Origin of the sequence: Photobacterium sp. GB-50 (assembly GCF_003026755.1) — a bacterium.
In the GTDB taxonomy this organism is placed as follows: Bacteria; Pseudomonadota; Gammaproteobacteria; order Enterobacterales; family Vibrionaceae; genus Photobacterium.
Genome location: NZ_PYNX01000003.1, coordinates 115,344 through 230,686 on the forward strand (window position 1 = coordinate 115,344; position 115,343 = coordinate 230,686).

71 protein-coding genes and 1 pseudogene (2 of these 72 cut by a window edge) are annotated in these 115,343 nt (G+C 38.7%); 45 read left to right on the plus strand and 27 right to left on the minus strand.

Annotated elements, in window-relative coordinates; genetic code table 11:
* On the minus strand, nucleotides 1-339 hold the start of the coding sequence (locus tag C9J41_RS05580) for a PLP-dependent aminotransferase family protein (protein WP_199190629.1). The gene continues 1,137 nt to the left of window position 1, outside the view; 339 of the gene's 1,476 nt are visible here — the first part of the coding sequence; it begins with the start codon at nucleotides 337-339; its stop codon lies beyond the left edge, outside the window.
* Nucleotides 340-430: 91 nt separating this feature from the next.
* Between C9J41_RS05580 and C9J41_RS05585 the strand changes: the two genes are divergently transcribed.
* The gene (locus tag C9J41_RS05585) at nucleotides 431-1,087 is read left to right on the plus strand and encodes a pyridoxamine 5'-phosphate oxidase family protein (RefSeq protein ID WP_107207339.1); all 657 of its coding nucleotides are present in this window, start codon (nucleotides 431-433) and stop codon (nucleotides 1,085-1,087) included.
* Nucleotides 1,088-1,167: 80 nt separating this feature from the next.
* On the opposite strand, the gene C9J41_RS05590 is transcribed toward C9J41_RS05585, so the two are convergent.
* From C9J41_RS05590 to C9J41_RS05600, 3 genes are all read right to left on the minus strand, one after another.
* Entirely contained in the window at nucleotides 1,168-1,272 is a 105-nt protein-coding gene (locus tag C9J41_RS05590; protein ID WP_005366407.1) for a 30S ribosomal protein THX, read from the minus strand.
* 340 nt (nucleotides 1,273-1,612) lie between these two features.
* Complete coding sequence (locus C9J41_RS05595; protein WP_107207338.1) at nucleotides 1,613-3,265, minus strand: AMP-binding protein; 1,653 nt, start codon at nucleotides 3,263-3,265, stop codon at nucleotides 1,613-1,615.
* Nucleotides 3,266-3,594: 329 nt separating this feature from the next.
* Entirely contained in the window at nucleotides 3,595-4,857 is a 1,263-nt protein-coding gene (locus C9J41_RS05600; RefSeq protein ID WP_107290643.1) for a leucine-rich repeat-containing protein kinase family protein, read from the minus strand.
* 257 nt (nucleotides 4,858-5,114) lie between these two features.
* On the opposite strand from C9J41_RS05600, the gene C9J41_RS05605 reads away from it, so the two are divergent.
* The 6 genes from C9J41_RS05605 (at nucleotide 5,115) to C9J41_RS05630 (ending at nucleotide 11,491) form a co-directional block, all read left to right on the plus strand.
* Complete coding sequence (locus C9J41_RS05605) at nucleotides 5,115-5,816, plus strand: murein L,D-transpeptidase family protein (RefSeq protein WP_107294323.1); 702 nt, start codon at nucleotides 5,115-5,117, stop codon at nucleotides 5,814-5,816.
* A 220-nt stretch (nucleotides 5,817-6,036) separates the two neighbouring features.
* The gene (locus C9J41_RS05610) at nucleotides 6,037-6,498 is read left to right on the plus strand and encodes a TetR/AcrR family transcriptional regulator (protein WP_045083083.1); all 462 of its coding nucleotides are present in this window, start codon (nucleotides 6,037-6,039) and stop codon (nucleotides 6,496-6,498) included.
* Between the two features lie 259 nt (nucleotides 6,499-6,757).
* Nucleotides 6,758-8,185 carry a TolC family protein gene (locus C9J41_RS05615; protein WP_107207335.1) on the plus strand — a complete coding sequence of 476 codons (1,428 nt, stop codon included), beginning with the start codon at nucleotides 6,758-6,760 and terminating at the stop codon, nucleotides 8,183-8,185.
* 5 nt (nucleotides 8,186-8,190) lie between these two features.
* On the plus strand, nucleotides 8,191-9,168 hold the full coding sequence (locus C9J41_RS05620; protein ID WP_107207334.1) for an HlyD family secretion protein: 978 nt from the start codon (nucleotides 8,191-8,193) through the stop codon (nucleotides 9,166-9,168).
* 1 nt (nucleotide 9,169) lies between these two features.
* Nucleotides 9,170-10,339: an ABC transporter permease gene (locus tag C9J41_RS05625; RefSeq protein ID WP_107207333.1), complete on the plus strand. Its 1,170-nt coding sequence runs from the start codon at nucleotides 9,170-9,172 to the stop codon at nucleotides 10,337-10,339.
* Nucleotides 10,340-11,491 (plus strand): ABC transporter permease, encoded by a 1,152-nt coding sequence (locus C9J41_RS05630; RefSeq protein ID WP_107246464.1) that lies wholly within the window; start codon nucleotides 10,340-10,342, stop codon nucleotides 11,489-11,491. It abuts the gene before it with no gap.
* Between the two features lie 74 nt (nucleotides 11,492-11,565).
* Here C9J41_RS05630 and C9J41_RS05635 read toward each other — a convergent pair whose 3' ends face one another.
* Nucleotides 11,566-12,288, minus strand: a complete 723-nt coding sequence (locus C9J41_RS05635; RefSeq protein WP_005366395.1) for a YebC/PmpR family DNA-binding transcriptional regulator — start codon at nucleotides 12,286-12,288, stop codon at nucleotides 11,566-11,568.
* Nucleotides 12,289-12,654: 366 nt separating this feature from the next.
* Here C9J41_RS05635 and C9J41_RS05640 point away from each other — a divergent pair, with 366 nt between their 5' ends.
* Nucleotides 12,655-13,437 carry an IclR family transcriptional regulator gene (locus tag C9J41_RS05640; protein ID WP_107207331.1) on the plus strand — a complete coding sequence of 261 codons (783 nt, stop codon included), beginning with the start codon at nucleotides 12,655-12,657 and terminating at the stop codon, nucleotides 13,435-13,437.
* Between the two features lie 34 nt (nucleotides 13,438-13,471).
* The gene (locus tag C9J41_RS05645; protein ID WP_107261308.1) at nucleotides 13,472-14,512 is read left to right on the plus strand and encodes an arginase family protein; all 1,041 of its coding nucleotides are present in this window, start codon (nucleotides 13,472-13,474) and stop codon (nucleotides 14,510-14,512) included.
* 52 nt (nucleotides 14,513-14,564) lie between these two features.
* Here C9J41_RS05645 and C9J41_RS05650 read toward each other — a convergent pair whose 3' ends face one another.
* Complete coding sequence (locus tag C9J41_RS05650; protein WP_107261305.1) at nucleotides 14,565-16,166, minus strand: bifunctional aspartate transaminase/aspartate 4-decarboxylase; 1,602 nt, start codon at nucleotides 16,164-16,166, stop codon at nucleotides 14,565-14,567.
* A gap of 571 nt (nucleotides 16,167-16,737) precedes the next feature.
* Nucleotides 16,738-17,772: a PotD/PotF family extracellular solute-binding protein gene (locus C9J41_RS05655; protein WP_107206798.1), complete on the minus strand. Its 1,035-nt coding sequence runs from the start codon at nucleotides 17,770-17,772 to the stop codon at nucleotides 16,738-16,740.
* 190 nt (nucleotides 17,773-17,962) lie between these two features.
* Between C9J41_RS05655 and C9J41_RS05660 the strand changes: the two genes are divergently transcribed.
* Nucleotides 17,963-19,237, plus strand: coding sequence for an NAD(P)/FAD-dependent oxidoreductase (locus tag C9J41_RS05660; protein ID WP_369917484.1), 1,275 nt, complete (start codon nucleotides 17,963-17,965; stop codon nucleotides 19,235-19,237).
* A 121-nt stretch (nucleotides 19,238-19,358) separates the two neighbouring features.
* Complete coding sequence (locus tag C9J41_RS05665; RefSeq protein ID WP_005366374.1) at nucleotides 19,359-19,706, plus strand: RidA family protein; 348 nt, start codon at nucleotides 19,359-19,361, stop codon at nucleotides 19,704-19,706.
* A gap of 100 nt (nucleotides 19,707-19,806) precedes the next feature.
* Here the strand turns inward: C9J41_RS05665 and C9J41_RS05670 are convergent, their stop codons facing one another.
* A complete protein-coding gene (locus C9J41_RS05670; protein ID WP_107290642.1) occupies nucleotides 19,807-21,297 on the minus strand; it encodes a lactate dehydrogenase in 1,491 nt (496 codons plus the stop codon).
* Nucleotides 21,298-21,596: 299 nt separating this feature from the next.
* A complete protein-coding gene (gene deoD / locus C9J41_RS05675; protein WP_107206794.1) occupies nucleotides 21,597-22,307 on the minus strand; it encodes a purine-nucleoside phosphorylase in 711 nt (236 codons plus the stop codon).
* A gap of 294 nt (nucleotides 22,308-22,601) precedes the next feature.
* On the opposite strand from deoD, the gene C9J41_RS05680 reads away from it, so the two are divergent.
* The 6 genes from C9J41_RS05680 (at nucleotide 22,602) to C9J41_RS05705 (ending at nucleotide 27,589) form a co-directional block, all read left to right on the plus strand.
* The gene (locus tag C9J41_RS05680) at nucleotides 22,602-22,808 is read left to right on the plus strand and encodes a DUF3283 family protein (RefSeq protein ID WP_045083072.1); all 207 of its coding nucleotides are present in this window, start codon (nucleotides 22,602-22,604) and stop codon (nucleotides 22,806-22,808) included.
* A 38-nt stretch (nucleotides 22,809-22,846) separates the two neighbouring features.
* Nucleotides 22,847-23,995 carry a glycosyltransferase family 4 protein gene (locus C9J41_RS05685; protein WP_233219393.1) on the plus strand — a complete coding sequence of 383 codons (1,149 nt, stop codon included), beginning with the start codon at nucleotides 22,847-22,849 and terminating at the stop codon, nucleotides 23,993-23,995.
* Between the two features lie 33 nt (nucleotides 23,996-24,028).
* The gene (locus C9J41_RS05690) at nucleotides 24,029-24,724 is read left to right on the plus strand and encodes an acyltransferase (RefSeq protein ID WP_107206792.1); all 696 of its coding nucleotides are present in this window, start codon (nucleotides 24,029-24,031) and stop codon (nucleotides 24,722-24,724) included.
* Nucleotides 24,721-25,986 (plus strand): glycosyltransferase, encoded by a 1,266-nt coding sequence (locus C9J41_RS05695; protein ID WP_107246456.1) that lies wholly within the window; start codon nucleotides 24,721-24,723, stop codon nucleotides 25,984-25,986. Before C9J41_RS05690 ends, C9J41_RS05695 begins: the two co-directional genes overlap by 4 nt.
* Nucleotides 25,946-26,830 (plus strand): phytanoyl-CoA dioxygenase family protein, encoded by an 885-nt coding sequence (locus tag C9J41_RS05700; RefSeq protein WP_107246454.1) that lies wholly within the window; start codon nucleotides 25,946-25,948, stop codon nucleotides 26,828-26,830. Before C9J41_RS05695 ends, C9J41_RS05700 begins: the two co-directional genes overlap by 41 nt.
* A 411-nt stretch (nucleotides 26,831-27,241) precedes the next feature.
* Nucleotides 27,242-27,589: a hypothetical protein gene (locus tag C9J41_RS05705; protein WP_233217695.1), complete on the plus strand. Its 348-nt coding sequence runs from the start codon at nucleotides 27,242-27,244 to the stop codon at nucleotides 27,587-27,589.
* 97 nt (nucleotides 27,590-27,686) lie between these two features.
* Here the strand turns inward: C9J41_RS05705 and C9J41_RS05710 are convergent, their stop codons facing one another.
* The 4 genes and pseudogenes from C9J41_RS05710 to C9J41_RS05725 form a co-directional block, all read right to left on the minus strand.
* On the minus strand, nucleotides 27,687-29,150 hold the full coding sequence (locus C9J41_RS05710; protein ID WP_158259300.1) for a YadA-like family protein: 1,464 nt from the start codon (nucleotides 29,148-29,150) through the stop codon (nucleotides 27,687-27,689).
* A gap of 114 nt (nucleotides 29,151-29,264) precedes the next feature.
* Nucleotides 29,265-29,406 (minus strand): annotated as a pseudogene (locus tag C9J41_RS21995) (IS630 family transposase); the annotation flags it as partial.
* A gap of 145 nt (nucleotides 29,407-29,551) precedes the next feature.
* Nucleotides 29,552-29,791: a hypothetical protein gene (locus C9J41_RS05720; protein WP_107206787.1), complete on the minus strand. Its 240-nt coding sequence runs from the start codon at nucleotides 29,789-29,791 to the stop codon at nucleotides 29,552-29,554.
* A gap of 32 nt (nucleotides 29,792-29,823) precedes the next feature.
* Complete coding sequence (locus C9J41_RS05725; protein ID WP_107206786.1) at nucleotides 29,824-30,153, minus strand: multidrug efflux SMR transporter; 330 nt, start codon at nucleotides 30,151-30,153, stop codon at nucleotides 29,824-29,826.
* A 186-nt stretch (nucleotides 30,154-30,339) separates the two neighbouring features.
* Here C9J41_RS05725 and C9J41_RS05730 point away from each other — a divergent pair, with 186 nt between their 5' ends.
* The 5 genes from C9J41_RS05730 to C9J41_RS05750 all read left to right on the plus strand — a co-directional run bounded on the left by C9J41_RS05730 (nucleotide 30,340) and on the right by C9J41_RS05750 (nucleotide 36,341).
* A complete protein-coding gene (locus tag C9J41_RS05730; RefSeq protein ID WP_107206785.1) occupies nucleotides 30,340-31,278 on the plus strand; it encodes a LysR family transcriptional regulator in 939 nt (312 codons plus the stop codon).
* Nucleotides 31,279-31,384: 106 nt separating this feature from the next.
* Nucleotides 31,385-31,765, plus strand: coding sequence for an STAS/SEC14 domain-containing protein (locus C9J41_RS05735; RefSeq protein WP_045083064.1), 381 nt, complete (start codon nucleotides 31,385-31,387; stop codon nucleotides 31,763-31,765).
* Nucleotides 31,766-31,954: 189 nt separating this feature from the next.
* The gene (locus C9J41_RS05740) at nucleotides 31,955-32,719 is read left to right on the plus strand and encodes an outer membrane beta-barrel protein (RefSeq protein ID WP_233217693.1); all 765 of its coding nucleotides are present in this window, start codon (nucleotides 31,955-31,957) and stop codon (nucleotides 32,717-32,719) included.
* Nucleotides 32,720-32,876: 157 nt separating this feature from the next.
* A complete protein-coding gene (locus C9J41_RS05745; RefSeq protein WP_107294324.1) occupies nucleotides 32,877-33,755 on the plus strand; it encodes a 6-carboxytetrahydropterin synthase in 879 nt (292 codons plus the stop codon).
* A gap of 210 nt (nucleotides 33,756-33,965) precedes the next feature.
* Nucleotides 33,966-36,341: a Lon protease family protein gene (locus tag C9J41_RS05750; RefSeq protein WP_107206781.1), complete on the plus strand. Its 2,376-nt coding sequence runs from the start codon at nucleotides 33,966-33,968 to the stop codon at nucleotides 36,339-36,341.
* Nucleotides 36,342-36,448: 107 nt separating this feature from the next.
* On the opposite strand, the gene putP is transcribed toward C9J41_RS05750, so the two are convergent.
* From putP to C9J41_RS05780, 5 genes are all read right to left on the minus strand, one after another.
* Nucleotides 36,449-37,936 carry a sodium/proline symporter PutP gene (putP, locus tag C9J41_RS05755; protein ID WP_107288086.1) on the minus strand — a complete coding sequence of 496 codons (1,488 nt, stop codon included), beginning with the start codon at nucleotides 37,934-37,936 and terminating at the stop codon, nucleotides 36,449-36,451.
* A gap of 763 nt (nucleotides 37,937-38,699) precedes the next feature.
* Nucleotides 38,700-40,361, minus strand: a complete 1,662-nt coding sequence (hcp, locus tag C9J41_RS05760) for a hydroxylamine reductase (protein ID WP_107294325.1) — start codon at nucleotides 40,359-40,361, stop codon at nucleotides 38,700-38,702.
* A 189-nt stretch (nucleotides 40,362-40,550) separates the two neighbouring features.
* Nucleotides 40,551-42,077, minus strand: a complete 1,527-nt coding sequence (norR, locus tag C9J41_RS05765; protein WP_107292571.1) for a nitric oxide reductase transcriptional regulator NorR — start codon at nucleotides 42,075-42,077, stop codon at nucleotides 40,551-40,553.
* A gap of 631 nt (nucleotides 42,078-42,708) precedes the next feature.
* Entirely contained in the window at nucleotides 42,709-46,665 is a 3,957-nt protein-coding gene (locus C9J41_RS05775) for an AsmA family protein (protein WP_107294326.1), read from the minus strand.
* Nucleotides 46,666-46,843: 178 nt separating this feature from the next.
* Nucleotides 46,844-47,665: a MurR/RpiR family transcriptional regulator gene (locus C9J41_RS05780; protein ID WP_233217692.1), complete on the minus strand. Its 822-nt coding sequence runs from the start codon at nucleotides 47,663-47,665 to the stop codon at nucleotides 46,844-46,846.
* A gap of 151 nt (nucleotides 47,666-47,816) precedes the next feature.
* On the opposite strand from C9J41_RS05780, the gene murQ reads away from it, so the two are divergent.
* Nucleotides 47,817-48,716, plus strand: a complete 900-nt coding sequence (gene murQ / locus C9J41_RS05785; protein WP_107294394.1) for an N-acetylmuramic acid 6-phosphate etherase — start codon at nucleotides 47,817-47,819, stop codon at nucleotides 48,714-48,716.
* A 64-nt stretch (nucleotides 48,717-48,780) separates the two neighbouring features.
* On the opposite strand, the gene mltC is transcribed toward murQ, so the two are convergent.
* Complete coding sequence (gene mltC / locus C9J41_RS05790; RefSeq protein WP_107246442.1) at nucleotides 48,781-49,899, minus strand: membrane-bound lytic murein transglycosylase MltC; 1,119 nt, start codon at nucleotides 49,897-49,899, stop codon at nucleotides 48,781-48,783.
* A gap of 648 nt (nucleotides 49,900-50,547) precedes the next feature.
* Between mltC and C9J41_RS05800 the strand changes: the two genes are divergently transcribed.
* Both C9J41_RS05800 and C9J41_RS05805 read left to right on the plus strand, forming a co-directional pair.
* On the plus strand, nucleotides 50,548-51,312 hold the full coding sequence (locus C9J41_RS05800) for a TerC family protein (protein WP_045083054.1): 765 nt from the start codon (nucleotides 50,548-50,550) through the stop codon (nucleotides 51,310-51,312).
* Nucleotides 51,313-51,833: 521 nt separating this feature from the next.
* Entirely contained in the window at nucleotides 51,834-52,400 is a 567-nt protein-coding gene (locus C9J41_RS05805; protein ID WP_107294327.1) for a hypothetical protein, read from the plus strand.
* A 30-nt stretch (nucleotides 52,401-52,430) separates the two neighbouring features.
* Here C9J41_RS05805 and C9J41_RS05810 read toward each other — a convergent pair whose 3' ends face one another.
* The gene (locus C9J41_RS05810) at nucleotides 52,431-53,828 is read right to left on the minus strand and encodes an adenylate/guanylate cyclase domain-containing protein (RefSeq protein ID WP_107294328.1); all 1,398 of its coding nucleotides are present in this window, start codon (nucleotides 53,826-53,828) and stop codon (nucleotides 52,431-52,433) included.
* A gap of 604 nt (nucleotides 53,829-54,432) precedes the next feature.
* Between C9J41_RS05810 and C9J41_RS05815 the strand changes: the two genes are divergently transcribed.
* The 3 genes from C9J41_RS05815 (at nucleotide 54,433) to C9J41_RS05825 (ending at nucleotide 57,619) form a co-directional block, all read left to right on the plus strand.
* Nucleotides 54,433-56,055: a DUF262 domain-containing protein gene (locus C9J41_RS05815; protein ID WP_107294329.1), complete on the plus strand. Its 1,623-nt coding sequence runs from the start codon at nucleotides 54,433-54,435 to the stop codon at nucleotides 56,053-56,055.
* 116 nt (nucleotides 56,056-56,171) lie between these two features.
* Nucleotides 56,172-56,795, plus strand: a complete 624-nt coding sequence (locus C9J41_RS05820) for a hypothetical protein (RefSeq protein WP_107294330.1) — start codon at nucleotides 56,172-56,174, stop codon at nucleotides 56,793-56,795.
* A gap of 47 nt (nucleotides 56,796-56,842) precedes the next feature.
* Nucleotides 56,843-57,619 (plus strand): hypothetical protein, encoded by a 777-nt coding sequence (locus C9J41_RS05825; RefSeq protein WP_107294331.1) that lies wholly within the window; start codon nucleotides 56,843-56,845, stop codon nucleotides 57,617-57,619.
* 366 nt (nucleotides 57,620-57,985) lie between these two features.
* Here C9J41_RS05825 and C9J41_RS05830 read toward each other — a convergent pair whose 3' ends face one another.
* Both C9J41_RS05830 and C9J41_RS05835 read right to left on the minus strand, forming a co-directional pair.
* The gene (locus C9J41_RS05830; RefSeq protein ID WP_045150568.1) at nucleotides 57,986-58,543 is read right to left on the minus strand and encodes a sugar O-acetyltransferase; all 558 of its coding nucleotides are present in this window, start codon (nucleotides 58,541-58,543) and stop codon (nucleotides 57,986-57,988) included.
* Nucleotides 58,544-58,680: 137 nt separating this feature from the next.
* Entirely contained in the window at nucleotides 58,681-59,571 is an 891-nt protein-coding gene (locus tag C9J41_RS05835; protein ID WP_107292566.1) for a LysR family transcriptional regulator, read from the minus strand.
* Nucleotides 59,572-59,681: 110 nt separating this feature from the next.
* Here C9J41_RS05835 and C9J41_RS05840 point away from each other — a divergent pair, with 110 nt between their 5' ends.
* Entirely contained in the window at nucleotides 59,682-60,353 is a 672-nt protein-coding gene (locus C9J41_RS05840) for a type 1 glutamine amidotransferase domain-containing protein (RefSeq protein WP_107246434.1), read from the plus strand.
* 179 nt (nucleotides 60,354-60,532) lie between these two features.
* Here the strand turns inward: C9J41_RS05840 and C9J41_RS05845 are convergent, their stop codons facing one another.
* Nucleotides 60,533-61,105, minus strand: a complete 573-nt coding sequence (locus C9J41_RS05845) for a cytochrome b/b6 domain-containing protein (protein WP_107206767.1) — start codon at nucleotides 61,103-61,105, stop codon at nucleotides 60,533-60,535.
* 205 nt (nucleotides 61,106-61,310) lie between these two features.
* Here C9J41_RS05845 and C9J41_RS05850 point away from each other — a divergent pair, with 205 nt between their 5' ends.
* The 5 genes from C9J41_RS05850 to C9J41_RS05870 all read left to right on the plus strand — a co-directional run bounded on the left by C9J41_RS05850 (nucleotide 61,311) and on the right by C9J41_RS05870 (nucleotide 67,727).
* On the plus strand, nucleotides 61,311-63,155 hold the full coding sequence (locus C9J41_RS05850; protein ID WP_199189219.1) for a hybrid-cluster NAD(P)-dependent oxidoreductase: 1,845 nt from the start codon (nucleotides 61,311-61,313) through the stop codon (nucleotides 63,153-63,155).
* A gap of 300 nt (nucleotides 63,156-63,455) precedes the next feature.
* Nucleotides 63,456-65,441: a bifunctional UDP-sugar hydrolase/5'-nucleotidase gene (locus tag C9J41_RS05855; RefSeq protein WP_107287497.1), complete on the plus strand. Its 1,986-nt coding sequence runs from the start codon at nucleotides 63,456-63,458 to the stop codon at nucleotides 65,439-65,441.
* 424 nt (nucleotides 65,442-65,865) lie between these two features.
* Nucleotides 65,866-66,075 carry a cold-shock protein gene (locus tag C9J41_RS05860; protein WP_006644751.1) on the plus strand — a complete coding sequence of 70 codons (210 nt, stop codon included), beginning with the start codon at nucleotides 65,866-65,868 and terminating at the stop codon, nucleotides 66,073-66,075.
* A gap of 211 nt (nucleotides 66,076-66,286) precedes the next feature.
* Nucleotides 66,287-66,955: an ATP-binding cassette domain-containing protein gene (locus tag C9J41_RS05865; RefSeq protein WP_107246427.1), complete on the plus strand. Its 669-nt coding sequence runs from the start codon at nucleotides 66,287-66,289 to the stop codon at nucleotides 66,953-66,955.
* Nucleotides 66,948-67,727, plus strand: coding sequence for an ABC transporter permease (locus C9J41_RS05870; RefSeq protein WP_233217691.1), 780 nt, complete (start codon nucleotides 66,948-66,950; stop codon nucleotides 67,725-67,727). The genes C9J41_RS05865 and C9J41_RS05870 overlap by 8 nt, the downstream gene beginning before the upstream one ends.
* A 67-nt stretch (nucleotides 67,728-67,794) precedes the next feature.
* On the opposite strand, the gene pdxY is transcribed toward C9J41_RS05870, so the two are convergent.
* Nucleotides 67,795-68,652, minus strand: a complete 858-nt coding sequence (pdxY, locus tag C9J41_RS05875; protein ID WP_107206763.1) for a pyridoxal kinase PdxY — start codon at nucleotides 68,650-68,652, stop codon at nucleotides 67,795-67,797.
* A gap of 633 nt (nucleotides 68,653-69,285) precedes the next feature.
* Here pdxY and C9J41_RS05880 point away from each other — a divergent pair.
* The gene (locus C9J41_RS05880) at nucleotides 69,286-69,486 is read left to right on the plus strand and encodes a hypothetical protein (RefSeq protein ID WP_006644747.1); all 201 of its coding nucleotides are present in this window, start codon (nucleotides 69,286-69,288) and stop codon (nucleotides 69,484-69,486) included.
* 401 nt (nucleotides 69,487-69,887) lie between these two features.
* Here C9J41_RS05880 and C9J41_RS05885 read toward each other — a convergent pair whose 3' ends face one another.
* Both C9J41_RS05885 and C9J41_RS05890 read right to left on the minus strand, forming a co-directional pair.
* Nucleotides 69,888-70,268 (minus strand): AzlD domain-containing protein, encoded by a 381-nt coding sequence (locus C9J41_RS05885; RefSeq protein WP_107206762.1) that lies wholly within the window; start codon nucleotides 70,266-70,268, stop codon nucleotides 69,888-69,890.
* Nucleotides 70,269-70,282: 14 nt separating this feature from the next.
* Nucleotides 70,283-71,059 carry an AzlC family ABC transporter permease gene (locus tag C9J41_RS05890; protein ID WP_107206761.1) on the minus strand — a complete coding sequence of 259 codons (777 nt, stop codon included), beginning with the start codon at nucleotides 71,057-71,059 and terminating at the stop codon, nucleotides 70,283-70,285.
* A gap of 326 nt (nucleotides 71,060-71,385) precedes the next feature.
* On the opposite strand from C9J41_RS05890, the gene C9J41_RS05895 reads away from it, so the two are divergent.
* From C9J41_RS05895 to C9J41_RS05940, 10 genes are all read left to right on the plus strand, one after another.
* Nucleotides 71,386-71,766: a RidA family protein gene (locus tag C9J41_RS05895; RefSeq protein ID WP_008989716.1), complete on the plus strand. Its 381-nt coding sequence runs from the start codon at nucleotides 71,386-71,388 to the stop codon at nucleotides 71,764-71,766.
* 46 nt (nucleotides 71,767-71,812) lie between these two features.
* A complete protein-coding gene (locus C9J41_RS05900; RefSeq protein ID WP_107246424.1) occupies nucleotides 71,813-73,102 on the plus strand; it encodes a serine dehydratase subunit alpha family protein in 1,290 nt (429 codons plus the stop codon).
* A gap of 215 nt (nucleotides 73,103-73,317) precedes the next feature.
* Complete coding sequence (locus C9J41_RS05905; RefSeq protein ID WP_107287499.1) at nucleotides 73,318-73,971, plus strand: transcriptional regulator; 654 nt, start codon at nucleotides 73,318-73,320, stop codon at nucleotides 73,969-73,971.
* A gap of 334 nt (nucleotides 73,972-74,305) precedes the next feature.
* A complete protein-coding gene (locus tag C9J41_RS05910; protein ID WP_107294332.1) occupies nucleotides 74,306-90,931 on the plus strand; it encodes a GEVED domain-containing protein in 16,626 nt (5,541 codons plus the stop codon).
* 1,853 nt (nucleotides 90,932-92,784) lie between these two features.
* A complete protein-coding gene (locus tag C9J41_RS05915) occupies nucleotides 92,785-100,251 on the plus strand; it encodes a GEVED domain-containing protein (RefSeq protein WP_369917487.1) in 7,467 nt (2,488 codons plus the stop codon).
* 244 nt (nucleotides 100,252-100,495) lie between these two features.
* Nucleotides 100,496-100,972 carry a hypothetical protein gene (locus tag C9J41_RS05920; RefSeq protein WP_107206757.1) on the plus strand — a complete coding sequence of 159 codons (477 nt, stop codon included), beginning with the start codon at nucleotides 100,496-100,498 and terminating at the stop codon, nucleotides 100,970-100,972.
* 80 nt (nucleotides 100,973-101,052) lie between these two features.
* A complete protein-coding gene (locus tag C9J41_RS05925) occupies nucleotides 101,053-104,412 on the plus strand; it encodes a hypothetical protein (protein ID WP_233217690.1) in 3,360 nt (1,119 codons plus the stop codon).
* A gap of 99 nt (nucleotides 104,413-104,511) precedes the next feature.
* Nucleotides 104,512-111,153, plus strand: a complete 6,642-nt coding sequence (locus C9J41_RS05930; RefSeq protein WP_107294333.1) for a DUF11 domain-containing protein — start codon at nucleotides 104,512-104,514, stop codon at nucleotides 111,151-111,153.
* A gap of 15 nt (nucleotides 111,154-111,168) precedes the next feature.
* Nucleotides 111,169-111,684 (plus strand): OmpA family protein, encoded by a 516-nt coding sequence (locus tag C9J41_RS05935; RefSeq protein WP_107206755.1) that lies wholly within the window; start codon nucleotides 111,169-111,171, stop codon nucleotides 111,682-111,684.
* 19 nt (nucleotides 111,685-111,703) lie between these two features.
* Entirely contained in the window at nucleotides 111,704-114,481 is a 2,778-nt protein-coding gene (locus C9J41_RS05940; protein ID WP_107294334.1) for a hypothetical protein, read from the plus strand.
* Between the two features lie 100 nt (nucleotides 114,482-114,581).
* Here C9J41_RS05940 and C9J41_RS05945 read toward each other — a convergent pair whose 3' ends face one another.
* Nucleotides 114,582-115,343 carry the 3' portion of a tetratricopeptide repeat protein gene (locus tag C9J41_RS05945; RefSeq protein WP_107294335.1) on the minus strand. Its footprint extends 396 nt past the window's final position, so 762 of the gene's 1,158 nt are visible here — the last part of the coding sequence; its start codon lies beyond the right edge, outside the window; the stop codon is at nucleotides 114,582-114,584.

Here is a 115,343-nt window from a genome sequence, read left to right on the forward strand (position 1 = left end):
TATTTGTTGTTTGGTTGTGGGTTGTTTAAGTGAATCTTCACTGCTCGTTGTCGTGAGGTAATGATCTGGTAGGGTGGCTGCGACATAAAAACCGCTACCTGCTTGGCTACAAATATAACCTTCAGCAACAAGTTGGTCGTATGTGGCAATAATCGTATTACGACTGACATCGAGTATTTGTGCTAGATGACGAGTTGATGGCAACTTACTGTTCTTCGGCCAATATCCTTGGGTGATTTTATCGCGAATAGCATTAAACAAACTCTGCTGGCGCGAGCCTTGATGATGGCAAAGGGTTAAATCTCCGGTATCAATTAATGTCAAACTGGATCCATCCATTATTCAAAACTGGCTCTTACCTACAGTACCAAAGTTTGATGTTATGTCTATCAGAAGGAAGTGTAATTGTGGAACAATAGGAGAGATTGCGATGTTATCAAGCACAAATAGAACGACGATAAAGAAAAATCCGAATAAAGCCGTTTTCGAGACAGAAAAGCTCTATCAAATAATTGACGAAAGCTTACTTGCACATATTGCTATTGAGCAAAATGAGCAACCTATTGTTATTCCGATGCTGGTATGGCGAGTTGATAATAATATCTATGTCCATGGGGCTAAAAATAGCCGTTTAATTCGCGCGTTAAAAATGGGGAAATCTTGCTGTTTAACATTTACGTTATTTGATGGTTGGGTACTTGCACGTTCTGCATTTCATCATAGTGCCCATTATCGCTCAGCAATGGTCTTTGGACAGTTTGATGCTATTGATGATAACCAATATAAAAATGCGTTACTGAACCACTTTATTGAGCAAATCGCACCGGGACGAAGTGAATGTGTACGACAAGGTAATGAAAAAGAACTTACTGCGACGGAATTACTCATGATGCCATTAACAGAGGCGTCAGTAAAAATTGGCTGTAATGGAGTAAATGATGATGAACGAGATATGGATTTATCCGTTTGGGCAGGAATTATTCCTTATAAAACGGTGATTGGCCCATTACAAGATGATGAGAAAATGGCCAGTGGAATCGATCAACCTGATTATTCTTTAGCGTATGGAAATCGATGGTATAAATAAACACGATCAGAAAAACTAAGTCCAGATATAGATTACTGGACTTAGTTTTCGGAGTATTAGCAAGATCGATTTAGGTCAAATTATGCTTGATGATGCTTTCTTTGACCTTCTGTCGTTAAACGTGCATTACCATGTGAATGTGCACGACGTTTGCCTTTACATGTTTTCATATCGCCCTTAGCCATTGTAAATCCTTAATTATTAATAGAACAAAGAAGATATTTGTATGATAAATATTTTCTTTATTAGTGCAAGTGACAGCTTTGCAGCTAAGTTATTGATACTGTAAATTAAATTATACAAAGTTCGCGTCTTTAATAAGAAATAATGGCAATTGTTTTCGCTATTTAATAAGCAACAAAAGAGAATTAAGGAATGTGCTCATTAGATTGAAAATAACGCTAGCGAGGAGATGAAAACTAGCGCTAATTATTTTAAGTCATTTCTTAACGAGTAAGAAAAAAAGCCTGATAACTTAATGCTGGAAGGCGTTATCAGGCTTTTGTTACTCTATTCTATATAAATTTATTCCTCCCAGCGTACCAATGTATCGCTAGGCCAATCATGTCCAATATCCGAGTATTTTTGCTCGAGTACATGACGTTTAATTTTAAGGGTTGGTGTTAAAATACCATTCTCAATTGACCAAGGCTCTTTGATCATTAACACACCTTTGATCTTTGCGTGAGACTCTAGCTCGCGATTAATCGTTTCTATTACATGATGAACGCGTTTCTCGTAACGTTTACGATCAAAGTTAGGGAAGTGATGCGGGAGTGCTAATAAAATAGGGGCTGGCATTCCAGAACCGACTAAACACATCATCTCGACGTTACTAAGTTCAAACAGACGTTTCTCAATTGGTACGGGCGAGACGAATTTCCCTTTAGCCGTTTTGAAGGTATCTTTTTTACGACCTTGGATGGTGAGGTAACCATCTTCATCAATAAAACCGATATCACCAGTATGTAACCAGCCTTCGCTATCAAAGCTTTCTTTGGTTGCAGCATCATTATTGTAATAACCGGCAAATAGGCCTTTACTACGTACTAATATCTCATCATCTGCGGCAATTTTCAGTTCAACGCCTGGGCCTGCATTACCAACACTACCGACTTTGTCACTACGGTATGGGTGGTTTAATGTGCTATAGGCAAAAGATTCTGTCATACCCCAAGCTTCGGTAATATTGAGGCCAATACTTTCATACCAACGTAATAAACCCGCAGAAACGGGAGCAGAACCACAGCCTAATACTCGCGCTTCGTTAAGCCCTAAACCATCAGCGAGCTTGCGCTTTATTAAGCCAGAAATAAATGGAATCTTAAGTAACAGATTCAGTTTGGCTGGTGGTAGTTTCTCTTGAATTCGTTGTTGGAAAAGCGTCCATAAACGCGGGACAGAAACAAAAATAGTAGGGCGGTGCATTTTTACATCATCGATAAAGGTATCAAGAGACTCAGGAAATGCCACTTGAAGACCAGACATGATGGATGAACCAAAAATGTAAACCCGCTCAGTTATGTGTGCGAGTGGGAGATAAGAAAATAACCGCTCTGTTTCACCTAATCCAATATGATTGATTATTTGATGTGATGCCCAAGCAAAAGCGCCATAGGTCAGCATCGCGCCTTTAGGAAGTCCAGATGTGCCCGATGTATAAACAATCGACATTAATTCATCATCAGTATGTGCTGGACGTTCCTTGCTTGGGGCATGTTGTTCAATCAGCGTAGAAAAATTATATTTCCCTTCAGGTGTTCCTGGGTAGCTAAAAGAGATCGTCGGTATATCGGATAGCTTTTGTGTCACGCTATTGATGGCATCAGGGCTATCAAGTTTACCGATAATCACTAATTTACTGTCACTATGAGTAATGCAATGCTCAATGGTATCAGCCCCAGCTGTTGGGAAAATAGGAACACTGATATAACTACCTAGCATCATGGCCAAATCACAAATAAACCATTCCGCACAGTTTTTAGAGACGAGAGCAATACGCTCGCCCGGTTGGATCCCCAGTGCACGAAAGGCGCTGACTAGACGTAAAGCCTTATCTGCAACATCTGCATAGGTGTAGTCAACAAATTCACGGTTGATAATTTGGCGAAGATAGATATCAGTAGGACGTTCTTCTGCCCATTGTAGGATCATGTCATTGGGTAGCAGTTGAGCCATATTAGTTTCCCTTAAATGGTTTGCTACAAGGATGAAATCGTTCGATGACATCGTTTGTTATTATAATGTTAAATTTAAAGCGTATTTTAGGTGCTAGTCAAGGTGTTGCGTAAGGAAAATCAGTGAGCTAAACAGACAATATTTTAAGTTCTGGTGAGTGACTCGGGTATTTATTATTATAAAATCAATCAATTATTTAAAACGCTTGTATGAAAACAATTCTGATTATTTATAGAATAAATTAATGACTTTGTATCAGATTTGTTAACACGATCATGTTTGTTTTGTTGTTGATAAAGGCGATAATAAAAAAGTACTTTTATTGTCGCTTAAAAAGATGACAACTGAATGTAATTTTGCGCCTTTTGGTAGAGTGTTTGATAACGCGATGACGTGCGATCTTGTGATTCACAAATACTGAGTAAATCTTCAATGAAATAACCTAATGCTCGGTTTTCGATGGTTTTGATTTGTTGCTGTATTATTAGAGGTAAATCATCGTAAATGGAAGCTGCACCAAAATCGCCAACCAGAATATTGGCATGCTCATCAAAGAGGACGTTATGGGCATAAATATCACCATGAGCCACACCTTGGTTTTGCATATGTTCAATCACGTTTGTCATTTGTGACACTATTTTTGTGATTTGCTCAATGGTTAACGTAAAGCCGTTAGGAAAGGTATCGCGCGTACAGGTTTCAAACGTTGGTGGTAAGCCTAAGTTTTTAAAGTGCGCAGGGATTAATGCCATAACCAGCGCTAAATGTTTGGGGTCTGTAACGTGTGCTAATGACTCTACAAGGTTTGGGTGACGGCCTGTTTTGAGACAAGCGTTTAATTCATCTTGCGGGTAACCGTCAGACGTCACCTCACCTTTAAAAACTTTAACTGCGATATCTGCTGCCAGTTGATGGGTATTATTTTTCCATTCGGCTAATGAAATAACGCCAGATGCGCCTTGTCCTAGCACTGATCGTAACGTGTAATCATTCGGTACCACTTCAGGCAATGTATTGTTTACCTGCTGATGGCGATTAAAATCATTACCAGAAAAGGCCAGCCACGCGAGTTTTGGCAAATTAAGCAGTTGAGTTGGAAATGTTTGTAAGCGGTTAGCAGATAAACGGATCAACTCTAAATTATGTAGTTGATCCATTGTGGTTGGCAATTCTGTGAGTTGATTACCTGCTAATGCAAGTTTCTGCAGGCGGGGGCGTAATCCTAAACTTTGTGGTAATTGAGCGATATTATTATCGGTTAAAATCAGCCACCGCAGTTTTTGAGGTAACGATGTTTCATCAACGGTAGTGATCTGGTTTGATTTAAACCCGATCATTTCTAAGTTTGGGCAAGCCCCTAAGACCTTCGGTAACTCGGTAAAGCAGTTATTTGACATAAACACAATGCGCAGCTTGGTTAGCTTGGCAAAGTCGTCAGGTAACTGGCTCAGTTTGTTATCCGTTAAATCTAGGATTTCCAAACTATTTGCTAGCGAAAGAATTTCGAGAGGAAATGTGGTTAATTGCTGCGAAATTTTTAGTCGGGAAATATGCGCCAGTTCACCAGAGCGTAGTTGTTCTAACGTATGCAAAATCTGTATACCTAATTATATGAAGAGTATTGTCTCTATTGTACCTTGTGTAGTGTGAATGCCAATTAACGAAATAGCGATAGGTATTTTAATGACTTATCTAGAAGTGTAAATAATGTGCAATATTTTGTTGTAAAAATGTCCACACTATCGGTTGCGCCACGGCAAAACGGCAGTACACTAGCGCCTACTTTTGATGATATCTGTTACTGATTTCGTTTATTTCCAAAGATGACACTGCAAGTACCGAGGGTTTTGTGTTTAAAAAAGCGTTATTGCCATTATTGGTTATGTTCACCGCTGTTACTGATGCTCAAGCAGCTTATTCGTACTCAACTTACCCTCCTGCAGGTACACGAACCGTTGATGATGTAATGAAGCGTTACTCTCCTTTCGTTGAGCCAAGGATGAAACGTTATTTTGAACAAGCAGGTTTATCTTACCCTCCGAAAAATATTGCACTCTTTGCGATGAAAGAAGAGATGTCAGTAGAACTTTGGGCAGAAGAGAAAGGTAAGTGGTCTTACGTTAAGCGTTACAATATCGAGAAAATAAGCGGTAAAAAAGGACCTAAACTACGGGAAGGTGATAAACAAGTTCCTGAAGGTATTTATCGTGTTTCTTTATTGAATCCCAATAGTCGCTTTCACCTTTCGATGAAGCTAGATTACCCGAATGCTTTTGATCGTAAATACGCAAAATTAGAAGGCAGAACGTCTCCAGGTAGTAATATTTTCATTCATGGTAAACAAGCATCGACAGGCTGTTTAGCCATGGGCGATTATAGTATTGAAGAACTATTTTTACTCGCCCAAAGAACAGGGCTTGAGAATATTGAGGTGATTATTAGCCCACACGACCCGAAAAAAGGGAAGTTGCTGGCGTCAGTGAATCAACCGTTTTGGACCCAGATCCTTTATCGTAATATTGAACAACAAGCGAAAAAGTTTGGTCGCTAATTGGTGGACTGTTCTATTTAGTAAATGGCTTGTAAAGTAAATAATTACATTTGATTTGGCGCTTTTTAACCAGATACAACATGATGTCGCTAAAAATGTGAGTTAGCGCTAGTTAAGGGAATCACATTTTGTAATACTAATACTAGCCACTGATTTCAATGAAGGATAATTATTGAAATCGTACTGTTGCATAAAATGATTACAATAGAGTCAACTCATTATGCCAAAGCGAAGTAAAGAAGATACAGAGATAACCATTCAAACGATTATGGATGCTGTAATTGATCAAATTCTTACCTTAGGTTACGACAAAATGTCATACACCACGTTAAGTAATCAAACAGGGATCTCTCGTACCGGTATTAGCCATCATTTCCCAAAGAAACAAGACTTTGCGCATGCACTTGATGGGCGTATCTATCAGCTGTTTGTAGATAAGCTTGATTTAACAGACGATTTAGCAGCATTTTCTGCAAGCTGGTCAGTTGCGCTTGATGATGAAAAATTCCGTGCAATTTTACGCTTACTCTTCCATCATATTTCTTCTGCAGAAACATCACATGAGTTTGCCCACCGTGGAATTGAACGCTTATTTACTCTTTGTGAGCAGCGTTATGGTCAGCAAAGTATTGATGAATTAGAACGCTTATTAGGGCGCTCGTTGATTCGTTTAGCTCGATAGATCATTATTTGGGTATTTGTTTAATCAATACTATGATGTGATCCCATATTAAACCCGCTTGACAGTGGGTTTTTTTATATCTTTAGTAATAACAATAACGCAATAAGAGTATGCTGTTATTATTCGCATTATCTGAATAATATTCATACAGTTTATCGATAAAGCAAGATGGCTCTATACATAAAAAATTGTTTTGTTTTAGAGTTATTGCTCTAGAATAAAAAAGCATTAAGAAAAACTGGTATCAAAGGGTTACCTTATGAGAATAAAACCATTTATGGTTAAACCACTGGCTATCGCTTTGCTAGCGATCACACCGAGTATTTATGCATCACCCATTGCGTTTAGTGATGCGTGGCATACTGTCGTGACGAAGAATGATGGTTTGGCGGCCGGACGTTCAAGTGTTGAGCAAGCAGAGTACATGCAAGATGCGGCAAGTGACTTATATTTGCCAACTGTGACGATTGGTGCAAATTACACCCGTTTGGATCAAGATGTAAAACTGTCACCTTCAGATTTATTTGGCAGTATGCCTGCATCATCCACAGCAGCGGGGCAAGAATTAACAAAAATTATTGCCGAGCTTACTAAAGTGACAGGCCTAGACCTTAATTCTGCACTAACGTCAACGATTGCAGATCGTGATGTGCTAACCAGTTCTGTTCGTGCTATTTGGCCTATTTTCACTGGTGGTCGTATTAGTGCGGCACAAGATATTGCTAAAGGACAAACAGAAGAAGCGAAATACATGCTTGCCATGATGCAACAGGCTAAATTTGAAGATTTATCCCGCTTTTACTTTGGTGTTGTTTTAGCAAAAAATGTTGTCGAAACACGTAAAGAGGTTGAAGCAGGGCTAAAACGTCATTACGAACATGCGCTTAAACTAGAGCAGCAAGGTCAAATTGCAAAAGTTGAACGTCTACAAGCAGAAGCGGCTTACGATAAAGCAAAAGTTGACGCACAAAAATCAGTGCGTGATTTAGAAATTGCGCAAGTTGCGCTAACAAGACTACTGCAGCAATCGAGTACCACTGTACCTACTACTAATTTGTTTATTAATAGTTCTTTACCGCCCATGTCGGCGTTTATAAATAAAACGTTAGCAAGTTACCCTGGTTTACATATTTTGGATGCTAAGCGTAAACAGGCTGATGGCTTAATTGATGTAGAGAAAGGCAAGTATTATCCAGAAGTCTATTTGTACGGTGATTATAACCTTTACGAAAGCGACTCTCTTGCCGCTAAAATGGCACCTGATTGGGCGGTAGGTATTGGTGTTAGTGTTCCGCTTCTCGACAGCTCTGGCCGTTCAGGTAAGGTAAAAGCGGCGCATTCGATGGTGACACAAGTGAATCATTTACGTGCGCAAGCTGAGCAAGATCTGACTGTGTTAGTTGAGAAAACCTATCGAGAAGCTAATCAAGCAGTCGAAGAATATAACGGTTTACAATCGAGTCTTGCATTAGCAAAAGAAAATATTCGTCTACGAGAAAAAGCGTTTAGCCAAGGGTTATCAACGTCACTGGATGTGGTTGACGCTGAACTGTATTTATCCGCCGTTAAAACCCAGCGACTTGCTGCGGCCTATCAATATGTTATGTGTTTAACTCGTTTACTTGCGGTAAGCGGTGAAATGAACACCTTTAATAATTATCAGAAATATCAAGGTATAGAGGTTTAATTGTTATGAGTAAGTTGAAGTCTATAGCAGTAGCGGTTCCTGTAATTGCTGTTGTGGGTTGGTTGGGTTACACCTTCTGGCATGCTTACCAGCCTCAACCTGAACGTATGCAAGGTCAGATTGAAGCGCAGCAATATAATATTTCCTCAAAAGTACCGGGGCGTATTGATCAAGTACTTGTTCGTAAAGGCGATGAAGTTAAACCGGGACAACTTATTTTTACCATTTTAAGTCCGGAAATTGATGCCAAGTTAGAACAAGCGAAAGCAGGTGAGCAAGCGGCTGGTGCGTTGGCAGAAGAAGCGGAAAAAGGCGCGCGACGTCAGCAAATTGCAGCTGCGGAAGATCAGTGGCGTAAAGCGACGGCGGCGGCGAAATTGATGAAAACGACTTATGTCCGTGTCAATAACCTTTATAAAGATGGCGTGATTGCAGAGCAAAAACGCGATGAAGCTTTCACACAATGGCAAGCGGCACAATATACCGAAAGTGCAGCATACCAGATGTATGAGATGGCCAAAGAAGGTGCACGCGTAGAAACGAAGCGTGCAGCACAAGAGAAAGTGAAAATGGCTGCAGGAGCAGTGGCCGAAGTAGAAGCGTATGTTGCTGATACCAAGATCTCTAGTTGGCACCAAGGGGAAGTTTCACAAGTGCTGCTGCATGATGGTGAACTAGCACCACAAGGTTTTCCTGTGGTGAATATTATTGATATTAACGATGCGTGGGCTGTCTTTAATGTGCGAGAAGATAAGCTAAAAGATTACCAAGAAGGTAAAGAGTTTAACGTAACCATTCCTGCATTAGGTGATAAAACCTATTCATTTAAAGTAACACACGTTGCGGTAATGGGTGATTTTGCTACGTGGCGTGCAACAGACACGGCGAAAGGTTTTGATATGCGTACGTTTGAAGTGGAAGCACGTCCAACACAACCAATTGATGGCTTGCGCGTAGGCATGAGCGTGATTGTAGAGCAGTAATATGAATAGCTTTCAGTATGTGAAGCAAGAATGGCGAAACATATGGAAAGATGGCTGGTTACGAGCATTAACACTGTGGTTACCTGCGGTGCTATTTCTCACTATGTGGGCTATTTTTTCTACGGGTATAGCGCATAACTTACCTGTTGGTGTTGTCGACCTTGATCATAGCCAGTTGTCTCGTCATTTTACTCGTTATGTGGATGCCAGCCCGACAATGGCTGTTACACGTCAATTCACGAGCCCAGATCAGGGCAGTGAAGCGATGCGAGCCAATGAAATCTATGCCATGGTGGTGATCCCAGATAATTTTGAAAAAGACACCAAGCTTGGTTTTTCGCCACAGATCACCACGTTTTATAATGGACAATTTATTTTAATAGGTAAATTGATCAACTCTGCAATGCTGCTGGCTGAAGGCACATTCAATGCAGGGGTTGAAACCGTTAAGAATATGGCGACAGGGGCACCAGTGCCGTTGCAAGCGATGGGGCAAGCGGTGCCTATTCGTGGGCAAATTACACCGTTATTTAACAGTAATAGCCATTATGGACAGTTTTTGGTTTCTGCCATTATCCCGTCTATCTGGCAGATCTTGATTGTGGCCACAACGGTATTAGCTATTGCCTATGAAGCGAGAACACAAGGACTATGGAAGTGGTTACAAACGTCACCTGTTTCTAAGTTACTGGGTAAATTAGCTGCTTATACTGGGTTATTTTTGATCCAAGGCTTGCTGTTCTTGTGGTGGATGTACGTAGCATTGGATTGGCCGATGCATGGTGATTGGCATATCTTGATTGTCGCGCAATTGTTAATGGTGCTGGCGTGTCAAAGTATGGGGGCTTTTATCTATTTCCTTGCGATGGAAGTACCACGTGCCATGAGTTTTGCCGCGGCATTTACAGCCCCTGCCTTTGCCTTTATGGGGATCACTTTCCCTGCCACTGATATGCCTGTAATTGCCAAAATGTGGCGTAGCTTACTACCTGTAAGTCATTATATTGAAGTGCAATTACAGCAAGTTGATTATGGGACGGGGTGGTATCAGGCATCTCATCAATTGTTTGTTTTGTCGTGTTTTATGGTTGCAATGGTATTAGCAGTGATGTTGATGTTATTCCATCGCCGTAAAGCATTAAGTGGCGATGCTGTAAAAGGGGATGCCTAGATGAGCTGGTTAAATTTATTTAAGCATGAACTAAAAGCCATTTTTACGAATGTTTCTTTGGTGTTTACAGTATTTGGCGGCGTAGTTTTTTACTCGTTCTTATATCCGCTACCTTATAGCAATGAGATCCCTCGCGATCAGAAGGTTGCCGTGGTTGATCTTGATCAAACCCAGATGAGTCGTGAATTGATCCGTATGGCTGATGCCACACCCCAGGTTCATATTACTCAGCACTTAGGTAGTATTGATGCGGCAAAACAAGCGTTACTTGATCGTCAAGTAGAAGGGATTTTAGTGATCCCCCATGATTTCTACAAAGACGTGATGTTAGGGACTAGCCCAACACTGGCATATGCAGGTAATGCGGCATTGTTCTTGGTATACGGTACCATTGTGGAAGGATTAAGCGCTGCAGGCACTGATTTAGGTGTAAAGGCGAAGATAAACCATCTTGTTTTAAAGGGGGATAACTTCGTTCAAGCGACCGAACAGTACAGTGCAATGAAGTTAAACATGCGTCCAGTGTTTAATGTCACGATGGGCTACATTAACTATGTTGTTCCTGCTGTTTTTGTATTGATCTTACATCAGACATTGTTAATTGGTGTCGGTATGGTCGGTGCATCAGAAAATGAAGCGCGGGCGGCAGGTAAAAGTGGTTATTGGTCTGAATATCCAGTATGGATGATTATGGCGGTAAGGGCGTTTATCTTTGTCGTGATTTATTTGGTTTTAGCCGCGTACTATTTCGGTTTTACCTTCACCTATTATGGAGTAAATCGACTGGCGTCTATTCCTGATCTTTTTGCCATGACGATTGCCTTTTTGTTAGCGGTAATCATGTTGGGAATGGTATTAGGACAGTTGATTCCACGTTCTGAGTTAGTCACGCTGGTGGTGTTATTAAGCTCATTACCTTTAGTGTTTACCGCAGGCTTTATTTGGCCAACCTCTGAATTGCCAACATTACTACGAGAGTTAACCCAGTTAGCACCGTCAACGGCTGCTATTAATGGTTTTCTTGGTTTAAATCAGATGGGCGCAAGCTTTGCTCAAATGATTGGTTGGTGGCAGCAATTATGGTTACAAGCATTAGGTTTTGGTGCTTTAGCATTTTGGTTAATGTCACGAGCACGAAAGGCAAGTCGTTAAGCCAATAATAATTCAGCAGAAACAAAAAAGGTCACCATTAGGTGACCTTTTTTATATCAACAGCAAACTAAATATTAGTCAGCCATTTCTGCATTGTGGTAAACGTTTTGTACGTCATCACAATCATTCAATGCATCAAGGAATTTCTCGAACATTGCGATGTCGTCGCCAGCCAATTCAGTCATTGTCTGTGGAACGAAAGAAATTTCTTCAACATCTAATGTTACTTCTGGCATTGTTGCTGCAAGTGCATTTTTAATTTTGAAGAATTCTGTGTGAGGAGCGTAAACAGTGATCACGCCATCTTCACATGTGATGTCAGTCACATCAGCATCTTCCATCATTAGATTCTCAAGAACAGCTTCTTCATCTGTGCCTTTGAATTCAAATACTGCTTGGTGTTCAAACATGTGGCCAACAGTACCTGGGCTACCAATTTTTGCATTGTTTTTAACGAATGCTTGGCGAACGTCCATGAAAGTACGGTTGTTGTTGTCAGTTAGACAGTCAACGATAACCATGCAGTTGCCAGGACCAAAACCTTCGTAACGTGCTGTTGAGTAATCTTCACCGCCGCCACCTTTAGCCTTATCAATTGCTTTTTCGATAACGTGGCTTGGCACCTGATCTTTCTTCGCTTTTTCAATAAGACGGCGAAGTGCTAGGTTAGCATCTGGATCAGGGCTACCGTTCTTAGCACAAACGTAGATCTCTTTACCGTACTTTGAGTAAACTTTGATCTTAGCGCCTTGGGTTTTTGCCATAGACAATTTGCGTACTTCGAACTTTCTTCCCATGAGGAATCACTCTCTTTTACTATGTGTGACGGTCAATTTTGCAAGGATTTTACCAGTAACCCTCCTATTATTACTAGCGTGATCTGCTATTTAGCATAGAAAAGCGTCTTTTTTCTCACTTGATTGACGGTGAGGATCTCGGAAAAGTTACATCTTTTTTATTACTGTGATAATGCGTTGATCTTTAATTAACAAATTGAAACGCTATTTAAATGTTTATTAGACCGATAAATCCCATAGGGTAAGAAAGTTTCTTGATAGTAATTCAGTAAATATAAAGTGTTTAATATTAGGTTTCTTATATTGCGGTAATTAATTGAGTATTATTTTATATAATTCTCATCATGTAAGAATTTAATTTGCAGTATGGTTTTTTATTGGTTAAAAGTAATTATCATACAAAAAGAAGAAGCCAACACCGTGACAAATTCACTCAGTGCTAATGAAAAGCTGTTGCAAGTATTAATTCACATTGCAGCTTCACCTTTCCCTCTGCAAGCTCAGCAGTTAAGTGTCGAAATGAATATGCCTATTAGTAGTTTATACCGCTACTTAGCATTACTAAGAGATTGGAATTTAATCGAAGAAAATCACGGTCAGAATACATACAGTGCCGGGCCTGCGGCATTGCAATTACAACGTAATTTTCAGATTAACTCACCATTACCAGATGGTGTTCGACCGATATTGAAACGTTTGCAGCAACAAACGGGTGAGATGTCGGCATACATGGTGCCTGTTGGCTTTAATGCTTTGTGTGTCGATAGCATTGATAGTCCATACACTTTACGTTGTAGCTATGAAAAAGGGCAGAGCCAACCTCTTATCCGTGGTGCTTCATCAAAAGTTATTTTGGCGCATTTACCCCTTTCTCGCCAATTACGTATTTTGAAGCATTACGAGATCACAGAGAAAGAGCAATTAGACGCATGGTTAACAGAGCTTGATCTGATTAAACAAGATGGTTTTGCTATTAGTACGTCTGAAATTGACCAAGGTGTTTCTGGTGTGAGTGCGCCCGTTTTTATCGGTAATAAAGTGGCTGGCGCAGTGAGTGTCATGGCACCAGCTGAACGTATCAATAGCCGTAAAAATAAAATTGTTATGTGTGTCTTACAGGCTGCTCGCGCTTTACCACCACAACATTAAATTACAACGTTTTTGATCAAAGGAAGATAAACGTATGTTTGTAGATCATTTAAAAAAATTATTTAAAACTGATGATGTTAAGTCTCGTATTCCACATCGATCACATACGTTAATTTCTCCTTATATTGATCAACGAGAACAAGGGATTGTTTTACTCGGCATTATTTCTGATCTTAGTATTGGCTGGAATCGAGGTCGACAAGGGGCGAAGGAAGGACCAGCAAGTATTCGACGTATTCTTCCCAGTACACATTCGCATTCAAAGCTGCCCTTTTATGATGCTGGCGATATAGAACTGGTTGATGACGATACAAATTTCTCATCATTAAGTGATAAGCAAGCGCAAGTTGTACATGGTTTACTCCATTCTGGGCATTTCCCTATAGTGTTAGGGGGCGGTCATGAAATATCTATTGCAAGTTATCAAGCGTTATCTGATTTTGCCGATGATAAAGCAAAAATACATACCGAATGGCAAGTAGCTAAATCGATACCTGATAATGTTGTTGCTTTATCGGCGACGCAAGAAGATCCAACGATGAGTTATCAGCCTTGCCAAGCGCGTGTTGGGATCATCAATTTTGATGCACATTTTGAGTTGCGACCAACCTTGTCTGTTCGTTCTGGTTCGGCTTTTCATTCTGCATTATGTTATAGCAAGGAGCATCACCGAGATTTTCATTACCTTGGTTTAGGTATATGCGATCGTGCTAATTCACAAGCAATGTTTAAATTGGCTGAAGATTTGGGGTGTGAGTGGTTGCTTGATAACCAAATAACATCACGCAATAAAAAAGCAGTACAAACCAAAATTGATAAATATATCGATAGTGTTGACGTTATACAGTTAAGTATTGGGCTTGATGTATTTTCTGCATCTATTGCACCTGGTGTGAATATGACCCAAATGCAGGGGGTTGGTTTACCTATGGTCGAATGGGCAATTAAACATATTATGGCAAGCGGAAAAGTAAAGTTAGTTGATATCGCTGAGCTCAATCCTGAATATGATTATGCTAACCAAACCGCGAAATTAGCGGCAAAGTTGATTCAACTTATATCTCGATGCTTATAGTATAATAAGCCACCATATATAACAGATGGTGGCTTATTATTAATGATGTATGTCAACCATTAAACTCATCGTGATAGCTCATTACCATATTATTAATGTTATCCATTAAGGTATCGTATTTCTCATTATCTAAGTTGGCGAGAGATATACGAATGGACCATTGAGGAGCATCAAAACCAGCTCCTGGCATCACGATGATCGCATTTTCTTGAGCGAGTCGTACAACAAAATCTAGTGCGTTGTACGTTTTGGTTAACCACGTTAAGAATTTCTCACCATAAAGTTCATTAGCAATTCGTGCTATATCAATCTCAACATAATAAAACACGCCATTAGGATTATCTTCTGCAACCACTGGTGTACCTTTCATATGTTCCATTAAATGATGATAGCGGTCGCGAATGATATTTTTAGCGTCTTGTTTGTACTGCTGTTCATTGTCCATGAGTGAGAATACAGCAAAAAGTGACATTTGAATTTGCTGCGGTGTTGATAGCCCAGCAGTATGGTTTAAAGCTACTGCTCGACTATCTGAGACCAAGCGATCAATAAACTTCATACTATTTGGATCTAAATTAATATTTTTGTAGCGTTCAAACAGTGTATGTTTAACTTCATTTGATTGTTTTCTTAGTAACTCATCTAAAATATTATCAGGTTGGATACCGATAACACCTAAACGCCATCCTGTTGCACCAAAATATTTAGAGAATGAATAAACAAGTATCGTATTATGAGGAACGATCATTGCCAGTGAGGTAAAGTTATCGGCAAACGTGCCATAAACATCATCAGTGATAATAATAAGATCTGGACGTTGTTTAACAATATTTGCAATTTTAGTTAGCGTTTCATCACTCAATTTTACTGAGGGTGGATTGCTAGGGTTCGTTACAAAGAACGCTCTAATGTTTGGATCTAGTAATTTATTTAATTCAGTATCGGATATTTGCCAGATAAGATCCTCACTAGCTTCAATCTCAATACGGTTTAGCGCATAGTCTTCAAGATCCGGAATTTCTATATAAGGCGTAAATATCGGTGTTGCAATCGCAATACTATCACCAGCACATAATAAGCGATTACTTTTTAAGGTATTAAAGATATAAACAATCGCCGCAGTGCCGCCCTCAACAGCAAATAAATCAAATGGGCTTTGTGGCAAAGTATTTTGATTATCGCAAAGCGCACTACTTAAATATTGTTGTATAATGCATTCTGCGTGTTTAAGCATTCTATCTGGAACAGGGTAATCATCACCTAGTACCCCATTGGTCCATTCAAATACAATCTCGTCAGGATTAATCGCTTGATTCGTCTTAAGATAATCAATAGCATTGAGTAAAAATGTTAACCCATGATTATTTTGATTTTCTGTTTTAAAACAAAATTGTTGTAAACGTTGGAAGATGCCAAGCTTATCTGCTGTTCCGCCAAAGTTATCATAATTTTTAAATTTTAAGTTAGCTTCACTCAGTGCAAATAACCCTAATTGAAAAAAAGCCTCACGAGGTAAGGTTGCTACCCAATTAGGATTGCCACGACCAGCGTCTATTAGGGCAATGTCGGATTGCGATGAAGCCAATGTTAGTAGTGTGTTTTTAATTTCAAAAGGACTCAGTTGACTGAGTTTTTGTTCATCTAAGGCATTCATAATTTATATTATTGATCAGTTAGTTAAAGTTAGAAATAACTGGCTTATAAAGAGCCAGCAAAATATTTGTTATACACAGATGACTGTGAGTACGTGTATTGGAACACTATTACCTTTTTCTATCAAAGTGGAAAATCAGGGGTGGCTCTGCGACTACCAGCAATTAACGCTAAGGTTTAATTGGATTTTTCTTTTGTCAATTACAAGACCTAAAGATATTGATAAGGATAGTGAAATTAATGCGTAGGCTTTTAATTACTCCGTAACTACGTTCATAAATTCATGTTGAATAAATAGCTCATTTAAATTACACCTAAGGTTTAAAGTTATATAGCAACAAAAAAAAGAAGTTAAATATCATTAATATTGCGATAGATAATTTTTATACTGTATTCAGTGAATAATAAATAATATGAAAGTGTTTTATTTTTTATTAATATTTAAATAAATAATCTTGATAATTGTTAATAACGTTAAAGTGAAAATTTTGAGTGGCATGAATTGAAATTATTATATAGAGTCTATAATTAAGATAGAGAGCAATAACACTGTTATCGCTCTCTATCTATTTTTAGCTCTTCAGCATTTGCCAGTATTTTTGGTAAATATTGACAGCACTACCAACATCATTAGTAAACTCACCTTTATTTACTTCCTCATCTGTTGGGAAGATCATCGGATCGTTTTGTAATTCTTTAGGTAAGAATGACTTTGCTTGCTTATTTGGCGCAGGGAAACCGAGCTCTTCAACCAATTTTGCTTGGTTTTCTGGACGCATAAAGAAATCAATAAACTTAAAGGCTAAATCTTTATTTACGCTGCCTTCTGGCACAATAAAGTTATCCATCCACAGAATCGATCCTTCTTTAGGATAAACAAATTTTAGCTCTGGCATTTCTTGTTTTGCTAAATAAGCATTACCGTTCCATTGCATCCCGAGCATCGCTTCACCCGTCACATAAGGGACATGTGGTGCGTCTGAGTTATAGACAACAACGTTAGGACGTAAGTCGCGCAGTTTCTCGTATGCTTGTTTAATTTCAGCTTCGTTTGTGCTGTTAATGCTATGGCCCTGTGCTTTTAATGCCATACCAAATACATCACGAACATCGTCTAATAGCATGACTTGGCGTTGGAAATCAGTATTCCATAAATCATTCCAGCCCGTTACCTGATCGTTTTTAATACTATCTGAGTTATAAGAGATCCCTGTCACACCCCAAACATACGGAAGTGAGTAATCGTTTTTAGGATCAAATTGTTGGCCTAACAAACCAGGATAAACATCTTTTAAGTGATGCATTTTGGATTTGTCTATTTTGGCTAACATGCCTTCACGCGCCATCTTTTCAATAAAATAGGTTGAAGCAAAAACCACATCATAACCTTTGTTATCCAGCAGTTTTAATTTGGTATACATCGCTTCGTTATTATCGAAAGTCGAATAGTTGACGGTGACATTGTATTCTTTCTCAAATGCTTGAATTACATCTGTTGGCATATATTCAGCCCAGTTGTAAATATTAAGCACAGCATCATTTGCCGAAACATTAAATGCTGAAAGTGCGAATGCTAGTGTTGTCACCCCTTTAAAAACTTTTTTCATTTCTATTTCCCTAAATGACCAGGTAAGTCAGTGAGTAGCGGATAATAGAGTTAACATTAAGCATGTCAAAGTTAATCGGCGTGATATATGACCACTATCACAGTAATAAATCCCTTGTTGTTGCATTAATAGCGTGACATTATCCGCGCGATTTTTTCTCTGTTCTTATCTATAGGCAATTGGAATGTCCATGCGTAGTCAATATATTGATAGTTATTACCAAGCAACAATTAATGCATTACCTGAGCAACCAGCACTCGAACAACAGATAGAAGCTGATGTGTGTATTATTGGTGGGGGTATGACAGGTTTGAATGCTGCCATCGAATTACGTCAGAAAGGTTTTTCGGTTGTCGTTCTTGAATCTCAGCGTTTAGCATGGGGGGGATCTGGCCGTAATGGTGGGCAGTGTCTCGTTGGTTACTGTTTGGGGCTGCGTGAAGTCGATGAGACCTATGGCCCTGAATGGGGAAAACAATTATGGGATCTCTCTTGTGAGGCGGTTGATATTGCACGCGAGCGTATTGAAACATTCAACATCGACTGTGATTTTCAACAAGGCTATATCGAGCTGGCATTGAAAAAGAGCCAAGAAGAAGAATTAAAATCTTGGTATGACTTAAAGCAGACTCGTTATGATTACCCAAGTGCAAGCTGGTGGGAAAACGAACAAATTCAGCAAGTAGCGCATACCGATCGTTACCTTGGTGGGTTGTTTGATTCAAACAGCGCACATATGCACCCATTAAATTACACCTTAGGTTTAGCCAGTGCTGCAATGTCATTAGGTGCTTCGGTATTTGAAAATACCCCTGCGACTAAAATTGAAAAAGGCAATCCACATATTATTCATACCCCAAAAGGTCGTGTAAAAGCGAAACAAGTGTTATTGGCGTGTAATGCATATTTAGACGGGTTAAACCGTAAAGCACAAAGTGTCGTTTTGCCCGTTGCTTCTTATATTGCAGTAACAGAGCAATTAGGTGATCGTCAGCCTATTTCCAATATGATGGCAATGTCAGACTTAAATAACAGTCTTGATTATTACCGTCCGACACCTGATGGGCGTATTTTATTTGGCGGTGTAAATCACCCATTTAATGGTGAATACAGTGATTCAGCGGAGCGTCTACGTCAACGTATGATCACGGTATTCCCACAGCTAAAAGATGTGAAAATGGAGTACCACTGGGGCGGCTTATTTGCGGTCACTCGTTCTTACATGCCTCAAATTGATCACTTGGGGAATGATATTTATGTTGCTCATGGATACACTGGTCATGGCGTTGGTTTAACCAATATTGCAGGTAAAGTCATAGCAGAAGCAATGTCTGGTACAGCAGAGCGTTTTGATGTGTTTGCTAAGATCAAGCATGGCTGGATCCCAACACCTGAAGTGCTACGCAAGCCAGCATTAGCAATGGCGATTTGGAAAGCGAGAATTGAAGATTCGTTAGGAAAATAGCTGAAATTTACGGTGTAAACTGCATTATGTGCAAATAATTTTATTTTCTTACCGAACTATGACGACTTTTATGCAAAAAAAGTTACAATGACCTCTTACTTTCTAGTGAACAGGAAATATCATGATTGAACGTTTGGAAACGGGTGCTCGAATGAGCCGTATTGTAAAACATAACGGAACTATTTATCTGTGTGGTCAAGTTTGTGCTGATGCAACAAAAGATATTACAGAGCAAACACAGACAATGCTGGATAAAGTTGAAGCGTTATTACTACAAGCGGGAAGTGATAAAGAGCATATGCTTTCTGCAACGATTTATATTAAAGATATGAGTATGTTCGCAGAAATGAATGCAGTATGGGATAACTGGGTTCCTGAAGGTCATGCACCTGCGCGTGCTTGTGTGGAAGCGAGCATGGCACGTGATGCTTTATTGGTTGAAATATCAGTAGTTGCAGCTGAAAAATAAGATTATATAAAGATAGGGCGTTTTAGATTATAAACATCCTAATTAGGCTCAATAAAATGGCATCAGTGATGGCAATATTGAGCCTTTTTTATGTCTACTGCTAGCTCAGTAACTGTTCTAATGTTATTGGTGAAGAGGCAAGCCCTAATCGTTGCGCAGGAGTTAATCTGTATTTATCTTGGCGACAAAGGTTATGCCAAGCACGATAAATATCAAGCAAGGGTATTAATCCTGCTGGGCGAAGTTTACGTCTTGGTTCGTTGATCAGCTGGCTAAATTGGTCTTGAAAACGGTTTTGATAAGCTGAAATTGCACGATATGTTGCGTGTTCTAGCCATTGTTTATCTTTTGAGGTTTCTCCACCAAGATGGCAGATCCCTTTACTTGCGTTCTCTAAATGAGTAAAAGCCCACCTATCTTGCCACCAACCTAGTAGGACAATATCGACATTTTCAGGTTTATCGCCGTGTAGCCATTGTTCATCTTCAAGAACATAAACAGGATCAATTCGTTTCTTTTTAATATGATCAATAAAAACTGAAATACAGGCAGAGCGAAGTAGTGTTTCTTGAGGCATAAAAACCGCAAGATAGTCGCTATGTTGGAACATTTGCTTTAAATAAAGGTAGTGGCTATATACGGTGTATTGAGGGTGGATCAATGTTCCTTTTGTTGGGTAATTAATGAGCCTGCCATCAGTCAATGGATTTTCCATATTGGATCGACTAAAAATTTTCCTATAGGTTGTATCTACTCGCGCTAATATTCCTTGCGGGATAAATGTTTCTGTCAGCGTTTGATGTGGTGTAGAGAGCGCCATATAGCGAGCGTTATCTTGATAAGCATCATGGTGCTCTTGTGTTGATTCCACGGTTTCTTGTTGATAATTAATATGCTGAGCAACAACATACCCTGACTGCGCTTCTGCACTGGCAACCCATAGTACACCGTTCATACTTTTCTCTTGCAACGCTTTTATATTGGAAGCCAGTTGTACTTTATGTTGGTGCTTAAACAAGCGTTCATCAAACAGAGCAAGTTGGCGGCGACACCTTGCTGCGATGTGGTTTAATTGATCATAAAATGTTTTTGGATTTATCTCTAAGCGACGACAAATATCTCGCACGGGATAACCAGTAAATAATAACCCTAAGAGTTTTTGTTGTATAAGATGTTTATTATTACTACCAGACCAACGATCAACAAATGTTTGGTCGCATGCTTTACAACGATAACGTTGCCTGTCACCACTAAAGCCAAATGCGTGATATAAATGTCTATGTGTTAATGCTGAAAACACGTTATTTTCACAGGCGTTATTTGTGCATTTAGGAAGATCGCCGCTTTGTTGGGTTTGGTAACGTAGCGCTTCTTCTACAATATCTTGGTTATTCAATAAAGGAGGAAAAGCACCACATTCACGGCATACCAATATCGGACGATTTTTGTTTGCCTGTTGTAGCACATAGTCATTTGGATTATGTGAACCAAAGTTCTTACAACTCAATGTCTTACAGTGATTAAACTGATGGCCATTAAAAGCCAAAGGTAACTGCTCAATGGGGTTTGCTGTTGTAAGAGATGTCGACATAATCAAACCTTATTTTTGAGGGGTCTTAACAATGAGTATAAATATATTATCAAGGTTGTTACTAAGCAGGCGTGGGATTTGTGAGAAGGGGCTGAGTAAATAGTACTCAGCACTGTCAGAGAACAATACGTTTCAATAATATGTTACCTATGATTGTGTAAGACGCCACATTTTACATTATCGAGCTGGTTTCTATTAATTGAAGGTATTGATTAAACTAACATCCCTTTAGTTTTTATCTTTGTATAGAAATAAGCGGTCAACATATCGGGGAAGAATGCCTCCCGCTTATGGAGTATTTATAACGAAATTGCTGTTTCTAGTGCGATATTCATCATTTCATTAAATGACGTTTGACGATCTTCTGCACTGAGCTTTTCACCACGTTTGATATGATCAGAAACCGTTAAAATAGTCAGTGCTTTTGCACCTAACTCTGCAGCAACGCCGTAAATACCAGCGGCCTCCATATCTACGCCAAGGATACCGAGCTTTTCCATTTTATCGAAAAGATCGCTTTCTGGACTGTAGAATAAATCAGCAGAGAAAACATTACCGACACGAACAGGTACTTTCTGTGCTCGTGCTTGATTGACAGCAGTTTCTAATAAGTGATAATCCGCAATTGCTGCAAAGTCATGATCTGAGAAGCGAATACGGTTAACTTTCGAATCTGTTGAGGCGCCCATACCGATGATCACATCCATCAGTTTTACATCATCATGGACAGCGCCACAGCTACCAATACGGATAATATTTTTAACACCAAAGTCTTTAATTAATTCGTGGACATAAATAGAGCATGAAGGGATACCCATACCATGCCCCATAACTGAAATACGTTGACCTTTATAGGTACCAGTGTAGCCATACATACTACGTACGTCACAAACACGCTTAACATCATCTAGGTAAGTTTCAGCAATATACTGAGCACGTAGAGGATCACCAGGCATTAGTACTGTTTCTGCAAAATCGCCAAGCTCTGCGTTAATATGTGGGGTAGCCATATATTGCTCCTAGATTTTAATAATTAACAAAGGTTATTGTTGCGTTTCAATGGAAGCAGTTTATGAGAGCAGGATGATTATTCTCGCGATCAATATCACATAATTTAGGCTGTTTTAGATAAAATAGTAAGTTGTTTACTAATTCTGTTGAAAAAGAGAGGGTGGACTTCTTTTTTGATAGTTGATTACGCAAATTTTGCCGTAAGAAAACCCAAATGATTATGATGCATGGCTATTTTGATCACTTTTGTTTTTAGGTAAAATGAATCAATATAATTAAAGCGAGCATAATTGATGTATAACCTTACGTTACTGTCTGATGGTGAAAGAACACGTATTGAATTAGATAAGCAGGCAGCTTATACCGTATGGAAAGTAAAAAACGGTAAGGTTGGCTATGAGGCATTTGCTGAACTTATTAACAATATTGACGATGATGATGAGCGAGATTTCTGTGAGAAATCAGTGACCAAATATAAACATCAAATGGGTGTTAATTAACGGTTCAGCATTACTTTTATCGGAATTTGGCTACTGCAATGGTAGCCGTTTGTTTACCTTTCGCGAAAATTCTCCTTTTTAAGAAAAGAATAATATATTCTCAGATATGCTTTAAAGACTACCTTTTTATCGTGAGACAAAAGATGAAAAACATAGTCTTAATTTGTGATATTGATGTAAAAAAAGGTAGTAGTTTTTTGGATTTTTTAATTCAGCTACCGGATTCAAACAAACACTTCATTTTATTCGCACGATCTATTTCAGATGACGCTTATTCTGTCTTAAAATCAAAAAACTATACCTATTCCGCTTTTGCAAATTCCGCCCAATTATTTGCTTTACTACTACGTTATCGTCCTCATCTTATCCATTTCCATTTTTATGGTATTGGTCACCTTTATACATTTATTGCCCGCATTTTTTGTTCGAAAATTGTGCTTACCATGCATAATTCACCACCAAAACACGTTGAGATAACAGGATGGCGTCGATGGAAGCAATGGGTTCTTGGTATGCCAATTACTCGTCTTTGTGCGATTTCACCTTTTATTCAGCGATGGTTAGAAGCGTTTATGCCCTCTGAAAAAATAGTGCTGATTAATAATGGTATAAATTTATCGCGATTTAACTATAAAAAATTACCGCCAATTACGAATAAATTACGTTGTTTTTATATCGGAAGTTTGAGTGCAGAAAAAGGAATCCACTACTTATTAGATCTCTTTTCTCAACCAGAATTAGCAACGATTGCACAATTAGATATTTATGGGGATGGAGAACTGTCTGAGCAGGTGAAGCTCACAGCCTATCGAGAAAATTCGATTTATTACCATGGGCGTTCAGCAAAAATTGAGCAGGATTTACAACACGCACATATTGTATTAATGCCATCTTGTTGGCAGGAAGCTTTCGGATATGTCGCCGTTGAAGCAATGGCAGTAGGGCGACCAGTTATCGCTGAACCTATCGGTGGGCTTGCCGAGATTTTTACCGATAAACAGCAGGGTTGGTATGTGTGTTTTGAACAAAGAGATCAGGTACAAAAATTGCTTCAGTTTCTTTATAGCCAAAATAAATTGCTTGAATGTGTTGGTTTAGCTGCGAGAAGAAAGGTAGAACAAAAATATGATATCGCAATACAAATCGCCCAAACTCACGCATTGTATTCATCTTTGATTGGACAATAAAGTGCTTTAAATAAGTCGTAAAGGTGGTGATTAATGTTAATAACGCATCGAATTCGTGCTTATATCAAACAACAAAACACGCCATTAAGCCGATTGTTATACCGAGTTTCAAAATGGTTCGTTTATGGTCAACTGCCTGATTTAGCATGGATATATCGGCCTATTTATGTTCTTTATCGATTAGCGAGTTTCACTTTCCAACGCTTATTGAACATTTTTCTATATCTTCCTATGTTACAGGCACGGTTAGAACATTACAGCCCTGGGTTGAGTTTAGAAAATGGCTTCCCTTTAATTCAAGGGCCGATAAAAATTTATATTGGTAATAATACTTGTCTAAACGGAGCCCTGAGTATTCACGGCCATCCTGATAGTGGTTGTTGCGAAATAAGAATAGGTGAAAATTGCTATATTGGTTGGCAAACCGGAATTTCAGTTGGAAGGAAAGTACTTATCGGCGATAACGTTATGATTGCAGGGAGAACGAGCATTAATGCCCATAGCGGTCATAGCCCAGGTTTAGACAGGTATGAACCGCCAGTAATGGCTGATTTAGTGATTGAAGACGATGTATGGATCTGTACTGGTGTCAATATTGTAAAGCCTGTCACTATTGGACGTGGCTCAGTTGTTGCTTCTGGATGTGTTGTCACTAAAGATGTGCCGCCAAATGTATTGTTTGCAGGTAATCCTGGTAAAGTCATTAGGATGTTAAGGGGGAATGAATGAATATATTTTATTTTAGTTACTTTTCCCCACCGTTATTAAATGTTGGTGCAAACAGAAGTCGACGATTTAGTGAGTCTTTAACGCGTTTAGGACATCGAGTGGTGGTCTTTCGTGAAGCCCGAGATCATCGGTTTGCTAATGTTGATAATAAAAATAAGATAGAACTTCTCGCAGATATCGTTCCTGTATCTTCATGGAATATTGATTGGTGTTGGAAATGGCCAACAATTATTCACAAACAATGTTATCGTTTAAGACATTGGCGCTCACCAGAAAGAGATGGTGATATTGCTAAAAAGTATTGGTTGATTGATATGCATTGGGGCTGGGTATTCCCTGCTCTTTATAAAGCATGGCAAAAAAGTAAATCGATTAAACCGGATGTGATTGTTGTTTCTTGCCCTCCTTTTAGTAGCGCTTTAATTGGTAGGCTACTCTCAAAATGGCTCAATGTTCCTTTGGTGTTAGATTTTCGTGATGCGTGGTCGCAAGCGAGTTATTTTTCCGATGAAAATGACGTTAAATCTGAACAAAAAATAATGCAGCAAGCGAGTGCTTTGATAGTGACGTCGATGGCTGATTATCACACTTATCAATCTTTATACCCCCAACATAGTGTTCGTTATATCCCTAATAGTTATGATCAAATCCTTGATCATGTTTCCGATAATCATAAGGTGTTGACCCTTGGTTATAGCGGGACATGGGATGGTTTTAGGCGCAGCGCAAAAGGCCTATTTAAGCAATTAGCGCAGTGTGATTTTCCTATTCGCCTTATCAATGTAGGTGATGTTCAAGATGAAATGATGCAGTTGATACGCGAGTATAAATTAACCGATAAGGTTGTAATGATAGGTGCTCAACCAAAAGAAAAGTTACACGATATTTTATCGCAATGTGATGTGTTATTTATTCAAAAAGGTAAACCAGATAAAGGTAAAGCGGATACGCATTTAGCGACTAAAGCGATAGATTATGTGGCAAGTGGCAAGCCGATTTTAGCTGAATTACCCGATGGTGAAACATCAGATTTTTTAAGACGACACGCCACACAACTTTATGAAGTGTCAATAGAAGAGCCAGCGATCTATTTAGATCAACTAAGACATTTATATCAATTGTTTGAGCGTAATAAATTAAGCGTAAAAAAACCGTCTTCTGATTTTTACTACCAGTATGGTTGTGAAAAATTAGCGTCTGACTTTATTCAGGTATTAACAGATGTCACAACTTCTAGCTTTACTGAGCGAGTTAAAACATAACGGTGCTGTTGTACTACCGGAATGTATTACAAAAGATGAATTAGTTAAAATGCAAAGGATCTTTCAATCTCAATTGGAGCGCCCTGCTTTTAACTCATGGACAGGGTATGCGCAAACGGATAGAAAACGATTAATGGTCGAACAACTATTAACATTAGATCCTCATTTTTGCCAACTGCCCTTAATGCCATTAATTAATAGTCTTATTGTTGAATATTTAGGGAAAGATGTTTGTTTACAAGAAGCGAAAGGCTGGCAAAGTCTTCCGTTTAAAGACAATTTTCATCCACTACATCGTGATGAATGGTATTGCACTGAATATTATCAATCTAAGTCTATTCCAAGATCATTAAAATTAGCTTGTTATCTTGATGATGTAGAGTCAGGAGCATTTGCGTTTGTTGCTGGTTCTCATCGGCATCAGTATCAGGGGCAAGTAGGGGAGTTGCACCATCAAAAAACTGAAGATTATGAATTAAAAAGAGTAATTGGTAAGGCTGGAACGCTCTTTTTGTTTGATCCAGAGTGTTTACATCAACAAAGTTATCCAAATTTGACAGCAAGAAATGCGCTGTTTTATCACTTTTTTTCTCCTTCTGTGGTGTTGTCAAATAATTTCACGCAGTGGGGGCGCTTTCAACGTTTGTTGATAGAATCAAGCTTTTTATCGGGACTAAATCATCAGCAATTGGCTTTCCTTGGCTGTTCTCGGCAACCTTGCAATGATATTCCGGATATACAGCATTTTTTGAGCTTAACTAAGCCGTTGAATATAGCAGTGCGTTCTTTGAACGAAGCGCACTTTTTGTTCGAGAAAATCAAAGCGAGATTCTTTGGTAGATAGAGTTAATGGTGGTGAGTCATCTCTTTCGATTATTTTTGTTATTAAATAATGCTTAAATAACAAATAACGTTGTTTTGATAAGCGATTTTTTCATATTATAGTCCATTATATTGATGAAAATACGATCAGTAATCAATGAAACGAGTAGTTGCTGTATTTACCTATTCTTCTTGGTTATAGGGTAGTAAAGGTGTGGTTACAGTATTGCAAGTATGTATGGATATTGTCGAATAGTAATGAATTCAGTTATACAAATATCACAATTAATCGATATTAAACAACACATTAATTACAAAAAAACATTATATATGACGATAAAATGAAACTTAGAACATTATCTATCGAGTAAGAATGCTTATTGGATAGTTATTTAGTATCATTATCGTAGTAATTGATTTAATGGTGAACAACGTGAAAACAACAGATTTTTCGGCAGTAGATGATGATAACGGTGATGTTATGCTTTCAATGCGTGCAGAGCAGCGATCTCAATCTACAAAAAAGTCGTCGTTAACTGCAAAATCATCGAGTCAAGCAGGGGTAGCAACGAGATCTAAACGTTTAACGGATTGTCCTGCTTGTGAAGGTATTGTGTCTCGTCGTGCACATTTTTGTCCTCACTGTGGTGAGCCTGATCCTTCTCGTCATATGCAGCGCTCTAAATGGGTATCGCGATTGATTTGGACTGCAATTATTGCGGCGGGTTGCTGGTATGCCTATGACCAATTAATGCCATGGGTTATTGAACGTCTGAAGTGATTTTTTAGAAAATTTATAAAAAAACCGACACGAATGTCGGTTTTTTTTTATCTGTAGCATTTGATTAACTAAGTTTGTGATAAGGTAATTTCTTCAATTAGTTAAAACCAAATGTCATACCAGCAGCAACGCCCACATTATGATTAGAGTTATATGATGTATCTAACGTCATAATAGTATCAGGCGAGGTATTAATTTTAGCGGCTAATGCAATAGCATCTTGATCGCCATAGTAACCAAGTCCCATACCAATATTATATTTGCGGTTTGGTTTAACTGTGATAGCTGCCATTGCCATAGCAGATGCAACTCCCGCATCTTCTCTATGTTGTAAACCTTCTAATTTCTCATTAAAAGTATTTGAGAGTTGATTTATACGTTGATCTGTATAGTTATTAGCACTCTGCAATGTTTGCTGCGACTTTTCATCCGTATACTGTTTCGAACGGTTGTAATATTCGAGCACATGGCTGTTGGTGTAGTTCACAGACTCTTGATGTAACTGACTAATATTATTTGCATTTGTATGAATTTCTGTACTGTTTGTTGTAATGTTTTGGCTATTGTTACCTATAGCTATTTTGTTGTTGTTAACACCGACAGTATTTTGTTTTATGCCACTGCTGTTATCTGCTATTTCCGTTTTATTGGTCGTAATGGCTTGGCTATTGTTAGTGATATTATTGGCATTATTACTAATGCTCGTTTTGTTATTTGTAATTGATTGCGTATTTGAACGAATATTCGTCTCATTATTGGCAATTGAATTTTTATTAACATCAATAGCTTGTGTGTTTTGGTGGATATTAGCCGTATTGTTTTTTATATCACCAGCATTGTTTTTTATATCACTGGTATTGTTTTTAATGTTATTAGTGTTATTGCTAATATTTTCACTATTGTGGCTTATTTCACCTTGTAAGGCATCCTTTGCCTTAGTTAATTGGCTAACATTGACTGCGTCAGTAGCATTAATACCTGCGCTAACATTAGTAAGACGACGCGTTAGATCTGTATCTGTTACTTGTATTTTCCCGTTAACGATTTTTCGGTTGACGACTTCACCACCAAAGCTCACCGTATTCTTTTCTTCTGCTTTGCTGTTATTACCAATCGCAATACTGTTATTTGTCGCATACGCCTTAGTACCGATAGCAAGCCCATCATTAGCATAAGCCTGAGTACCAATAGCAACGCCATTATTAAGTGAGTTCGTGCTAGTACCAATAGACTCTGAATTATCTTTAGCGTGACTGTAATCGCCAACAGCAAGAGAATAATTACCAACGTTGACATTAGTGCCAAGTCCAACGTTATGTGAACCTGTAATAACAGGGGATGAGCCAACAACAGTATTATTATATTGATCATTTGGTAGCTGTGATTCTGTCTTATTTATAATAACATTACTACCTGATGTACTTGTAGCATCCTCTTGTACACTAGGTTGCGAGACAGACTGTGGTTGAGCTAAAGAGTTATTCTCCGTAGTTACTGCATGTACATTATACGCTACAAATAGCGGTATCGAGTAGAGTAGCTGTTTCATTTGACTATTCATTATTTTTAACCTATTAGTGATCATTTACTGAACAGTATAGTCAATAAAATGCCAGGTAAACATTTCGCGATGCAAAAATAGAAATCATTAATAGTGGTATATGCTTGAAAGGATTCAAAGTGTTTGTTTTAGAACCTGAAAGTTATCATTTATTCGAGCTGCCAATGAGCCTGTGATCTCTAGAAGAGTCACAGTAAAACAGCTCTATTACTGCTTTGAAGTCTCGTTTAGTTTTGAAATAAGCATCGTTTCTGTTGAAGAGTTAGTGTGATTTTCATGGCTGCTGAGCATGTTCCCTATCTTAACGAAAACAACACCTTCAATGATCATGGGTATATAAAGTCGCTATGAGTACATCGTCACTAATATTGTTATTAGTGACGATTTGAGGAAAGTAAGGATTAATGTGTTTTTTGCATACCACGAGTTTGATTCATGGTACGAGAACCTGCGGTACCATAGGTATTAATGTCGTATCGATTTGGTGAGTAACCAATACGCGAACGATAACGGCGATCAAGCTCTGATAAATTAATACCATAGTTTTGATTTAATTGTTTAATAACAACATTGATCTCTTTTTGAGAACTATTTTGATTACGTAAGTAGTAGTATAAGTTTTCAGCACGTTGTTGGTTCATTATAACCTCTCATAATGGCTACATAAGGATATTTAGTGGTGGTGCGAAACACCTGCTAAATTAATTACAGCAACACCTACTGCAATAATTGCCATCCCAATCCATACTTTAATATCGATGTGTTGTTTATAAATAACACTTGAAATTACTGTAACAAGTGCAATAGCAAGACCTGTCCACGAAGCATGGACAACACCTACTGGAATATTTTTCATTGCTTGAGCTAGAAAGAGAAAGGCAGTGATATGGCCGAGAATAACAACGGCACTTGGTAGTGGATTGGTAAAACTGTCTGTCGCTTTTAATGCGACATGTGATGTAGCCTCAGCCAAAACACCTAATAGAAGAAATAACCAACTCACAACCACACTCCAATCTAATTCGTAAATGAGGCTGTATTATAATTGTTTCTGAAATAATGATAATTGCACAGTAATGAAAATTACTTTTACCAGTGGGTAATAATTGTTATTCCAAACAGGAATGCTGACGGTATAGCTAGGTTCTGCAGTAAACTATTAAGGACTTAAAACAGATAGGTAATTGTAGTGCTTCAAGATCGCGCCGGACAAATGACAATATTTCATACTCTTGTAAAAAGTGGCAATTTCACTATTGCTGCGCAAAAACTCGGGGTATCAACATCGCATGTAAGTAAACAGCTGGGTTTATTAGAAGCAGAGCTGCAGGTGAAATTAGTGCAGCGAACAACACGTAGCTTTACTTTGACCGATGAAGGTATTGAATACGCGAAATATTGTGAGCAGTTAGTCTCAGCGGTGTTAGATGCTGATGCGATGATGGCAAATATTCGTGATGAGGTATCAGGTACTTTACGCTTAGGCTTATCTCAATCTTTTGGCACAATGCATATTATCCCTGCAATAGAGCATCTTCGCCGACAATTTCCTGATCTTCATGTTGAAGTCAGCTTATTTGATCATCGTGCAAATATGGTCGATGAAGGGCTGGATTTATGGATCACCAATATCGAAAATATTCCTGAAGGTTACGTAGCGCAACGATTAGCGGATACCCGTTTTATTGTTGCGGCATCTCCTGAATATCTTATTCACCACCCAGCACCTAATCATCCTAGTGATTTGCAGGATCACAACTGTCTGGTTTATCAAAATAGACAAATAAATCACGGCACCTGGTCATTTTTACGCGATCAAGAAGGCTTATGTGTCACAGTATCAGGAAATTATCGGGTTGATTTAGCGGAAGCGGTTCGTGATGCATGTGTGTCTGGTTGGGGGATTGCCTATCTTGCAACGTATCTTTTAACGGATGAATTCAAAACCGGAAAGCTGATTCAATTACTTAATGATTGGGAAGCCAATCAGGGCATGCACTTTTATGCGGTGTACCCAAGCCGTAAGCATCTGCCTAAAAAGATCGTCGCTGCTATTAGTTTTTTTAAGCATTATATTGGTGAAACGCCGTATTGGGATGAAAATCTCTCAAATTATGTCAACCTGTAAGCATGCAGAGTAATCTTGCACCATTGCCACTATCGTAAAATTGGTTCTGTTATAAAGTCTTATCAACATACCAATAATGTTAAATACTGATCGAGGAGATAATGAAATGACAAAGTCTCATGGAATTAAAATCGAAATTGATAACAACGGTGATGAGTTTTTTGTTGAATTAAAAGCGACTGGTAAATTAACCCATCAAGATTATCAGCTAATTACACCTGAAATTGATGATGCATTAGCCGATGTCGATAAACCCATTGTTGATGTGTATTTTGATGGTACTGAGTGTGATGGTTGGGATATACATGCGGCTTGGGATGATCTAAAGCTAGGCTTAAAACATGGTAAGCAATTTCGTAAAGTAGCGTTATATGGCAATAAACATTGGCAAGAAGTTGGCGCAAAAGTAGGGAATTGGTTTTTATCCGGTGAAGTGCGTTATTTTGATAACTCAATCGATGCATTAAATTGGTTAAAAGAAGAATAGTTGCAGCAAAATATTGTAAGTGGTGCGTAGAATATTGCCACCACTTATTACGGTGTTAATTTCATAACAAGATCGAGTTTTGTTTTCGTTTCAGTATATAATCACATCACTATTGGAATGATGATAAGTTTTAGCCCTTCGTAGGCTTAACGCTTAAATACAATGAAACAGGATGAAACAGATCGGTTTATGAATAAGACATTGCTTGCGAGCGTATTACTTAGTGCTCTTTTTTCTTCAACAACTTTTGCCGCAGAAGAATTATCAACAGAAAATTCAGCTTATACCCCGAGTGAGCCGCTAGTTTTAGAGCCTGTGGTTGCCACACCTGAAAATGGCTTATCACCAATTGAAGATGAAGTGCCAAAATTTGATGACACAATGCACTATTTCGTAGGGTTAACAGGTGGAATGGCTGATATGAGCTTTTCTCTTGTTCATGCAACGTCTTCTTCAGATAAGGTGTCTGCACCTTCACCTGACGCAAGCGGTTTTGCTGGCGCTGATATCGGTTTTTATACTGCTGGTGGTAATGGAAGAATTTACTATAGTTACCAGAAAATGAGTGGTGAATCTGAGTTTGATAATAAAAAGATCGCCGATACTGACGTCACTCTTCATTTATTAAGTGCAGATTATATCTTCCGAGCAGATAAAGCGATTAACCCATTTGTGGGTGCGCATGTGGGTTATATGATTGCTGAAACAACCAGCGAAAAATATGGTTCTTATAAGCAATCAAACCCTGTGCTTGGTATTCAAGCGGGTGTTGCTTGGCGAATTTCTGACCATTTCACGACAGAAATTGGTGCCCGTCACACCGCGAGTCAACGTAAAGATCAGAATTATTGGTCTGGTTCAAAAGTTGATCCTACAGAAATCGTATATCCAAATACTCAATCTGATCTAAAGAGTATTACGACGTTCTACATCTCAGCGAACTACCGTTTCTAGTTCTTCTTAAAAGACGGGTATTAATGAGAGCAGTGATGATAATCATCGCTGCTTTTTTATATCTTGTATTTACTGATTTTGCTTGTTTACTCATTGCGTCAGCAGCGTATAATGCATTCCCCTAGAAACGACAACCATTATCAATAAGGACTTCACTTTGAAGCTATTTGTCAGAGATCTCACTGTAATTGATGCGTCATACCTATGTACCGATCGCGGTATGGTTGGCGAAAGTTGGATTCTTGATGTGGTGATGTCGGGCGAGTTAAATGAAATGAGCATGGTGCTTGATTTCAGTCGTGTTAAGAAACAGATCAAACAATTAGTTGATCAATATGTTGATCACCGTTTAATTGTGCCTGCTAAATCTCCAGCAATTCACACTGCCGCGACTAAAACGGGCTATGCGACAGTCGATCTTCTGCGAGAAGATAAAAGTATTCACTTACATTGTCCTGAGCAGGCTTTCTGCTTTATTGATGCAGAGACAGTAACGATTGAAAGCGTGAATGAGCATGTTTACCACGTGCTAAAAGACAATCTACCTAAGAATGTACAAGGTCTTGAAATAACACTTCGTCACGAAGCCATTCAAGGTGCTTTTTATCATTACAGTCACGGTTTGAAAAAACATGATGGTAACTGTCAACGCATTGCACACGGTCACCGTTCTCCGATTGAGCTTATTGTTAATGGCGAGCGCAATGCTGAACTAGAGAAGCAATGGGCGAAGCGTTGGCAAGATATTTACTTAGGCTCAGAAGAAGATGTATGCAGTGTCAACGAACTGAATTTAAGTGAGTGTGCCAAATCGGTATCGGATGAAACCCACTATGGTTTCCGCTACACCGCACCACAAGGTGAGTTTGAACTGGCGATTGCTCGTTCAGAAACAGAAATGTTAGCCACCGATACCACTGTTGAATTACTTGCCAGTTATATTGCTGAAAAGGTTAAACCAAGTTTATCTGCTGCTGATTGCCTTGATGTTGTTGCCTACGAAGGGGTAGGTAAAGGAGCCATGGCAACCTTGTAATCGCGTTACATTACGCAATAAAAAAGCCTAACTTACTGAGTATTACTATATTAAAAGTGATACTAGCAATGTTAGGCTTTTTTGTGCCTAATTTTTCAGCGCTAAACATTAAAAAATGAGACTAACGCCACTTTTTATAGCTTAAGTCTCTAAAAAATCAATATTTTATTAGTAGACTGAAGGTAGACGTCGTAACGAGAGGGATCGATTATGTCAGTTAAACCTCTAACCAGTGACAAGCTGTATCGCGTATCAGCGCTAAACGGATTGAGTGATGAGTGTAAGTCAACCAAACACCTTACACCATTAGATGAAATAGTAGGACAAGAGCGAGCACAACAGGCGGTTGAGTTTGCGATGTCGATTAAGGAAAAAGGTTACAATATCTATGCGATAGGTCGTAATGGATTAGGTAAACGCACCATGGTGATGCGCTACTTAAATCGTCACGATCCTAATGGTAACGCCAATACATTGTATGACTGGTGTTATGTTTCAAACTTTGATGATACCCGTTGCCCTAAGGTGCTAAAGCTGCCTGCAGGTCAAGGTAGTGCATTTAAAAAAGATATTGAACAGCTCATGAAGCGCTTAGTAAAAGCGTTTCCAATGGCATTTGATAATGAGCTTTATATTAGCCGAGCTGAAAAGTTAAAAACACAATTAGCGCAGAAACAAGAAAATGCGTTAATGACAATGAAAAAGGGCGCAGAAGAGCGAGGTGTTGGCTTAACCATTACTACCCAAGGTGATTATCAGCTGGTGGCGATGAATGGTGAAGAGCCGCATACCGAAGATTCATTTGCTGAATTAAGTGATAAAGAACAACAAACGTTTGAAGAGACGATCAATGATCTTGAAGTTGAGCTGCGTGGTATTGTTCGTCAGTTAACGGAATGGGAAGAAAAGTACTCGGATAAGCAGCAAAAGCTTGATGAGGATATTGCCAAAGATGTGACTGCGCATTGCATTAAAGATCTGAAAGCGAAATACAGTAAGCTGCCTGAGATTAAAGCTTACTTATCAGCAATGTATAACGATATTCTAGAAAATATTGATATTTTCTTAGAAGAAAGTGAAGAGCAAGTCGCATTAGCTTATGCATCGTTAGACAAGAAAATGCCGCGACGTTACCAAATCAATGTACTTGTTCATCAAGATGTTGATCGTAAGTTTCCTATCGAGGTTGAAGAGAGCCCAAACTACCACTCTATTTTTGGCTATGTTGAAAATGCGACGTTCAAAGGAACCGTCTTTACTGATTTCTCTTTGATCCGTGCAGGTAGTTTACACCGCGCTAATGGTGGCGTGTTAATGATGGATGCGGTAAAAGTTTTAGAGCGCCCTTATGTTTGGGATGGTTTAAAACGTGCACTGCGTGCGCAAAAGTTGAATTTAAGTTCACTTGAGCGTGAAGTAACATTGTCTGGCACCATTTCATTAGAGCCAGAGCCGATCCCATTGAATGTAAAATTGATTTTGTTTGGTGATTATCAAACCTATCAGTTACTACAACATTACGATCCAGAGTTTAAAGAGCTATTTCGTGTCACAGCAGATTTTGAAGATGATATGCCGCGAACAGATACCTCTGAAGAGCAATATGCTCGCTTTATTGCCAGTATCGTTCATGATGGCGATATGCTCCATTGTGATCGAAAAGCGATAGCAAGGATCATTGAATACAGCTCTCGCCAAGCGGATGATCAGCATAAGCTGTCATTACATTCTGCTGATATTGCGAACTTACTACGTGAGACTAATTACGTTGCGAAATCATCTAACGCGACCATGATCCGCAGTAGCCATGTTGAGCAGGCATTACAAAATCAAGAGCAGCGTGTGAGTCGCTTAAAAGATCATGTGATGCAAAGCTTTGTTACAGGGACGACTCTCATCGATGTTGATCATCAAGCCATCGGACAGGTTAATGCATTATCTGTGATAGCAACGTCTGATTATCGATTTGGGGCACCAAGCCGAATAACTGCAACTACAGCGTACGGTAGTGGTGAAGTATTTGATATTGAACGTAGTGCTGAACTGGGCGGAAGTATTCACTCGAAAGGTGTGATGATTCTCTCGGCATATCTAGCATCAGTATTTGGTAAAACAGCGAAGATCCCATTAACAACACATCTTACCTTTGAGCAATCTTACGGTGGTGTAGATGGGGACAGTGCATCAATGGCTGAAGTATGTGCGATTGTTTCGGCTTTCTCTGGTTTACCGCTACGTCAGGATATCGCCATCACAGGTTCGATGAACCAATTTGGTGAAGCGCAGCCGATTGGCGGGGTGAATGAGAAGATTGAAGGTTTCTTTGATGTGTGTGCGATCAAAGGAAGAACCGCTAATCAAGGGGTGATCATTCCACAATCTAACGTACATAACTTAATGCTACGCAAAGATATTGTAGAAGCAGTAGAAAAAGGTGAGTTCCATATTTGGGCGATTGACCATGTTTCTCAAGCCATTGAGATCTTCACCGGTAAACAAACGGGGACTGATGCAGAGCAAGGCATATATCCAAATGATACTGTCTTTGGTATTGCGCAAACTAAGTTAAATGCATTAAGGCGATAATTACTTTATCTCTTGTTGCCGTTTATCAATGTAAAATAAAAGCCGCATATATTGACTCTGTTGAGTTGAACATATGCGGCTTTTTTATCGTGATAAATCACGTTTGATTATTTTTGCGGCTCCAATTTGAGTTTTTCACAATGTTCATTCACTTCATCGAAATGACGTAGTGTCTTTTCACTCGGTTGTTCACCTTTAAGGCTGACAATAACCAGTGCTGCTGATGATAAAATAAAGGCGGGTATGATTTCATAGACGCTAAATAAGGTTGAGTTCGGCCAAGCAGCATGTGCAGCTATCCAAGCAATAACGACTCCTGCACCAACAACCATACATGCGATAGCACCGTGGGCACTACAACGACGCCAAAATAGCGAGAATAATACAACAGGTCCAAACGCAGCACCCATGCCAGCCCAAGCGTGTCCAACAATAGATAAAATCGTGCTTTGTGGGTTACTAGCAAAAATCATCGCGACTAACGAAACAGCAACAACAGATAAACGTCCAAGGACAACTTGTGATTTCTCGCTCAGTTTGATGCTGAAAAAGTGAGTGATATCTTCTGTTATCGCACTCGATGAGGCTAATAACTGAGCCGCAACAGAACTCATTACGGCAGACAATACAGCGGCAATAAGGATTGCAGCGATCCATGTTGGGAATAAGCCTTTCGCAAGCTCTAAGAATATCATTTCATTATCAAAGTGATGAGCGGTGCCAGAGTAGTACATTGCGCCAGTAATACCAACTGCAAATGCGCCAACTAAAGAGACAATCATCCAACTCATACAAATTTTACGAGCAATACTCATACCTTTGACATCCCCAATTGCCATAAAGCGAACAAGAATGTGTGGTTGCCCAAAGTAACCTAATCCCCATGCCAGTAATGAGAACACGCCAATAGCGCTCGTATTTTCACTAATAACGGAAAAATAATGGGTCGGTAATACATCAGGTGCAATGGCTGGATCCAGGTTATACCAAGTTACGACTGGCGTAATGATGAGTGCAAAGAACATCAATGAACCTTGGAAAAAATCGACCCAGTTAACGGCTAAGAATCCACCTATCGCGGTATAAACCATTAAGAATATGGCTCCAATCCAAACTGCGGTAGTGTAAGGAATATCAAATAAAGTTTGAATTAAGAAAGCACCACTAACAAAACCCGCAGCAGCATAAAGAGTAAAGAACGTGAGTATAACGACAGCAGTCATAAAGCGAAGGGTGCGGTTACCACTACCAAATCGCGTATCAAAATAAGAGGGAATAGTTATCGCATCGCCGACGTTTTCGGTATAAATACGTAACTTTTTTGCTACAAAGCGCCAGTTTAACCATGCACCAATGGTTAAACCAATAGGTAACCAAATTTGATCTAAGCCTGAAACAAAAACTGCACCGGGAAGGCCGAGTAATAACCAACCACTCATATCAGATGCACCAGCCCCGAGTGCAGTCACACCAGGGCTTAAACTACGACCACCAAGAACATAATCTGAATTACCTTCCGTCTTTCTTGCTGCGAAAATACCTATAGCAAAAATAATGCAAAAATAGATCGCGAGAACGACATAATAAGTAAACATTGAATTTCCTGTATTGCTTTACCTGTAAAGCCAGCCAATTAATTGGTTTGGGTGTTAGGAGTACAAGTACATTTATTTTTTGTTTTATTTAGATAGCTCAGAAATAATTATTTCATAGTTTTAGAATCTGACTAACCCGTATAGACACTGTAATAAAGTGCTTCATTCTAAATAAAACATGAAGATTGCTCTGCTAAATAAAATACGGGTAAAAAATGTGTTATACAAATAAATAACCCCATTTTGGTTATAAAGTGAACTATTTTGTGTAAGATTTTATAAAAGTATGTATAAATATGTATAGGTTTAAGGTGAAGGGGGTGATGATTGAAAATTATTCATCGTTATTATAATCGATTATTTATCTGTAGCATTGAGTATAAATAAACGAATAAGGTTGAATTTATTGATACCATTATTTTAGTTATTAAAACTATAACTAAAAACGATTGTTTTAATAGACATTAAATTTATTCCGCTAATTTAAAGGTATGCCTGTGGTTTATTTCCACAGACATTTTTTATGTAAAACTAACTTCAGCATTCGCAATAATTGTAGAAGAACAAGCAAGAATATAGCCTTGTTCGATTTCTTCTGTTGTTAGTGGCTCATTTTATGCTGACGGCATCGTCTGTTTCCTGCCATTTATCAATACAAATTAATGGGATGGGTGTTTGTCCAGTTAGCTAACATATATAAGCTCTATAAGATAAAAAACGCCCCCTCATTGATATCTATATCAATGAGGGGGAGGTAAAAATGTTACGCGTTAAGTATTGTTTTTAGATCGTTTTCAACGGTTGTGATTGGGCGCATATCAAATTTATTTTGGATAATTGCAAGTAGGTTATCGGTCAAAAAGGCAGGGGCGGTTGGGCCGGTATAAATGCCTTTAACACCTAGCGCAAATAGCGTTAGTAAAATCACAATGGCTTTTTGTTCAAACCAAGACAATACCAGAGTGAGTGGTAGCTCATTGATGCCACAGTCAAACTCTTTAGCCAATGCCAAAGCAAGTTGAATAGCAGAATACGCATCATTGCATTGGCCAACATCAAGTAGGCGAGGAATACCATTAATGTTACCAAATTGGTTTTTATTAAAGCGGTATTTGCCACATGCAAGCGTTAGAATTACCGAGTCTTCAGGCGCTTGAGCAGTAAAATCGGTGTAGTAACTGCGTTCCGACTTATCGCCGTCACAACCACCAACAAGGAAAAAGTGACTAATATTACCTTTTTTTACTTCATCAATTACAGCAGGTGCTGCACTCATAAGCGCATTGCGGCCAAAACCAATCGTGATCATATGTTCGATTTCATTATGTTTGAAACCTTCTAATGCGAGTGCACAATCAATCGCTTGGCTAAAATCATCACCGTCAATATGTTCAACGCCAGGCCAGCCAACAATACTACGGGTAAATAAACGATCAGCATATTGACCGACATTAGGGTTAAGTAAGCAGTTTGACGTCATCACAATAGCACCAGGGAAGTTGGCAAACTCTTTTTGTTGATTTTGCCAAGCACTACCGAAGTTACCGACTAAATGCGGATACTTTTTTAGTTCTGGGTAACTATGAGCAGGTAGCATTTCGCCGTTTGTATAAACGTTAATACCTTTACCTTCTGTTTGCTGAAGGATTTTTTCTAAATCATGTAAATCATGACCAGAAACTAAAATGCATTTACCTTGTACAGGTTTTACGTTTACTTGCGTTGGCTCAGGATGACCAAAAGTTGTTGTTTCGCCGGTATCGAGCATTTCCATGATGGTGTAATTCATCAAGCCAATACGCATTGAACAATCTAATAATTGATTAAGATCGGTAGGATCTGTACCTAACCATGCCATGATTTGATGGTATTCTGCGTAAACATCATCATTGGTTTGCCCTAAAACACGTGCATGCTCTAAATATGCCGCTGCACCTTTTAAGCCATACAAGCACAATAAACGTAGACCAATCACATCTTGATGTAGGGTATCGTGACCCCGGTTAACGGCAACTTGCGGAGCAATAGCCAGAATTTCAGCCGCTGATAGTGGTAATTCAAATTGAGCAACAGCTGGTAATACAGGTAAAGCTTCTGCTTGTAATGTTGAAGCAGTGATAACAAGATCTTTTAATTGAGCCTTATAACTTTGCGCTTGCTCTGCAAGTTCAATGACACGGGCAGGATCAAAGTTAACATTCGTTAGTGTGGCGAAAAATGCACGTGGTGCCCATTGATTAATTTCATCATTAATAATGTCAAAACGTTTAGCCAACTCTGCCCAATAAGATACCCCCTGTAGGGTATAAACAAGTACATCTTGTAGATCTGAAACTTCTGCTGTTTTACCACACATACCAGCAGCAAATGCGCAGCCTTTTACCTGTGAGGTTTGAATCGTTTGTTCACATTGAATACAGAACATGGAAAATCTCCAGCATTAGTTTATATAGTTATAAATGACAAGGTTGTCGTATTACTAATACTGATAGCACTAACCGTGCCATGTTTAAATTATTGAATTTTAATGAAAAATTAAATATTATTTAGATGTTGATGTAATAAAAACATCGATCACTGTTGTTATTATTACATCAGAAAACATTAGGTCTGATTAATGGATATTAAATTTTTTACCCATCCGGTAAAGATTGCCACGATCCATTTGCAAGAATTGCGCGGTTTTTGACCAGTTTTTATCCATTTTGTTATAACTATGGCTGATCAAATGCTTTTGATAATCTTCAACCAATTCACGCATCGGTTGTGATTGTTGTGGGAAAAGTGATGATGTGTTTTTTACATCATCGATTGTGGCGGCGTTATCAAAATAGTGCTCTGTGATTGTTTGCTCACCATGTTGAATTGCTCGTAATGCCGCACGCGTTAAGCTGTGTTCTAATTCTCGAATATTACCCGGCCATAATTGCTTCTCAAGTAGAGCAAGTGTTTTAGGGTGAATATGGAGATTGGGTACATTAAATTGTTGGCGTACTTTTTCTAATAAATAGCCTGCAAGCACAGGAATGTCGCTCAGTCGCTGGCGCAGTGGTGGGACAAATATTGGGAAGACATTAAGACGATGGTACAAATCGGCTCTAAAATTACCGTTTTCTATTTCCTGCTCTAAATGACGATTAGTAGCGGCAATAATGCGAACATCAACATGATGATGACGATCACTCCCGACACGTTGTACGTCACCTTGCTGTAATACGCGAAGTAATTTTGCTTGTAGCGACAGTGGTAATTCACCTATTTCATCTAAAAAAAGGGTACCACTGTCAGCAAGTTCAAATTTGCCGGCTCGATGGCTATTCGCGCCTGTAAATGCGCCTTTGACATGTCCAAATAACTCACTCTCTGCGAGGTTTTCTGGTAGTGCGGCACAATTTACATAGATCATAGCTTTATCTGCACGATGGGACTGAGCATGAATAGCGTGTGCGACAAGCTCTTTACCCGTACCTGTTTCACCACTGATCAACACAGCATAATTGGATTGGGCAACCGTTGATATATTGGTTTTGAGTGCATTCATCTCGGAGCTAAATCCAATCATCTCATTGTGTTGAGATCGTGCTTGTTGGATCAAGGTTTCATTGAGGGACTTTTGTTTTTTATTCTGTAATTTCAGCGCATTGAATTGGGCAATATTACGGACAGTAGCAGCAGCAAGAGCTGCAAATGTTTCTATCGCAAGGTTATCGATATCATCAAATGCACCCACCGCCAAAGAATCTAAGCTCAAAACCCCCACTAATTGTTCATCAACATACAAACTACACCCTAAGCAGTCGTGAACGTTTATTTCTGTATCAACATTAATTAATAAGCCATCAAACGGATCGGGAAGGGGCGAATCAGCGTCAAAGCGTACAGGTGTTTTACTCGCCATAATTTTAGCTAAGCGAGGGTGAGAGCTTGGTAAAAACCGTCGCCCTAATACGGCAGACGATAACCCTTTAACGGCGACAGGGGTAAGAAAACCGTGTTGATCTAGAACAAATAGAGCGCAAGCATCACAAGGAAAGACTTGTTCTACACCATCAATTAAAGATTGGTAATGATGATCACTGGCCAGTCGAGTACTGAGGTTAAGGGCAATATTCAGCAGTGCAGCGTCGATATTTGATTGCATAAATAGAATATCTATATGTCGTTTTGATTATCTGTTGTCTTTATTACAACAAAATAGAGATCGTTAAGGCTTAATCTAGAACAACAAATTAGCTCATAAGATGTATTTTATATAAATGTTTATTTTTTGAACGGAATTGTCGATAGGGCAAAAGTTTTTTTAGTTACTATTTACGTGAAAAAAACGCCAAAAAAATAACGAACTATCATTTGTAGTGATTGATTTGTGACGCTGATTTTGAATGGAAATCATCGTTTGGACTGTTAGCAGGAATAAAATCCATCTATTACTTATTTTTAAAAAAGCAATTTTTTATAATCAAATTATCTTACTGACGACAAATATTATCGAGTTTTCATGATCCGCGCTTATGCTTACTTATCTAAAAAGTATCCATTGATACATAAAGTTAACATTTTATTTGTCTTTTCAATTATTATTTTATGCACTTATCAATTACTCGAAAATAGTAAGATTGAATACTCGCTAGGATTGGTCTTGATTCTGTTTCCTCTTTTTATCTTTGCTAAAGCCTCAACCTATAAAAGCAAGTATTTAGGCGATAAATAAAATGATGGCGTAGTGAGTAAAAAAAAAGACCCAGTTATCTGGGTCTTTTTAGTTTTGATGATTACTTACCTTGCCAAATGCGTTCACATTCAGCAGAACCATTGGCTGCGATGGGCTTTTCAAATAGCCATTGCAGTGGTGCTACTACAGGGCTAGTCGTAAAGCGCACTGATGTTTTTATAATAGCGGACAGTGGTACATCAAAATGGAATTTATTAAAGGTACCATGAACATCAACCGGTGTTTGTAAGCTGAAAATCTGGGCTTTTTTCGATTTTGGCGATAAATACAGGTTAAAGTCACGATTTTTATAACTTGCATTAAAAGCACCATGTACTTGAATACGGGAAGTATCAAGTAATAAATCACGTTGCGTCATGTTGCCATTTTTGACATTAAAGCCACCGGCTACGCAATTCAATACGGAATGATCTTTAGTCACAAATTTGGGTAATACAGCATCGGCTAAACTTACCGCCCATAAATCAATTAAGTTAGCTTGGAAAGCTTTAGGCCAAGCCGCAAAACCGATAAAACCGTTAGCGTTATTCATTAGGCTATCTGGAGTATTGGCTAGACTATTAAGATTAAATTCAAAGCTGATCTTACCGTTCATATCGGTTTTTGGATCGATTCGACGAGCAATAATACCGTAGTCAAAGTTCTTCACTAATCCATTAAGATGGATATCAAACAGCGCTTTTTGTGCTTTAACCGAGCCTTTAATATCAATATTTCCGCCTGGTAATTTAATGTGCAGCGGGTTTAAACTCAGTAAACCATTATGTAATGTCCAGTCTAATTTGCCTGCACCTAACCAGTCTTTACCTGAGCGTACTTCACCGACATTGAGTTTGAAATTAGCATTTAGTTTATTTAAACCTTCAGGGCTAAGAACAGGTACGGGTTTATCGACTGTTTTTGCTGGTGTTGTTTTCTCTTTGCTGTCTTTAGGTAGCCATGCTTGCCAATTTTTAACTTTAAAATCGTTAATTTGAATGAACGGCGCGCGAAGATCTAATGATACGGTAGGGCGATCTTGGCCTTTCATTGGTGGTAAGAAATCACCTTTACCTTGTAATTTACTGCTCCCTACTTGAACCAGCATATTACGCAAATGGTAGCCGACTTTATCAGTGGAAAGGGATGCCGCAACCGTCACAGGGCCATACGGTGGCAGCTCAAGACCAGTAAACGCATTAAAGCGATCTAAGTTAGGCGTTGTTGCCTTAAAGGTTAAATTTAACTTTTGTGGATTAATCGGTAGCGATACATCAGATTCTGCATTAAGTGCAATATCACCCACATTAGCCGTTAAGGTAACAGGCACCGATTTACGCCCATCATTGGCTTGTTTCAGTGATACAGAATCAATCTCAATGTTAACGGGCTTATTTGCAGCTTGGCCTGAAATAGTCAAGTGAGTTGCGGTATCGGGACCTGTAATAAACTTACCCTGACGAAGTGCAACATCAAAGGCTTTGCCGGTGTAAGTATCTGCAACACGCAGTTTACCGCCGTTTAATTGTGCTTCGACTTTAGCCTGTTCCATTAATTCAAGCACAGTACGACCTGATAACGATAAAGATAATTTAGCGCTGTCGAGTGTCATACCAAGATCATTGGTCACATTGAACTGTTTTAAGATTTGACCAACATTCGGCTTATCTACCCCTAGATGGAGTTGAGATTGGATAGCGTTATTATTGATATCCAGTGAAATATCACCTTGATACAAACTTCCCGCATAGCGAGCACTAAAAGGGGCGGGTTTCAATTTACCGTCACGTAACTGACCACTAAATTGGGTGTCATCAATTTGTTGATTTGCCCACAGCATTTTATTGATACCAAGTTTGACATCAGCATCGGCAATCACGACTTTATTGCTAAGTAACGGCATATCAAGATTGACACCTTGAGTTGGCACTGTTTGCTCTACGGTTGGTACTTTTTTGCGATCAACAAATTGCCCTAGCTGATTGAAATTTAGGGTATTAAATTGCGCATTAAGGGTTAAAAATGGCGTTTTAGTATTTTGCTTCCATTTAAAATCGACCTTACCTTGGCTTTGCATTAACGCCATCGTGGGAATATTTAATGCTAGCCAATCACCGGTGTTGGTGAGTTTTCCTTTGAAATCGATTTTGCCATGCATCGATGCACGTGTACCCAGCCATGGGCTTAGTTTGCCTACATCCTTGCTGTGTACGGTTAGGTTTAACCAACTGCCTTTTTGCCAATTAGTTTTTACAAATTCGCCTTGTGCTTTTATGTCAACAACAGGGCTGGAAAAGTGCAGTGATGGCATCCAATTACGGTGGTTAATAATATCGGATAGTGTGCCTGCTTTCGCTGTGATCTTAACGGGAATATCCATGATCTGACCTTGGATGTCAGAGCTAAAGGGTTGCTCCATACCAGAGGTTAGTGCGGCTTTATCAATGGCAAAAGAGGCTTTGGCTCCCCAGTCAATATGCGCTTTATCAATATTGAGCGAGAGCTGGCTATTATCAATCCAGTCTTGAAGTTTAGTGCCTTGAGTCGTCAGTTGTAGTTGAGCCTTATCAAGATGCCCTTTGGCATGTGGGATCCCTGAGATCCAACCTGCCATTTCACCTAATTGGGAGTCTTTAGCGCCTAATTTCACATCAACGGTTGATGTCCATTGGGTGGCATCAATATCAGCCGTGCCACGAAATGGCACATCGGCAATATTGGCAGTCATAGGGGCGTGAAGTTTACCTTTATCGCCTTCCACTTTAAGCGAGATATTATTAACAGGTGTACCTAAGCCTTTGATCTCATCAACGGATAGATCAAGGTGGGTTTCTGTTTTAACCAGCCATTGATCTAGCGCTTTTTGTAGGGGCGATTGTTGAGGGGCTGCCGCTGCATAACCGACACCGTACATAACCGGAGGCTGGGGTTGTAACCATGGACGCAGATCGATTAACGGAATATTTAGCTTACCGTTAATATGATTAAGATCTTTGGCGTTTTGAGCCAATGAAATATCAAGGAAACCTTTAGCAGACGTGATAGGGCTCGTTAGCGCGATATCAGCCAGTGAAATACCTTTGCTAGACGCCGTAATTTGGGTTGTTAATGACATTGGTGCCGCATGACGCAAATCAATATCAAGCAGGGATTCAAGCTGCGTGGTATCAACCCAATCAAGTTTTACGTTGGCTTTTGACGGCGTACTACTGTGGAATGGATGAATATCTGCATCAATATTGAGTTTCGCCCCAGCAAAGCTGCCTGTTGCGTCTAATTTGCCTTGCTGCTCATTGATCAGGGATTCTAAATCACCGGCCAGTGAAACATCATATTCATTGCCCATGGCATTACCTTTCGCTTGTAATAGCCATTTATCCGGTTTGGTTAACGATAATTGATCTAAATATACGTTGGCATACTGTCCGGTATGTTGATCTAAATAATCAACCGATACTTTTTCCGCTCGAATATTATTGCTCAGTGCCAGTTTAAACGGTGTTGATTGAGTGGTTTCTTTCGGTTTTTCACTGGTTTGCTCGGCAAACACCCAGTTCGCTTTGCCTTGATTATCTTTTGATAGGTGTAATGAAATATCTTTGAGATCCAGATAGTCAATCTTTAGGGTATGAGATAAAAGAGGCAAAACAGAAATTTTTGCACCAATGTAGCCTGATTTCAGCATCGGCTCCCATTTCATTGCTTTAGTGTTGGCAACGGTGACGTCGCTTAACTCAATTTCAGGGCTAAATGATAGGGTCAGTGACATGTCACCACCAATGGTTGTTTCACGATCTAAAGTAGAACTTAACCATTGGTTGATATCATGCCGGTGGTTAGCTAAATCGATCTTAACCCCATAAGCGAGTACCCCAGTTGCGGCAATGATAGGGGTGAGTATGGCAATAGAAGTCCACTTCGCCACTTGTTTTAGTTTGTTTTTCTTTGGTGGCTGAACCGGATTATCCTGTTTTTCAGAGGATGAGTCCGTCTCAGCTGGAATGTGTGATTGCGTCATAATTGGTCAGATTTTCTCTAATGAAGGCGTGCAGCATGCTGGCATCTTGCGAAAAAGCGATGATTAATCGGCATTGCAGATTACTGGCAAAGATATACTGCCCAAATAATATAGTCAGACAGTATAGCAAAAATAGGGTTCCCTTATATTACGCCGTTAGAGGTAACAAAAAATAAATTCAGCGATTTAGCTCTTGTTGTAAGGCAATGCAAATGATGTCGGTCAGCGTTTGTTGTGCTGCAAGGTGTAAATTGAAATGCTGATTCGCAATGCTATGCAGTGGTGGCTCACAAATTATATTGAGCTTCATGTCAGCAAGGGAATTAAGCAGTAAATCGTCGGGTGTGCTTATGACAATAATGCCAGCGCCATGAAGCTTAGCGGCATGGGCTGTAAGTTGTAAAATAGGTTGTTCACTATTATTGCTGATCACAAAAAGCACGTCTTGCTCTGTTAGTGTGTTGGCGATGGTACTTTGCAATGCATGATCTTTACTGTGAATAACAGGTAAACCTAAGGCTAGCAATTTATCATTAAAATCACGGGTAATAATGGCATTTGCTCCCAGTCCGACGAGTTGAATCCGTTGGGCTTGGCTTAATCTTGCTGCAATATCGGTCAGTAATTGAGTATCGATAGCTTTGGTTGTATCAATAATGGCATTGGCTTTTTGTTGCGCCATTTTACTTAAGCTACTCGCAAGCGTGTTATTGGGCTCTGGTTGAGTCGATAATTGATTTAGCACATTACCGCCGATGGTATTGTGCCTTGCTAATTCTTCACTGATCGCCATTTTAAAGGCAGGAAATCCTTTAAAACCAATACGCTGAGTAAATTTTACAATACTCGATTGACTAACATTGGCCGCTTTCGCAAGCTCTTGTGATGACAGTGAAACCACTAATTCAGGTTGTGCTAAAACCAAGGTCGCAATCTTTTGACCATTAGGGGAGAATTGTGATTGTAGGTTGGCGATTTTATCAAGTGCAGTCATAGTCATAACAGTTCGAGCATTTATCTTGATAATAGCCTGAAAAACACTGAGTTACCGTGATATTTACAGCGTTATGTTAATCGCGAACAAGAATCTAGAGCCTGATACGCTTGTTGAATATGATGAATAAAGAACGAATAAAACTAGGATGAAAACCTTGAAGATTGATCTGACCCAACTTGTTACAGAAAGTCGCAATACGGCAAGCCAAAATATCGATATGTTATCCACGGTTGAGATGCTAAAGGTGATCAACAATGAAGATAAAAAAGTCGCGTTAGCGGTTGAACAAGTATTACCTGAAATCGCCATTGTCGTTGATGCTATTGCAGCGGCTTTTCAACAAGGTGGACGTTTAATTTACGTAGGTGCAGGTACATCAGGTCGATTAGGTATTTTAGATGCCAGTGAGTGCCCGCCAACCTATGGTAGCAAGCCAGAGCAGGTTGTTGGCTTAATAGCTGGTGGCCATAAAGCGATTTTAAAAGCGGTAGAAAACGCAGAAGACAATCGTGAAATGGGCGCACAAGATCTGATTGATCTGAACTTTAATTCAAAAGATGTGTTAGTGGGCATTGCAGCCAGTGGACGTACTCCTTATGTGATAGGTGCGATGGAATATGCCAAAGCACAAAATGCGATGGTCGCGTCTATTAGTTGTAACCCACAAAGCCCAATGGCTGTTGTTGCCGATGTCGCTATCACGCCAGTGGTTGGGGCAGAGGTTGTAACGGGATCATCACGTATGAAAGCAGGCACAGCACAAAAGTTAGTGCTAAATATGCTGACAACAGGGGCGATGATCCGGGTTGGTAAAGTGTATGGCAATTTAATGGTGGATGTGGAAGCAACCAACGCTAAGCTGGTTGAACGCCAGAAAAACATTGTGATGCAAGCAACCGAATGTAGCCGTGAAGAAGCTGAACGCGCATTAACCGCCTGTAATGATCATTGTAAAACCGCGATTGTGATGATCTTAGCTGGTGTTGATGCTCAAACAGCCGCAGACTTATTAGCGAAAAATAACGGATTTACTCGCCAAGCCATCCAAGCCTAACGATACAAAACACAAAGCCCTATCTCGATGGTCGATGATAGGGCTTTGTTAGTGCTATAGGCGGTTATAAATTTTGAAATTCTTTTTGGAAGTTCAGCACTTTTTCTAAGTATCGGCGCGCTTCAAGTTTTGGGTGCTTATTTGTGAGCGCCCAATAGGCTTGATTGGGTTGCAATTGATTGAGCTTATCCATGGCTCGCTGTCTATCTGAGTCAAAGGTTGATAACACGCCACCTGCACCACTGTTATAAGCGGAAATCATACTGTAATGCTTAGTGGTAGGATTTCGCACATCCCTTAAATAGCGGGTTTGTAAAATGTGCAAATAAGCGGTCCCCGTATCAATGTTGTTAGCCGGATCAAACAGGTAGTCTTTGGTTGGTATCCCCGGTTTGTTCTTCACCAGTTTAAATACATCCGCCCCGGCTGTTTTAGGAATCACTTGCATTAAACCGTAAGCCCCCGCGTGGCTGACAGCAAACGGGTTAAAACTACTTTCAGTTTTTACCACCGCATAGATAAGATCTTCTGAAATACCGTATTGGCGAGAAGCTCGCTTAATTAAATCCGCATATTGGTATTCACGTTGCTCAAGGTGATCGCTCACCATATCGATTTCAACGTAGTAAGCTGTGCCTCGTTTGAGTGGCTTGGTGTGCAGCTTATTTTCAATCAGATAATCAGCAAAACGCCCAGCACGCCAAGGCCATTGAATATCTTGGTTATCATGATCTTTAACTTGCCCCAGTAAGAAAGGCTTACCGTTAAGTGGAATCGATTTGTCACTGAACAAATCCACTTGAGAAGGATCGGCTGGCATCAGCAAGGTTTCTTCAATCGCTTTTTTCAGTGTGGCTTCGGGGGCGTATTGAGCAACAGTTGAAACGTAAATTTTCCCGTTATCAAAATCAATGTGCGCACGTGTACGATAACCATCAAAGTATTTCACATAACGGTGTTTTCCTGCTTGCAGGTATTCGTCATCGCCCCATTGCTTTTTCACTTGCACACCAAGATAAGCCAATAAGGCCTGCATGGCTTGCTCATTATTCACATTACCAGTGCTTATATTCCCGCTATGATTGGGATAAGTGGGCTTGCAGTTATAGAGACATTCAACTTGGTTTGATGAACACCCAGCGGCAAGTAAACAGGTTGTAATAATGAGCAATGCTTTTTTCATGGTTATCCTTACCACATATTTCCGTGATTAATGGGTATTGGCGGCATCACGGATAGCTTTATTAAGATCAGACGTTAAATTATCGACAAATTTATGTTGTTCTGCACGTTGTTTGCGTTCACGTGCTTGTTGAGCGAGATAGTTATTCCAGTGGTTTTCTTCATCGTCATCATCTTTGATGTTGTTCCATCCCTTTTCGAGGCGCTCTCGGTTTTCTTTTCTTTCTGTGAGCTGACGTTTCGGCTGTTAAATACTGTTTTGCCGCTAAGCCATTACTCACTGAATGTAGCGTGTCGACGAGAACTTGGCCTGAGTAGATGTTGAAAAAATGCTTACAAATGCAATTAATAACCAGAAATTATGTTTCATTATCGCTCTATATTTAACAAAAAGTAAAATATAGAGTTTCCATTTTGAGAGGAAGAATTCAAGATTATTTTTACCGTGTATTTTACTACTACCATTAATCGCCACTCTGGATGAGTCATACGGTAGGCGTCGCTTACATGTTGTTACAATATCTCAATTGTTATTCGCAATGGTTGTGGTTGAATAGCGCGACTTTAATTTTAAGAGGTATAAAATACATATGGACGACCCCACGAGTTGTTCTCTTTTCCTAAACTCCTTTGTTAAGGAGTCTATTCAATGCTAGATCTTTTCCTTCAACCTGAAGCAATGATGATATTTGCGACCTTATTTGCCTTAGAAGTGGTATTAGGTGTCGACAATATTGTGTTTATTTCAGTGCTATGTGAGCGATTACCAGAACATCAACGAAAATTAGCCCGTAACCTAGGTATTGCACTAGCAGTTGCTGCGCGTATTGGTCTTGTGTTCTCAATCAGTTGGGTAATGTCATTAACTCAACCGTTATTTTCTATTGCTGATTCTCCGTTCTCTGGTCGTGATTTGATCATGATTGGTGGTGGTGCATTCTTATTAGCGAAAAGCTTAAAAGAATTGTGGATGTGTTTCTCTGGTGCTCATCACCAAGAAGCCAGCAAAGTGCGAGCAGGTATTGCTTTAGTCTTGCTGCAAATCGTAGCGGTGGATGCGGTGTTCTCTATGGACTCTGTGATCACAGCGGTAGGTATGACAAGTGAAGTCCCACTGATGGTTGCTGCAATTTTAGCGTCAGCAGTTGTGATGGTACTGTGTGCTGAGAAGATCAACGATTATGTATTGCGCTATCCGGGCTTGAAAACATTAGCACTACTATTCTTAGTAATGTTAGGTGGTATGTTAATGGCTGAAGGTTTTGCGATTCATTTGAATAAAGGATATGTGTATTTTGCGATGGCATTTGGTTTATTAATTGAAACCTGCCACATCCTATTGAAAAAGCGAAATAAGACAATTATTCGTCGTATCTACCCACAGCAATGTGGCTGGGCAGTTAAAGTAAAATAACCGCGTACTCGACAGATAATATAAAAGCAGAGCCTATGTGCTCTGCTTTTTTATTTTTGCAGTATAAAACCTTCATCGTTTATTTATCACTGTTGGTTTGTAACCAAATTGCATTGTTATATTTAACTAAACGAAAGTCTTTTCACACGCATAATATGAGTCATCACAGGCTTAATTTTTAGTGTCCTAACTTATTTTTGCCCCATTGAGTGTTAGAACAAATACTCATTCATATCGTATTAACGTGATTTTGGATTAATTTTTATTATTCTTTCATTACTGAAATGTCATAAGAAATATCGTTTCATCTTTTAGATTAATGAAGTGTTACTAGTATCATGATTTTATTTATGTATTGGAGTATCATCGCCTAACTTTTTAGTCATGCGTCTAGGGTGTTAGATGGAAACTAAATGCGATTAATGGAATTTTGAAGAGCATATTCCCAAAGGGTATGATCCATAAACAATCATACCTTATTTATATAATGATTTTAATCTAAATTATTCAGAGATATTAATATGGTAGACAAAACACAGATACTCTTTGAGTCATTACGAAGAACAGATAGCTACACTCTGGCCGCTGATCAAAAAGCATCTTTTTGCCTAGCAGCTGCTGTTACATTTTTAGGTATTTATTCAACGTTGTTTTATAGCGTTATAACTGATGACAATGCTGTAATATCAGCAACTTTGACTATTGCAATTCTAGGATTGGTATTATTACCTTGGATTGTGTTCTTTTATACTATAAAAAGTATATTTTCACCAAACCTTAAGCCATCAGAAAAAGAATCAATCATATCTTTTGCATCAATAGCTTCAAATACCCCTAGTTTAGAGCAGTTTAAGCTTTATTATGAAAGCATAAATATAAACGATGACATCTTTGTAAAGAATATAAATGAAGATCTCCTTGAAAATCATTGGATTTGTTCAGAAATATGCTTTAACAAGATGAAAAAATTCAAAAAAAGTTTATATTGGTTGTGGGTAGCGCTATCAATTTCATTGATAGGCTTGGCTACTATGGTTTATTTTATTGAGCATCATGAATTTACTAAGTTCTTGTCAATCTGTAAATGATATATGAGGGGAACATCCCCCCTCGTTTAATTACTTAATGAAAACACCAATTATATCGCTATATATAACAACATTTAAATTCGATTTTGGTGATAATGAAACCTCCATAGTGTGCAGTCCCCGATATGCAGTACCTTCTGGAAAATCAAGTACAATTGAACTTTGATACATATCGGTAGGTTTATCTATCTGATGGACTTTGGTATCTGTAAGGCCATTTTTTTCGTTTTGAAACGCTTCTTCACCATGGTTGTTCTTTATAAACTTCGCATTAAGAGGATATAGAGATGAAAGCTCATTTGGATTTAATATCTCCAACTCAAACTTTAATTTCATACCTTTTTCTAAAAAATAAGAAACTGATTTATATTCTTCCCATCTCTCTGAATCATCCTTCCTGTAGTAGCATTTGAATTTAATATTATCTCGATAGGTTAATCGACTACATCCAAGAGTTTTCCAATTTAATGGAACTGGTAACAAATCTTGATACATTTCCATTTTTAATAAACGACATCGACGATTTATTGGAGTACCATTTTTGTCGCTCATATTAGGCAATATATATAGTTCCTCAGATTTATCTTTACCTACAGTCTTAATTTCAGAATATCTATCAGGAAAGTCGACATGATCTAAAATGCCTTGCCCCAACATAGCTGTATTCGTTCGCGCTTGAGATTGAGCTTTTGAAGCAAGATCTACTGGTATACCTAGAGCTGTAACTTCCGATGCATCACCATAACCATAATTGGCCCAAACAACTTCTTTATGGGATCCATAATCTAACCCCACACGAACTCCTAGGTTAACGTCTTTGCCTATAAGTTTGTTTAGTTCAGGGAAAACCGTTTCAGTAAGAATTAGCTTTAACGCTGAAGATGCGTTTAGAGCATTTGCTATGGCATCTTCAGGACAATTGCCTTTCCCACCAAAAAAAGCCATAACGGCATCTCCCATAAGGCGATGTGGGTAACCATCTAATGCACGAATCACATCAACGCATGCTTGAAGAATTCGGTTTTTTACCACATATGCATCTTGTAAAGACATTAACAAAGACAGTCTAGAGCTTCTTTTTATGTCTACAAACATTGTCACAATATGATGAAACTCTACTTCACCCGAATCCTTTAAGTGAGCGAAGTCTGGATGCGGGCCTACCTTACTTTGGTTTAATCCAACCTTATTAAACCATGGTCGTAAAGCGTTCTGATAGGTATACTCTTCTGGAGCCGTAAGCTCCCCGCTCGATTCCGCTTTTAAACGACGCGAAACACTAGCGCTCTTATATAAATCAACCGATTCAAATAAATCTGTTGAGAAATTTTCATTACCTATAATTCTTTTAGAACGTTTGCTATCTAGCCCATCTCGGATATCCGAAAAATAACCTTTTGTAATTTCCTCTAAACTTTTTGCTGACACTAATACCTCCAACTAATCATTATCGTGTAATTATCCACAGCACTATAACCCACTTTTTATGCGTGCGAATAGATAGCAATTAATTGCTTATTGATGTAAGTCAAACTAATACCAATACTAAAGTCATGTGAGTGTTGAAATATTGATTTAAATATAAATTTTCATTAGCTCTAGAGGTCATAAAGCTTACTAATTCTGGAATAGTTACAGTAATATATTGTTCAATTACTTCCTTCGTAGCTTTCCAACAGGTATTGCCACATCGTAGAAAATTATCTGCTTTAAAATAAATATCACTTAGAAACAATTACAATACGTTTCTGTCCCATCATGTTAGACCGTTTACTCATACACCCTATTAATGCGCTTTTGCCCTAGTAAAATTATCCTTGCTACTAGTGCTATTCGCTTTGAAATAGCCAACATATCCTCTCACTATTTAAGTGATAGCTATTCTTACATTCCATGATAACGAGGTAGAGATTAGAAATCTGTTTGTTATTTAGCCAAAATTATTACTTTGTTACAAACATAACTTATATACGCTTTTAGTAGAATATTAGCTTGTTGTATATTAGACCTTTAATTTTCCAGGGTTATATATATGTCATTGAATAATAATGCAGAACTCACTGCGACATCTATACGTGTTCAAAAACTAATAGAAAAAATAGAAAATGGCGCAATAAAAATTCCTGAATTTCAGCGCGGTTATGTTTGGAAGCAACAACAAGTAATTGAATTGCTGGAAAGCATAGTAAAAAACTACCCAGTTGGCAGTATCCTTCTCTGGGAAGCAGAAAAAGCAGATAAACTAAAGTCATCAAGACACATAGCAGGTATTGATTTACCAGATGTACCTGATAAATACCCTGTTCAATATTGCCTTGATGGCCAGCAAAGGATTTCTACCCTTTTTGGAGTATTTTGGGAGAATGCCGAGCCGTTAAACAGTTCTGAATATAATCCTGAACAAGGAGTTTTTGAAGTCTATTATGACTTAGAAAATGACCTTTTTGTACATGGTAATGAATTAGATAAAATTGATCATAATAGATATTTCTATTTGAGAAATCTATTATCACCAGTGAAGCAAATGAGTGAGTTTAGAAAATATCTATATGATGAAAACTATATTGATAAAATAACTGATTTATCAAACCGTTTTTTAAATTATGATATGCCAATTATTCAAATAAGTAATCGTTCAATAGACGAAGTTGGTGTTATTTTTGAACGTATTAATAATACTGGTGTTAAGCTTAATACAATGGATTTGATGACGGCATGGACTTGGGACGATAAATTTCACCTTAGAGATGAAATAAATGATTTACTTGAGATTCTTGAAACTCAATCATCATTTAAGTTAGATAGTACACTTATTCTTCAAATATCTTCAGCGATTATAAATAATTCGACTTCTTCAAAAAGTATTTTATCTATAAAACCTGAGATTTTTAAAGATAATTGGAACTCTATTAGTGGTGCTCTTAAGAAATGTATTGATCATTTAAATTCTGATTTATTATGTAAATCTAGTAAGTTTTTACCTTATAAGCAGTTACTATGTGGTATGAGCTATTTTTTTCACAATTGTAAAAAACCAGACTCTAAACAAATAGATGCACTAAATTCATGGTTTTGGATTACTTCTTTCAATAGACGATATGATGGTGGTAATACGACTCAAAAGTTGGAACAAGATCTTCATTTAATGGACAAGATAATAAGTGGAGATAAGGTTTCAAAGCATGAAAAATTGAAAATTACTGCCGAAGTTCTTATGAATTCTGTTTTTTCGATACGTAGTCCGTTAACACGAACAGTACTATTATTTCAGGCGCAGTTTTCTCCATTAGATTTAGTTACTGGCCGTAGAATCCAAATTGGGAACGTTTTATCTAAATATAATAGAAGTGAATTTCATCATATTTTCCCTGATGCGTATTTACGTGACAATTTAAATGTAAAATCAAAAAATGAAAGATATTCACTTTTGAATTTCTGTTTTTTACCATCATCTTCAAATAAGCGGATTAGTGCTAAAGCACCATCAGATTACTTTATTAACCTGGTACCTAAAGATAAATTTCAAGATATACTAGATTCAAATTTACTACCAAATAAGCCGTCAATCTATACTGGAAATCAATGGCTTATTTTCCAAAGGCACCGTGCTAATTTAATTATAAATCATATTAATACGAAGATAAAAAACAAGTAATTTGAGTCATACTTCTAGGTTTTACAACCTAAAAGTATGATATTTTTTGAAAATAATAACAATGATGTTAATAACTAGTTAGTTAATTTATAAATAATAATTATAGAATAAAAAATATGAGTAAAAAGATTTCTGATCTTCCAAACCAAATAGAAGAAACGTTAGCTAAAGATGCTGAGACTAATAAACAAAAAGAATCTAGAGATGAAGTTAGTTATAGCTTTGATCGTGAAAAATATGAGCTAGAAAAGAAAGAAAGAAGACAACGCATGTATATAATACTTACGTTTTTCTTTGCAATGTCAGTTTTTATTTTTGCTGCTTCAGCTAACAAAGAAGCATTTATATTGGACACAGAGACTTCGGTTATTATTAATCAAGCTATTAATGCGATAGTGTTATTAGTAATACCATTTATGTTAGGTTCTTTGGGTGGTTTGACGCGTATTCTAATGTCTGATGTTGTTGTTGATCATCGTGGAACTTTAGTCGTTTCTTCAGGTTTGATGGCGATGTTCTCTTGGATTGGTATTAAAAGTGGTGTTCTGCTAGCTATATTTGCCCCACATTTTGAAAAACAAGGTATTACAGCAAATATAGAAGGAACTACATCAAGCGGTTTTTATACAATGGCGCTTGTTGCAATTGCGGTAGGTATGTTTTCAACTAACTTATATTTGTTTATAAACAGTCGAGTTGAGCAATTAACAGCAAGAGCGCAGCAACATGGTGGAAACTAGATCTAAAACCTGCTTAGTAATGATTAACAATCCTGAGATAAGGTAAAATGGATAAACAGAGATTATTTGATCTATATGAAAAGCTTTATTTTCATGAAATGGAAGTTAGAGAAAAAATCACAAGTCGGGTTCAAATTACTTTTGCTCTTATTGCAACTGGGTATACAATTCTTAGTTATATGTTAAGAATGTTAGATCTTACTGGTAATTATATTGCTATTGGTGTTTTTGGTATTTGTACGCTTGTATCATTTATAATTTCATTTGGTTGTTTATATTATTTGGTTCGAGCGTTTTGGGGAAATACATATAATGGTATGCCTTCCCCCAAAGATACTGACAAATATAGAGAAGATTTAATCCGTCATAAATACCAGATTTCACAATACAATTTAGATTATCCTGATCATAAGCAGCCTGAAGTAAATATCGACGATAGAGTCTCTGAACATCTCTATACTAATTTTCGAGATTGTTCTGCCCATAACACCATGGTTAATGATCGTAGATCTAGACAAATTCACAAAGCATTTAAATGGTTATTATTTGCCTCTATACCAATGTTTATTGCAAGTATTACATTTATATCATTTGATTTAGATATATCTTCACCAAGAAAAGAAACGTCAATTATTGATCAATCAGTAGCAACTGCATTGAATGAGATAAAGCAAGAATTAACTATTTTTACCGAGATTTATAAAGGAAAAGATAAAGTGCCTGAAGTTAAAGATAATTATGTTCCGCCACCACCACAAGCACCTCAGGAACCAGATGCACGTCCACTAGTAGAAAATGGGCCATTACCTAATGCAGGAGAGTGACATGTCTATAGAACAAAAGAAAAACTCACCGCCGCCGCCACCAAAACCGCCAGAGGCTCCTCGTGTTCGAATGATCAACGAAGATCAGAACAAAAAGAAGAGCAGTTAACCGAAGTCACAAGATGATTTTCACACTCCACATTTTTAGTGTGGAGTGTAATTGACTTGGTTTGTTGAGCGTTCGCACAGCTTAAGCTTGATGATACCCTTACTTTTTCTAATATCTACTAGCCGAAATAGAGCAAACTACCTAAGCAGTTTCTGTCCATATGTGAGTTAGCTATTAGGCTAACTCACATATTAGACAAACTCGTTATGTTATGTGGCTATGCATCATGCATAAGATTATTGCTAAATCCTGATCGCCTATTGGTTCTCATGGATAATTCTGATTAACTTTGCAGGTGTTCCACCATATAGAGAGTCAGGTGGTACATCGGTATTAACCACTGAGTTAGCTGCAATTACAGAACGCGCACCAATGGTCACACCTTTATTGATCACAACATTGCCACCAATCCATACATCGTCCTCAATCGTAATAGGATCACAAATGGTTTCCCAGTTACGGCGATTGAGATAGTTTAGATCATGGCTAGCACAGTAAAGCTGGGTGTTCGGGCCAATCATTACGTTATTGCCAATAATAATTTTAGCGCCATCCAACATTGTTACGTTCATATTGATGAAGGTCTTTTCCCCAATCGAGATCGTTTTACCGAACTCACAATAAAAGGGGGAGCGGATGTGACTCGATGCAGAAATCTTTCCCATTAGCTGTTGAAATAGTTCATGACGCTGAGAGTCATCTGTACTTTGGTTAATGGTCTGTAATAAGTTCGAAGCATTTTGACGAATCTGGTTAATACAGTCTGCGCCGCCGTCAAAGTCTTCACCGGCAAGCATTTTTTCGAATTCAGTCATGTTGTCTCTCAACGTGCTATAGAGTTATTTGAAATAAAAACGTTATGTTTACTTACTGATTTATAATGTTATTGAGTAAGTAATTCCCAAGAAAATAGAGCCAATCTACCCAAAAGATGAAAGCAATGGCTAAGGGTTTATTTATGCAGTGAATCCCAATCAGAGAAATAATGAATTAAATAGTCTATTGCTAAGCGAGCACGCGCAGGAAGAAAACGTTGGTTTTGATATACGATCCAACTGCTATTACCTTTACCCCAAAAATCTTGCAGTATGGGAATAAGCGAACCTGAATCTAACCCTTTCGCTAGGCTACTTTTAGGCATATATGCGATACCTAGTCCTTCTTCGCATGCCGAGATAACAGCATTAGAGTTATTGCTTTTCCATCGACCGTGAACACGGGTATTAATTGTGTTGCCATCTTTTTCAAAAAGCCAGTGGTCATTATTGGCAATAATGCAGCTATGTTGTTTCAATTGGCTAGGGTGAGTTGGCTCTCCATTACGGGTTAAATAGTCTTGGCTGGCAACCGCAGCCATAGGGCGATCAACGAGTTTTCTCGCGACTAAACCTGAATCTTTTAGTGCCCCGTAACGGATCGCAAAGTCGATACCATCTTCGATAAAATTCACCATACGAGAGTTAAAATCCATCTCGATAGTAAGATCTGGGTAAGACTTCGCGAATGCCATTAGCGCAGGAGCGACATGATCTTCGGCAAATGCACCAGCAGCGCTGACGCGTAAGGTTCCACTCAGCGTTATTTGCTGTGTGTTTACGCTTTCGCTGGCTTGTTGTAACCCATTTACCAGTCCTCTGCATTGTTGATAATACAATTGTCCAGCATCGGTTAAATTGACCTGTCGGGTTGAGCGAGCTAATAAGGCGACACCTAATCTCTCTTCTAACCTTGAGACTTGTCGGCTAACGTGGCTGGTGCTGCAACCGAGCTGTTTAGCCGCAGAGGAAAAGCCATGGCTTTCAGCGACTGCAACGAATTCAATGATCCCATCGAAACTATTCATAGACCTTTATCTTTGCTATTTAACAACAATGATTTGCCAATTTTCTATATTATCAGCCATATTGATTTGAATTAACATGTTTTTGAACTCAATCATTGAAGGAAAAGACAATGAAAAGGATCCTGATCCCTGTAACGAATCATGCAACTCTGGGCGATACTGACCAAGCGAATGGCACTTACTCACCAGAGATAACGCACGTTATTCATGAGCTGACTGCCGCTGGTTTTGACTATGACATCGCATCGATTAAAGGGGGTAAAGCGCCACTTTATGGTACGGATATCGAAGGTGATGAGGTAAACCGCATTGTGTTGGCGGATGATAATTTTCAGAACCGAATCAATAATACGATCCCCGTCTCGCAAGTGAATATTGATGAGTACGATGCGGTATTTTATCCAGGTGGCTTTGGTCTTTTATCTGATCTTTCCACCAATACTGATTTTGCGCAATTAGCTGCAAAACATTACGAAAACGGTGGCGTTATAGCGGCGGTATGTCATGGCCCAGCGGCACTGCTTCCTATTACATTAAGTAATGGTGACAGCCTACTTGCATCTATATCGGTAACGGGCTTTACACGTGAAGAAGAAATCGATTTCGGTACGATTACGCATATTCCATTCTTACTGGAAGAGGCGCTTTCAAGAAAGGCAGCGCGATTTAGTAAAGTACAGCCTTGGCAAACACTGGTTATCGTTGATCAACGAGTGATTACAGGCCAAAACCCGACCAGTGCTCACGGCGTTGGAAAGGCGTTAGTGACATCGCTGACGTAATTATATTGTTGATATATTTTAAAAACTACCTGATATGAAATAGCGCAGTGGTTTGAGTTATTGACTAACATGATATTTTGTATCGGTGCTGCTAAATATCATAGCCTAGTAATATTTGCCCTATCATGGGATGCAAATATTACTGGGCTATGCTTTTTATTTATAAAGTGGGTTTAAAATTAAGCGAATTTTTTACGTTCAATAAAGAAGTGAAGCAGTGCCATACCGCCATGACCAATTAAGTATGCTTCAATTAAACCTGTCAGAGATTTATGGATCTCTCTCACATCGTTAGCATAAGGTGAGTGACTTAACCACAGCGCCAGCCATATCAGTGCAGCGGCTTCAATTAAGATCAACGCGCCAATACCTAATCCTTGAATAATATTCCCTAAGCCTTTTTCTCTTGGCTCGGGTAATTTACCGTGGCGTAGTTGTCTTAAGTCATCGAATAAAACGGCATTGTCACCAAAAAGGTAAGGGAAAAATTGACGAAATGATTGTTTAACTAACATGTAGCTAATCATTGCGAGTGTGACGACAACGGTCAATATGCCAAGAATAATATGTACCCATAAGAAGAGGGTAGAGAAAACGCCACTTTCGATTTCACCGGCATGGGTCATGTGCACTAAATTACTATTTAAGATCTGTAAGATCACTAAAGCGGCTAATGAAGTATGAATATGGCGCAGCCCCGTATTGGGAAAGTAATGTTTGATGTAGCGCCAAAAAGAATGAAGTAGCGGCATAGTGAACCTTAATCAGTGGTATAAGAATGATATGATAGATATAGGAAATTTAGCATAAAGGAATAAAATAAGCAGATAGAAAGTAGATTAAAACTTGTAAAGTAAATATTCATTTTTAATGCGTAAATAGGCAAAAATGTTCGATAGATTTCTTTTTTAGCTCTGTTAATACGGTGTTACACTATTGCTGCCAATACATATTGTCATGGAGAGAGTAGTGAGCACACTTTCAGATACACCACAATTATCCCAATTAAATGTCTTTCCCGTAAAATCAATAGCAGGCATCAGCCAGTCCAAAGTTTGGGTCGAAAAACAGGGGATCAGTTTCGATCGTCGTTTCATGGTTGCGACCCTATCAGGCGATATGATCACGGCACGTAAATCTCCCAAAATGGTAAAAGTGAAGGCGGCGCTAATTGCCGATGGCATCGTACTGAGCTATGAAGGTAAAGCCTGTTTAGTATTGAAGTATGCTCAATTTGCTATGGCAGAAGCATCCTCAACCGTGTGGGCAGATACATTCATCGCCTATACCACGACGGAGCAAGCCAATGCATGGTTTAGTGACGTACTAGGGCAACCTGTTCAGTTGTTATTTACGGGTGAGCAATCAAACCGTGTGCGTCCTAAAATTAGTCAAAATGTGAGTTTTGCTGATGGTTATCCGTTATTAGTGATCAGTGAAGCCTCGCTTCAAGCGCTTAATGCGCGTAGTAGTGAACACCACACCATGGATCAGTTTAGAACCAATTTAGTGGTGAGTAATACGGAAGCGTTCGCAGAAGACGGTTGGAAACGTATTCGGATCGGTGAAGTAGAGTTTGAAGCGGTCAAACCTTGTGCTCGATGCATTTTAACTACGGTCGATCCTAAATCAGCAACGTTTAGCGAAAGTAAAGAGCCGTTGGTTACGATGGCAAAATTCCGCTCAGATGAAACGGGTAATGTCTATTTCGGACAAAATCTTGTGGCACTTAATGAAGGTATTATTTCTGTTGGTGACACCATTGAAATATTAGAAACGAAACCGAAAGAAATATATCCAGATAATAGTGAACAAAAATTACAGCTTACGTGTGTCGAGCGTGAAGATATTGCGCAAGATTTCACTACATTTTGGCTAGAATCTCATCAAGAAAACCAAGCGTTACCGACTTATTTACCGGGGCAACATTTACCTATTCAGTTAGAAGTGAATGGTGAATATATTTCTCGTCGCTATACATTATCTTCTAGCCCATCACGTCCTGGGCGCTATGCAATATCAGTAAAACGAGTTAATGACGGTCGCATTTCTAATTGGTTACATGAGCATTTTCAAGTCGGTGATACATTGGTGTCTGAATCGCCGAGTGGTGATTTTCACCTAGGGGTACATACGGATAAATTATTATTGCTCTCGGGGGGGAGTGGTGTAACGCCAATGATGTCGATGCTACGATATTTATCCGATCATGATTTAGTGCGTGATGTGGTGTTTTATCATCAATGCCGTACTGAAGCTGATATTCCTTATTTAGAGGAATTACGCGCAATAGAAGAGAAGCATCCTTCTCTTGATTTACGTATCGTATTAACGCAACCCAAACGCGACTGGCAAGGTGAATCTGGACGACTAAGCATTGGTCATTTAGCCATGATGAGTGATTTAGATAAACGTCAGGTATTTGTTTGTGGTCCTGATGCCTTTATGTCGTCGGCGAAAAAGTTATTGCTCAATATGGGCATGGCAGCTTCTCGTTATCACCAAGAAGCGTTTGGGCCTGTACGTCATGCACTCGAAGAAAAAAAGACGGTCGAATTATCAATTGATGGACAGCTTTTCCAAGGGAATAACCAAGCGACGTTATTAGAGCAAGCAGAAACGGCTGGTATTAAGATGGATTATAGCTGTCGTGCTGGTTTTTGTGGGGTTTGTAAGGTCACAGTGAAATCTGGAGAGGTAGAACAACCAGAGGTTCCAGCACTTTCATCGCAAGAGCGTGCTGAAGGAAAAGTACTAGCATGTTGCTGTGTGCCTAGAAGTGATCTAGAAATCATTAAATAGTGAGCTACAGGTAATTTAGGAGGCGATGTCGATGATTATAAGTCAAGGTGATATTGATAAATCATCGCTTACCTTAAAACGTTGACGGGTGAATACAAAGGTCAACAATTGCAATAACTTTGTTATTTAGATGGCTTCTTATGTACTTTCAACTGGAAGGTAAGCATAGAAGCCATTTTTTATATATTCAAAATAAAAAGTTGGTTTGAAAGAATATTATTTTGAGTTCTATTGCTGAAAAGGTTTTAAATGTGGAGTATGCTGCTCGCGCAAACGATTACAATAGAGTAAGGATCTCGTATGTTTAGCAAACCTCTTATCGCACTTTCTATCACTTTAGCTATTTCAGGGTGTGCTACAACGCCTATCGTTCAACACCAACCTTTTACGCTAACGGTCGCACATATTAATGATACCCACTCTAATTTTGACCCCGTAAAATCGAGTTTTAAAGCTGACGATACCAAAGTTTATAACGAGTTTGGTGGCTATCCTCGCCTGCAAACGATGGCGAAAGAATATAAAGCTGAAGCTAAAAAAGAAAATCAAAGCTTACTGTTCTTACACGGTGGTGATGCTTGGCAAGGTAGTGCTTACTTTAAGCTAAACCACGGCGCAATGAACGCCGATATGCTAAGCAAAATGGGCTTAGATGCGATGGCATTAGGTAACCATGAATTTGATTTAAATAATAAAAAATTAAATGCTTTTATCGGTAGTGTTAATTTCCCTGTGCTTGCAGCTAACGTAGATGCTAGCCAAGATGCTGATTTGAAAGATCAAACTAACTTACGTCCTTACCAAATTTTTGCTTTTGATGGCAATAACAAGACAGTCGTTAAAGATATTAACCACTTACCTAAAGATAAAAATCTTGTTGCGGTATTTGGTATTGCCTTAGATAACATGGCAAATATTGCACCTAATACGGGTGATGTGAAATTTTACGATATGGTGAAAACGGCACAAGCCACCGTCGATATGCTAAAGAGCAAGGGGATTGATAATATTATTGCGCTCACGCATATCGGTAATGCAGTAGATCTTGATGTTGCGTCAAAAGTTAACGGTATTGATCTTATTGTTGGCGGTCACTCACATACGTTATTAGGTGACTTTGCTGACTTGGGTTTAAACAATAATGGTATATATGCCCAAATGGTGAAGAACCCAAATGGTACAACGGAAACATGTGTTGTTCAGGCGGGTGAGTATGCTCAAGCGATTGGCCGAGTAAATGTAAGCTTTGATGCGAACGGTGACGTGGTGAAGTGTGCAGGTCACAATACCTTATTGAGTAACGATGAGTTCTACCATCATGCCGATCGTAAACAAAGCGATATGTTTACCCCTGTACAAACGGCAATCGTTGAAAAATTCATCGACAATCATGAAAAAATCACGATCACAGATGAAGATGTTTTATTACGCCAACGTATTGATACTAAATACAAACCAGCAGTAGATAAAGCGTACGGTAAAACTATTGCTCAAGTGCCGGTAGAAATTAAACATGAACGACGTCCTGGCGATCGTGGCACAGATAAGCATGGCTCAGATGTCGCGCCTATTATAGCTGAAGGCCAATATTACTGGGCGAATGAGCCTCAAGTTCAAAAAGTAACGGGTATGAAAGTGGACTTTGCTTTGATCGGAGCAGGTGGCATTCGTACCAATATTGAGGCGGGTGAATACCGTGAAGGTAATGTGTCATTAGAGCTTTTACCGTTCTCAAACTTTATGTCTGTAGTACCACTTAAAGGTGCTGTGATTAAACAGTTATTACAACAAACGGTTTCTGCAACGCTGCCTGAAGGCGCTCATGCGGGTAAATTCCCTTATGGCGGTCATATTCGTTATAGCTTTACCGAAACAGCTGCAAATAAAGCAGGCAAGCTTAATAATGTTGAGGTGATGACTGGCACAGAAAAGAACCCAATTTGGACGCCAATTCAAGATAATAAAACCTACAATGTTGCAGTAAATAATTATAACGCAACGGGTAATGATGGTTGGACACCTGTTTATCAAGCGCAAAAGGATCACTCTGGACGTGTCGATTTAGCCTATGTTGATGGCAAGTTAACAGGCTTTAAGGTTAAGAACATTGAAAAAGTAGGCGACAAGTACCAAGTGAATTACCAAGGAGCTGCGCCAAACTGTAAAGCCGCCAATATGCGCTGTAATACAGATGCTCAAGCTGTGATTGATTATATCCAGCAAAGTCGTCCTAACCTTGTACCGCTAAGTTATGAAGTTGTTACGCTAGATCGCGTACAAAAATAAACCTTTGCGGTTTTAGGTAAATAAAGTAGGCGCCCTACATGTGATTAATAAAAGCGGTAGGGTGCTTTTTATTTTTTGGAATCGTCTAAAAAAGACAATGAAAATGCGGTTTTCACGAAATATTAATAGAATATTAACTGGTTTATTCGTGTTTAACCTTATGATATCTATTGCTTTTATTACCCATAAGATTAAAAAATAAATTATTTAAAAAATAAAGCTATACAATTCCCTAAATATCATTACTATAGTCCTCGGCCTGTAAGTCAGACCTATTTATATGTAACATTATGTTTTAGAAAATCTTCGCTGTAACGCTATACCAGTGTCATGAAGCTTTCCACTCATAAGCTATAACGTAAATAATTCTTTTCTGGCTACAAACGCATTTTTGCGAATTATTTAAAAAATATTGGAGACTCTCATGTCTAAATCAACTGGTATCGTTAAGTGGTTTAACGAAGAAAAAGGTTTCGGTTTCATCACTCAAGACAACGGCGGCGCTGACGTATTCGTTCACTTCCGTGCTATCACAGGCGAAGGTTTCAAGACTCTTGCTGAAGGTCAAAAGGTTGCTTTTGATATCGAACAAGGTCAAAAAGGCCCTCAAGCTGCTAACGTTGAAAAAGCTTAATTCTTTTTTACGTTAAAAGTTTAAAAAATGCCGACATTATGTCGGCATTTTTGTATCTGTTATTCAACATTACGTATCTAAGAATCTCTACTATATCTCTCTACTTACCACTATTTCGTCTTTCGTTATTTTATTTTGAACGAAACTGTTTGAGTCCGCTATCTTGCTTCAATACACTTAACGTTCGTTTTTAGTATTTTGGGTGCAATGGATGCAATCAGAATCATCTCAAAATCACATTGATATATTAGCCTTTAATCAATTGCGTTCAGGCTTTGAATCGCATAGTGATTGCTCGCTTTCTGCTTGTATAAAACAAGGGCAACACCTTGCAATATCTGGCGTTTCTGGTTGTGGTAAGAGCAGCTTGCTACAAGTGATTGCTGGGCTTAAAGCTCCTCAGTTAGGTACTGTTACCTTCAATAAACAATTGATTGATGTAAAAGCATTCAACTTTTGGCGTCAAAACATTTGTTACTTGCCACAACAAGCCGTTATGGGCGGAGAATGTGTACGTGATGTCTTACATCTTCCTTGGCGTTTAAAAGCCATTACTCATTTTCCTGTACCTAGCGATGAGTTGTGTTTATCTGCTTTATCACAAGCGGGTATTACGGTGTTATTAGACAAGCCTATTGATACCCTTTCTGGGGGCGAAAAGCAGCGTGTAGCCATCGCTAGAAGCATATTAATGCAGCGCAATGTGTGGTTGATGGATGAGCCCACATCCGCCCTTGATCCTTCAGGGCGAGATCGAATTATTCAATTGCTTTCTGAGCTAACAATTATTTGTGTTTCTGTATCACATGATCCTGTTTGGTTAGCAAGTGCAACACATGTGCATGCTATGTCGTTAAGTAAGGATGAGTGTAATGTCTGAATCAATCAATAGTACTTTGGATATTCATTGGTTAGCGATGGCGGGCTTCTACCTGTTATTACTTATCCCCATGTTCTTGTTTCAGCGTTGGCAATTAGGGTTAAATCGCACTTTAATTAATGGCGTATTACGCATGACACTTCAGTTATCTGTTGTGGGTATTTATCTTCATACCTTGTTTGGTTTGCAGAGTGTGGCAATAAATATGCTGTGGCTAACAATCATGGCATTAGTGGCAAGCTATACGATTTGTAAACGGGCAGAGGTGAATGTAAAGCGTGTGTTGCCTGCGGTAATAACAGGGCAGTGTGCTGCATTATTGGTTGCTTTGCCTGTCATGCTGATAGGGGTGATTCAAGTCGACCCTTGGTGGCAAGCACAGTATATGATCCCAATTGCGGGAATGCTGCTTGGTAATAGCTTAATGGCAAATGTATTAGCCTTATCTCGCTGGGGGAGCCTATTAAAAGATAACCATCATGAATATCAGTATTATTTGTCATTAGGCGCTCCTGATCCTGCCTTGCCGTTTATACAGACAGCAGTAAAAGCAGCATTAACTCCCCAATTAGCCGCGATGATGACATTAGGGATTGTCAGTTTACCTGGAATGATGACAGGACAAATTTTAGGTGGAGCGGCACCGTTGGTGGCAGTGAAATACCAGTTAGTGATTATGGTCGCGATTTTTATTTCTGGCGTAATTTCGGTAGCGACTACCTTGAGCATTGTTAGGCGGGTAACATTCAATGCTTATGGTGAGGTGCAATAAGTACTATTTTCGACAATAAAAAAGCAGCAATTAAGCTGCTTTTTTAATTAAGATTGTTAGTGTTCACTTAGTTAATTTCGCTAATCGGAAAAATTTCACTTGGTGATACAATTTCATCTTGTGCTGCAATGGTTTGTAATTCCCATTCGCCACGTTTATGTGTTTCTTTTAACACTGCGTAGCAGGCATTGTGCGCATGTTCAAAAGCCTGTTCTGGTGTCCAGTCTTTCAATAGCCCTGCAGTAAATAATGATGAGATCAAATCACCAACACCTACTGGTTGTTTATCAAACTTAAGGTGCGGACGCTGTGCAAGGAAACAACCCTTTTGCGTTGCTAACATCATCGTAAACTTATCATCAGATATACTGTGTAAGTGCTTAACCAGTACCATTTTTGGGCCCATTGTTAAGGCTTTTTGACATGCAGTAACAGCATCAGCAAGGTTATGGATTTCCATACCGACAAATTGGCTTAGTTCAAATTGATTCGGTACGATAGCATCAGCAATAGGCATTACATCATTAATTAGGTATTCAGCAATACCATCGGCAACAATACAGCCTTTTTCTGGGTCACCCATTACAGGATCACAGATATAAATCGCATTAGGATTTTGCTGTTTAACTTTTTTCACAGTATCGATAATAGCAAGACATTGCGCTGCACTACCTTGATAGCCTGTCAATACAGCTTCGCAGTTCTTTAATTGATCAATGCTTTCAATACCTGCAACAAGCTCACTAATATCATCACCAGAGAAAGCTTTGCCCGTCCAACCTTCTTTATATTGGGTGTGATTAGAAAATTGCACAGTATTAAGCGGCCATACTTCAAATCCCATACGTTGCATAGGAAAAACAGCAGAGCTATTTCCTGCGTGACCATACACTACATGTGATTGAATAGATAGAATACCTTTCATCGAAGTTCCTTATAACCTTCGGTCTCTTTAAGCATACTTTACCCTTGCTTATATAAGAAACCTAGTCATTTTATATCGTAATTATTCCTTTCATTTATGCAGATTAAAAAATAGACGATTATTTATATTATTATCGACTTATTTTAGATGAGAGTGTGTTATTTATAATTGAAGATTGTTTTATTATAGGTTTTTTCCTCTGTTATCGTTTGTTTTTTGACCGTTTTATGGTTTTTATAATAAATAAAAAACGATATTTTTTTATTTAAAAAACAATGAGTAAGGTTTTTATTCAGTGGTTACCCACAGTTTTTTACAAAAAAAAGACATAAAAATATTTACAGAATAAAATTTAGCGTTTAATGTCTGTCTCGTCTGTTACTCGGACCTCATGTGTTTTTTTTATCAAAACGTCATTTCTAACATTGTTATTCGTTATTGTTGCAAACGATAGGCGCAATGATCGGCTAAAAGAAGGGTGATCTTTTAGCTCAGAAGTAGTAGGTCAATGAGTAAAACGATAATTACCGCAATTATTATTAATTGGTGGTTTTAACTATTCGAACTCAAATTGATAGCCACAAACAAAACCGCTAATTTAAAGCGCTGTTTGGGCTGAAAGGAAATATAACTATGACTTCACAAACAGGTATTATTCGTAGCTTCAACCCAGTAGAAAAGATTGGCTTAATTACAAGCGATCTTGGTGGCGATATTCGTTTTGACGCATCTCAAGTATGCAGTCATTCACAGCCTTCATCTGGTAGTATGGTTGAGTTTTCTCTAGACGATTCAAGCAATAAGCTAAAAGCAGTAAAAATTCGTTTCATCTAAAAACGATAAATTATAACTCATACTTTCTATAGATTATGAGAATAACATTCAGCCTAAGAAATAATATAACTATTATATCTTGGGCTGTTTTGTTTTATGGTATTAAAAATTAACTGTTCATTACTATTAATGATTTCTTTATATAAATACATTTAGAATAGATAAGTTTATGCTTCGCTACTTTTATATAAATCAGTTATCTCAAGGTGCTTACGTTCACTGGTGATATTTAGTTTTGAAAGGATGATAAAGAATTGTCTTTAATATCATATTTTTTCTACTGTGCTACATGTTGAACTGATGTAAACAGGCAACCGAATCAAAAAATTGTTATTGGTTGAACGTCAGTTAAAAAAAATCCCGAGTTAAACTCGGGATTTTTTGTGTATCAGTTTTAATGGTTACGCCATGAAATGCGTTAAAAACTGGGTAATTGGCTCTAAGTAATTTTGGAATATAACTAATGAGATTAAGCCACTAATTACGACCCAGATAAGTCCAAAGCGTAGGCTTACGATAGTACAAACAATCGCTGCGAGTACTTTCGGGTTTTCAAGGTTAAAGGCAAAGTTTGAACCTTTACCTAGAATTTCTACTGCAATGATTGCTGGCAATACTGTTACAGGAACAAAGCGTAATGTCTTTTTAAAACGCTCAGACATATTGAAGCGTCCTGCCATACCAATAACCGCGAAACGGATAACAAAAGTGGCTACCGCCATGACTAATGATAAGTAAATTACAAATTCATTACTTAAAACGATATGTGTATGAGAATCCATAATAGTAGCCCTTATTATTCAGCAGTTGCGTTAATTGGTTGAATATTTATTTGCTTTTTATCTTCTTTTTCCATTTCGTGACGAACTTCTTCTTTCAGCTCGGCTTCCATATGCTCAGTTGATAAATCCATTTTGTAGCCTGCGTACACACCAACGACTGCTGCTATAACTAAACCGAGTGAGTAAGGAAGGCCTGAAAGTAAGATCCCTGTGACTGTTGCGACCACTGCGGCAACAATACATTCACGATTTTTAACTTGTGGGATAACGATGGCAATGAAGGCGGCAACCATTGCAAAATCTAAACCGTAATCGGCGATGTGAGGAAAATACGAACCAATCATGGCACCAGAGAAATCAGCAACAACCCAGTTCACCCAAAAACCAAACATTGCCGCTAAATAAAACCAATGACGCCCTGGTTTTTCATGTTTCATCTCACCCACGGTTGCTGCGTATACCTCATCGGTTAAGCCGTATGCCATTAGTGCGCGTGTTGGCATGGAGTATTCTTTTACATATTCAGACAGTGACGCGCTATAGAGAATGTGGCGTAAGTTGATAACAAAGGTGGTTAACGCAATCACTATTAATTCAGTAGAGGATTGCACCAGACCAAGCGCAACCATCTGTGCTGAGCCTGCAAAAACAGTCAGTGACCATAACGTACTTTGTAGAACGTCCATACCTGCGTTAATACTGATTGCCCCCACAATAAATGAAAATGGGAATGCCCCTACGCAGAGCGGGAAGATTGCCTTTAAACCTGCTTGTATAAGTTGTTTTTTCATGCGGCGCCTATTTGTTCTGTGTCGTTAAATGAAAAAAAATTTGCAATTAAGCTGAGTGATTATCTTTTTTTGCTGCCTTATTTGTCTGCAAATATATTTTAATGCAATATTTTATTCAATCATTTTTACTATCAAGCTATTAATATATTTTCATATAGTGGCGGTTTTTTGATACTATTTTTCGTTTATCTCTTTTAAAACAGTGTTTTGCGTAGGTTGTTTCATTTTTGGAAGTATTGATCTTGATATTAGGTGCAAAAAAAATTGCAAGTTTTGATTTTTAAAGGTTAAACTAAATTTGAATTTTCGATAGCGAGATAAAAATCATGACAAAAGTAATCACATCTAAATCAGCACCAGACGCAATTGGTCCATATTCACACGGTAATGCATTTGGCGATTTGATCTTTACATCTGGTCAGCTTCCAGTATGTAAAGAGAAAGGTGGCATTGTAGATGGTGGTATTGCAGAACAATCTCGCCAGTCATTAGTTAACTTACGTTCAGTTCTTGAAGCGGGCGGTGGTGACATGGATACCGTTTTAAAAACAACATGTTACTTAGCAAATATTGAAGACTTTGCTGCTTTTAATGCGGTTTATGCTGATTTCTTTAAAACAGAGTGCCCTGCACGTAGCTGTTTTGCAGTGAAAGATTTACCAATGGGTGCACTTGTAGAAATTGAAGCGATTGCACACCGTAAATAATTAGATCTGCATTAAACAATAAATATAAAACCGTTAGGGGTTACTTATGAATACACAATGGCAGCAATACAAAGATATCATTAATACAGTTGTTAAACCTGCGTTTGGTTGTACAGAGCCGATCTCAGCCGCATATGCATCAGCTGTTGCCGCTGAATTGCTTGGACGAGAGCCTGAAGAACTCGATGTAAAGGTATCTGATAACCTGTTTAAAAATTCGATGGGTGTTTTTGTTCCTGGTACTGGCCGTATTGGCTTACCTATTGCTTCTGCTGCTGGTGCTATTGGCGGTAACCCTAACGGTGGTTTAGAAGTGCTGGTAAATATTAAGGCAGAAGATGTCGAGAAAGCACAGCTGCTGATTGATAACGGTAAAATTAAAGCAGGTCGTAAAGACGTTAAAGAGTTTATTTACTGTTGTGTTGAAGCAAAAGCGGGTGATGATGTCGCGATAGTTGAAATTAGCGGTGGTCATACACAAGTTGTGAAAAAAATGCTTAACGATAAAGTTGTGTTTGATGCGTCTTCTGATGTAAATACGAGTGATAAACCAAAATCAACGGCGTCTGTGTGTGAAGGTGTCGATATCTCAATCAAAGGTATTTATGAGTTTGCTACCAGCGTTGATTTTGAAGAGATTAAATTTATTCTAGAAGCGCGTGATTTGAATAGTGCGTTATCAGATGAAGGCTTAAAACATGCCTATGGATTACAGGTAGGCAGAACGATTCAAAAAAGTATTGCGAAAGGGCTATTTGGCGATGGTTTAATTAACAATGTCGTAATGCGCACAGCTGCGGCATCTGATGCTCGTATGGGTGGTGCAACATTACCAGCAATGAGTAATTATGGTAGTGGTAACCAAGGTATTGCTGCAACGATGCCGATAGTTGGAATTGCTAAACATTATGGTTCTTCTGAAGAGCAACTAGCGCGAGCGCTAATCATGAGCCACCTTGGCGCTATTTATATGAAATCATTCTATCCGCCACTATCACCGTTCTGTGGTAATGCAGTAACAAGCTCTGCGGCTGCTATGGGTATGGTTTATTTAGCCGGTGGTGATTTTGAGCAAATGTGTTCAGCGATTCAAAATACCTTAAGTGATACTACAGGTATGTATTGTGATGGCGCGAAATCCACGTGTGCTATGAAAGTTAAAAGCTCAACAAACTCTGCGGTAATGAGCTTTTTAATGGCGATTGAAAATCATGAAGCACAATCTCAAGGCATTGTTGCTGAAGATGTTGAAACAACTATTCGTAATGTCGGTAAGATGGTTCGATTTGGTATGGTAAATACTGATGCAACAATCATTGATATTATGTCGGCATAAGTAACAAGAATTATAAGCGCCATTGTGAGTAATCATGTTTATCGCAACATGATTACGCAATGGCTTTTTCTATTTGTGGAAAGCCGTACTGTTTTTCTGAATGCTTCTTTATTTTCATTTAAAAAGAAAAACGTAGATACTCTGAATGTATTATTATTGATACAATAATAGCAATGAAGTCATTGGGAACGTTATGTTCAAATAGGGGATCAAGCGTGAATGAATTAACCGAAAGCGATTACGATATCCTCCGTGCGATGGAGAATATCGTTGATGGTATTGCGGCAATGTGGGGAGAGCATACAGAAGTGCTACTACATTGTTTGGATGCAAATAATCCATCAATCATTAAAATTGCGAATGGTCATATTACAGGGCGTGAAGTTGGTGCACCAATCACGAATATTGCGTTAGTGAAGCTGAATGAAGGTAAAGATGTTTCTGATGCTTACATTACCAAAAGTCCTGATGGTAAAACATTACGCTCGTTAACAACCATTATTCGAAATAAACAAAATAAAGCAATTGGTATGTTATGCGTAAATTCTAATTTAGACGCACCGTTTCAGTCGATGATGCAAAGTTTGTTACCGAATATCCATTCGCATTTTGAGTTTGGAGTAACATCTGAAACATTCGCAAGAAATAATGATGAAATGATGCACAGTTCAATTGAGAATGTGCGAGAGCAAGTGGTGAATGATAGCAATATTCCACCATCGAAAAAAAGCCGCGAGATAGTGACTCGTTTGCATGAATTAGGCATTTTTGATCTAAAAGATAGTGCCCAAATTGCAGCGAAAGGATTAGATATCTCTATCCATACTATTTATCGCTATTTGCGTGAAATTCGTGCCCACGAAGCATGATATATACATTGTGAATGTTCTTATTAATATGCCTTCAGGTGATTTTTTTGAAGGCGTATAAATCTAATCTAGTCTCCTTTTTATATTTATTGTTAATAGCCTTAAGTTTTACAATAGCAATCCATTCTATTCATACTTTCCTCAGGTTTTAATGCTCTATTAAAATTTTGTTCACATCAAAAAATTCTACAACAAATTTGCGAAATAAGAATATTACTAAAATTGAGAATAATCTTTTTTTATTTTCATTCAATTTCAAATAGTTAATTGCTGGCATTTTTTTTGCGTACTAAATATAAGCTATTTATTGGTCTCATATTTAGAGGAGAAATCGATGTCGGTAAAATTATTACCAACAATACTATTGCTTTTTTCTCTTTTTGCTTTGATTTTTTCGTCTCCAGTTGAAGCTGGGCATTCAAATCACGGTGATATGCGCTGGAAGTTTTGTTTTTTTAACGAAGGGCGTGATATTCCCGCGGGTGAAACGATACCGTGGTCGTTCTATATTTTTGAATACCAAGCAATGGATACTGATTATTGTACGATGGCAAATCTTAATTGGTCTTGGGATAGCACAATGGGAGGCGGTCACGACATAGAAGGGCCTATACCAAGGGGAACGGTGAAATGTTCAAATAATCGTATTTCTCATGAGATAAATGTAAACGGTTCTGTTCGCGCACTTGTTGCTGGTCGTCATGTGGGGTGGAGCTTTAATGGTGAAGGTTCCCATAATGAATGGTGGCATGATTTCACTAAATGGGAAAACAACTGTGCTAACGCTGGGAATCCGATTGAGTTTTTCGATGATCATTCGATGATTGATAGTCAAGATTACTCTGAGGCTAATATTAATCGAAATACCATCAAATACTGGCCAAACTATACCGCTTATGATGAGGGTGACGATTACCCACGAGCCGAAGATACCGGAAACAATTATCACGGTGATGGAAAAGACGACATAGATGATCCTTATCATATGTTCATCACTGTTTTTGATACATTGTCAGGGTATGAGCTTTGGGACTTATCTGATGCGCCATCTCCTTATGTGACAGATCCAAATAATGGTGGTCCCTCTCACAAATTGTATGATCAAGATAACGATGGTGTTACTGATTTACGATTAGGGTCGTGTTGGGATGGTGATGATTGGATAAGCGATGGCGTAACCTTAAATAGTTCGGCGACCTCCGATGATAATCAAGTTGGTTATACTCTTAATGGGACCTGTTCTGGTAATGATACAGATGATGGTGTTACTTTCCCATCCGGTACAACCTTTGAAAAAGGAGGCAATATAGAGTTCATCGTTAATTGGTCTTACGACAGTGATGCCCCTGGTGTGAATACAGACTATGGTATCGCCGCTGTTTGGATCGATTACGATAAAGATAACGATTTTTCCGATGAGATGGTTTTATTAAGTTACCCGAGATTTGATGTTTATCCTTCTAACAACACAGGGCTCCACTCACTTGCAATTCCTGAATCTGCGCTAACAGGTGATGTTTATCTCCGAGTAAGAATTTGTATTGAAGATGCTGCTAGTCAGTGTACTCAGCCATTAATGTCTCCAAATGCTCCCTACCTTTCTGGTGAGGTTGAAGATTACAAAATTACTATTGTAGAGAGTGCTGATTATGGTGATGCACCCGATACGACATCAGGCACAGGTACTAACGATTACCAAACTTTATCTGCAAATTCAGGCGCTTCTCATCTTAAAAAAGATATTGATAATGATGGTACGGTAGATTTAATGTTGGGTACCAGTTGGGATACTGATGATGGGACGTTACAAAATGCCGATGCAACAGCAGACGATAATAATGGCTCTGATGATGAAGACGGTATTGCTTTAAATAGCTCAGTACGAGCAGGGCAAACTGAATATATTACGATTACAACGACGAAAGACTTCGATTCAGGGTTAAACGGTTTACAAGTTTATGCTTGGGCTGATTGGAATCAAAATGGTGTTTGGGAAAATAGTGAAAAAATAGTCGATAGACCCTCTGTTGTAGCAGGTAGTCAAGCATACGCTTTTACAATACCAACAGGAGCAATGGTTGGAAATACATTCATCCGTGTTAGAACCTGTTCTAGTGACACTTCATGTAACTCCCCAACCGGTAGTGCTGATGATGGTGAGGTTGAAGACCAAAAAATTCAAGTACTTTCCATCTATTCTTGTGATCTCTCACCGCTCAATGATGCAATACCAAGTACTTCTCATGGCAGTCCAATTACCAATACTGTTATCTCAAGCTCGCCATTAGTCTTAAAACATCTGGTGACAGGGGGAGTTGCATTACAAAAAGACGGACAGAGGCAAAGCTATGCTTACAACAATATAAGTTGTGGCTCTACAGCTCCTTTCTTGTGGTTATCTGATGGGGTCTCATCATCAGGAGTTAGCTGTGGGGCGAGTAAAATGAGAGGCTTTACTATAACCGACGTGACAGGTTCAGGGGCAGCACTAGATCCTTTCACTGTATGGTCTACTCGGTACTGGGATAGAAATAGTAATAATAATTACGATGGTAATGATATTCGTGTAACAACACGTATTAGTTATGTTGCTGGTGAGCTTTTCTATGATACGAAATTTTTGCTTGAGTCAGCTAACGGTTCTAATACAAATAATATTTTAGTCTCTGTTGGCTTTGATACGTATTTAAGCGGTGGAGATAATGGGGGTGCGTTTGCTGTCCCTTATAATGCAGCCAACTATCAACCTGATGGTTCCGGTCAATATAATGTTGTTGGTGTAACAAAAAATTATTCTAATAGTGACCAATTTATGGGGTATCTGAAATTAGATACGTCTTGGGTCAATTACTTCTCAGGACATTATGGCAGTCCTAAAAACTTGTTGAAGAGTAGTCCTTATACATTAAACAATGAGTTGAATACGAATGTAAATACCGATAATGGTATTGCTGTTCAGTGGAACTTTGGCGCCGTTAATATGTGTGAGGAGCACAATGTTAGAATGCTCTTCTCAACACTGGGTGAAGCCGTTGTTCACGCGTTTGAAAATGACCTTGGTGATGCGCCTGATCCAAATAGTGGAACAGGTACGGGGAATTATCAGACGACCGCGGCAAATGGTGGTCCTGCTCATAGAAAGTATGACTATGATAATGATGGGCAGGTTGATTTAATCTTAGGGGATATTTGGGATAACGATTTAGGTACATTACAAAGTGCGACAGCCAACGCCGATGATGAAGATGGCGCTGATGATGAAGATGGCGTGACCTTCCCTGCGATATTCAAGGCAGGGCAAACGATGTCTGTTGATGTGAAAGTATCTCGTGATCCCCAAACGAATTTATCAGGCGTTTATGTTAAAGGTTGGGTAGATTGGAATCAAAATGGCGTGTTTGATAACAGCTCAGAAGTGATTTTTTCAGCGGGTGATACAGGTAACGCCTCTAGCCTAATAGGTACCAATACTTTTTCTGTCAACGTCCCCAATAATGCCCTTAGTGGAAACACGTATATGCGTGTAAGGGTATGTTCTCAAACTGCAGGCTGCCAAAATACGATGATAGATACTGGTAGTGTCAGTGACGGTGAGGTTGAAGATTATTTAATTACAGTAGAGCCAACCAGCATTTCTGGGTATGTTTTTAACGATGATGGATTCGGTGGTGGTATTGAAAACAATACCATAAAAGACGGTTTTGAAGCTGGTATCAGTGGTATTGGCGTAACACTTTATAATCAAACTCAGAATAGTTGTTTGTTTGTTCAAACGTCTAATGGCAATACCGATCAAAATAATGATGGCGTTGTTGATGATTTAGATAAAGGGTACTTTGAATTTGAAATTACCCCGGGCGATGCCTATTTTCTTTATGAGACAGCACCTCTGACTGTCGCACCCAATTGTGGGGCTGGCCCTCCTTCTCAAGGCTCGGTTATTGATGGAACAACTATCACAAATGCTCAAATAAGAGATCCCTCTGGCTATATATCGACGTCACCTAATGTGATTGAATTAGGTACGGTCAATGATGATTTATCGAATCAAAATTTTGCCGACAAGGCATATCAATTTACATTTGGAGTCTGTTCTTCAGAAGCGTATCTGTTTAAAAATAACCCATCAGATATGTATGAAATTAGCCTATTAAATGGTACCGAAACTGTAGTAAATAATACTCAGGATATAGTTATTACTGGTGTCGGTCACAGTGTTAGGCAGAATATTTTATGGGGTATGAATGCTGGCGATATTATTGCAATTGATCGTTCAGGAAGTGAAATCTTTAGGTTTGACGTACCTGGTATTTTCTGGGCAGCAAACAACCCTAATAATCAAATTCAATATTTAGCGGGTGATGTGACTGACGATGATATATTGATCATGATGGATTCTCAACATAATGGCCGTCGTGTTCATTTCTTTGATGTAAACCCAAACTCTCCAACCTATAAAACTCAGCTAGGTATGAGCGACACACTTGGTCCTATTGATCTTGGTGATATTGCTATAAATCCAATAGATAAATCAATTTGGACTATTCGATGGTATAACATGACGCTCTTTAGGATCGACGTTAATCTGAATAATTATACGGCATCAAAAACCCCGATGGGCTCAATAGATAATATTCCTCGAGGAGGAAATAGTGATGGTCCGGGGGCGCTTTATTTTGATGATAATGGATCACTATATGCGAGTATTAATGGTACAGGGGAATTGTGGAGGATTGACATTTCCTCACCCGCTTCACCAAACTTAAATGCACAGCTAGTTGGAAACGGTGTAACTGCAACGGTTAACGATGGTGCTCGGTGCCGATATGCAGAAACTTCTGCCATAGTCACTACTGATACATATAGTCAGCTTTCTGGTTATGTTTTTGAGGATGATGGCAATGGTGGTGGTGTTGCTGACAATGGTACAAAAGAGAGTAATGAAAACGGTATAGCTGGCGTAAATGTTCTCATCTATGAATATGATCCGAGTAACGGAAATAGAAGTTGTTATACGGTGTCAACAAGCGATGGCTCTTTTGATGTCGATATCGGTTACTGGAGTAAAACAGTAACTAATGGGCATGAATACACTGTTTTTGAGGCCGGACAACTCACCTCCGCGCCTGATTGTAGTAGTGGGCCACCAACATTTGGTACTGTTAGTACGCTTGATGGCTCTGTAAGTAATAATTCTATTTCTGATCTAAGCGGATATATTTCTACATCAACAAATACAATTTCTCTTGGCACCGTGACAAGTGAACAATCGAATGTCAATTTTGCTGACAAAATAGTATCAAACCTATTCTCATCATGCCCAGTTAAAGCATATACAGCCCTTAATAATGCTCCGAATAATCAATGGGGGCTATTAGGTATGCAAACGGGATTGATATCGCCATCACCGATTGACGACCCTTTTTCTGCCTTAGGCTTTAGTATGCGTCAACAGGTGATTTGGGGCGTAAACAATACGACAAATACGATTCAGGCTTTAGACGCTAGCGGAACGGTCATCGCAAACCTCAGCAGTGTTTCAATGGCCTCTGGTGAAATTACTGGGGGGGATGTCACCAATGATGATGTATTAATACTCACAGTAAGTGACAACACGTCAACAACGATTTATCTATACGATGTTAATCCAGCCTCTGAAAACTATTTACAACGTATTGGTAGTCAGAACTCCAGTTCATCAAATATGTTTCATGACATAGCGATTTCTCGCACCGGGGAAATTTATGCTGTTTTTGTTAATGGACAAGTAAATAGAATAACGATTAACTTTACGACGGGTACTTTTACTACATCAAGCGTGGGTAGCCTCTCCAACAGCTTTAATCGAGACTTTGATTCTTTGTTTATCGATGTCGACGATAACTTATATGGATTAAGTGGGGCTGTAAATGGTGGTAACGGTAATGGAACGTCAACCATGGATATGGTTTGTTTCCAAGCCAGTAATCCATCGTCGACGGCAGTTTTAGTGGGTACATCAACGGTATCTATAGATGATGTTTCTACCGATGGTGCATTATGTCGTTATGCGAGTGTACCTCCACCTAGACAAATTTCTGGTTATGTCTATGAAGATCAATTGACCCAAGATATTGATGGCGTATCAAGGCAGAATGGGTCAAAAGATGCTGGTGAACCCGGCATATCGGGTGTGACTATCACTCTCTATGATTTAACTGATGAAGTCTGTCAACAAACAACAACTGACGGTTCAGGTTATTATCAGTTCACTGTAGGTAAAGGTCACGAATATGAAATTTATGAAACAGCAGATGCCGGAACAATAGATTGCTCAACGGGACCGCCATCATTTGGAAGTGTGGATAAATCGACGGGTTCAGTGGTGAATAACGATGTCGCTGATCCTTCTGGTTATGGTTCAATAACGCCGAATAAAATCGCTCTTGGAATAGTCGATAACGATAGCACTAACAATAATTTTGGTAACTTTGTTGCCAGTCAACCATTTGATACCTGTAGTATTACCGCTTATCTTTCAAATAATTCCCCAACGGCGACAAATTACAGTCAAATAGAATTAATTTCTGGTGGGCGTACCAACATAAACAGCTCATCAGCTGCGACCGTTCACGCCATGGGATACAGTGTGCGACAGCAAAGAATATGGGGGGTGTCTGCCAATTACAATGATCTCATTGCTCTCAATTCACAAGGTGATACGGTGGCAAGAATATCCAATGCTGATGTACCGACTCAAACAACAGTAGCGACGGTGACTGATGACGATATTTTGGTGCTTGTTACTAATAATGCGCTAGGTCGGCAATTACGCTTTTTCGACGTGAACCCTAATTCATCATCTTATCTCACCGAAGTCGGTATACGCTCCGGTAATATCGGCATTAATGTTGGTGATATTGCTGTTCATCCGACAGATGGGTCGTTGTGGATGCTTTCTTATGATGACCGTCCGCACCTTTATAAGTTGGTATTAGATAGCACGGGGGTTAATGCACAGTCTATTACCGATGTTGGTGAAACGGACTTACCGAATGGAAGTGATGGTACTAATCCGGGAGCCTTATATTTTGATAAGTTTGGTTATCTATTTGTTGTCATGGAGGGGGCAAGTGCGCATCAAACTTTCCGGTTAGATATTACTAATTTGAATAGCCCATCATTAAGTGCGGAGTTAATGGGCACTGATACATTTTCAGCCAATGACAACATAGATGGAGCCTCTTGTCGTTATAATGGTGTAGAGCCAAATAAAGAAATATCTGGTTATGTTTTTACTGATACAAAGACCGCTGGCGTCAATGGATTCCAAAAACATAATGGACAAATGGATGGTGGAGAAGTTGGTATTGGCGGTGTGACCATCACATTGTTAGATGTTGCCGAAAATATATGTTACCAGGTGAATACGTCAGATGGTTCAAGCGATATTAATGGTGATGGTATTACAGACCCTCTTGGTTACTATTACTTTGATGGTAAGCACGGCAAAGAATATAAAATATTTGAAACCGCGAATGCTAGTTCTATCGATTGTAGTTTAGGTGAGCCATCTGCAGGTATTCAAGATGCTGCAACAGGAGTTGTGTCTGGTGCTGAAATAGCCGATCCTACAGGTTACCTTTCTAGTTCCCCGAATGTTATTCATATTCCACTGATAACGACAAATGTTAATAATCAAAACTTCGCAGATGTTCCTTTCACACAAGGGCTAACGTGTGACAATACGCCATATTTTGCAATTGGCTCAGGCACGGACACAGATTTACACAATGTGAATTTAACCACGGGTAATTTTACAGATGTAACGCTATCAGAAGTCGCTATGTATCGTGGACTTGGCTACAGCACTAGACAAAATATGTTGTTCTCGATCATGCAGCAAGGTTCGAATGATATTATCGCGATTAACAGCCTAGGTGAGCCCGTTCTTAGGTTTGGTGTGGATGCACCTTCTTTGTCGGCAATAGCGATTACAAATGACGATATACTCATTGCCATTACTAGAGATTTTTTAAGTTCAGGTATCAATTCTGTACGTAAAATATTGCTGTATGATTTAAATCCGGCAAGAAGCACATATCTGTCTCGTATTGATACTAATGGTGACGGAGCAACAAATGATATCGGCTACACTATTGGCGATATTGCTATTCATCCTGATGGTAGTGTTTTTGCTATTGACGATTCGCTTAAGCTGCTGAAATTAAATATAAACCTTGATTTAAGTTCGAGCTCTTTAGGGCAGACGACAGTCACGGAAGTCGGTACGACGAATTATCCAGCGACGATTGAAGCGCCAGATGCACATTTCATGGATAGTAGTGGCTCGCTTTATGTCGTGTCAGGAGTGGTATCTCAGAGTCCTTATTACTATCAAATTTGGCGTTATGATATTTCAGACTCCAATGCCCCGAATTTGAACGGTGAGTTTATAGGGCGCTTTCAAAAAATATCACCAACAGCGAGTTACCACGACGGGGCCTTATGTCGATTTGTCGAAGTGCCTAAACTCAATAAAATATCGGGTTTCGTATTTGAAGATACGTTAACAACTGATCCGAATGGTATGTTGAAACACAATGCCGTGAAAGATACCGCAGAAGTAGGGATTGGAAATATAACGGTGACGTTATTTGATGTTGCTGGCAATTCTTGTTCTCAGATAGATACTTCTGATGGTACGCAAGATATTGATAATGACGGTAATATAGATAGTGCTGGTTACTATTTCTTTAAAGCTGAGCCTAATAAGGAATATAAACTGTATGAAACAGCAGGTGTTGGCACCATTGACTGTAGTGCGTCAGCACCATCTGGTGGTAGTGTAGATACGGTGACTGGTGCATTAAGTAATGTGCAAATCAAAGATCCAACAGGTTACTTATCAAGCTCGACTAATATACTTCATATACCATCACTAACTTCTAGTATCGAAGGTATGAACTTTGCTGATATTAGTTTTTCTAACGCTCTCACATGTGATGAAACGTTGTATTTTGCAACAGGTTACGGTTTCGATACTAACTTACATAATATTAATTATGCTAATGGCCAGCTGAGCGATGTTAATACCTCTGGTTCTTTTATCTACCGAGCAATTGGATATAGCGTAAGACAAAACTTACTCTTCTCTATATTGCAAAACGGAAATAACGATATCGTTGCTTTAAACAGCGCCGGTGAGCCTGTATTGCGCTTTGATGTTGATGCACCAATTGTTTCTGCTTTGGCGGTGACGAACGATGATATTTTGATCGCAGTAACGCGTAATCATTTAAGTTCTGGCATCAATTCGGTCAGAAAAGTGATGTTATATGACGTTAATCCAGCCCGAGAAAGTTATTTAACACGCATCGATAACAATGGTAGCGGTGCGCAAAATGATATTGGATATGATATCAATGATCTGGTTATTCACCCTGACGGTACCATTTTTGCGGTAGATACTAATCGCCATTTATTAAAACTAAATATTGCTACTGATCTCACATCAACAGCTACGATAGGACAAACATCGATAACCGATCTAGGAGAGATTGACTTCCCCAACAACATTAATGCGCCTGATGCACAGTTTATTGATAAAACAGGGGCTTTGTTTATCGTTTCTGGAGCTGAAACCACCACACCTTGGGAATATCAAGTTTGGCGATACGATCTTTCAGATTCATTAAACCCAGATTTAAAAGGTGGCTTTATAGGAACTTTTGCCGTACCTAGCGCCTCGACTGATTATAATGATGGTACCTTGTGTCGTTATGCGGAAGTACCAAAGGTACAAAAAGTATCGGGTTATGTTTTCCATGATGATAATACGACATTAGTCAGTGGTTTCGAAATTCAAAATGGGTCTATGGATAGTACCGAGCAAGGTATTAGCGGAGTTGGGGTAACGTTATATAATGTGACAGACAATCTGTGTACTGTTGTTGAAACGGCTGTAGGCGACACGGATGCTAATGGTGATGGCAGTATAGATTCACAAGATATTGGTTACTATGAATTTGCATTAGAATATCAAAAAGAATACCAGATATATGAAACCTATGGTGTTACCACATTAAACTGCGCAACGGGTCCACCATCAAGCGGCAGTATTAATACCACACTGGGCGCATTAGAAAATAGCGAAATAGCCGATCCTCCAAACCATTTATCTACAACAGCCAATGTCATCGATTTAGGTCAGGCTTATGGTAACTCTCTTAACCAAAACTTTGGTGATAGAGTGATACCTGCTCCTCATTCAGTATGTTCAACAACCGCATATTATTCAGACAATACGTCTACAGAAACAGATGTATTTACTCTCGATCTTTCCACTGGCGAGTTGACAACATTTATTGACGGCACTACAGCTATGGCATCTATGGGTTATAGTGTGCGACAGCAAATGATTTTCGCTGTCGATACCCAGATTTCAGGTGATTTGGTCGCAATTGATGCTAATGGCGATAGGATAATGCAACTTGCATTAAACTTACCAACAGCAAGTATTGCTACTGTTACCAATGATGATGTTTTAGTTGTCGTTAAAAACGCTATTGTTTCACTGTTCGATTTAAACCCTTCTTCATTAACCTACCTTCAACAACTAGGTACTTCCTCTGGTGATATTGGCACAATTATTGGTGACATTGCTGTTCATCCAACGACGGGGGAAATCTGGGCATTGAGTGATGGTTCACCAAATAAGTTAGTTCGTCTAAACATAAATACATTGTCAGGCTCAGCGACGATTACAGAATTTGGTAACACAAACTTCCCTGGGGAAGGTGAAGCACCTCAGGCCTTATATTTTGATAAAAATGGCTATTTATACGCAAATACCAATTCACACACACCGCAATTATGGCGTTTTGATATTAGCGACCCAAATACGCCATTAGGTGGATTTATTGGTGAAGGAGATCAGAGTGGTACCGGTGATGGTAGTCTTTCAGATGGCGCTGTCTGTCGATATGCAGATATACCAGCCGTTCAACGTGTTTCTGGATTTGTCTTTAATGATGATGGTAATAATAACGGTACAACAGATGATGGAGTAAAACATGATGATGAACTAGGTATTGGTGCAGTCAATGTTACGCTCTATAACCAAACAGATGGAACCTGTGAAACTATGATGACATCGGATGGAAATACCGATGTGACAGGCGATACTGTTAATGATCCTCTTGGCTATTATCAATTCGATTTATTATTTGGCAAAGAGTATAAAATATATGAAACAGCAATGTTTACCTCTATCTCCTGTGATAATGCCAATGGCCCAAGTAATGGACAAATTAATACTTCAACGGGGGCGGTTGAAAATAAACAAATCGTAGACCCAGTCGACCATTATTCAACTAGCCCAAATGTTATTGATTTAGGTTTTGCCTACGGTAATTTACCCAACTCTAATTTTGCCGATCGTGTGACACTTTTTCCATTTGAACAATGTCCTAAAGTTGGCTATCTGATGACGAAAGCAATTTCTGATTTATATGAAGTCGATATTGTTGCGGCTGAAGCCTCTATTAAATATCAGTCAGGCGTTGATCCTATCGTTAGTTTGGCTTATAGCCCCTACCAGAGTTTTCTATGGGGAGTTGAAGGTAATGGGCAACAATTAATGATGATCAACGCCAGTGGATATATCGCATCTCGTTTTACGATACCAGAGATAAGCGGAGTATCTATTACAGGGGGAGATGTCAGTGACGATGATATTTTGGTATTAACGGACAGTAACGGTGCCTTCCATTTCATTAATATAAATTCTTCCACATTAGATTTTCTAAATTACGTGGGTGTGTCAAATAACTCAGGCTATAACTTAGGCGATATTGCTCTTCACCCAACGTCCTCAACATATTGGGCAATTGAACAAATACAGAATGGTCGTTTATTAGAATTTACCTTAAATACCGTCAATGCAACGTTTACAGTCACTGATCATGGTCAGACGAATATCTCAGCTGGAGCTGACGGTATTTATTTTGATCGTGATGGAATTATGTTTGCCTATATTGAAAGCTCAGGCGAGTACTATCGGTTTGATATCAGCACACCAGCTTCACCTAACGTCGTGGGTGGAAAAGTCAGTACGATAGCAACGGGTACTGGTAATGGTGATAGTGCTTTATGTCGTTATGCTAATTTTGATATTGATTTTGGCGATGCACCGCAGAATCGTTATTCGACACGCATGCAACAAAATGGTCCAAGGCATGAGATGAGCGCAGGTTTACCTAAGATTGGCTCGCTGGTGGATCCTGAATTAGATGCAATCACCAATGATAATGCCGATATTGATGATACAACAGACACCAATGATGAAGATGGTTTCACACAGCCAGAGATCGTTGCTTATCTATCCGATACCGATACGTTAACACTGCAAGTCCCTGTAATGTCTGCAGGGGCTGGGTATATCTATGGTTGGATTGATTTTGATGGAAGCGGTAGTTTCGACTCTGATGAAAGAGAGTCATTCAACTTTTCACAAAGTGGTAATGTTGATTTAGATTTCTCAGTACCGAGTGATGTTCAACCCATTGATACTTATCTTCGTTTAAGGGTATGTACTAACTTTAGAGATTGTAATCAGCCTAATGGTGGTGCGCCTGATGGAGAAGTAGAAGATCATCTTATTTCACTCAAACCTGTGGCGGATTTAGAGTTAACCTTAGATTTAGACCCAGGTAGTACAGTTACAGAAGGTATTCCATTTAATGTTGTTGTCCAAGCAAGAAATTATGGACCTGCAATAGCCTTCAACACGAATGTGTTATTGGACATTCCTGATGACTATATATTTGTTCGGGCGTATGAAGGAGATGGTGAAACACCTCTAGCGGATGGTCGTTATGATCATGCTACGGGGATGTTGGACTTAGGTGCTGTTGGGCTTGGTTTTAGTGACTACGCGACAATAAGACTTGCATCTAAAAATCTCTCACCATCAATAATCAATAGTGAAATAGAGTCATCAGACGTAAGAGACAGTGATGCTACTTTCAATAATGGGTTTGGTAACGGTGAAGATGATACTTTCAGCGTTACTCCTTCAGTTGTAACTTCCGTTGCGCCTGATATTTGTATCGCTCCAAGAGTCTATGAAAAAGACGCTTCTTTCTTAGATGAGACCACTAACGAATATATTATTACGTTACCACAGACTAGCCAGCGAGGTTATTTGTGGAGTTACGACCTGATGGATTTAAATAAAAGCCTTTATTTCGAACTTGCTGTTTATTTAGGGGATCGTTCCTGTAACCAAAACTGTAATCAAGGAACTGGCTCGATAGAAGCAGGTGCTGATGGTATGACATTTATTATCACTTCAGATGATAGAGGCTTTAATGCGTCGGGCTCTTGGGGGGGATTACTGGGTGTTGGTGTTGGTGCGAGCGGTGGAGGAACTGGGCCTATATCTCCATCAGTCGTCGTTGAATTTGATACCTATGATAATTTAGGGAATGGCTTTACTGATGAACTCAGTAACAGTAGTACCGGGCGACAATTTATCGATCACACTGCAGTATATTTAGATGGTGATTTGAGAACACCTTCAACGGCGTCGACATTGATGGCGCCAAAAGCTGTCGGTGGACCAACAGCAACGGCGCCTAGCGGTGAACTCGAAGATGGACGTTATCATCTAACACAGTTCTATTGGGAGCCAAGTACGAATAACTTAAAATACTATGTTGATGGTGAGGTCATTGGTGATATTAACTATGATCTGCGCTCACATTTTAATACTAACATGGTACGTTTTGGTTTCTCGGGTAGTACGGGGGCGGCATGGAATTTACAAAAAGCTTGTTTTACAGAGCCGCCAGATGTACTCGGGCCTGATCTTGGTGATGCTCCTGATCTTACCTCTGGCACTGGAGTCGGAGACTATACAACGACTTATGAAAACAATGGCGCGATTCATGTACAGTCTGATGATGATGATAATGGACAAATTGATTTACGTTTAGGAAACATGTGGGACACAGATTTAGGTGATGGACAAAACCCAACAGCAACGGCGGATGATGAAAATAACTATGATGATGAAGATGGTGTTACCTTCTCATTAATGCATGCGAAAGGTGGTGACACTCTTAATATCAGTATTGATGTTCAAGCAGATACTGCCGCAGCAGGCCAACCTATCCACCTCTATGGTTGGTTAGACTTTAATAGAGATGGTGACTGGGATGATGCGAATGAGCAAGTAATAAGTACATCTTCAGCAGTAAATGGGACGAATGTTTTCCCTGTTACTATCCCGTCTGATGTGACATTTGGTTATAGTTTTCTTCGTGTAAGGCTGTGTGACAGTACCGTTTGTAATAAAACATACGGCACTGCGAATAAAGGTGAAGTCGAGGATTATCGTTTCCTATTTTATGAGCTGAATGAGAATGCGACGTGTAATTTGACGATTCATACTCAAGAGGTATCGGCGTCGAAACGGTTAGAAAATATTGATTTGGCAAATACGCCGATAAGTATGAATGGCATTGTTGATCCTATAACTATCATTAACCAAACAAACGTATCGAATATTGATGCGATCGGATTTGATGCTGTCACAGGCTTTATTTACGGTATATTTGTTAATGCAGATACAAATAATATTCATCTATTTGTGACTGACCGTGACGCAACAAGTGTGGTTGATCTTGGTTATATATATGCTGAGAGTAATGTTGATATCAATAAAAGTGATGGGTCTACTGTATCGCTAGAGGAAGGGCAAATATTAAACACATCACTATCTATTCCCGCGCCATCTGCTGGAGATATTTCTTCTGATAATCAATACCTCTTTGTTTGGCATCAAGATCTTACTTCGATCATTAAAATAGATACATCGACACAATCATTTAGCGTTATGCCACTTCAATTACCGAATGGCGTCACAGCGCTTTCGGGAGGCGGAGATTTAGCTGTTGATGATACTAACCATAATATTTATTTTGTGGATATAGAAGCCGGCAAGTTCTACGAGATTCACCCAACAAACGGATTAGTTACTTCGTATTCGTTAACGTTTAATGGGCTTGCAGGCCCACAAGTAGATGGTAATGGCAATTTGAAGGTTGAGGGTCTCCTAATGGACACGACAACCAATTTATATGTCATGACAAGTGGTGGCAATCATGACTCAAATAATGACAACATCATTGATGTGATGGGTCAGTCAGCATTGTATCGCATTAATATACCAACCAAAGAAGTCAGTTTCTTAAAACAGACAACAGCAACAAGTATTGAAAAAGCAGATATTGCAGGTTGCTATCAATCAAAAGACTTTAGTGATGGCGATAGTCAATATACTCAAGCATCGCACCTTTATATCGATAGCAAAAATAATAATGATGGAACGGTGACACCTGATGGGGTAGGCGACTTCTTACTGGGTACATCATTGGATCCTGAACTTAATGCGAAAGTGCATGCTTTAGCAACAGGGGATGACACTCATGGGCATGATGATGAAGACTTAGCCATTCCTTCACCAATCATTGTCGAGACACCGACCGCGGTGAGTATCCCTGTTGTTGGTAATGGTTACATTAATATTTGGGTTGATCTAAATAATGATTTTGATTTCGATGATCCTAATGAGCATTTACACGATGACACCTTCTTAACGACAGGTACACATTCATTACAGTTAGAGCTCGATGCGGCAAGCGCATTTGGATACAGTGGTGATACAACCATGCGTATTCGCTTCTGCTCGACAGCAAATAACTGTGATACTCCACACGGAGAGGCCTTAGATGGAGAGGTTGAGGATCACTTATTTGAGCTCTTAAACAGAATAGTACTTAGTGGTTATGTGTTTGAAGATAACGGTGTAAATATAGCAACTGCACATGATGGTATTAAAGCAAGCTCAGAAATAGGACTTAAAGACTTTGATGTCACAGTCACATTTAATGATTCTGGTGTTACAGGTGTGAGTGCCGGCGATGTCATATCTGCGAAATCAACACGTGGTGACGGATACTATAAATTTATACTAGGTGTTGATTACGCCGATAAAGATTTACTGCTAAATATTAAATCTCAATCTAAATGGGTGGATATTAGTGAGGCTGACGTTAGTGCTATTTCACAGGTTTCAAGCTCCAGTGTGTTTGACAATGAAATGGCAATCAACGCGAGTGCAGGTGACGACATTACAGGGCTAAACTTTGGTAAAGTCACAGTGCCACGTTTAACTGAAAGCCATACCAAGACTTCAGAACCTGGAAAGCCGTTATTAATTCCTCATAAATTTAATTTAAATACAGAAGCAGATATAACATTTAACGTTATACCTGATAATCGCTACAGTGCTACCAGTGGCTGGGTTGTATTACTTTATCATGATCAAGACTGTGATCTAAATATTGATGAGACCGATCCAAAAATAAATTTAGGTGGGGCTCAATCAGTATCGGGAACAACAGAAATATGTATAATTAGTCGAGTAAATATTCCATCGACAGCAACCAATGATCAACAGTATCAATATCAAATAACGGCTGATGTGGATTATGCTCAAAATTCTCCCTTTATGACACAGTTGATAAAGCAAGCAGTTGTATCTGACACGATTAAAGTTACTTATTCGGGATCTGGTGAATTAAAGCTATCTTTAACCGTAAATAATATAACAACAGATAATCAAAACGTATTAAGTAATCAAGGTACACCGAATGATATTTTAGAATATGTTGTTACGTATTCTAATGTAGGGACGGGGCCAATTAGTGACATTGTTATTTTTGAAACAACACCGCCATTTACTGAATTAAGTGAGCCGATTACATGCAGTACCCTTTTACCTTGTAATGTTGATACAGTCCATGGTGCTAATCAAACCGGTTATCAAGGTGATATATCTTGGATATTAACAGGGCAACTACTTCCAGGCCAACGTGGAGAAATATCATATCGCGTTAAAATTGAAGATTAATATTAAGACTCTTTATTGAAAACTATTTTTAATTATTAAATTTAATAATTTTATCAAATTTAATAATTGTTTATTTTTTTTGTTCTTTTTTGTTCTTTTTTGTTGTTTTCATGAACGCCTTTTTTCTTAAATTTGATTCTTTTATTTTTATCTACTCAGTTATATTAAAGATAGAGAAATAAAAATAAAAATAAAAAAGTCAACTTTGTTATAACACAGCATCACGTGCATAACTTTATTATGGATATTTAAACATGCTGAAGAATTGTCTACGTATTGTTTCATTAATGTTTTTGCTTTTTGGTGGCGTCTTGCCATCAATGGCAGGACATTCAAATCACGGTGATATGCGCTGGAAGTTTTGTTTTTTTAACGAAGGGCGTGATATACCCGCGGGTGAAACGATACCGTGGTCGTTCTATATTTTTGAATACCAAGCAATGGATACTGATTATTGTACGATGGCAAATCTTAATTGGTCTTGGGATAGCACAATGGGAGGCGGTCACGACATAGAAGGGCCAATACCAAGGGGAACGGTGAAATGTTCAAATAATCGTATTTCTCATGAGATAAATGTAAACGGTTCTGTTCGCGCACTTGTTGCTGGTCGTCATGTGGGGTGGAGCTTTAATGGGGAAGGTTCCCATAATGAATGGTGGCATGATTTCACTAAATGGGAAAATAACTGTGCTAACGCTGGGAATCCGATAGAGTTTTACGATGACCATTCAATGCTTGATAGTCAAAATAATACTGAAAGTAATATTAATCGAAGTACCATCAAATACTGGCCAAACTATACCGCTTATGATGAGGGTGACGATTACCCACGAGCCGAAGATACGGGAAACAGTTATCATGGTGATGGAAAAGGTGACATAGATGATCCTTATCATATGTTTATCACTGTCTTTGATGTTTTAGATGGGTATGAGCCTGTTGATTTGGGGGATGCGCCAGATCAACAATATAATTCCACTGTATGGCCATCTTATGCAACGATGTTGTCCTCAAATGGTCCTGCCCACCAATTTAAAGATGAAAATAATGACGGTGTTCAGGATATACGTATTGGTCCATGTTGGGATGCAGAAGATGAATCTTCTCCAAATAGTTTAGCTAATTCAGATGACACGAGTTTAGGCTATCTCAATAATTGTACAACAAGTGATGAAAATGAAGGCAGTATTCGAATACACAGACATAGTACTGGAGACACTCTTGTTTTGGATAACCCTGGGGTGTCTCAAACTTTATGGATAGGTGATACTTATACTTTTTATGTTGATGTACACTTTGAAAATACCGATACAGATAAACACTTAGAAGTTGGTATCGATTTTACAAAAACAGGTGATTTTACAACGGTTCTCGTTGCTGACTTAGATAGCGCTTCAAGCCCACATACCGTTTCTCAGGCATTCACTATTCCATTTTACTCACATAATGTAGATACCCTTCAAACTTATATGAGAGTCCGTGTTTGCGACTCATCATGTACTTATACAACCGATTCACTGGGGCAGAAAATTTTAACTTCGACGGGCGTGCAGCCTGCTGGAGAAATTGAAGATTATAAAATTAGTTTACGCTCACCATTTGATTTAGGTGATGCCCCATTTGATGCCAATGTTGCGGACTTTGCAGATGAGTCAAATGGCCCTATGCACCATTTCAGATCCTCTATGTCAAATGATTATTCTGAACCGGCTCTTACTTTAGGCTCTTGTTGGGACTCTGAGGAGTATATGACAGGTAATGCTAATGCTGATGTCGATGATAATTCTGCAGTGGTCGGTGGGGCTACAGGCATTTCTTTTGGTGGCTGTGGTAATGATGATGAAGATGGTGTGACATTACCAGCAACTTTTGTTGCGGGTGAGACAATTAATGTTTCTATTACTTACAGGCTAAATTATTTTACTGCGAGCGAAGTTGATTGGGCGTTGTTTATTGATTGGGATAACAATAATGACTTCACTGGTGACTTAACTAACTACGGTACGATATCTCATTCACTAACAGAATCAGGGCAAGGAGCGATTAGAACAATTAATGTTGCTGTTTCAGTTCCAGAAACAGCAGTATTAGGTGAAACATATTTAAGGGTAAGAAATTGTTTAGGAGGTATTATTGGTGAGGAGTCCTATGATTGCCAAGTACCGAAAGGCAGAGCATTAAGTGGTGAGGTTGAAGATTATAAAATTTCAATTGAAGGACCTAAATTAGATTTTGGTGATGCTCCTGATACCAGTGCAGGTACTGGCGCAGGTAATTATCAAACAACAAGCGGTAGTGGTGGCCCTTCACATAAAATTTCAGATACTGATGTAGATGGAGTGGTTGATTTTCGTCTTGGTACCAATTGGGATGATGACAGCGGAACTCTGCAAAATGCTACAGCAACAGCGGATGATACTAATGGTACAGATGACGAAGATGGCATTTCAATTCAGCAAATATTAGCGGATAACTCTTTACCTGAAGTTACCAATGTTTATGCAGGGGATGCGATTAAGCTAACATTTACTGCTGGTATAGATACTAACTCCGGTCACCCTGCCACTGCTTATATCATGAAAACGTGGATTGATTGGGATCAAAGTGGGACATTTGACACTGACGAAGTCCTTTTTGCTGAACAAAGAGCGTTACCTACAACAAGTGACACTTACAACAAATATTTTCTTAATTACAGAGTGCCACTTTACAATTCGACGGGTGATGTATTTATTCGTTCAAGAATATGTTCAACCGATTCATGTCCATCAGGTGGTAGTTTAAATGCTACTGGCCACCTTGATGATGGGGAAGTTGAAGATAAAAGGATGAACATCCAAAGTAGTGAATATGACTTTGGTGATGCCACAGATACTAATACTTACACCAAAACACAGGGTGATTATGCCTCGATATGGACACAAGATGGCGACCCTGTTCCTATGCACCGTAAAGCGGATAGTGATGGTGATGGTCAGGTTAACATCAAATTAGGAAGTATTTGGAACGCCGATAATGGTACAACGACTTCATTTACTGACAGCAGTGATGATGGATATGCCGGTCCTTTCTATTTACCTAAATGTACAAGACAAGATATAACGTTTACCGTCACCGCTGACAATGACTTTTTATCAACAGCGTATATCAATGCATGGATAGATTTTGACAGAGACGGTGAATTCAATACTAGTGATAACTGGTTCCGTCATACAGAAGACTTCTCTTCTGGATCAAGAGTGAGAGAAGTTACTTTAACTGACCAGTTAATCGTATGTTTTGTAAGTTTAGGAGCAAGTTATTTACGTTTTAGGGTTTGCTCTGTTGAAGATGAGTGTCAATATCCAGAAGGCAATATTACACCTAGTCACCTTGTTGCCACTGACGGAGAAGTAGAAGATTATCCAATTACTATTGGTGAGCAACTAACTGTTTCTGGAAAAGTTTATAGTGATGTTAACTCTGACCAATCACCGAGTGGTGGGGCAGAGTCAGGTATCAGTAATGTATTGATTACCTTACATGATAAAACGACTAATACGTGTCAATACGAATCAACCGATGCCAATGGGCTTTACAGTTTCGATATTACATTCGGTAATGATTATGATGTGTATGAAACCTCATCCAGTGGTACGTCAGCCTGTCCTCCTTCTCCTTCTAGCGAGATAGGAGACAGTAGCGGCTTTATTTCAACCTCGCCTAACAAAGTTGAATTAGGCACTGTTACCTCAGATCAAGAGATTAATTTTGGCGATAAATTGTTAGGTAATGCTTTTTCAACTTGTCCTTCAGAGGCATTTGTTAACCCATATCGTTTCTCTTCAGGTGCAAATAGCTATTTTGCTAAATTGTATCCCGTTACTGCATCTGTAACGGCAACAAGTTCAAGTAATAATGATTACGATGCGTTTGGCTTTAGTGTTCAACAGAACAGAATATTTGGTATAGATATAGCGACTCAACACGTAGTTGCGGTTGATTCGGTTGGTTATAAAATATTCAGCGTGAATGTTGGGTTAGATTCTGCAAGGGATTACGTTGCAGGTGATATCAGTGACGATGATATATTGGTTGTAATCGATGATCAGTCAAATGTTCGCTTCATTAATGTTGATTCAAAAAGTGCTAATTATTTGTCAGTGGTAGGGACCACTAGTTTATCGAGTGCGATCAATTTCCAAGATATCGCATTTCATCCAACCAATAGTAACGTTGCCTTTGCTGTGGGTAATAATAACGATGCTTACCGTTTAACCTTTAATTTCTCTAATTATACGGTTACATCGTCGTTAATTACTTCAAATACCCCAAGCAATGTCACAGGCCTTTTCTTTGATGCACAGGGCGTACTTTATATGTATGACCACAATAATGAAGAAATCTGGCGTTTTCCTGTTTCAAGCTCTTCTGCAACGTCGATTACAGGATACTTAGTTAAAGATAATATCGCGGCATTAAATCCTAATATAGGTAGTGATGCTGCAATGTGCCGTAATGCTCAATTCTTAACTGACTTTGCTGATGCACCAGATAGTTACGCCACATTATTTGCTTCTGGTGGGCCAATGCATGACGTAACAAATGGTGGTTTACCGCAAATTGGTAGTGGAAGTTCCGACCATGAAACTGAAGCTGCTGCATCGACGAGTGCAGACGGTGATGATAATGCAGGTTCAGATGATGAGCATGCGTTAACAAAGCCAACATTTTATGGGTATCTTGATTCTTCTAGTGCTGATAGTTCATTGAACGCATTGTCCTTTAATATTCCCGTTACGCCTGCTTCGTCTTCTGGCCATATCTATGCTTGGATCGATTTTGACGGTGATGGTACCTTCTCTGACGAAACCCTATCTACTTCTACCATTTCAACATCAGCAAGTTCAGTGCAATTAACGCTCCCTGTTCCTGCACATGTTCAGCCTGTTGATAGTTTCATCCGTTTAAGAACCTGTGTGACCAGCTCAGACTGTGACATGCCAACAGGTTTATTATCTGCTTCAGGTGAGGTTGAAGATCATGCCATTTCTTTGATGCCTACAGGGGATATTGAAGTAGAGTTGGCACTTGATCCTGGTCAAACAGTCACTAATGGTATTCCTTTTAATCTTGTTGTGTCTGTCAGAAACCACAGTTCATTTATTGTGCGTGATGTTATCTTACAAATGACAATTCCTGATGATTATATTTTCATAAAAGCTTATCAAGGTGATGGCCAAACTGAATTGGCGCCAGGTATTTATGATGAATCAACTAAACAATTAAATCTCGGTAATGTTGGTGTCGGTTTTGATGACTATGCGACATTAAGGTTTATTACGAAAACAACATCGCCAGCTTCTCTTGTGGGCGAGGTGCTTTCTGCGAAAATACAAGATACTGTTTCTTCAAATGATAGCGACACAGAAACTCCAACAGTAGTTACAACAGTACAGCCTAGTATATGTGTCGCACCCATGGTTGAAGAAAGAGGGGACGCTAAACTCGATGCGGCAACTAACGAGTACATTATTACCGAAGAAACAATAAGTCAGCGTGGTTATCTGTGGAGTTACGACCTCATTGATCTTGGTGTTCCGCAATATTTTGAATTGGCAGTTTACCTAGGAGACAGATCATGTAACAGCGGCTGTAATGCTGGTACTGGAACAATAGAAGCCGGTGCCGATGGCATGACTTTTATCATGACAACGGATTCCCGTGGTTTCAACGCCGTCGGTTCATGGGGGGGATTACTAGGTGTTGGCCCTGGAGGTGATGGTCCAATAAGTCCATCGGTTATTTTTGAATTTGACACTTATGATAATGCAGGTAATGGCTACAATGACGATCTGAGTACTGCTGGCGGTACGCCAAATTATATTGATCATACCGCGGTCTATCTAAATGGTGATTTAAGTTCGGGTAATGATGCTATTACATTGATGGATCCTGTTGCGGTTGGTGGCCCTACTGCGACTGGAGCATTAACCGGTGAACTAGAAGATGGCAGATACCACATCACACAGTTTTATTGGGATCCTGCAACGAATAACTTCCGGTATTATTTAGATGGTGTTGAGATAGGAAACGTTACTTTTGATTTTGTCAGTCACTTTAATAATCAAGATAAAGTGCGATTCGGATTCTCTGGTAGTACGGGAGCGGCATGGAACCTACAAAAAGCATGCTTTACTAAAGCTCCAGTTGTGTTGGGCCCCGATCTTGGTGACGCTCCGGATATTTCTGCATCAACAGGAGTCGGTGACTATACAACGACTTATTCGAATAATGGCGCTGCACATGTTCAGTCTGATGATGACGATAATGGAGAAATTGATTTACGATTAGGGGCTCAATGGGATACAGATTTAGGCAGTTATCAAAATCCTATAGCACTTGCTGATGATGCTACCAATTTGGATGATGAGGATGGCGTCACCTTCTCTGTCTCTGAAATTGATGGTGTACCTTTTGCCGCAGCTGGCGAAGTCATTAATGTGACTGTCACCGTCAATGCAGATACTGTGGCGCAAGCAAATCCTATTCACCTATATGGTTGGTTTGACTTTAATCGTGATGGTGATTGGGATGATTCTGGCGAGAAAGTTATAAGCAGTACTAATGCTAATAATGGAATAAATAACTTTAGTGTCTCAGTTCCTAGCAATGTTACGTATGGGTATTCCTTCTTTAGGATTCGAGTATGTGACTCAAGTGCGTGTGATCGAATCGATAGTACTGTGGATATTGGCGAAGTAGAGGACTATAGATTCCTGTTTTATGCCTTATCAAGTAATAGTACCTGTGACACAGCACTTCAAACGCGTTTTGTTAGCTCAAATTACATTTTTGAGCGACTCAACTTGGCTAATAATCCTTTAGATACCACAGCAATAGAATCACCATTAACGGTGATTAATCAGTCAAATATTTCTGGGCTTAATGCCATAGGTTTTGATACAAGCAATGGCTACATTTACGGCGTGTTTGAGAATACGACTACGCAAGAGTTGCATCTTTTTGTTACCGATCGCTCGGCTACAAATGTCGTTGATTTAGGTTATGTTTACGGTGATAGCAATATTGATATTCAGCTATCTGATGGCAACTCTGTTGCTATTTCTAAAGGGAATCCTTTCAGTACAGCTGCTCTTGCTAGTCCTACTGCCGGTGCGATGTCTTCTGATAACCAATACTTATATGTATGGAACCCTGCTTGGCACTCGATAATAAGGATCGATGTTGCAACACAAGAGATGTCAGTCATTGATTTCAACTTCACGGGAGGTATTACAGGGATCTCTGCTGGCGATGATATTGCGGTTGATAGTATTCGTCATCATATTTATGCCGTAGATATTGTGGCAGGGTATTTATATCAAATAACAACATCAGGAGATGTAAGTCGAACCTCATTACAGTTCAATGGATTGGCGTCACCGACAGTGGATGGAAGTGGTAACTTACAAACACAAGCGTTGGTGATGGATAATATGACCAATTTGTATGTATTTACCAATGGTGGTAATCATGACACGAATAATGATAATACAATAGATAGTTCAGATATATCAGCTGTTTATAGAATTAATGTGCCTACCGCTGCTGTGACATTCCAAAAAGAATTGAATACCAGTTCCCAAGTAAATTCTGATGTTGCAGGGTGTTATCAGTCAAAAGATTTCAGTGATGGAGATAGTCAATACCCGACCGCATCTCATTTATACGTTGATAATATAAATAACACAGACAACTCAAATGTGCCTGATGGTATTGGAGACTTCTTATTAGGGACAAATATCGATCCAGAGTTTGAAGCGAAAGTAAGCGCTCAGGCAACGGGGGATAATTATCATGCATTGGATGATGAAGAGCTTTCTATTCCTTCACCAATTATTGTTGAAACACCAACTAATATCGATGTTCCTCTTGTCGGGGCTGGCTATGTGAATGTTTGGGTTGACTTAAATCGTGATTATGACTTTGACGATGCAAATGAGCAGATTGTTAATGATAGTTATTTTAATGCTGGTGCCAATTCTGTTTCTATTGATCTTGATGCCGCGAGTGCTAATGGGTATAGCGGTGAAACGACGATGCGAATTAGGTTCTGCTCTGCACCATCAAATTGTAATACGCCGACGGGAGAGGCGAATGATGGCGAAGTAGAAGATCACGTCTTTGAATTACTTAATCGTATCGTATTAAGTGGATTCATATTTGATGATAATGGTGTTTCAAGTGGTACGGCTCATGATGGCATTAAAGATAGTGGTGAAAGTGGCCTCAGTGATTTTGATGTAACGGTAACGTTTAATGACAGTGGAGTTGCAGGTATTACAACTGGTGACATCATATCAACCAAAACGACTCGCGGAGATGGATATTACCGTTTTGTATTGGGTGTAGATTATTCAGGTAAGAATTTAATTTTAAATGTGGTGCCTCAATCAAGATGGATTGCGGTGAGTGAAGCCAATATTACAGGTGTAAGTCAAGTTACTAGTACAAGTAATCAAGATGGACAAATGTCAGTGAATGCTTTTGCGGGTGATGATGTAGCAGGGCTAAATTTTGGTAAAGTCGCAATGCCATCGTTGACTGAAAATCTATTTAAAGAGACTGAACCAAACAAAGCCGTTTTATTCCCTCATCGTTTTAAATTAGCAACATCTGCGAATGTTACATTTACCATTGAGAAAGACAGTAGGTACACAGACTCTAGTGGTTGGAATATTACTCTTTATTACGATACAAATTGTGATGGAAATATAAATAATATCGATAATAAAGTTATTTTAAATTCAGCAATACTTTATACAGGTTTGACTGATGTATGTTTAATTAGTCGTGTTTTTGTTCCTGCGAATGCGTATTTTAATACTCAGTATGCATACAAAATAAATGCAAGTGTTGAATTAGCAGGTGTTTCTCCTCAATTAACTAAACAAGTTGTGGTAGAAGATACGACTAAAATAACGTATGCAGGCTCTGGTCAGTTAAGTTTATCTTTAACAGTTAATAATATATCGAAAGATAACTCACCATTATTAATTAATAATGGTGAGCCCGGAGATATTCTTGAATATGAGATAACTTATAGAAATAGTGGTACAGGCCCAATAAGAGATATCGTAATTTATGAGAATACACCACCATTTACGAAACTCTCAGAACCAGTAAATTGTTCTTCTTCTGAATTAAGTTGTGTCGTAAATACAACACACGGCACTAATACCGTTGGATATCAAGGTGAAATTCAGTGGACGCTTACAGGCGACTTATTACCAGGACAAATAGGCACATTAAAATACAAAGTTTCTATTGAATAATAATATTATTTTTTCTTAAAAATGGTATTAATAAATTCAGTTTATCTAATATTATTTATATATAGCTATTAATTTTTTTTCAGGAGGTTATTTTATATATAAAAATAATGTAATTATTCTCAATATGCGAAGCCATTATATTAACTTTAATTTAATTAACTGAAAAATAATGATTTATTTATTGGCATGCGATTAGCATGATGCTTTCCTGACATTGTGTCTTTTATATTTAAATGGAGTAAGTATGAAAAACTTAATATTAATTTTTTTACTTAATTTAGCACTTGCGTTTTCTGCTTCTGCTAATCAACCGCTAACAAGTCAAATGAATGCCTATTTAATAGAAGTTGATAAAAATGGTAAAGAGTTATTAAAGTCTGCTGATGAAGTTTCACCTAAAGATACAGTTGAATATCAACTGGTTTATAAAAATCATAGTGATCAATCATTATCTGGTTTAGTTATTACCGGTCCAATCCCTGAAAATACTCAATATGTAGGTAATACCGGTAAAACCATTATTGCATCTAAATTCTTGGTCAGTATTGATGGTGGTAGCACTTTCGAAACTGAGCCCGTTAAACGCGAAATAATGAAAGATGGTAAAAAAGTGGAGGTCATTATACCACCAGAGAAATATACCGATGTGCGTTGGATTCCTGAAAGTCCAATTAAAGCATCAGAGCAACAGATATACACCTATCGTATCGAGGTTAAATAATCAAAGTTGAGGCCCGTGCGGATGCAAGGGATTAGCTAAGTAATACGAAGATCAATTAACACCTAAAAGGTAAATACTACATGAATACGCAACTAAAACCCATAATGACGTGGTTTGCTGCGGGTTTAATATCAGTAGGTGCAGGTGCTTTGTCTAGTCAAGCCCTTGCAGCCACGGCAGCCGGAACTGATATTAAAAACTTAGCAACCGTAACGTATGAAGATGCCGCTGGTAATACATACAGAGCCTCTTCGAACGAATCAGTTGTAACGGTACAACAAATCTATAGTGCAACAATCGAAACAGATAACGATGTATCTGCAGCTCCAGGTTCTACCATTTACATCCCTCACGTGGTGACTAACACCGGTAATGGTCAAGATGTTTATACATTGACCTTTGCTGATGGTTTACCTGCAGGAGATGGTCGTACCGACACCATAGATTCAGTGACATTAAAACTGTTTGATGACGCTAACACAAATGGTACACCAGATGCAGGTGAAACAGAATTCACAAGCGGCGATACCATTACATTACTCGCTGGTGAAACAATGAACTTGATCGTTGGTGTGGGTGTACCTGCAACAGCGAATATGAGTGATACCTTAGGGATTACCTTAACGGCTGAAGCGCATAATGCTGGGGGTGCAGTTAGTACTCCAGTTACAGATTCTGTAACTGATGTAGGTACAAATAATGACTCTGCTAACGGTACTAACGCCGATGTAATTACAGTAACTAATAATGCTGTAATTGATATCAATAAGGCGTCAACTCACTTAACGGGTCTAGGTTATACAGAAAGTTCATTTGGCTTGGATCTGGATAATGATGCAACCACTGACCATCCAGTAGAGTTAATTGAGTATGTTGTAACGGTAGCGAACAATGGTAATACAAACGCTGATAATGTGACTATTTTTGATGGTCAGCCAGCTAATACTGCCATTATTCAAGGCCAAGCGACATTGACACAATATAACCCGATATCTGATGGTCTCTTTGCTGCATATGGTGATACAACGACCACTTATGCTGCAAATATTGTTGACGAAACGAGTCATGGCGTCGACTTAGACCAAGATGGTTCAACAGAGGCAAGTGGTGAGAGCCTTATTGCAGGCGGTACTGATGTCAACTCTGATGGTGATGCAATAGATGATAATATTCCGGGTTTATACGCTGTCGATGCCGAATTACCCTCTTTCACCTCTGTGTCAATGACCTTCTATGTTGCTTATTCACCAGCGATAGTTGATGGTGATGTGGTCGTTCGAAACAGTGCATATGCCTGTTCAGATTTAAACGGTGATGGTGATACAGTAGATACAGGTGAGTGTGCTGATCCAACAAGTCCTCCACCAAGTACTTCAAATCCAACAGAAGTCGTCACAGAAACAACCACAGGTGTTGATGTGTCCGATACGGGGACAACAAGTACAAGTGGTTTAGGTGGTGATGACGATAACACTGTTGATGATACTCAAACTATCACGACAGCACCGACTGGCAGCGAGTTCTTCCTTTATAACAAAGTGGCGAACAACGGTAACAAAATTGATATGTTCGATGTTACCACACCAGCACCAGGTGACCCAGGTAACAGTTTCCCTGCTGGCACAACGTTTAGTTATTGGAATGCAACAGGTACTGCTCAGTTAGTCGATAACAACAGCAATAGTATTCCTGATACTGGACCTGTCCCATCCGCAACGTGTTTAAATTCAGGTTTACTTGCCGATGCAGCAAGAACTGAAGATGGAATAACGTTGAACTGTAATGAAATGCTAATACGTGTTGTTGTTCGCTTACCACCAGATGCTCATAATTCAACTGCACCATTTAATGCAACAACAACCATTACGTCTACAAATGATCCAACAATTTCAGCATCGAAAACTGAAAGTTTGACTACGGTATCACCACCAACGGTTGATGTGGCAAACCAACAAATTACGCCAAATCCTACAACCAATGTGGATCCTGTCGATGTAACAGATGGCACATTAGATCCTGCTGATATCGCCACTGTATTTAATGATGCAGAACTTGGTCAAACGTTGACAACGACAGTATATATTACGAACGAAGGAGGCAGTCCTGATTCATTCACACTAACCACTGGCGGTAGTTATGACGTAGCTGGTACAGCTTGGCTTGCGGATATGCCAACAAACTGGACTATTGTGTTTAAAGATGCAGGTATCGATACCGATTCAGATGGTACTGTAGATGTTCTTGGTACTAATACTGTCATTACGACCACACCTCCTATTCCAGCCAATGGCACACAAGTATTAACGGCAGAAATAACCGTTCCACTGGATCCAATCTATGCTCGTGCACAAGCAAATGATTCCGCGTTACCGTTTGCTGCTGGTGAGCAAGCAAGTGCAATAGATGCAAATAGTGATGGCGATAATGATTACATTATTTATATCCAAGTAACCTCAGCAGGTTCTGGTGCGACAGACATTAAAGTAGAAGCAATTGATATTCGTACGATTGCGAGCATTGATTACACGCCTACTACACTGTCAAACCAAATTGAAGCTGGTGGTGGTATTGCATATGAACACTTCCTATCTAACACTGGTAACACAAGAGAATACATCACATTAGATTCTGCTAACGATAAAGCAGCAGATGGCTTTGATAATACGTTAACTATATTAGATAACGATACGGGCCAACCTATTGAGATTGGTAACTTGTGTGATACAGGTGATAGAACCATTAATGTTGTGCCAATGGATGGTGGTGCTCCAATCGCTGTTGAAGTGCAATGTGACGCAAGTGACGGTACTGATTTACAGCCAAATATCCAGTTAGAACCGGGTGAAAGTATTCCTCTATTGAATACGGTATTTGCCCCAACTAATGCAACTGCGGGTACTGTGAATAAGACAACACTTACTGCTGTCGTCGTTTCTGCTCCAACTATTACCGCACAGGCTGAAGATAACTCAGAAGTTATTGCAGGTCAGCTACGCTTGTACAAATATGTAGATCTTGACGCAAATTGCGACTCGATTCCAGATAGCGATGGTGGATTCCAACAAAGACATTCTACGCTTGTCGAGCCTGGTCAATGTATTATTTGGAAGCTTGTTGCAGTGAATGAAGGTACAGATGATGCACTTAATGTAGTTGTAACGGACGAGTTAACCGAATACACCACGTTCCTCGATCTCACAGGTGCAAATGTTGGTGAGCTTAAGTCATGTCGTAACTCAATAACTACTCCTGTGTTATTTGGTGCTGGTACATATTCATTAACGTCAGATAACTTAGGTCCTCTATGTAACCCTGATGCTACAAGCCATACAGCAGGTACCATAACTCAAGGAGTTAGTGGTTCTGGTGTTACTTACACCATCGGAACACTTGAGCCTGGTGATAAAGTTATCAGTCACTTCTCAGTAACCGTTGATTAAATCACATTAATAAAGTCCTCCCTACAATTGTAGGGGGGCTTATTAAGCGTATTGCTAATTCGTTTAATAAGCCCTTTTCTTTTTCCCTTGGAGATCGCAATGGCATCCTATTATGTGGTAACTATTTTTAAGTTATTAGTTATCTTCATTCTATGTTGCAATAGTTTCTATGTCTCTGCTCTTACTCCTGCAGGGACAAGAATCACGCATCAATCGCAGATAACATATTTTGATCCAGAATCTGGAACAAACATTTCGGTTATTTCTAATTTTTCGACAATTACTGTTGCGCGTGTTTATGATTTCGAATTAATAACTGATTTTAGTGATGTTGAAGATGAAAATAGCCAAAGGTTAGCAGCAGCAGGAACAACGATTAATATACCTATTACGATTAGAAATACCAGTAATACAAAAGATAGTTATAAGGTTAATGTAATTAACTCTCCAGGAGATAATGGCGATATATACTCATTTAATTCAGGTGAAGTTAAAATATATAATGACTTTGATGGCAATGGTATTCTTGATGCTGGCGAAAATGAATTAAAAAAAGACAGTGATGGCAATTATATAACGTCTATTCTTGGTGTTGATGAAATAACAGCGTTACTTTACGTAATATCGATTCCAAGTCATGCTGTCGAAGGAGATTTTTATAACTTAAGTGGTAATATTGTTTCACTTGGTAATAATAATAAATCAGAGTTTAGTAATATAAAGGTTGTTGTTGTAGATGGTTCAGTAATTAATCTAACTATTCATAATAATCCTATTTGTTCTCAACATGTTGGTCCACTTGGCGATATGGAATATATCGTTCATTATAATAGTATTGGGAATAAATTACCTGATGTATCCTCTGACGGTTATCTCGTTTTTACCAAAAATGAAGCGGGTCAATTACTTTCATCATATGTGACCGGTGTATTAATTACGGTAACACTTCCCGCCAATGTTCGGTTAAAGCAAGATAAACTTAATGATGACGGGACTCCACTAAGAGATCATGCACCTATTAATTTCACTATGCCTAATTCAAACGGCGTGTTTAATGGAGGACTTGTCGTTGTTGGGATTAATAATACGTTCTTACTAGAACAAGAAAATGAAACCTTAGACTGGCATGATTACGGTACTTGGGATGGTGACGGTAATGTAGAAAAGATAGGTTTTCTTGTATCACCAGATCACCTTAAACCTGGGCAGTCGGGACACTTTAGCTACTATCTAGAAGCGAATACTATTTTACCACGTGGTGATTTGAGCCCTCTTCAAGTTTACTCTAGAGCAGAAGCTGAGATCTCTGATTCTGAAAACATTGTGACTCAAAGCAGTAAAGTTTGTAATACCTTGTTTGATGATAGCTCTTCATTTTCGAATGACCCTGATAATAATCAAGTGATTAGATTTCAATTGTTTAACCCTGAATTGTTTGCAGCGAGTCAAAATGTTTTAGTGAGACACTCTGATGATGATCACTATATTGATAACGATTTTTATTTTGTTAAAGAAACGGAAGAATTTCATGTAAAGCTTGATGCAATTAGTGCGCGTATTGAATTAGTAGAAGCCAATATGCATCGTTCGGTTATCGATATTATTGGTCCAGAAAGTTCTCACTATCCGATCATGGTAAGAACTGAAAAAGGTAAAGATTCTTTTCATTGGATGTTTGCTGAAACAGGTGCAAATACAGGCATATTTAGAAGTATTATACCGCTTCACGCATCGTTAATTGATGAAGATTTTCTTCGTGTTAAACAAGATCACTGCCTGGATGATGTCAATAGTAGTGTGGTTCCTTCAGGAGCTGGTTCTGGTTTTTCGGCGCTCTCAGACTTAGTGTCAGGAATAACAGCATTGGTTAATTTTAATGCAGATTTTCTTAAGGGGACTACGGCGGAAAATTGTGAAATTAAATCAGAAACGGATGACGTACTTTACTTAGATGTTATGCGTCGTGGCTCGGCAAAAATTATTTTGGATACCACCGCTAAAATAAGCCCAGAGTTCACTGTGTTTGATACAACGACATTTAAACCTGTAGAAAATGTAGATGTACATTTTTATCAAACAACAAATGGTTCCGCCCCTGATGCTAAAGTAAGAGCGCCTAATGTTGTTAATTATAAGGCTCCTATTGCGTCAGTGAGGACGAATGAAAATGGTATTGCATTATATCCTAAATTAACTAAGTCCGATAATGAATATTATTTTATTTCTGTGGATCCTCCTACAGGATTTACGTGGCCTTCTAATTATACAGATATTAATACATTTAATATTTTTAATGTTAAGCCTGAGTCTTATGGTCCTTTTGGTAATGAAAATATTGCTGATTCAGGTATCTTTGAAATTAGAGGTCGTACATTAGTAAATCAATTCGATATTCCGATTGATCCAGGAATTGTCGATAGAAAATTAACGTTAAGTAAAACGGCAGATAAAAAAACAGCTGAAGTTGGTAGCTTTGTTAAATATACAATAATAGTAAATAATACCTTACCTGACGGCTCACTCTATAATGCTAAAATTATTGATAAGATTCCTTATGGATTTAAATATATAGAAGGCAGTGCTCGTTTAAACGAGGTTAAGATAGATGATCCAATAGCGAATGAAAATAAAGACACTTACACATTCTCTATTGGAGAGCTCAAAGGGGTAAACTTTGAGCCTACTTATGGTGTATATACGCTTGATTACGTCTTACAGTTATCTGCAGGTGCGATTGATTCTGATGGAATTAATTACGCCTATGCCGAAGCCTCTTCGATGGCTGGTGGAGGACTAATCACATCAAATGTCGATAATTATCAGATCATCCCTTCTCAAACAGGCGTGATGTCCGACAGTGGTATCATTTTTGGTCGTGTATTTATTAATGCCAAATGTAATAAGTTAATGAAAAGTGATATCTGGCCGATTGGTGGAGTAAAAATATATTTAGAAACGGGTGATTATGTTATCACAGATGAAAATGGTCAGTATTCAATGTTTGGTATTAACCCCGGAAATCACGTACTAAAAGTTGATAGAGAAACATTACCAGATGATATTGAACTATCAGTAAATGGAAGTAGAAATGCTGGAGTACCATTTTCTCAATTCATTGATCTCATGGGGGGTGAAATGCACAAGGCAGATTTTGTTAGCCCATGCCCTACAGATAATCAAGAAGAAATTTATGAGGAACTTAAGAAGCGAAATGAAAATATTAATGGCGACTGGTTATTTGAAGAACAAATAAAAAGTAATGGTAATAAAAAGACAACGTCGAAAAAGGTAAACACGTCAGATTTAGTATCTGGTGTTGTCAGTGGGCCTAAAAATAAGGGTGATAATAAAAACGAGAGTGTATCAAAATTGTCTTCATTTAAAGGTTATGCCCTGCAAACATTTGAAGGCAATCAGATAGAAGCTGAAAATTTCATCAATAAACTGCCACGTAATATAAAAAAGAAATCATATATTTATCCAGTCTCTAATGATGTTGTTGGAGTAAGAATTGGTTTTAGTCACAATCAAGAAAATTTAATTAATTTACGCCAAAAGTTGATTGAAAATAATATTGAGAATAAACCAAAAGAAACATTATATGATCGTATTTTAGATGACGATAAATTAAACATTGATAATCTTATAGAAGATAAAGTACCTCTACCTCAGGAAGAAGTAAAAACGATTACTCAGTCTGAAGCAAAAGAAGGTACATGGTATTGGCCAAAAGGCGAATATAGTTATGATGGTCGTTTTATTGTTGTAATTAGAGGTGATGTTAACCCTAGCTTATACATTAATGGTGATCTAGTTGATGACACCCAACTTGGTGAACGTATTATCAATAAAAAGGAAAGGGCCCAAATATTAGCTTGGTATGGGGTAGAACTTACTGATGGAACAAACCTTGCCCAAATAAAAACAATGGATAGTTTTGGTAATGAAAGGATATTGTTAGAAAAGGAATTTCGTCACCCTAAATCAGCGAAAAATATAGAATTAATTTTAGATGAAACATCATTACAGGCTGATGGTGGACGATCTGCAATACCAATAACATTAAAATTAACCGATGAGTTTGGAAATTTAGCGCGGGGTATTTACTTTGTAACGTTAAATAATGATATGGGATTGCCTTGGTTAGAACCAGATATCCAAGCGTCTATTAATGGTCATCAGGTTCGAGTAATTAATGGGGTAAAAACGATCTATCTGCGTAGTAGTAACGAATCAGGAAAAATAAAAGTTAAAGCAGAGCTCAATGCGCTTGAAGATGTTGTAGATATTTATCAAGTCGCAGCAAGTCGACCTTTATTTGTTAACGGTATACTTAGTTATACTGGTAAATATGGTAAATTTTCAGGTTTAGTACCGTCTTCACAAAAAGAGGGTTTTGAAAATCAACATTATTCTGACGATGAAAGAGCCGCTATTTTCATGAAAGGTAATATTAAAGGAGATTTACACTTAACATTAAGCTATGACTCGGCAAAAGAAGATGTAGCGTTACAAAGAGAAATTTCACCTGATAGTTACTATCCTGCTCCCGGTGACGCAAGTATCAGGGGTTATGATGCAAGAAGTGATTCAAAATTATTCGTTAAACTCGAAAGAGATCGCAGTTATGCAATGTGGGGTGACTTCAGTACATCTGACGGTGTATATGAATATGATTTAGCCAGAACAAGCCAAATACTTAATGGTTTTAGTGGCGTATTTGATAAAGGTCCCGTTCGCCTTCAATTATATGCCTCACAAGCAGAAGATTTGCATAAGGTCGAGGAAGTACCCGGTAATGGTACAGCAATGGATTATACCTTAACTGATGGTCGATTAGTTCGTCACTCTGACATTGTTTCCCTTATTACTTACAGTAGAGATAACCCGGGTCTTATAATAAAAGAGACATCTCTCAAACGTTATTTTGATTACACAATTGATTATTTTACAGGTGCTATCAGATTCAATAGGGTCATCCCGATGTTTGATGAGGATTTTAATCCAGTTAAAATTCGTATTGCTTATGATTTAGATGGTGACGGGGAAAAGTATGAAGTCGCTGGTACGCGCGGGTTTTATAAGTTTAATTCATACTTTGATTCGGGCTTTAGTTATGAATATAACAGCAGTGATTCTACTGGTTATCACTTAGGAGGTATTTGGGTAAATTATAATATAAATAATAAAACTGAGATCAAAGCATCCGTCGCATCCTTATCACACGATAGGCTGTCTGAGGATGAAATGCTTGGTTCAATATCATCAATCGATGAGACTAAAAAAGTCTCAAATGCAATGGCTTATAAATTAAAATTAAAACGCGATTGGAGCCCTGGCAGTTTCTCTGAATTAGAATACTCATATGCAGATGATGATTTCTCTAATTCTGCAGCACCAGTAGTAGCTGGAAGGCAGGAGTTTAAATTACTTCATAGACAAAAATTATCTGGATTAATGAATTTAAATATTAATGCTAGCCACTCAGAAAAATTATCGACTAAAGATTATCAACAGTCTGTGGCAGTAAATATCGATTCAAAAATTTTGGGTTCTAAGTGGACAACGACATTAGGTAGTCGATATATAAAAAATAAAACAGAAGAACAAACGGAAAGTTATACAACGGCTATTTTAGGATTAGGTCGAACATTTGATTTATTTAATAAGCCCGGTCGTATTGATTCTGAATATGAACGAAGCTTCGGTCATAAGAGCAAACAGCGTTTTAATATAAAAGCAGATTGGCAATTACACAAACAGGCAAGCGTTTATAGTCAATATGAATACATTGATTCACTAACGGGTATTAATAATTTAGGTAGTGGAACAACAAGTCAGTTTACAGCTGGTATTGATATAGATTGGCTGCATGGAGGCAGTACATTTAACGAATTTAGGCAACGTGGCGTTAGCAACGGAAAAATGATGGAACTGGCTAACGGTTACCGTGGACAGTTTGAAGTTATTCCAGGTATCAGCGTTGACCCATCTGTTGAGTATGTAGAGGTTTTAAAAGGGGATAAAGAGTCAGGTTTTGCCGTTTCTTTGGGGGTAGCTGATATACGTAACCCTAATTTTAAAACAACAGGGAGAATGGAATTTAGACGTGGTGATCAGGAAAACTATTACGGTTTCCTTGGTGCGTGGATCACACGCTTAAATCAGGATTGGAGCGGTTTAGTAAGGGAAGAGTATCGATACGTAGATAAAAAAGAGACAAAGAATACTTGGGATAACCATTTAAGTATCGCTGCTGCTTACAGACCAAGATTAAAGAATAATTATCACCTTCTAACATCCTATGAATGGAAAGTTGAGGATAATGAAAACAAAAGAGAAGCCCATATCTTTTCTGCTCATCAAAATCTTGAGTGGTCAAATGATTGGATATTATCTGGTAGGTTGGGAGTTAAATTAGAAGATTTTTCATATTACGATGATTATTATAACTCTGTATCCACCATACTTGATGCGAGATTAATTTATAACTTTAGTACACGTTGGGATTTCGATGTTCATGGCGGAATATTAGGAACTGACTGGTTTGATAGTCGACGTTATTCAGTTGGTATAGGAGCAAATTATATAATTTATAGAAATATTCGTCTTGGCGTTGGATATAATTTTATGGGATTTGCTGATAGTGACTTAGACCCTCAGGGTTATAACTTAGATGGATTTTATTTCGATATTATGTTCGCTCTTGATGAGAGTCTGTTTGGTTGGCTAAGTGAATAATGAGGTAATACCTGAATGAAGAAGTTATTATTTCTATCAGTTCTTTCTTCTTTTCTCCTAATTCAAAGCGGTTGTGTTAAGGAAGAAGAGATATTCGTCGACTATGGTGATTTATCTCAATTAGATTCAGATTTATATAGTGTTTACTACGAATGGCCCAGTGTGATTAATTTTGATTTTGATGATTTTCAATTAGATTATGGTGATAAGTTAAAGTTAGATAAAGTGGCGCAAACATTGCTTAGTAATATTGAGTTGAAAGTTGCGTTAATTGGATCTGCTGATCCTGAAGGCAGTAAAAATTACAACAATAAATTATCACAAAATAGAGCCTTATCGGTGGCGAGATATCTAATTGATAGTGGCGTTATGAGAACTCGAATAGTAGTAACTTCATCAGGGGTTAGTAACAAATACCTGAAAACGAATGATAGAGATGCCAATTTTGTTAATCGGCGTGTTCAAATTCTTTTACTTGGCACTGATTCTAATCCAGTTGAAATGATGTATGAAGTAAAACAATCTGACTAATTTTTACAGAGGACGTCATATGCATTATATAAGGTACTTCTTTGGTCTAATTGTAATATTTTATCTTTTTGTGAGTCCTCTTAGTTATGCATTGACCGAGTCTGGTACGATTATTAAAAACCAAGTAGGTGCGACCTATAAAGACAGCAATAACATTACTCGTTCAACAGCTTCTAATATAGTTGAAACATTCGTTCAGCCCGTTGTTTCTGTAACGGTTAGCGCTGATCAGACTAAGTTTGTTGCCCCCTCTGGTACAGTAAGATTTAATCACATTATTACCAATACGGGTAACGATGAAGATTCTTTTACATTATCCACGTCTCTTTCTAGCACAGCAATGACGAGCATTGCTATTTATCCTGATGAAAATAATGATGGTATAGAAGATGAGTCCTTAGGAATAATATCTTCTATTGGTCCTTTGGCGCCGGGTGAAAGCTATCATGTTGTTCTTTTGGGTGCTATTTCACCGAGTGCATCAAATGGAGATACGGGTACCGTTTCTTTTACTGCAACAAGTCAGTCATTTGCTAATAACGCGACAACGGTGCTTTCTGGTGGTGCGAGCTCTGCGATTAATACAGATACAGTGACAGTAACAAATTTACCGATCATAGAAATGACCAAATCTATGAATCAAAATGAGGGGTCTTCTCCAAGTGGTCCATATGTGGTGACATTGTCTTATAGTAATGTCGGTTTAACCGATATGTCATTGACTCAGACAAACGGCATTATGCTAAGTGATGAGCTTCCAGTTGGAATGAGATTCAATGGGAACGTAACTTGGAGCCTGAGCAGCGGCATAATTGGTGATATATCTAGTGGCAGTGTCAGCGAAGGGGATAGTGATTTATCATTCACATCATGTATAGCAGGTGCTCCATCTTGTCTTTCGCAAGATAAAGTTTCGTTTACTCTAGATGGCTTATCTTCAAATCAAAGGGCGACGATAAGTTTTGAGGTAATGATAGATTCTGGCTTAGTTGCCTCTAGATTAACGAACCAAGTAACGTTTGGCTACGATGAAGACAATGACGGTATTGTGGGAGCAAGCGAGCAACATAAATATAAAACCAATACCGTCCCATTTACTATCACACCACTTCATGCAGTTGTTGCGAATACAGGAGGATGTGGTGCCAATGATACGAGTTGTAATGCAACCGATAATATTAACTTTGAGCAAATGACGGTTGCTAGTGCAGCGCAAGGTTCTAGAGTGTCATTTACAAACTATATCTGGAACTTAGGTAATGATGAAGATACATTTAATCTTGAACTCTTACCTTCATCCACGTTCCCTGCGGGTACAAGTTTTATGATCTATGCCGGTAACGGTGTAGTACCTTTACTCGATAACGACGGTGACAGTAAAGTCGATACTGGTGTTATTCCTGCCGCTGGCTCAACCTGTCCTTCTTATTTGATTACAGCGGCTGGTAGCCAATGTGGTGCTAAAGTTATCGTTACAGCGACATTACCACCGGGTTCATTTGGTGGTGGGCCCTATTTTGTAGCACTACAAGCAACTTCTTCGAGTGATACTTCTCAGTCGGATACAGTGGGTAACCAATTAACAACGATTGCTCAAAGCACTGTCGACATTACAATAAATTATCCTTCTGAAACATCATCAACGACACAAAATAACTGTGATAATGTGAATGACGGCTGTGGGTATGGAGCCGGTGTCGAGGGGGCTGCTGTCGTTACGAATACAGCTAACCCGTCTACATCCACAACGTTTACGATATTTATTACCAATACCTCGACCGTTGCAGATACATATGTATTAGATTTTAGTAATGTTATTCCTTTCTCTTCAAAGGTATTAACAAGTGGTTTTACCGTTGTGTATACAGACACGAATGGCACACCAATAACAAATATTCCTCTTCTCTTACCTGATGAAAGCATTGAAATCAGAGCGCTAGTTTCTATTGACCAAACGGTAGGTATCTCAACTGAAAACCTCTATTTTAAGGTGAGTTCCCCTTCTACTGGTGCTGAAGATACCGTTTTCACTGCGGTTTCCGTTGAGTTAATTAATATTGTTGGTCCAGGAGGTGGAGGAGACCAATGTTTAGTCATCGGTACACCAAATCAATCTGGCGTTACCCAACCAGGGCGAGCAACCACCTATAAACATATTATTGATAACAATACAGCAGAATCATACACAGGCGTTTCATTCTCTCTATTGGATTCAGAGCCCGGATTTACATCAATGATATATTTAGATAGCAATGGTAACGGTGAGTTCGATGGTAATGATACTAAGATTGATTCCACAGTGGACTTTGCCCCTTTAACGGAAGTCACTATTTTCTTAAAAGTCACAGTTGATTCAAATGTCCCATTAAACACAGTCAATAACTCGTCGATTTCGGCAACAGTAAGCTGTGGGGATATTTTAATGGTTGACTCCACAACTGTTGCCAACATAAGTATGCGAATTATCAAAGAGCAGGCTAAGGATGCCGGCTGCGATGGTATAGTTGATGCAGGAAGTGCTTATTCATTAAATTCGTTCTCTGTTGCGCCCGGTGAGTGCATACTTTACCGCTTAACTGCTGAGAATATTGCAATAGAAGATGCACACGAAGTTGTATTAACTGACGCGACGCCAGCTTTTACAACGTTTAAAGTGGTTGGGGGAATTCCTAATATAGACAAAGGTTCAATCAATATTATTAGTGATGGAAGCACTGGCGCGATAATTGGTAATGTAGGAACCGTCGCGCCCGGAGAAAGAGCGGTAATGGAGTTTGCTATAAGAGTTGATGATTAAAAACTAACGTAATATTAAGCGAATAAAAAAATCCATATTTTCTAAATATGGATTTTTTATTTCATCTTATGTCTTTGATAATTTTTAACTATGTGTGTACTTAGTTAATACTATTGATTACTTCAATCGCTTTTTTATTACCATTTCGGGCGGCTTTATTTAGCCAATATTGGGCTTTTTCAATGGATTCACTTGTACCATCGCCATTTGCATACATACTTGCCAAGTTATACATAGCAGTATTATTTCCTAAATTGGCTGATTTAATATACCAAAATAAAGCTTTTTTATAATTTTGTTGAATGATAGTGCCTTGGTCGTAGATACGAGCCAAATAAAAACTAGCATCTGGATTGCCTTTATTATCCTCTTTCTCAAGTGCTTTAACTAAATCATATTCATTGTTTTTAATTAGAAAAGGATTATCGATACTTAGGGTGATTGATTTAAAGTGAGCATTAGGAATATTTTGTTTTGCTGCCATTTGATAGTGTTTATGACTTTTAGCGATGTCTTTCTTCTTGTTATAAAGTCCACTTTGATAAATTTCGCCTAATGTAAAATGTGAATAGCCATGTCCTTTTTTGGCTGATCTTTCAATTAAATCAATGGCTCTTTCAATTTCAGAACGAGTATTAATCAAAGATATTGCAAGAAGGTAGTCACTGTATTCATTCCTTTCGAAGTCATCAACTGAGAAGATTTCAATGCAACGTTTAAAGTTATTTTTAATAAAATACAAGTAACCTAATGTGTACGTTGATGGAGCATGCCCTTTAGCATTTGTTTGTAGAAGTAGCTCTTCTGCATAATTTAAGTCAACATCTCCTCCTCTGCCATCAATTAACATTAATGCCAAAGA

What these genes read in the sequence shown, in the direction of transcription:
- C9J41_RS05735 (WP_045083064.1), top strand. Translation starts at nt 31,385, where the DNA reads ATGACAAAGTCTCATGGAATTAAAATCGAAATTGATAACAACGGTGAT.
- C9J41_RS05670 (WP_107290642.1), bottom strand. Translation starts at nt 21,297, where the DNA reads ATGTCGACATCTCTTACAACAGCAAACCCCATTGAGCAGTTACCTTTG.
- C9J41_RS05850 (WP_199189219.1), top strand. Translation starts at nt 61,311, where the DNA reads ATGGAGAGAGTAGTGAGCACACTTTCAGATACACCACAATTATCCCAA.
- mltC (WP_107246442.1), bottom strand. Translation starts at nt 49,899, where the DNA reads ATGAAAAAAGCATTGCTCATTATTACAACCTGTTTACTTGCCGCTGGG.
- C9J41_RS05710 (WP_158259300.1), bottom strand. Translation starts at nt 29,150, where the DNA reads ATGAATAGTCAAATGAAACAGCTACTCTACTCGATACCGCTATTTGTA.
- C9J41_RS05830 (WP_045150568.1), bottom strand. Translation starts at nt 58,543, where the DNA reads ATGACTGAATTCGAAAAAATGCTTGCCGGTGAAGACTTTGACGGCGGC.
- C9J41_RS05885 (WP_107206762.1), bottom strand. Translation starts at nt 70,268, where the DNA reads ATGGATTCTCATACACATATCGTTTTAAGTAATGAATTTGTAATTTAC.
- C9J41_RS05740 (WP_233217693.1), top strand. Translation starts at nt 31,955, where the DNA reads ATGAATAAGACATTGCTTGCGAGCGTATTACTTAGTGCTCTTTTTTCT.
- C9J41_RS05630 (WP_107246464.1), top strand. Translation starts at nt 10,340, where the DNA reads ATGAGCTGGTTAAATTTATTTAAGCATGAACTAAAAGCCATTTTTACG.
- C9J41_RS05840 (WP_107246434.1), top strand. Translation starts at nt 59,682, where the DNA reads ATGAAAAGGATCCTGATCCCTGTAACGAATCATGCAACTCTGGGCGAT.
- C9J41_RS05595 (WP_107207338.1), bottom strand. Translation starts at nt 3,265, where the DNA reads ATGGCTCAACTGCTACCCAATGACATGATCCTACAATGGGCAGAAGAA.
- C9J41_RS05845 (WP_107206767.1), bottom strand. Translation starts at nt 61,105, where the DNA reads ATGCCGCTACTTCATTCTTTTTGGCGCTACATCAAACATTACTTTCCC.
- C9J41_RS05655 (WP_107206798.1), bottom strand. Translation starts at nt 17,772, where the DNA reads ATGAAAAAAGTTTTTAAAGGGGTGACAACACTAGCATTCGCACTTTCA.
- C9J41_RS05780 (WP_233217692.1), bottom strand. Translation starts at nt 47,665, where the DNA reads ATGACTATGACTGCACTTGATAAAATCGCCAACCTACAATCACAATTC.
- C9J41_RS05665 (WP_005366374.1), top strand. Translation starts at nt 19,359, where the DNA reads ATGATTGAACGTTTGGAAACGGGTGCTCGAATGAGCCGTATTGTAAAA.
- C9J41_RS05720 (WP_107206787.1), bottom strand. Translation starts at nt 29,791, where the DNA reads ATGAACCAACAACGTGCTGAAAACTTATACTACTACTTACGTAATCAA.
- C9J41_RS05815 (WP_107294329.1), top strand. Translation starts at nt 54,433, where the DNA reads ATGTCATTGAATAATAATGCAGAACTCACTGCGACATCTATACGTGTT.
- C9J41_RS05800 (WP_045083054.1), top strand. Translation starts at nt 50,548, where the DNA reads ATGCTAGATCTTTTCCTTCAACCTGAAGCAATGATGATATTTGCGACC.
- C9J41_RS05700 (WP_107246454.1), top strand. Translation starts at nt 25,946, where the DNA reads ATGTCACAACTTCTAGCTTTACTGAGCGAGTTAAAACATAACGGTGCT.
- C9J41_RS05625 (WP_107207333.1), top strand. Translation starts at nt 9,170, where the DNA reads ATGAATAGCTTTCAGTATGTGAAGCAAGAATGGCGAAACATATGGAAA.
- C9J41_RS05895 (WP_008989716.1), top strand. Translation starts at nt 71,386, where the DNA reads ATGACAAAAGTAATCACATCTAAATCAGCACCAGACGCAATTGGTCCA.
- pdxY (WP_107206763.1), bottom strand. Translation starts at nt 68,652, where the DNA reads ATGAAAGGTATTCTATCTATTCAATCACATGTAGTGTATGGTCACGCA.
- C9J41_RS05855 (WP_107287497.1), top strand. Translation starts at nt 63,456, where the DNA reads ATGTTTAGCAAACCTCTTATCGCACTTTCTATCACTTTAGCTATTTCA.
- C9J41_RS05660 (WP_369917484.1), top strand. Translation starts at nt 17,963, where the DNA reads ATGCGTAGTCAATATATTGATAGTTATTACCAAGCAACAATTAATGCA.
- C9J41_RS05650 (WP_107261305.1), bottom strand. Translation starts at nt 16,166, where the DNA reads ATGAATGCCTTAGATGAACAAAAACTCAGTCAACTGAGTCCTTTTGAA.
- putP (WP_107288086.1), bottom strand. Translation starts at nt 37,936, where the DNA reads ATGTTTACTTATTATGTCGTTCTCGCGATCTATTTTTGCATTATTTTT.
- C9J41_RS05860 (WP_006644751.1), top strand. Translation starts at nt 65,866, where the DNA reads ATGTCTAAATCAACTGGTATCGTTAAGTGGTTTAACGAAGAAAAAGGT.
- C9J41_RS05865 (WP_107246427.1), top strand. Translation starts at nt 66,287, where the DNA reads ATGCAATCAGAATCATCTCAAAATCACATTGATATATTAGCCTTTAAT.
- C9J41_RS05680 (WP_045083072.1), top strand. Translation starts at nt 22,602, where the DNA reads ATGTATAACCTTACGTTACTGTCTGATGGTGAAAGAACACGTATTGAA.
- C9J41_RS05635 (WP_005366395.1), bottom strand. Translation starts at nt 12,288, where the DNA reads ATGGGAAGAAAGTTCGAAGTACGCAAATTGTCTATGGCAAAAACCCAA.
- C9J41_RS05645 (WP_107261308.1), top strand. Translation starts at nt 13,472, where the DNA reads ATGTTTGTAGATCATTTAAAAAAATTATTTAAAACTGATGATGTTAAG.
- C9J41_RS05615 (WP_107207335.1), top strand. Translation starts at nt 6,758, where the DNA reads ATGAGAATAAAACCATTTATGGTTAAACCACTGGCTATCGCTTTGCTA.
- C9J41_RS05935 (WP_107206755.1), top strand. Translation starts at nt 111,169, where the DNA reads ATGAAGAAGTTATTATTTCTATCAGTTCTTTCTTCTTTTCTCCTAATT.
- C9J41_RS05930 (WP_107294333.1), top strand. Translation starts at nt 104,512, where the DNA reads ATGGCATCCTATTATGTGGTAACTATTTTTAAGTTATTAGTTATCTTC.
- C9J41_RS05805 (WP_107294327.1), top strand. Translation starts at nt 51,834, where the DNA reads ATGGTAGACAAAACACAGATACTCTTTGAGTCATTACGAAGAACAGAT.
- C9J41_RS05870 (WP_233217691.1), top strand. Translation starts at nt 66,948, where the DNA reads ATGTCTGAATCAATCAATAGTACTTTGGATATTCATTGGTTAGCGATG.
- C9J41_RS05750 (WP_107206781.1), top strand. Translation starts at nt 33,966, where the DNA reads ATGTCAGTTAAACCTCTAACCAGTGACAAGCTGTATCGCGTATCAGCG.
- C9J41_RS05925 (WP_233217690.1), top strand. Translation starts at nt 101,053, where the DNA reads ATGAATACGCAACTAAAACCCATAATGACGTGGTTTGCTGCGGGTTTA.
- C9J41_RS05900 (WP_107246424.1), top strand. Translation starts at nt 71,813, where the DNA reads ATGAATACACAATGGCAGCAATACAAAGATATCATTAATACAGTTGTT.
- hcp (WP_107294325.1), bottom strand. Translation starts at nt 40,361, where the DNA reads ATGTTCTGTATTCAATGTGAACAAACGATTCAAACCTCACAGGTAAAA.
- C9J41_RS05820 (WP_107294330.1), top strand. Translation starts at nt 56,172, where the DNA reads ATGAGTAAAAAGATTTCTGATCTTCCAAACCAAATAGAAGAAACGTTA.
- C9J41_RS05620 (WP_107207334.1), top strand. Translation starts at nt 8,191, where the DNA reads ATGAGTAAGTTGAAGTCTATAGCAGTAGCGGTTCCTGTAATTGCTGTT.
- C9J41_RS05825 (WP_107294331.1), top strand. Translation starts at nt 56,843, where the DNA reads ATGGATAAACAGAGATTATTTGATCTATATGAAAAGCTTTATTTTCAT.
- C9J41_RS05640 (WP_107207331.1), top strand. Translation starts at nt 12,655, where the DNA reads ATGGTTTTTTATTGGTTAAAAGTAATTATCATACAAAAAGAAGAAGCC.
- norR (WP_107292571.1), bottom strand. Translation starts at nt 42,077, where the DNA reads ATGCAATCAAATATCGACGCTGCACTGCTGAATATTGCCCTTAACCTC.
- C9J41_RS05920 (WP_107206757.1), top strand. Translation starts at nt 100,496, where the DNA reads ATGAAAAACTTAATATTAATTTTTTTACTTAATTTAGCACTTGCGTTT.
- C9J41_RS05880 (WP_006644747.1), top strand. Translation starts at nt 69,286, where the DNA reads ATGACTTCACAAACAGGTATTATTCGTAGCTTCAACCCAGTAGAAAAG.
- C9J41_RS05590 (WP_005366407.1), bottom strand. Translation starts at nt 1,272, where the DNA reads ATGGCTAAGGGCGATATGAAAACATGTAAAGGCAAACGTCGTGCACAT.
- C9J41_RS05910 (WP_107294332.1), top strand. Translation starts at nt 74,306, where the DNA reads ATGTCGGTAAAATTATTACCAACAATACTATTGCTTTTTTCTCTTTTT.
- C9J41_RS05775 (WP_107294326.1), bottom strand. Translation starts at nt 46,665, where the DNA reads ATGACGCAATCACACATTCCAGCTGAGACGGACTCATCCTCTGAAAAA.
- C9J41_RS05585 (WP_107207339.1), top strand. Translation starts at nt 431, where the DNA reads ATGTTATCAAGCACAAATAGAACGACGATAAAGAAAAATCCGAATAAA.
- C9J41_RS05685 (WP_233219393.1), top strand. Translation starts at nt 22,847, where the DNA reads ATGGTAGCCGTTTGTTTACCTTTCGCGAAAATTCTCCTTTTTAAGAAA.
- C9J41_RS05690 (WP_107206792.1), top strand. Translation starts at nt 24,029, where the DNA reads ATGTTAATAACGCATCGAATTCGTGCTTATATCAAACAACAAAACACG.
- C9J41_RS05835 (WP_107292566.1), bottom strand. Translation starts at nt 59,571, where the DNA reads ATGAATAGTTTCGATGGGATCATTGAATTCGTTGCAGTCGCTGAAAGC.
- C9J41_RS05695 (WP_107246456.1), top strand. Translation starts at nt 24,721, where the DNA reads ATGAATATATTTTATTTTAGTTACTTTTCCCCACCGTTATTAAATGTT.
- C9J41_RS05610 (WP_045083083.1), top strand. Translation starts at nt 6,037, where the DNA reads ATGCCAAAGCGAAGTAAAGAAGATACAGAGATAACCATTCAAACGATT.
- deoD (WP_107206794.1), bottom strand. Translation starts at nt 22,307, where the DNA reads ATGGCTACCCCACATATTAACGCAGAGCTTGGCGATTTTGCAGAAACA.
- C9J41_RS05940 (WP_107294334.1), top strand. Translation starts at nt 111,704, where the DNA reads ATGCATTATATAAGGTACTTCTTTGGTCTAATTGTAATATTTTATCTT.
- C9J41_RS05890 (WP_107206761.1), bottom strand. Translation starts at nt 71,059, where the DNA reads ATGAAAAAACAACTTATACAAGCAGGTTTAAAGGCAATCTTCCCGCTC.